Here is a 115,343-nt window from a genome sequence, read left to right on the forward strand (position 1 = left end):
GTTGGATTTTTTGGTGAGCAAAGCAGCTCGGCAGCCATCAACATAGAAAATGGTGTGCCAGCACTGCATGCAGAGCAGCCAAGTTTGAGCGCGCTTACATCGGTCGGTCAATCTATTAATGTTGTTGTTGCAGAAGATGGGTTGAGCTTACAAGGAACATCGACCGACGACCGATTAGTTTTCTCAGCAGAAGTCAATGATGATGGTACGGTTCAAATTACTTTTTATGAAGCGATTGATCATGATGTAGGTCAAGATGAGCTGGTGACTAACGTATTGGTTGAAAGCACTCAAAGTGATGCTGACGGCACACAAGAGACGGTTGTGGCACCGTTAACGATTACTATTTATGACTCTGATCCGGTGATTAGAGATGACACATACTCAGTCGTAGAAGATCAAACAATTACGGGCAATCTACTTGAAAATGATATTGATCTTGATGGAACACTTTATGTGAAATTTGTAGAGGCTGGCGGGGAGCAGAAGTCAATTCTAGAGGGGGGATCCGTAAGTTTTAGTTTAGAAAAAGGCGAATTAACCGTATTTTCTGATGGCTCTTGGCAGTTTGATGCAGGTCGAAACCTAGATCATTCGGTCGAGCAAAGTGTTTCTTTCAGCTATTTAGCTGCAGATGACTCCCAAGACTATGGCTTGGCTAACGCAACCATTGAGATTACTGATGGACAAGCAGGTTACGTAGGCAATGCGACTATAGACGTAACAGAAGTCCCTTTGGATGGCCCGATATTGAACTTTGAAGGAACTGTCAATATTGTCGCGGGATCTGACAACCCTGATCCGAGTAGTTTGTATTTCGGTGGGTCATCTATTACTAAGTTAGAAGCATTAGGGCTTACAAGCTCAGTCTCTGATAATGAGCTTAGCTACACGTTAAGTTCCAGTGGAAAGCAAATTACAGCATTTGCGAATGGTGTCACTGTATTTACGTTAACGTTGAGTAGCGTTGAGTCGGGTAACGATGTATTAGCTTCAATTTCGCTTACTCTTGAGCACCCTATCGATCAATTCAATAGCAGTGATACGGTCACTTTCCCGTTGACCATTGGTGGCGTAGATTTAGATGCCACACCGCTTGTAGAGAATGAAATTGACTATGTTCTAAAGGATGGCGCAGACCCAACTTTAAATAATTTGAATGGGGTAGAAGTAAAAGAATCTGATCTCGCAAATGGAAGTGTGTTGAGCTCAGGGAATTTTCAAGTTGAGGTTGGCAGTGATTACCTCGAATCTTTGTCGTTCATCGTCTCTGAACAACCCTTGTTGACGAGTGGTGAACAAGTTGTGCTTTATCAAGTCTCTGCGGATGGCAAAACACTTGATGGTTATATTCTTGACGAAGATGGGCAAACTCAGATTCCCATCTTTCAAGCTACCCTCAGTGCTTCATTACCTATTGATGCAAATAGCGACATTACCTACTCCTTTGAGCTTTTTCAGGCTCTCGACCAACAAGAAAATACTGATCCAAACGTACCTCTCGTTGTTACTGCAATGGACTCAGACCAAGATAACACGTCGGTCGTTTTAGACATTAATGTGATAGATAACGACAATGGACAAGCGCTAATCAATAGTGGCAATGTCGAGTTGACCGAAACACCTGTCGATACAAACATTGCTCCTGATGGGGTTTCAGCCATAGCGAATACGGATGTGATAGTTACGTCATCATTCGATCCGATTGTGTATCTGGGTGTTGACATAAATGATGGAGATACTGTCAAAACTACGCTTGGTGATGCTGTTACTTATAACGGAGAGGCTGTCACTTGGTACGATAACAATGATGGAAGCTTTGACGCAATTTCAGACACTGGAGACGTTGTATTTAGGGTCACGTTACCTAGTGACTTCTCTTTGCCATCAAATGATACGTCTACCGTTAATGTAACTGTAGAGCTTTATCACTCGCTTGACCATGTTTTAGGTGATGGGACGCAATTGTCGATCTCTATGCCCATCGTGGCGAGAGATTCTGATGGAAGCGAGATCTCTACGGAGTCCAACATACTGGTCTATGATGGCTTGTTTCCGGAACTAGTAATTACAGAGGGAATCACAGTCAATGAAAGCGGGTTGAATGATGATTCGCTTGATTCTGGCATCGAGGGCTCGTCACCATCCATTACGCTATTACAAGGTTCAGACTCTATCGCCAGTGTGAGCGTGAATATCGATATGTTCAATGTGCTCGGCTATAAAACAAGTAGTGGTAGCCTGGTTTCGCTTGATTCACCGGACTCGAATGGTTGGTTATATGCAAGAGATGAAAGCGAGCAAGACGTCTTTAGAATTAGATTTAATACCGATGGGACTGTCGAGTTTGATCTATACCGTGCACTTGAACACGATGAACCTGACGGTGTTCCAGCGGACGAGAACACATTAGAACTCAGTTTTTCAATTTATGCCGTTGATAAGGATGGCGACCAGTCTGAAGCTGAGACATATACCGTTAGTGTAGTAGATGATATCCCTGAAGACACAAGCTCACCAATAGAAATTGAACTTACCGAGGGGGATGAGTTTTCGGGAAACTGGTTTAGCAATAATGCCGACTTAATCAGTTCAGATGGCACGTTGATATCAAGTTTGACCTATGCAGGTGAAACATACGATACGGCGAGTTCGGTATTTAGCAATGATGCTTGGACCATCGATTTAATCAATAGTAGTGATGGTAACTTAAAATATGGAACGCTGACTATTGCTCAAGATGGGACATTTACGCTAACTACCGAGCTTATTGTTAATACGCCTGTAGGTGGTTTGCTTGATGATCTAACGATAACTGTGACGGATGCAGACGGTGACCAAGCAAGCAGTGAAGCTCAATTAATTCTTGATGATGCTAGGGGCTTTATTCGAACCGTTAATGTAGATACGTTAGAAGATAATGGCGCGAATAATAGTGGAGACCCCACGCCAGTCGCGTTACCGATTAGAGTTTCTCCTGGGGATACGGAGAATAATGAGCGTGTTGAAGCGATAAGGATCTCTGTTGAATCTCTACAAGGAGGGGCTCTGTTTTTAGACGGAGTGCGCCTTGAAGATGATGATAATGACGGATTTATTAGTCTTTCTGGTACAGAGCTAATGGGGGTGGGTATATTCACCGTTCCAAATGGTGATCTCATTTATCAACCAGCACTAAACCTGTCGGGCAACACTATCAAAGTTTCGTTAGCAGTGTCTGCATTAATCGTATCTGATGTCGAACCGGATGGTTTTGTATTACAAGGCAATAATACGTTAAATGTTAACGTTTTACCGGTTGCAGATTTGCCAGAGTGGTCTAATGATTCGGACTTTTCTTATCAAAGTGTTGAAGATTCCGCTGAATCACTTTCACTCAATATTGTCGCTGAAAAGTTTGACCAAGACGGTTCTGAAACGCTCCACTACCAAATTTCGAATATTCCAGATGGACTTATATTAACACTTAACGGAAGTGCTATTGAGGAAGGGAAAGCGTATAGCCAATCCGAGTTAGATCAAATTGAAATCACATCTAACGAAAACTTAGCCGGAAGATTTACTTTTGATGTAACGGCAGTAACGACTGAGTCGGGTAGTGTGTTTGCCGATGAGCAAGATAAAACAGCGGAGATTACTGAGCAAGTTGTTATCGATATATCTCCAGATGCCGATGTGCCTACGCTGACCGTTAAAAACATTCAGGGGCTTGAAGACCAAGCGATTGACTTAAAAGAGTACATCTTAGGGCGGCTCACTGACACAGATGGCTCGGAGTCTCTGTCTTATCGCATAGAAGTTCAAGATGGTTGGACATTGCCTGTCGGAGCTGGGATTACGCTTATCGGTATTAATACCTACCTAGTGACCTCCAATGCTCTAGCCAATTCGGAGGCGTTACTTCAACCAAAATCGGATATCAGCTCATTTACTGAATCTCTATCCCTTCAAGTAACCGCCATTTCAACAGAGTCGACTATTGATGGCTTAGCACCTCTTAATGAAACCGCCGAGAGCCAATCTGCAACCATTGACATTAAGCTAAAAGGCGTGGTCGATGAACCAATTGTCCTAGATGGTGGACAGGGGAATTGGCAATATGATCAAGCGACTAAAGTAATTAGTAATCTCTCTACGTTAGACGAAGATAACCTGATACAACTGGATTTTATCATCCAGACATCAGACGACGATCTATCAGAAGAAATTAATATCTTGCTTCAGAACATCCCTTTGGGAACACAACTGACAGATGTAAATGGTGACCCTATTGTTCTTCCAGTTGCTTACGTGGACCCAATAACGGGGCCAGTTTATCAGGTCTCAAACGCTGTTCTTGAAAACACTTACCTCAAAACAGAGCAAGATTTTAGTGGAACACTGAGCATGGATGTTATCGTCGTTTCAACAGAGCCGGATGGTGATTCTGCTGAAACCCCTCTTAAAGTGGAAATGGAAATCTCACCTATTGTTGATCAAACTGACGGTCAAGAATTACAAAGCAATGGTATTGAGGACAATTTCATCACACTAAATCTTGAGCCTGTCGTTAATCAAGATATAGATTCTAGTGAGTCCTTGACAGGATACACCATTGTATCCATTCCAGATGGCTTAACGCTTTACTTTGATGGTAATGCAGTAGAGGAAAGTAACTTACCGTTAGAACTCAATGAACTACTTGATGGTAGCTCGGCAACATTATCTGAGTTGTTAAACAGTGGACGAATCACTGTAAAAGCTAATGAAGACCTAAGTGGGACATTTAGCCTGGAAGTTCAGTACGAAGTGACAGACACGTCTCCGACGATGGAGACTGATGTAAAGGCAATCAATGGTTCTTTGAGCGTCGTGGTTTCTGGCAAAGTGGATATTGGTAATGAAGATATTGACAAAACACGTTTAGAAGGCGCGACTGAAGTATTCACAAGTACGGATGGGTCTGCTGTCGACGTGAGTGGAGGCATTACATTTACAGAAGCGGATATTGATGGTTCAGAGTATCTCGATTACATCGTTTTACAGATACCGCAGGGTCAAGAGCTCATTGTTACTCATCCGAATGGTGCTTCTCAAGATGCCGATGGGAACTGGCTGATTCCAATGGAAGGAATCACAAGTGATATCGTGTTGGAAACCGCTCAAGATTTGCTTGCTAGCGCATCGATTTATAGCCCATCTAACACAGAGATACTTGATGTGAATGTGTTAGCGTATGTTCGAGATGGAACGGATGCTCAATACATCACAGGTCAGTTCCAAATTCAAATTACTGGCCATGAAGGAGATGGAGACCAGTGTGCTGATCCTGGTGAACCAGGAAGCGTTCAAAGTGGGGATATTGTAGGTAAAGAAGGTGAAGATGTCTCAATTGGGGCGTTTTTAAACCCTGATGTGGCGAGTAGTGATGATAACTTAGTTTCCTTCTTTGTCGCCGCAGATTCTTTACCTGAAGGAGTCGAGCTTACTGGCGAAGGGGTGATACCTGCTTATGATAATGCGGGCAATCTGTTGGGTTATTCAATTTCTAGCGCTGGATTGTCTTCCTTGACGCTTACTGGCGTGGATGAGGACTTTGCTGGATGCATTACTTTCAATTTAGAAGTGACAGAAACGGCCCCATGCGATGGTGACTCGAAAACAACCTCTCAGACCATTACGGTACAAATCTCTCCTGCTGTCGATGATATCGCGATAGCACCAAGCCAAGTTACGGTTCAAGAAGATACTATAACCAACCTGAATCTTGCTCTTGTATTGGGCGATAGTGAAGGGCCAATGCAGTCCATTACTGGAGAAGGTGACGCAGCGACTGGTCTTGAAAGTGTCAATTGGGTTTCTTTATCGGTGTCTGACGAGAATGCGCGGTTTACTGCCGTGGACCCGAGCCTACTCATTGACAACGGTGATGGAACATGGGTAGTGACAGATGTTACGCGTCTAAACGAAATTCAGCTAATCCCACCTGAAAACTACAGTGGAGAGCTTGTTATTTCCGTTGACGCAAACATTACTGATGAAGTCACGGGAAGTTGTTTAAGTACTGACAGTGCGAAAGATACTCAAACTAAATCAACAGAAGTTACCGTTACCGTTGCCCCAGTGGTTGATAAAGCGGTTCTGGAAACAGAAGACGTAGTTGGTGATGAAGATAATTATATTTATTTAGGAAACTTATCTGCATCATTAATCGATCAAGATGGTTCTGAGTCGATGTCTTTGGTCATGACAGGAGTGCCAGACGGAGCCGTGTTGGTTTGGGACAATAATGGGACGTTCGAATTACTCCCTGATAACGGTTCAACGGATGGTGAGAGCAAGGAGTGGCAGCTAACTCAAGCACAACTTGATAAGGTTTACTTTCTACCGCCACTAGATTTTAGTGGGGATATTTCACTAACACTGCAAGCTATTACCCAAGAGTCTGGATCAAACGACTATAACTATACCACTTCTCAGTTCAACGTCGGCGTAAAACCGATTGGCGATGATGTATCGTTGAATACAACCTCTAACACGTTCACTGGAGATGAAGGTGATTCCATTTCGATTGACTTTTTAGCGAGCGGTTTTGAAACAAATAGCAACGAATATATAGAAGTGTCGATGTTGATCAAAGCAAGCTCTGAACCCTCTGCATTGGAAGGCTTAGGTAGGATTCGTATTGGAACTCAATTCTCATCCTTTACCTTCGATGACGCGGGCAATGCCGTGGCGACGGTATTAGTGCGAGCAAATGAAGTGTCAGGTTTGGAGTTCGTTCCGAAGGATGCATTTGGAACGATGGGTGTTGCTCTCAATGTTAGAACGTTTGATCAAGCGATAGTGTCAGGGACACTCGAAACCGATTTTGGAGATGTGCAAACCACCGATCTAACCATTGTTGTTACCCCTGAAGCTGATGAGCCAACACTAACGGCCGATTATCAGTCTATTGTGTCTGAAGCGTCTGGGAGTATTCCTTTAGGGTTGAGCATGAATTTAGTCAACCCTGCACCCGAAGAGTTTGGAAGTGTGGAGATTCGCGGATTACCAACAGATCTAGAGTTGAGTCATGGTGAAAGATTGAACGGCATTTATGCTGTTGATCAAGAGGATGTCGCTGATCTTTCCATCGTTGGCGGGTTTAGCGGTGCAAGTGATTTTACGTTGTCGATAAAACCGATTGCAACACTGGGCGCCACTGTCGCAGAAGGTTCTGCTCAGGTAGTCAATGTTGCCTTAGTGGAAGAGGGGGGCCAAACATTACTTGCGACAGATGCTAATGATTTGCTTATTGGAGGAAGTGGCAGCGATGTATTCCAGTTTGACAGTTCAGGGCTCGGTAACGAGTTAAAGCCCTCGTACGATGTGATCAACGATTTCCAAATATCCGTTATTGGTGATGATAATGACACAATTGACATCGCCTCGATAATCACCGCTACCTCGATAACAGAAGTCGATAATAAGCTCGATTTAACAGAGAATGATGATGGCGTAACGCTTCACATAAAACCAGAAGAGACGGGGACAAAACAACAGATTCTTATGCAGGGCGTCACTCTCGATCAGCTTTACAAAGGTGACTCGACTGGCGTAGCCGAAGAAAATGTCTTACAGAAGATGATTGATGACAACAACTTGCTAGTAGGTGGTATGTCATGAAGCATAACTCATCCTCATCAAGTGAGCTAACTAACGATCCTTGGGGGCAATCGTTAACTTGGTTGATGCGTTATTTTGAGGTTAGACACCATACAAAAAAGGTGCTTTCTGGATTACCTCTTGTTGAGGGTAGATTGGATAGTGACTTATTCATCAGAGCCGCTGAGCGAGCCGATCTTGAACTCACATTAATCGATTTAAAATCCACCGCAATGTTGAGCTTTCCATTGGTGGTAATCAATAGGAAGACGTTACAACCCGCTATTATATCTGAGCGACATAACAGCGATTATCAAGTCACGTTATTTAGTGAAGATCAAGGTGAAACGCAATACGTCACGAGCGAGGAACTGCATAATCAATTCCAGCCTCAAGCATGGCAAGTTTCTATGCGTCCAGAGCTGGACAAACGGATAAGTTCTATTCAAGCGGATTATAATGAACATTGGCTTTTCGCCGTAGTGAAAGAAATGTCTCCGTGGTATCGAGATCTTTTGATTGCCTCTTTCCTTATCAATACGCTAGCGCTAGTTATTCCGCTTTTCACTATGAACGTTTACGATCGTGTAGTGCCTAATCAAGCTTTCAGTACATTATGGGTTTTGGTCGCTGGTGTCTCCGTCATCATTATTTTTGATTGGCTATTGCGTAAAGCAAGGGGAGTTGTCACTGATACCGCGGGTAAGTACATCGATAACAAGCTTTCTTCGATACTTTTTTCTAAAGTTATGGGGATGAAACTTGAACACCGTCCTGCATCAGTCGGTGCATTCGCTCGACAACTACAAGATTTTGATAGTGTTCGCGATTTTTTTACTTCTGCATCTCTTGTGACCTTAGTTGATCTCCCATTTACGTTGTTATTTTTAGTCTTAATAGGTTGGCTAGGTGGGGCAATGATGTTCATACCTATTGCCGTCATGTTTACCCTGCTGAACCTTGGCTTTGCGGTAAAAGCAAAAATAGAACAATCACATACGGAAAGTGCTGCACTATCCATGAAGCGACAAGCTCACTTGTTTGATTCATTGTCCTCTTTAAAAGAGATTAAGCAAAATAACGCTACGGGAGAAGCACAAAAGCGTTGGGAGCAAACGGTATCCATGCTTTCTGATTGGCAAAATCAATCGCGAAACTATTCGAATATCGTTGCTTACTCCATTCAATCTAGCCAGCAGATAATTACCGTAATGTTACTTGTAACAGGCGTGTACAGAATTTCTGAGGGATTGCTCAGCATGGGGGGGCTCATTGCTATTGTCATGCTTAGCGGTCGTGCTGCAGGGGCGATTAACCAGTTAGCTATGCTGTTACTTCGCTATCAACAGACAAAAACAGCGGTTGAAGGCTTAAATTCTATCATGTCTTTACCTCAGGAGGCGCAACGCAGTCAGGTCATTACGTCTGCCGAATTTACAGGGAATATACGTTTAGAAAACGTGAGCTTCCAATACCCAGATGTTGATATGCCATGTTTGAGAGATATTAATCTTACTATCAAGCAAGGCGAACGCGTTGGCGTTATTGGTAGTGCAGGAGCAGGAAAGTCTACACTCCTTTCCATTATGACCAATCAACTCAGTGCCTTACAGGGTAGCGTTTATTTTGATGACATTGACAGTCAGCTTTGGCCCGCCGAATTGATAAGAGAGAAAACGGGTTGGGTTGGCCAAGATTCGCATCTTATATACGGCAGCATTATGGAAAACATAGTATTAGGACATCATGTTATTGATCAAGAACGTTTACGCCGTGCGATAGAATTATCGGGTTTGAACCAGTACATGAGTCGCCTTCCTCAAGGTCTAGAAACGCAAGTCGGAGAAGGAGGGCGTTATTTGTCGGGGGGGCAAAGGCAAGCTGTAGCGATTTCAAGAGCTTTTTATCGAAACCCAGCAGCATTAATTTTAGACGAGCCAACCAGTTCCTTAGACCAGCCTGCTGAGAATGCATTGTTTAATGCTCTCAAATCGTTGCCGCACTCGACGACGATGATTATTAGCTCTCATAAACATTCCTTATTATCGCTTTGTGATCGAATTGTTGTGCTTGATAAAGGCACAATTTTGAGGGAAGGAGCGCCCCAAGAAATTTTTGCTAAACAACAGTCTAACGCGAAGACGAACAGAGTACGCGCAGTATCAATTGTACGCGAAGGAGGTCAATGATGAGCACAGTTCGTTGGAGTAATGCTCATTTAGCAAACCGTTCGAGAACGTTGATTTGGTTGTCTGCCTCGTTAGTGCTGAGTGTGATTATTTGGGCCTCGTGGGCGAGGTTAGACGAAGTGGTTGTCGGCGAAGGAAAAGTTGTTCCTACTTTGTCTGTTCAGACGATTCAGAGCTTAGAGGGAGGCATTCTAAAGGAGTTACTTGTCATGCCTGGTGAAAGCGTCACTAAGGGGCAAACCATCGCCATTCTGGATGATACAAGGTTTAAGTCGACCTATTCGGAGACCTCTGAACAAGTTGAATCTTTGCTCGCCAGAAAGCAGAGGCTTCAAATTGAATTAGAAACGGTAAAAGTGAATAGCCTCCAACTGGATTGGAAACAACAAGTGAGTATCGAGCCTCAGCCATTTGATATTTCGATGACCGGCCACTCTGCCTATCTGAATGCCAAAGCAAACTATCTTGAGCGGTTGAGCCAACTGGAGTCTGAGCTGGAGGAGGCTAAATTGCGAATTGAGCAACAATCGCAAGCTTATCTAGATACCTTGAATACCATTCAAACACTAAAAAGCAGTCTGGTTATTGTCTCGAAAGAGCGAGATATGTTGAGAGAGGTGGTTTCTAGTGGCGCGGTGGCTGAAGTGGAATTATTAAAACTGAATAGAGACGTTATAAAGCTCAAAGGAGACATCGCGAGTTCACAAGCTGCTGCCCAAAAGCAAAGGGCTGTGTATTCTGAATCCATCGCAGATTATCGTGGTACTGCGCTTGCTTTTAGGGCAGAGGCACAAGGGCAGCTCAATGAAGTTGTGACGCAACTAGCGCAGCTCAATGAAAGTCGTCAGGCGATTGCGGATCAGTTGAATCGAACGCAGTTACTTTCTCCGGTCGATGGAACCATCAAAGATGTTTTTGTCAGAACCATCGGAGGTGTGGTTAAGCCGGGTGAGCCTATTTTAGAAATAGTCCCTCGTAATAGCACGTTAATCGTTGAAGCGAGAATTTCTCCTCAGAATATCGCCTTCATAAGGCCTGGCCTGCCGGCAACGGTAAAGTTGTCGGCCTATGACTTTGTCATTTACGGAGGCCTAGAAGGAGAAGTGACCTACGTAAGCGCCGATGCACTTCAAAATGAAGAGGGCAATGCCTACTACCGTGCCAACGTTACTTTCAAGGTTGATGATAAGTTTACGATCATCCCGGGAATGCAGGTTGTGGTAGACATTCTTACAGGAGAAAAAACAGTACTGAATTATTGGTTAAAACCTATATTACGTGCGAAAGAGAATTCGCTCAGAGAAAGATAGACATAAGGATATAAGATGCGGCTTAAATCAACGTTATTGGTCTTGCTTGCAGTATCATCGTCGCCAAACGCTTTGACTTTAGAAGAGTCAGTTACGTTATCTCTCGATAGCTCCCCCAGTTTGCTTGCTCGCTATTCTCGCTATGAGTCGATGGTACGAGACCGAAATGCCATAAATGGTTCATTTCTTCCTCAGGTTAATTTGTATGCAGCAGCAGGGTACGAAGGTACTCGATATAACAACGGAAACTACATCGACAGTGAAGATAGAACATTAGAAAGAACGGAGATGGGCGTAAGAATCTCCCAACTGTTATTTGATGGATTTAAAACAAGTGCTGATGTTGATCGCCTATCTTACGAGGCTGAAGCTGAACGCTTGGACTTATTGGCATCTGCGGAAAATGTTGCATTAGATACTGTCAGAGCGTATGTGGATGTTTTACATGCCCGAGAGTTGATGAAACTGACAGAAAGAAACCTAAATGAACACCAAGAGATCTACCGTTTCATTCTAGATAAAAAAGAAAAAGGTTTAACCAGCAACTCCGACTTAGCGCAGGTTTCTTCGCGTGTCGCGACAACACAGTCCTCATTGATTGCCGCCCAAAACAATCTTTCCGATGCTAGAACAAGATTTGTACGTTTGGTTGGTCGAGCGCCGCAAAACTTAGTTGAGCCTGTTTACCCGCAGGAATTGCTTCCGAATAAGCTTGACGAAGCACTCAAACAAGCGGTTAGGTTGCACCCATCCATACAGTCGGCGATGAAAGATTTAGAGGCGGCTCGACATGAAGTAAAAAGAGAAAAGGGGGATTACTACCCAGAGCTCAAGCTTGAGCTGTCAGCCAACAAAACAGACAACGTGGATAATATTGAAGGCATTAACGAAGATGCAAAGGTTATGCTGACGGTCAACTACGATCTTTTTAACGGCTTTTCTACAGACTCCCGAGTGGAGTCATCTGCCTGGCGAGTAGAGGAGGCGAGGGCTATTCGAGCAAATGCAGAACTAGATGCGAATGAAGGTGTAAGGCTGGCATGGGACGCACATACATTGCTTCAACAGCAAATGGAGTTTTTAAAAGTCAACGTTGATGCGGCGAAAGTAACTGAATTAGGGTACATCCAGCAGTTCAATGTAGGGCGACGCAGTTTGTTAGATGTATTAGATGCCAAAGTTGAAACGTTTGTTGCGAGACGGAACTACACCCGAACAAAGTACGATCATTTGGTTGCCACTTACCGTTTATTCAACTCGATGGGGATTCTGACTTATGCGTTGCGAGTTGAGTATCCAGAGAACTGGAAGGAGAACAATAATGGATAAATTCGCAGTGACGAGTCTTCTAGTTTTCATGTTAGCAGGCTGTGCTGAATCACCGAATACGACGTTGACCACTTACCAGTACAACGACCTTAAAGACAATGATAGTGATGGCGTGATAAACCAACGAGATAACTGCGCAGATACGCCAAAAGGTGTGGTTGTTGACAGTGAAGGCTGTGCGAATTGGGTCAACGACTCGCAGACACACCTGATCAGCTTTTTCTTTGCGATGGATGAGCATCAGGTAACGCCATCTCATGATATGCCGCTAAGCGAGTTGAAAGCACTGCTTCAGAGTAACCCAAATGCGCAAGTCATACTGATAGGAGACACAAGCCCTGAAGCGTCACTCGAATACAACAAAGCGTTGGCAAAGAAAAGGACGGCAGCTATACGAGAATTGCTAGTGAGAAACGGCATTCAAGATAATCGAATTGAAGAGCAAGAGTTTTATCAGAATACGGCATTGACGGTACAACTAAAAAAACGGGAAAGGCGCACAATTGCTGTTGTAAACACGAAAGCTGAAAGTACTGAACAAGCGTGGACTATATTTAGTTCGGACAGCGAGTTGACACCTAATTCGAAGTTGGAGCTGAATTATGAAAATTAAAGTCTTGCCTTTCCTTGCTCTAACTTCATGTTTGATTTCACCGCTGGCATTTTCTGACTCTGAGGCTCGAACATCGATTTTTGTCGAGCCAGAGATACTAGAAACGATAGAAACATTGATAGATGAGCCAAGTGTAAATGTAGCGCTTGCATCTCAGTCTGGTGGTTTTAACGACATGCTAAATGACGGAACCTCTATTGCGATCACATCTAAGAAATGGTCAGATGAAAACATCTCCCGATTTCAACGAGAAAGAGGCCACAGGCCTACACGTTTGTTTTTAATGGCAAACACTATTGTCGTAATCAATAGTCAAAAGAGTACGGTAGATAGTTTTTCCGTTAGTGAATTGAAACGCTGTGATGCAAATACGTATGCTTTCGGGGAGATGCGTTTAAGTAACCCAGATGTGAGCTCTAATGGTTGTCAATCATCGATTCAAATGCTTGATGAAGACCGATTGAAACGGGCTTTAAGCGACGACTTGTCAGCCAAAGCTTATATGCGATACTCCGATTTTAAATACTCAGAACAGTGGTCGAGCTACAAGGCTCTCTCTGTTCATCATAACGATGACTCATGCTCTTTGAGCACAGATTGCATCTATTCTCTTCGCTATCCATTTTCCGTGGTCTATTACGTTTATATAAATAAACAATTCGACACTAATCAGAAGATCAAAAAATCAAAGCTATTTGAACTCCTTACAACCGACAACAATACACCACAGGTACGAAATGCTGGGTTTATTCCACTACCAAAAGCGCTTATTAAAATAAATAGGGTGAAGTTAGGGCTAGATGAGCCAGTTGTTTTAAACGGGTATAAATAAACTTCATACGCCTAACTATGTGGGCTTGAGTGAACGTACCGCTCTAGGAAGTTTGCCTTGCTGCTCATTTATCTTTGGTTAACCTTTGGTCAATTGAGTTGGTTGTAAGTGGTTTTGTTGGTAATTTTTCTATCATTGTGGCAAGTTTACTTAAAACCACTTAAGTGAATTTAAGTTATGACACAAGAAGAAAGACTCGTAGCGCTCAGAGCGAAGCTGGAGCAGCAAAACAAAGTAACGTTGTCTGAAGTTTGTGAGTACTTTGGTATCTCGCGAGATTCAGCTCGCCGAGACTTAGTTAAGTTGAGTCAGCAACCTGGGTTACAAAGAATACGAGGTGGTGTCATGCTTGCGCCGATCTCTTCCCATACCGAGGCATACGCGAGTCGACCCGTGAGTGACGTTAAACATCGACTGGCTCAATCTGCCGCAGCGTTGTTGGATGAGCGCGACCATCTTGTTATTGATACCAGCACCATTTTGTCTCTGCTCCCACTCTATGCAGGAAAAGCGCGTTGTGGAGAAAACAAGCTCAACGTCGTTACTAACAGCATTGATGTGCTGACCGCTGCTGAGACAAACGACACAATGGACGTTCATTTCTTAGGCGGACACTTTGACCCTTATGCCAGAGCAGTTTTAGGGGCGCAAGCAGAGCAGCAAATGCAGCATTATCACGTGAACAAAGCGTTCATTGGCGTATGTGCATTGTCATCCCGAGGGCTGACAACAAATAGTTTGTTAGAAGCAACAATGAAACAAGCGATGATTGCTCAAGCTCAGCAGGTCATCGTCGTTTGTGAATCCCGAAAAATTGGTAGCGACAATTTCCACCACGTATGTGATTTGTCAAAGATCGACATCATTATTACCGATCATCCTCCTCAATCAGATTTTCAACAACTCCTCGATCACAATGATATTGAATGTATTGTTGTGTCACCGAAATAAGGAATCTTAGAATGGCTTACGATCCCGTAAAAACCGCTGTGATTGGTTACGGATATTCAGCAAAAACGTTTCATTTACCCTTCATTAGAGCGCTACCAAATTTAACGCTGAGCGCGATAAGCTCTCGTCAACAGGAGGCGGTTCAAAATGATTGGCCAGATGCTAAGTGGTTTTCTGATGCGAATACTTTACTCGATGATAGTGATGCAGAGCTTGTAATCATTACTGCGCCAAATGACGTACATTACGAACTTGCAAAGCGTGCGTTGAACAATGGGAAACACGTCATCGTCGAGAAACCGTTTGTTACTCGTATAGAAGACGGTAATGAACTTATCGCCTTGGCGGAAGAGAAAGGTCTAGTGCTGAGCGTTTTTCACAATAGACGTTGGGATGGAGATTTTCTCACGGTTAAATCTCTTATCGAACAAGGTAAGTTAGGTGATATAAAGCTGTTTGAGTCACACTTTGACCGTTACCGCCCTGAAGTTCGTCAACGATGGCGAGAGCTAGCTCAAGATGGTGGTGGTATTCTATTCGACCTTGCTCCTCATCTTCTCGATCAAGCATTGGTGTTGTTTGGCTTGCCAGATGCGATAGACGCACAATGTCGAATGATGCGTCCGGGCGCGACGACGATTGATTACTACAACTTGGTGCTTCATTACCCAGACCATATTGTGCATTTACATTCAAACTTGTATAGCCCAGAGCCGAACCTCCGTTACAAAGTATTGGGTACGGAAGCTAAATATGAAAAGTTCGGATTAGATCCTCAAGAGGGCTACTTAAAAGAAGGCCGTTTGCCGGAAAACGATGCTTGGTCGGAAGAAGATGAGGCGTTATACGGCGTCCGTTACGACGAAGACGGTGCGCAAACTATCAAAACGGAGAGAGGCGCGTACCAAGCTTACTTTGTTGGTGTGGCAGACGCCATTCGCTTGGGCACTGATAACCCGGTCCCTGCCGCTCAAGCAGTACAGAATATCGCTCTGATTGAGATGGCATTGGAAAGCAGTAAAACGGGTAAAACGATTCAGGTGAAACCATGAGTTTGACGCTTGAACTCGTGGCCCGGCAAGAGCATGAACTTCAGTTGGCGGAATTTAATCACCATATTGCGTGGTCTATCGGCCTCGCTCTAAAAGAAGAGGCTGAAGCTCGCGGCGCGGCTGTTGCTATTGAGGTTTACGGCTTTGGACAAACGCTATTTCAATACGCGATGGCAGGAACCTGTGCTGATCATTTAGATTGGGTCCGTAGGAAGCGAAACTCAGTATTAAGGTATGGCCACAGCTCTTACTATCTTTCTCTGTACAACAAGCAAAAGCAACGTGATTTCGAAAATCAGCCTCATCTCGATGCTCGTGAGTACTGCGCTCATGGTGGCGCGTTCCCAATTCGGCTTTCTGGGTCTGGTTTGGTTGGGGTTGTGACGGTATCGGGTTTACCGCAGTTAGATGATCATCAGCTAGTTGTGGATATATTAAAAACGATGACAGAGACCAAACCCTCTTAAACGCCAAATATGAAAGTAGCACGGTTTCTTTATCGTGCTACTGAATTCTCTTTTTAGCTCATAAAGTGTTTTTTAATGTGAGCAAATATTAACATTGATCCCAACTTACTACCTGAAAATCAAATCAATTTCATATAACCTATACGCTCATTCATATAGAAAGCCTTCAAAGTTGGCCATTGGCAATGTCTTTTAGAAGAAAAGAAAAACTCAATCTTAGAAATCTTATTGTCACCCTATGTGTGTTCAGTGTGCTTGTCACTTTGATCAACGCATTCTACTCGATTTATCGTGTTCAAAGGGATCTCATCATCAATAACACGTTAGAATCAAACCGTGTTTACGCCCAAAAAATGTCTGAAATGACAGACTCTTTCATAGAAAGCTCAATGTCGCAGCTAAAATACAGTGCGAACGTGCTAAAAGACAAGATGCATGACGCTCAGCTTCTTGATAAAGAGGCTGAGAGATTAAGAACGCAAACCAAATCATTTAACTCTGTGGTTGTCGTTAATGCAAAAGGGGTTATTATTTCTGTATCCCCTGAAACACTTCAGGTGAAAGGTGTAAGGTTAGTGGGTGAAAGAAAACGCCAATCTTTAAACGCTCAAGCACCGGTTGTTACTGAACCATTTATATCGCCCGCTGGAAATTACTTGTTAACCATCTCATACCCTATATTTTCTCAATCTAATGAATATTTAGGTTATATCGGCGGCACTATTTATCTAGAAAAAGAAAATATTCTCGCAGAGTTACTCAGCCAGCACGCATACAAAGATGGTTCTTTCCTTTACGTTGTCGATGAGAGTAACACTCTGATTTATCACCCAGATCAATCGAGAGTTGGTGAAGTAATCGACGATAATGAGGCAATCAAAGCGGTGACGATGGGGCAGAGCGGTAACAAAGAAATTGTTAACTCTCGCGGCGTCGAAATGCTTGCTGGTTATGCACCAGTAAAGTCATCAGGATGGGGAATTGTTGCTCAGCGCCCGAAATCGATGACGTTATCTGTGCTAGATGAACAGATGTGGAATGTTTTCCTTAAGTCGATTCCAATTGGTTTATTAACTTTGCTGCTAATTTGGTTCTTGTCCCTTCTTATTTCTAGACCACTTTGGCAGTTAGCTGGTGCTGTGCGAGGTGTCGAAGAACATTCATCATCTATCGATGATCTCAAACTGGTTAAGTCTTGGTATTTTGAGGTCTCACATTTGAAGCTTAGCTTTCTTAAAGCATTTGGTATCGTGTCAAAAACCATTGATAAGCTGCAACTGGATACATTAACAGATTCGATGACTGGATTATTGAATCGACGTGGATTAGATAAAGTTCTTGGTTTGTTTAAGCAGGAAAATACCGCGTTCTCTGTTTTGGCGCTAGATATTGACCACTTTAAGAGCGTAAACGATAACTATGGCCATGACGTGGGTGACAATTTACTTAGAGAGTTTGCGCAGTTAATGAAAGACCAAGCTCGCTCTAATGATCACCTGTGTCGTTCTGGCGGTGAAGAATTTATGATGTTTTTGGAAAAAACAGACGTAAACCACGCTATGGATGTTGCAGAGCGTATTAGACACAACGTGGAACAACATGACTTCCAGGTGGTTGGTAAAGTCACGGTTTCGTTGGGCGTTTCTCACTGGAAAGGCAATGACACACCAATTGAAGCGGTAATGAAAGACGCCGATAATGCACTTTATAAAGCGAAACATAATGGAAGAAATAGAACGGAGTTGGGTGACGACGCACAATAGATATTGCGCTTTATGCTGAACATAAAACGAGCCAGTGACTAACCTTTGCTGTTAATTGCTGGCGTAACCGCTACCAATTGCGCGAAACGGCAAGTTCAGCTCTAATTCTGGAATTTGTTTACCCACCCAAGCCGGAAATGTATTGCTATTTGGCCCTGGAAACAGAGTATATTCTTCAGCCCAAGGGTATTGGTTAATCACACTTTGTATTTTAGGGATAAGTTGGCGGGCCTTTTCACCTTGTATGGAGAGGATCTTTTCTGGTTTTGCACCATACCAATATCGATCTGGCGTCCCAGTTTGGTACTGATATAGAGCGGGTTGTCCGCGATTCACTCTCCAGCCGACTACTTCATACACTGTATATTCGTTCGCATTTTCAGGCTTTATTGCAAACCATGTATGAACAGCAAACCAGCCTCGCCAACCAAACGCGTCTGCGGCGTAAAACTCAATCACAGCATGCTTGACATTGGAAGGATCGGGTGCGATACCCGCAGGTTCTCTGCTTGCGGTACGCCAATCTCCTTGAGTGCATCCACCCAGCATAACCGCGATTGACATGAGCCAAATTTTTACAAGGTGAGTAAAGTTGAGAGGGTCTTTCATTTATTGCTCCTAGACCAACCGATGCTGTTAACGCTCTATTGATTTTAGCTATAAAAACGTGGCAAGTCTGATTGTTGAAATCCTCTCCTTATTAAAAGAGAGAGGGAAGGTTAGTGCCATAACCCCAGTTCATACGTAATAATAAGGTAAGCCGATTTGTAACATGTGGCATAGACGATGCCGTATTTCTCGAACGATTCGTCTAGTTGCGTATGAAAAAGTAAGAGGTTGTATGTATTCCTTACACGGTTACATGAATTAAAAGCATTACAAAACAGACATTTACAGTGACCCATTGCTGGTTGGGTGAGTTTGGGACCCTCACTTTGTCTCACGTTTGCTTGTTTTGGGCGGAATTTTCATCGTTCATCTTTTTGCGCATTTAGAGTCAGCGTTCAGCTATGGCACAATAGGCGCTCACAGAACAAGTGCTGTTTGGTCATGCAAATAGCAGAAAAATAACTAGAAATAGAATAATTAATGTTTAAATCAAAAAGTATACTCGCATTAAGCGTGTTCGCATTTGGCTGTTTTGCCAATCAAGATAGCGAACCAACATCCGTTGTGCTGGACTACGGTGACTCTTCCATCAGTACTGATATTCAAGCCAATCGAAAATTTCATGTTGTCCGAGACAATGAAAGTGAGCACGTAGAATTTTCCGGCGGAATCATAAAGGAGTATTCCGATTATATTGTGAATGTTCATATCATAAGAAAAAGCAAAATACGCAGATCAAGCCGAGAACTGAATACAACCGTATTGATGAACAGTGATCAGATTGGGAAGCCTTTAGTGATTGGCATTGAAAATGATGAGTTCACTAGTATCACTTTGCGTTAATACTTAGTATTTATTGAATAGGAATGAGGAAATTGATGCTCTCAATACGCTGCTATCGCACCGAGGATGCCCCAACACTGTGGGCACTCTTTTACCATACTGTGCGAATCATTAATCGTCGTGATTATACGGAATCACAAGTTTCCGCTTGGGCACCATCAGATTTTGACCTCGATGTGTGGCAACGAAAAATGGACGATATTCAACCCTACGTCGCGGAGATAGAAGGGCAGGTCGTTGGCTATTGTGATTTGCAAGGTGACGGCTTGATTGATCATTTCTTTTGCCATCATGAATACCAAGGACAAGGTGTTGGTCGTGATTTGATGTCTTTTCTTTTTTCACAGGCGAAAGTACAGGGGATAAAGCGACTGTATTCTGAAGTGAGTATTACCGCCCGACCTTTTTACGAGAAAATGGGTTTCACAGTTAAGTCTCGACAACGTGTTGAGGTTAGGGGAGAAACCTTAACTAACTTTATGATGGAAAAGTATATTTAACTTAAATAGTGAGCATTTAGTGAGCTTGAACACAGATATAAAATGTTTTCCAATGTGAAAACGAGTTCATTGATCTCGCACCAACGTTTTGTTTGAAAACAGTGTACATAATCTTCTCTGGAACGCCATTACCGCATTTCGTCTCTGAAGGCTTAAAAACAGTCTGAAAGTTTTGGTTTTGCGGCGGGTAATAGCGTTCCAAACGCCAAATGTGTCTGGCTAACCATCTCAGGAAGAGAAGTAGTACTATGCGCCCTTATCTCAAATACGTTGTTCCAACATTGATACCATTGCTTGTTTGGTTGATGCCTCTCTCTGCGTTCCCATTTGATGGCATTACTATCGTCCAGCAAAGAGTGATTGCAATCTTCTTGCTTGCCGCACTTTGCTGGGTATTCGAGCCAATTCCAATCTACGCCACTTCGGTTGTGATCATTGTCCTAGAGCTATTGCTTGTATCAAATAAAGGTATTGTGCTCTTTCGTTTGCAAGAAGGGCAGCCACATTTTGGTGAGCTATTACAATACAACGAGATAATGGCGACCTTCGCTAGTCCGATTATCATGCTCTTCCTCGGCGGTTTCTTTTTGGCTATGGCGGCGACAAAGTACAGGTTAGATGTCAACTTAGCCCGAGTGTTACTCAAACCATTTGGACAAAAACCAAAGTTCGTTATGCTGGGGTTGATGCTGATCACCGCTGTTTTTTCCATGTTTATGTCAAACACCGCAACAACAGCGATGATGTTGTCCATTTTAACCCCTGTGATAGCGGTTTTCGGGCCTAAAGACCCAGGTCGAATTGCATTCGCCTTGTGTATTCCTGTTGCAGCCAACATTGGTGGCATTGGTACTCCAATCGGCACGCCACCGAATGCCATCGCCCTAAAATATTTGGTTGGTGACAACTTAATTACGTTTGGTGAATGGATGGTATTTGGTGTGCCATTCGTTATTGTGATGATGGCGTTAGCCTGGTTTCTGATTGGCTTTTTATATAAAGCCGAACAAACCACCATCGATCTGAACATTAAAAGCAAGTTTTTGAAAACACCCAAAGCAATAATGGTTTACGTCACCTTTGCCGGCACGATTATTCTTTGGTTGATGGGGTCTGCACATGGAATGAATTCTTACACAGTAGCATTAATTCCGGTCGCAGTGTTCTCATTGACGGGCATCATCAACAAAGAAGACTTGAAGAAAATCTCTTGGGATGTGCTTTGGTTGGTGTCAGGCGGTATTGCTCTGGGCCTTGCTCTAGATAAAACCGGGCTTGCGAAGCTGGTGGTACACAGCATTCCGTTTGATCAGTTCTCGCCATATGTTGTCTTGTTTGGTGCGGCTTTCTTGTGCTTGTTAATGGCAAACTTTATGTCGCATACAGCCACCGCAAACTTGCTGATGCCGATTATGGCTGCGCTGGGTACTTCTATGGCTTCGCTAACGCCTCTCGGCGGTGAAGTTACTCTGATCTTGGTCGTGACATTTGCTGCTTCACTCGGTATGTCGTTACCAATCAGTACGCCACCAAACGCGTTAGCTCATGCAACAGGGCATGTCGAGAGCGGCCAAATGGCTCGTATCGGTGCCGTGCTAGGCGTGATTGGCGTATTACTCAGCTTTGTGATGGTGTGGATTTTACATACTGTTGGGCATATTGGATAACCCATGTACGAAACGAAGTTAGACGCGTTAGTACAACGCTACTTTAATCACCTTGAACGCCGATTAACGGTTTTATCCGGGTCGGTGCTTATTGAGCAAGCTGGCTACAACGATCGCTTGTACTATGTGCTGTCGGGAGAACTGGCGGGCTATTACGCGGAAGATGACAAGAAACCGATTCAGGTATTTTCTGCGTCTCAAGGTGCGTTTATTGGCGTACATAGTTTCTTTTCTGGTACGTGGACTGCCTCTTCGACAGTGATTGCTCAAACCGATGTTGAATTGGCTTGGATACAGCGTGATACGCCTGCCGTGGAAGAGGCGACATACGGACCATTGACGACACAATTTATGCCTGTGATGGTTAACGAATTATCTCGTCGTCAACGGCGCGCAATGCAAGAGGCATTGGCTAAAGAAAAAGCACTACAAAAGCTTCATACCGCAGAGCAAATGACAACGTTGGGGCAGCTTGCAGCGGGTATTGCTCATGAGTTGAACAATGCGATAGGCGTTGTAAGCAGTAAATCAGAACGGCTAGAGACAGTTATCATGGAACTGCTTGAAGAAGTTCATCCGGAAGCGAGTCAATTTTTTGATTTTGGTTTAATGCAAGGGCAGAAAGTCTCTTCTAGCGAAGCGAGAAAGCGGGGGCGTCACTTCGAAAAATACTACGGTTTAACCAAGGAGGTTGCTCGTGATCTTGCACGTGCCGTTCCAAATAACTTCCTTTCAGAACATTGGCTAAAAAGACCAGAAGAAGCGATACGTTTCTGGCAAATGGGGCGAGATCTCCATGACTTACGCATCGCTTCTAAACATACCGTTGGCATTGTGCGATCCGTAAAACAATTGGGGCGCACGGATATCGACTTGGATGAAGCGATTAACATCAATGATTCAATCAATCGCGCCTTGGCTCTATTGCAAAGTGACTTAAGACGAGTGAGTGTTCGTTTTAGCCCTGCGGATTTACCTGCTTTTATTGGTTCTCAAACCGAACTCGTCCAAGTTTGGGTAAATATCTTAAAGAATGCGTGCGATGCACTTGGTGAAACGGAGAAACCCGGTATCGAAATACATACTCGGGAGAGTAAGGGTAAAATTTTGGTCACGATTGCTAACAACGGACCAGAAATTGATGAAGCGACACGTAGAAAAATTTTCCGGCCAAACTTCACCACTAAAAAGGGGGGCTTGTCGTTTGGTTTAGGGTTAGGTCTGTCGATTGTAAAGCGCATTATCGCCGGATATAACGGCTCTATTGTGGTAAAGAGCGACAGTGAAAAAACGATTTTTAGAATCAAGTTACCAGTAGAGGGTGAACATGGAGAAGCTTAATGTAATTTGCGTTGATGACCAACGAGAGGTACTAAGCGCGGTTCTACAAGATTTAGAGCCGTTAAATCAATGGTTGAATGTCGAAGACTGCGAATCAGCAGGTGAGGCTCTAGAACTGATGGATGAATTTGATGCAGAAGGCGAGATGATCGCATTGATTATTTCCGATCATGTGATGCCAGGTAAAACGGGAGTAGAACTGCTGACCGATGTATCAAAAGACGGTCGTTTTGGCTTTACGAGGAAAGTGCTTCTTACCGGGCAAGCGACGCACACCGATACGATTAATGCGATCAACTCCGCAGGCATTGACCGCTACTTTGAAAAACCATGGCAAGCAAGCCAATTAATAGAGTGTGTTAGAAACTTGGTGACCCAATATATCTTTGATGTGGGCTTAGATTACACTCAGTATCACGAGCATTTAGATCAGAGTGTGGTGTTTGAACGTCTACGTTAATCGGGGGACATTAAGCTTGTTTTCGTCACGGCCAGTTAGTGTCTGAAATCTATAGTGAATAGTTCAGCATGTTTAACGTGGCCGTGCGGGAATATTGCTCTAGTATGCTTAACTCAACGAATAGCGGCTTGCACTGGCAACAGAAAGTGGCTTAGAGAACCAATAACCTTGCAGATAATCGACGCCCATTTCGGTAAAAAATTCACACATTTTGGCGTCTTCAATTCCCTCAATCACTACTTCAATATTATTTTCCTGGCACATAGTGATAAGAAACTTCAGATATTCTTGTGAAGAGCGGTTGGTTAGTGTTTTCCACGCCATCGACCTATCAATTTTGATTTGTGTCATCGGGAGGTCGAAGAAGCTATTTAATGAACTGTAACCAGATCCAAAGTCATCCAGAGAGAGTGCAAATCCTAGTTCCCTGAGGGTATTCAGAGGGGCAATGGCTGTCTGATTATTATCCAAAATAAACGTTTCTGTTAGTTCCAACACAATAGACTCAGGATCGACACCAACCTCATCCGCCATGGCTTTAATTCGCGCAGGGAATTCACTGTTCATTAACTGAAGTACAGAAACATTCACGTTGACACGAACTTGGTTTTGGTAACGCTCACGGTAGTTTTTGATAAATGCACACGCTTTGGCAAAGACTTGATATCCGAGTTCGACAATCAAACCTTTGTTCTCTGCCACGGGGATGAATTCGTCTGGATAAATTTCGCCAAACTCTTTGCTACGCCAGCGAACCAGAGATTCGAAGCTCACTACTTTTGAGCTTTTGGCGTCAATAATTGGCTGAAACTTAACGCTTAATGTCTGTTTTTCTAGTGCACTTTTTAGACCTTGTTCAATAAAGAAATAACGGTCTACGGCATGCTGAGTTTTCTCACTGTAAACCGCAACACGGTCTTTATTCTGCTCGCTTGCGTACTGACAAGTTCGTGCTGCTTTACGCAATATTTCCTCTGCTGAGTGACTTGGATCTATGCAAGGATACAAACCAATACTAATGTTACTTCCTAAGTATTGGCCCTCTTCAATCACTGCCTCGTGGTAGGTTTCCTTTAAACTTTCGGCATAACTTTGCAGCGTTTCTACCGAGCATTCATCGTGAATCAAAATCGCAAAGTCATCATCATGTACGCGATATACAGAACTATTTGGAGAAGGTAGGTGACTGAGAGTTTGTAGCAATTTTTCCACTAACCCATCGACCAACTCGCTGCCATATTGATTTAAGTAAGATTTAATCTCTTCTATCTGAATGTAACAGATAGATGCACAAGAATCGGTGGCTCGCACACTATCTTCAATATCCAGCAAGAGATGGGCGCGATTAGCCATACCTGACGCATTGTCATGAAATGCGACTTGATGAATGTAGCTTTCCATCAGCTTGCGTTCAGAAATATCACGGTGGCTACCAACCATATAATGACCATGTTCTGTTTCTTTGGTCATGGCTACGCCTTCAATCCAGACGTACTGTCCATTGGGTTTACGCACGCGGTAGGTCGTTGTGACCCTCGTGTTGTTGGTAATGATGTGAGCATCGACCCGAGTGGAGAGTCTTTCTCGATCGAGAGGGTGAACAAGGTCTAACCATTGCTCTAAGCTGATTCGACCAGCGTTGATACCAAGCTGCTCATAAAAGCCCTTGTTATAAAATACCATGGTGCCAAACTCATCCATGTAAAAGAGGCCTTCGTTAAATACATCGAAGATATGAATGAATCGTTCTTCGACGATTTTTAGGAACTCTCGGTCACTATCTGAGACTTGTTGGTCAAATATGGTGGTCAAGATATTTCCTCCTCGAGCCTTTTAGCATCAGAGATGAGTGTTGGGGTTGATAACATAGAGTTGATCTGCTGGCGTACATTACAATCACAAAAGTGTCAGTTCAAATTGTTTGGCTATCATTTTATGCGCTACTAGGTTAATAACATACTAAGATTAGGCGGCTAATCATCGACATTTATAAAAAATAGTCAACAGTAAAAATCATTTATAAAATACAGTTATTGATGCCGTCCGCAATCTATAAATATTTATGAATAATTATCCTAAAGTTATTTTCAGTTGTGTCGGTATCAATGTGCTGTTTTCTAACGTCATTTGTATATATGTTATCTTGGATAAAACCATAATAATAAAAAGGACTTAATGAGCGCGACCGATTATTAATTGACAGGATGCTCATTAATTCTAATCAATTCAAATTTATTATCACGCCAAGTAATCAAATCTCTTATAATGCGGACGTTAATATCGAGTAAGCCTTCTTTATATGCAGTACGATCCGAAAAATTCAATCAAAATTGCGCTCGCTGATATCGGCGTTGGTATGTTTGTTACCGCGATAGAGCACAACAAGCGCGTCAATTTAGCCAATGCAGGGCGGATATCTAGCCCTGAAGGCATTAAGAAGCTTGCTACAAGTGGCGTAAAGTATGTTTGGGTAGATCAAACATTATCTTCGCAGCAGTGTGTCTTCAAGCCTGTAGATGAATCAACTGATGCCACTAAAGAGACGCGAGAGCAGAAACACTCCGATTTTAAGAGGGGTCAACGAACTTATCGTTCGAGAGACATCCAACACAAGCGAGCCAAAAAGCTGATCGCCGAAGCAAAAGATTTGGCGCAGAAACTATTGAATCAAACTTTTGAAGGAAAAATCATAGAAGTTGATGAAGTAGAAGCTTGGGCTGACGATGTCATTGAAAGTGTTTTGATTGACTCAGATGCGTTGCAGTGTGTCTCTGCACTCCGAAAAAAAGACTCTTACTTATTGGAACACTCCGTCAATGTCGCTTGTCTTTTAGTGTCATTCGGTAAGTACTTGGGCTTGGATAAGCCAACGCTAAAACAGCTTGCTGTAGGTGGCATTATTCATGATGTAGGTAAAATTAAAGTCGATGATAAGATCTTGCACAAGCCAGCGAAGCTAACGCCTGAAGAATTTGAACATATGAAGCTACATCAAGTGTTCGCAGGTGAGATAATCCTTCACGTAAAAGGACTTAGTGACGTAAGCCGTGATGTTTGTTTGATGCACCACGAGAAGTTAGATGGCAATGGTTATCCTAGAGGCTTGAAGGGGGAGGAGATTCCAATTCACGGCCGTATGAGCTGTATTGTAGATATCTACGATGCGCTAACGGCTGATCGCTGTTACAAAAAAGGCATGAGTTCTGCGGAAGCGTTTAAAATCTTGTTGAGTCTAACGCCATTTCATTTAGACGCCGACTTAGTTTACAAATTCATTAATTGCATTGGGATGTACCCCGTCGGCTCCATTGTCGAGTTGAACGATGGGCGTGTTGGTATTGTTTGGTCTTCAAATGAATCTCAAGCATTAAAGCCAGAAGTGAAATGTTTCTACTCCCGCAAGTATAAACGATACATTGATGTCACGATGGTGGATTTAAAAACGAGTGCGTACAAAATTGAAAGAGCGATCGCGCCTTCATCGTTAGAGATCGATCCTAAGCCTTTTTATGATTAAGAGAAATAGATAAGCTTATACAACAGGCTTTACATCCTTGCATGTAGATCGTATTTTATTTGCATAACTATCTATTAATTTTTTCTAAGTTGTTTAGATGCAAGATGGTTATTAAGACCTCGGCTTCATGGATAGAAACCGGGCGATAAAATAGTTCTATACACAATGGGCTATAAACCTCATTTTGCTGGAAGGGATGCCAATGCAAATAGATACATGGATTTTTTACACTCTTGCTATTCTCGTGCTCACAGCTTCACCAGGACCAAGCTCACTGTTGTGTTTAAGTAAAGGAGTGAGTAGTGGGTTTCGTATTGCTTTCATGACTGCGCTTGGCAGTTTGTCTGCGATTACGATCATCCTTACGCTCTCATTTACCGGGCTGGGAGTTGTCATTGCTTCATCTGAGTTAGTTTTTAATATTATCAAATGGTGTGGCGCCGCTTATTTAATCTGGTTAGGTATTCAAGCGTTGCGCTCATCTCAGACAGATTTTAATAAAACGGCAACGACTCAAAGTTCCGCGACAGCGTTTAGCGCGTTCACTAGTGGTTTCATTGTTGGCGCTAGTAATCCCAAAGCGATAGTCTTTTTCACCGCTTTGTTTCCTCAATTCATAGAACCTTCCGCACCGCTACTGTCTCAATACGCGATTTTCGCGTCTACATTTGTGGTTTTTGAGCTTAGCTGGCTAACATTTTATGCATTGTTAGGGGTAAAAGCCTCCGATTGGTTGTTTGTCGCTGGAAGAGCGAAGTTGTTTAATCGTTTGACTGGGGGAGTATTTATTGGTGCAGGCGTGATGTTGTCGACGGCAAACCGATAAATAAGACAGACTTCGGTACGCAGTTAGGTTTTCCCATATAGTAAGTTGGAATGCGCTAATTTAGCTTTGTCTTATTTCCAGAATGGAAATAGACGTTTTGTTTATTTTCATTAGTGGCAACAGCCAAGCAGGAGTAAAATCACGTTACTCTTTAGGGGTAGAGCTCGTATTTTGTCTTGTGGGCTTGTGGTTACTTTGTAGGAATATCTTAGATGACAAGCCTTTCTAAACTACAACAACGTTTTCTAGATATCGCGACCGACGTCCGTCTTTCTCCAAAACAGAAGTCGAGTTTTTTAGCTTTAGAGGCTGAAGCGTGCATTCCTTACATGACCGTATCTCCATCACTGAGACAAGCAATGGATGAAGGCATCATCTGCGATATGTTTGAAGGTCATGCACCGTTTAAACCTCGCTATGTGTTGCCTGATTACGCTAAATTTCTATCGCAAGGCTCAGACTATTTAGAGTTGTCTCCGGCTGACGATTTCGATGATGCGTTGAACATGCTGACCATCATTTACCATCATGTTCCTTCGGTAACGAACATTCCGGTTTACTTAGGCCAGTTAGATGATGTCTTGTTGCCTTACATAGGCGACCTAACAGAGAGCCAGATTTACAAAAAGTTAAAACATTTTTGGATCATGCTGGATCGCACATTGCCAGATGCGTTTATGCATGTGAATGTCGGACCGACAGACAACATTATTTGTCGCACTGTTTTAAAAGTAGATGCGGAGCTCAAGCAGATCGCACCGAATCTCACCTTTATGTACGACGAGACAGTTACACCTGATGATTTACTTCGTCAAGCGACACAGAACATTTGTGAATGCAGTAAACCGCATATCGCCAATTACCCAATGCACACGAAAGCCTACAACGGCTCACGCTTTGGTATTGTAAGTTGCTACAACTCGCTTCCATTAGCAGGTGGCTCGAACACATTGGTGCGAATGAATTTAAAAGAAGTTGCAAAACGAGCATCAGACTGTAACGACTTCTTAAACAGTGCGTTGCCTTCTTACCATCGATTAATGGTCGAGCTCATAAACGCAAGAAGCACGCACTTGCATGAAAAATCGAACTTCTTTCAAGGCTTTTTGACGCAAGAAGGGTTGATAAAAGAGTCCTATTTCGCGCCAATGTATGGCGTTTACGGCATGGCCGAAGCGGTAAACCTTCTATTTGAAAAAGAAGGGCAAATAGGGCGATACGGAAAAAATGATCGAGCAAATACTTTTGCTCATGATGTTTCAGCAACACTGGCTAAACTGGTGGACTCAACCCCGGTGAAATATGGTTTAGATGGCAAAGCGCTCTTACATGCACAAGGCGGCATTAGCTTAGATCATGATGTTACGCCAGGTGTACGTCTGCCTTATGGTGCAGAGCCAGACCCTGTCACTTATGTACAAGCAACGGCGAAGCATCATCAGTATTATCGTGCGGGTATCAGCGATATTTTGACGATTGATGAAACGGTGAAATCTAACCCAGAAGCGATGTTCAATTTATGTAAAGGGGCACTAAATGCTGGTTATCGTGAGTTTACCGCGAATGTCACTTCAAATGACTTAATTCGCGTGACAGGCTACATGATCAAACTTTCAGATGTCGCGAAATATGATAAAGAAGGTTCGAGAACCAACACGACGTTTCTAGGTGCAGAAGCAGCAAAAAATACCAAAATTTTAGAACGCTCGCCACGTGTGGTGAGTCATGAAGTAACACCGACTTACACGCAGGCATAAGTTCGGTTTAGGAAAGAACAAGATGTCTAGACGAAGTGGAAGCCTTTTGGCAAAAGTCACTCGTATCCTTCCTTTCTCTTGTGTTGATGGGCCAGGAAATCGTCTAGTCATCTTTCTACAGGGTTGTAACTATCAGTGTTTGAACTGCCACAATCCTCACACGATAAACCATTGTAATCATTGTGGTGAGTGTGTGAGTGAATGTTCAGCAGGCGCATTGAAGTTCGACGAAAACAACAACGTTGTTTGGCTTAAAGAGGAGTGCACCCACTGCGATCATTGTATAGAGATATGTCAGAACCAATCTAATCCAAAAATTACTGACTACTCTGTAGTAACAATGCTCGATTTGATACGCAAACATCGCTTTTTCATCAGTGGTGTTACTGTATCCGGTGGGGAATCTACCTTACAACTTCCTTTCATTATTGAGCTGTTTAAAGGGATAAAACAAGATCCTGAATTACGGCACCTCTCTTGTTTCATCGACAGTAACGGTTCTTTAGCGGTTGCTGGTTGGCAGCGTATTCTACCTTTTCTGGATGGCGCAATGATCGATTTGAAAGCGTGGCAGACGGAGACGCATCAGTGGCTAACTGGGCGTGATAATCATCGTGTATTTAAAACCCTTCAGTACCTTGTTGAGCACGAAAAATTGTACGAGGTCCGCTTACTGCATATTCCCCAAAAAAGTGATTTAGATATAGAAATCGTAGCAATTGGACGTTACTTGAGTACTCTTCCTGAATCGGTGATTATACGTTTAAATGCCTTTCAGCATCACGGAGTAGTGGGGGAGGCGTTAACTTGGGATATGTGCTCTCATCATGATATCGAACGCTTAAAATCAGAGCTTCGATGCTACGTGAGTAACCCTATCACAGTGCCGACAGTACTCACGTAGTACCGTTGTTTATCTATGCTTACGCATCACAGGCATCTAACATGGCGCAGGCGTCGAGTAATTGTTGCTGCAACCATTTTAAAGCGGGATCGTTTAAGCTCGCTTTGTTCCAAACGAGGCTGTAGGCTACCTGTCCGTAATCGAATGGAAGAGCTTGTTCAACCAAACCTTTTGCTTGCATTGCCGCTCTTGCCCAAAGCTTGGAGCATGTGAACAAGTAATCCGAGTGCTGACACATCACCGCAGCTGAACCAAAGTCGGCTACACGCATGGCCAAGTTTCGCTTTGAATGCCTTTGGGTGAGATTTTGCTCAAAATAAGGTTGTGACAGATCTTTATCATGAATACCGATGTGTCTTGCACAAAGGTAACTTTCAACAGATAAGGGTTGCTCAGCGAGTGGGTTCGATGCTCTCATTAAGCAAACCATTTCGTCTTTCAAAATGGTTTTCCAGACCAAGTCTTTATTTTGTGTGGGTGGTTGGCTGAGATCGTGAGGAAGCAACAAAAAATCCACTTGACCTCTTGCTAATGCATCGAAGCTCATTTCCTCTTTCGCATGGACATTCAAGTGCGCGTGGTTGCTCAGTTGTTGGGACAAGTGCTGTAGAACTGGCGCAAAGAGCTCAAATGAACTTTCACGCATTGCTAATGAAAAACTACCTTGATAGTAAGCCGGATTGAAAGAGCCTTGATGTAATAATCCATTCATACTGGAGAGTATGCCATGGATTGATGGGCCTATATGCAGCGCAAATGCTGTCGGCACTAAGCGAGTGCCATCACGGTAAAAAAGGTCATCCTTTAGCGTTTCGCGCAACTGTCCGAGCGTTTTACTGACGCTCGATGGTGTTACACACAAGCGTTCTGCCGCAAGTGTGACGCTGTGAGTGGTTAACAACATATGTAAAACAGTTAGATGTTTAAGGCTTATACGCGAAAGAGCAATGTAGTCCATAAATAGCATGGTTTCTTATGATTTTTGGCAGTATATCAGCATGAAACAAATTTTTACTATTGTTTATCTCGGAAACACGCCTGTTTCTCTTTGAGCTCAATGCATTTAATGGGTTGCATAAGGATTGATGGTGCTTATAAGTCTAGAAATTTATCTTAGTTTTGTTGGACTTTAATGCTTTCATTTATTCAATTCTAAAGCTTCTATGTAATTTTAATCAATTTGGAGGAGTTGATTGATTTGTACACGAATTAAACTTGTTCCTTGTTAATTAAAATAGATATTGTTTTGTTGATTGTTTGGTGATTTACTCATGATCCCTCAGTAACAAAGGTATAAATAATTAATGGACGACCCCTTTAGTCGACAAAACCCTTCACCATATGTCTTCTTATTATTGGAGACATGCTCATGCTAGAACTTTTTATGCAACCAGAAGCTTGGGCTATTTTCGCCACTTTGTTTGCGCTTGAAGTTGTCTTAGGCGTTGATAACGTCGTTTTTATCTCTGTCTTATGTGAAAGACTGCCGCTGCACCAACGTAAGCTGGCAAGAAGCCTTGGTATTGGTCTTGCTGTTATTGCTCGTATTGGTTTAGTGTTTTCAATCTCTTGGATCATTCAACTGACTCAACCGCTATTTTCTTTGGCGAACCATGCGTTTACCGGAAGAGACGTCATCATGATTGCGGGTGGTGCATTCCTCTTGGCTAAAAGCCTGAAAGAGTTGTGGAGTTGGTTAAATCACAACGAGTCTGCTCACTCAACTCACGCCCGTACTGGTTTAGCGGTAGTTCTGTTGCAGATTGTTGCCGTGGATGCTGTATTCTCGATGGACTCGGTGATAACCGCCGTTGGTTTGACAAGTGATGTCCCACTTATGGTCGCAGCGATTGTTTCTTCTGCTATCGTGATGGTCATGACAGCAGAAAAAATCAATAACCTGGTGTCGTGTTACCCTGGTTTTAAGACACTTGCTTTGTTATTCCTCGTTTTGTTAGGTGGTTTATTGATGGCAGAAGGCTTCGAAATTCATATCAACAAAGGTTATGTGTATTTTGCGATGGCATTCGGCTTAATTCTGGAACTTTGTCATATCCAGTTAAAAAACAAACAACGCCCGACTATTAAACGTCTTAGTCCGTTGCGAGTTCATCCAACCAGATTAGAAGCTCGTCAATAATAAAAGATATTGCCGCTCATATGAGCGGCATTTTTATATTTGTCATCACCTATTTTTACTCTCTTTTTATTTTGTTGTCGTTTCGACAAAAAATCGCATTTGTTGTGGGGTTGAAGATTTTTTATATAGACCGCCCAACTAATATGAGTGAACGACAATAATGGATAAAATGATCGATGCGTTAGCAACCCATGGCTACTACATCTGGGATGATTTTCTTTCTGAACTAGAAGTGGATCAATTGCGAGACTGCATTCCAAGTAACTGGAAAAAAGCGCGTATTGGTCGTAATGACGATGTGACTCGTATTGAATCAATTCGAAGTGACAAAATTCAATGGTTGTCGCCCAATATGGGGCACGCGGTTACTTCTTACTTAGATAAGATGGAAGAAATACGCCAAGAAGTGAACCGTCACTTGTTTCTGGGACTTTTTGAGTATGAAGCTCACTTTGCCAAGTACGAGGAAGGGGATTTCTACCAAAAGCATCTAGATTGTTTTAAGGGCAATGAAAACCGTCGATTGACAACCGTTTTTTACATGAACGAATCTTGGACGGAAAAGGATGCAGGTGAATTGGTGGTTTACGATCTAAATGATAATAAGATAGCAACCATCCCTCCTCAATCAGGACGCTTACTTTTATTCTTATCTGAGCAATTCCCGCATGAGGTTTTACCGACCAACGCAGAGCGGTTCAGCATTGCAGGTTGGTTCAGAATCAATGGTGTGCGAGACAATGTACTTGATATTGCAAAATGATTGGTTTGCAACCAGCATAAAATCAGCAAAGGGCGTAGATACGCCCTTTATCGATTAAACATTAGTTGATAGCTCGTAACACTCGGTCATGTTTCGCTCTAGCACTGCATAGACGTCAGAACAAAGTTCTTGTTTAGCGACTTGCTCGCCCATAATCGCGGCGATTTGTGCTTGAGCCATTCGTCCTCGGTAGGGACGGTCCTGAGACAGAGCTTGAAAAACATCGGCAACCGCGACAATACGCGATGGTACATCGAGTTCGTCTCCTGTTTTATGATAAGGATAGCCAGAACCGTCCAAACGCTCGTGATGATTAGAGGCCCACTCCGCTATTTTAGCGTTGGGAAACACTTTGTGTAATGCGAGCTGAGTATCAATTGTATGGCGTTTAATACGCGTATACTCTTGTTTATTAAGAGAGCCTTCTTTATGAAGAATCTCATCTGGTGTTTTTAACTTTCCGATATCATGCACCAACCCAGCAATAAATAACATCTCTTGGTCGTGCTCACAGAGCCCAAGCTTGATGGCTAGATACCGAGATAACTCCGCCACTTTTTGCGAATGTTGATAAGTAAATGGGCTTTTTGCGTCAACAATTCGAGCGATAAACATGCCCAAACTATTCATATCTTGGATGGTGAGCTGTTTTTGAAGCCAATCAATGCTTTTAAAGTTTAATCCGATGGTTTCTATATTTTCAGACTCCATCGCGAACCAAAATGCGTCGGTCATAACGAGCTTAACCATTGCCTTAGCCATGTCTGGATTAAACAAAGTTCCAGCGTTTGCCATGATGCACTCTGCAATTAGTTCTTCATGAAGTGTGACAATGTCACAGTGGCAGTTCATGACGTATTTGGAACGCATAAAATCGAGACGGTCGGCTAAATAGAGTAGGGCAGCGACCTCTTTTTCAAAAGGCGGTAAATCAAGATATTTTAGTTCACTCCAATGTGTATGGTGGTAAAGAACAGGTGTAGCAAACTGACGCAACAAACGACACTGCTTGAGGCTTCGGTATCCTCTTAAGCAATGTGTTTTTACATCTTGTGGCACCAACTCCTCAAGTAACATTTTATGTTCTTGTGTTTCGGAGACCCCACAATCGTGGATCATCCCTGCGAAGTAGCAAAACTCCGCTTTTTCTGGTTCCCAGTTCATGACCCGAGCACATTGGTAAGCGATGTAAGCGACACGATGGCTATGGTGCGTATCATCAACACCGACATAGTCGAGTGCTCGAGCAACCCAGATAAGTGCTTGTTTCAGATCGACTTCAAAGCCCATGTCCGTATGGGAATGGCAAGAATGATTCATGGTTTATACCGACATTGCTAATTAGCCCACGCTAAACCCAAATCAGAAGGTGATAGGAAAGATTGGGTACGACAGCGAATAGACCCCAAAAAGGTGGGCGTTTAGACATAGTTTTGATTATGGGCGGGATAATAATCCTAGTTGCATAATAATATCACCTGAAGCTCATGGTTAAGAGTCAGATATTTGAACTAAGTATAAGTTTTGAAAGATTATTGTTGCTCTTGTTGACTTATTTGAAAACGACAATAAATCATGATGTAACGCATTCTTATTTTTATTTTTGTAAATCGTGTTCGGGCTCAACCAGAGACACACGGTATTGATGTGTGATTAACAGAATTTATATTGTTGTTCTTGAAGGCAAAAAATAAGAAGACTTCTTCGAGGCTTGCTCTGTAACTAACAGAGTATTAGGTAAAGCAGCTTGTTAACAACATGACAATAGAGCGTCGTTGAAAATATTTTCTCTGTAGCTCATGTTGTTGAGGAAAGATAATAAAATGGTACGGCTTCCCAGCGATGTTAGCCTTTTTGGTGAGATAAGTTTATTGAAAATGTGTGATTGCAAAGTAAGCATAGGTGGTAAAAGTAGCTAGAATGATAGCTCTAAATGAAAAGGATTTCGTATGTTGAAGCATCGTTTATATCGGACTTACACCGCAGGGTTAAAAATAGCAGCCCTTATCCTTCCTATGCCGAGACCAACCTTGTTTTCCGGCCCTGGTTCGATGAATGAGCTATTAGAATCGATGGCCGAGCTGGGATTTAAACGCGTTTTGTTAGTAACCGACGAAGGGTTAGTCCAAGTCGGTATTGTAGATAAGGTGCTTGAGGCAGCAGCACAACTCGATTTACAGTTAGATGTTTTCTCGCAAGTTAAGCCCGATCCTACCTATGATCAGGTTGAGAGCGGTCTAGAGGCTTATCATCGTTTTCATTGTGAGGGCATATTAGCTTTGGGTGGCGGCTCTGCAATGGATTGTGCAAAAGTCATCGCTGCGAAAGTTACCAATAAACGGCCAATAAAAAAATTAGCTGGACTATTGAAGGTATGGCGAATGCCAGCACCGCTTTTTGCTATTCCAACAACGGCTGGAACCGGAAGTGAAGTTACTATCGCTGCGGTCGTGTCAGATCCCTCCTCACACATTAAAACCCCTTTAATGGATCCAAAGTTGGTGCCACTAATGGCAGCTTTAGATGCGAATTTAATGATTGGTTTACCTCCTAAGATCACGGCTGATACTGGCGTTGATGCATTAACCCACGCTATTGAGGCCTATGTATCGAAAAACGCTACTCAAGAAACGATGGCTTATTCGGTTGCCGCTATTAAACTCATTTTTAAATATCTTCCTAGGGCTGTGATGCAAGGGGATGATGTCGAAGCTCGTCATAAAATGGCTATGGCATCCTATTACGCGGGTTTAGCATTTACCAAAGCGAGTTTGGGTTATGTTCATGCCTTTGCTCACACATTCGGTGCGAGATATGGAATACCTCATGGTATGGCAAACGGATTAGCCTTGTTGCCTGTGCTGCGCTTTTCATTATCAGAGATTGAGCCTCAACTAAGAAAGCTCGATGAGTTGACGGCCGAGGGGCAGTTAGGTAACGCAAGTGCTCAGCATTTTTTGGCGAATCTGGAGTCCTTGTTTTCAACTATTGATATTGAGCAAACCAGTGCGCTCATTCAACGTGAAGATGCTGATGCGCTTGTTGATTTAATTCTGAAAGAGGCGCACTGGAATTACCCTGTTCCCAAGTTCATGAACAGGGAAGAATGCACACAGTTATTGTTAAATATCAGTAAGGTGTAAATTATAGTTTACATGTGTGGTTTTTTATCCTTACACTTTGCTTGATCTTCTGCTAAAGATCCTACAATATCGACGGCAATACAAATATGGTGTTGGTTTCGGTCCGCCGTTGCCCGATCTAATACTGATAATTTCTAATAAAGTGTAAAGATTAATATACAATGAGTCGTTCTAAAGTATTCGGTAGTACGCTAATTATTGCGGGCACTACAATAGGCGCTGGTATGCTAGCGCTTCCACTTGCCTCTGCCGGCATTGGTTTTTCAACTTCTATTATCATCATGCTAGGCTTATGGGCTCTGATGGCTTTCACTGCCTTGCTTATGCTTGAGCTTCATCAACATGCGGAGAGTAGTGCTACACTTCATACTTTGGCGAAACAGATCCTAGGTCAAAAAGGCAAGTGGGTGGCAAGTTTTGCGATGTTGTTTCTTTTCTACTCATTATGTGCAGCGTATATCGCTGGCGGTGGTGCTCAGTTCGGAGACCGCCTTGCACAATGGTTTGACCTCGATATTTCAGGGCCTACATCAACGATAATCTTTACCTTGATTGTGACTTTAGTTGTGACAGTGGGTACCGGTACGGTCGATAAAGTAAACCGAGTTCTGTTCGCGATGAAGCTCATTGCGATGGTTGCGGTGCTTTCTTTTCTTGCTCCAAACGTTACGGAATCTTACTTGTTAAGTATGCCAATCGAACAAGGCCTTGTTGTAGCGGCGATTCCGGTGATCTTTACTTCGTTTGGTTTCCACGGAAGTATACCTGCAATTGTGAATTACTTAGACGGTGACACTTCTTCTTTACGCAAAGCCGTTATTATTGGTTCGACGATTCCACTCGTTATTTATATCTTTTGGCAAATCGTGACGTTGGGTGTGGTTAGCCAAAGTACGCTTGTTGAGAACGGAGGGTTGAGCGCACTGATTGGTCAACTATCTCAGACAGTACACCAATCAAATTTGGGTAGCATTGTTGGTGTGTTTGCTGACTTGGCATTGTTGACATCGTTCCTTGGCGTGAGTTTGGGTCTATTCGAATTTTTGGGTGATACCATCAAAGGAAGTAACGATAAGCCTAATCGTTTGATTGCGGCACTAGTGACGTTTACTCCACCGCTAGGCTTCGCACTTTTCTATCCTCAAGGCTTTATTATGGCTTTGGGCTATGCAGCGATTGCCTTAGCGATTTTAGCCATCTTTTTGCCTTTGGTTATGGTGATCAAGGTTCGTAAATCGGATGATTTTACTGGGGAGTACCGCGTCGCAGGTGGTCAAGGTGCGTTAGTGATAACGGGCATCGCTGGCACTGGCATCGTATTCGCTCAGGTGTTAATTACGCTGGGTGTGCTTCCTGCTCTAGGCTAGTTGTTTAGAACGTTCTTTGAATAACTTCTAGTTACTGAATCCATCGTAATCAATCAGTATTGTTAGGCCAACGAGTTTCGCTCGTTGGCTTTTTTAATCTGGATCAAATTACCGTAAGATATCCGGTGAAAAAATTGGTAGAAATGTGCTTTTATTTCGTACACTTAAGTTGTGGTATATCGATAATTTAAGTGGAGAAAACCGCTCAAAATACCATTGAATTTGCAACACAATGAGCTTTTCTTGTTTCTCTGCTTTGGTGTGGAGGTGAAGCATGGCGCACCGGCGTTTTTACCCGTTTGCAAAACCGCTTAACGAGCAACTGCAAACGCTAAAAGGCAGGATGCAGGCGCACTTGCCATGTATTGATAGGGTGTCATTTGCAAAATATCACCCAGACCAAGATGTGCTCAAATCATTTGCAGAAAGTGAGTTCGACACTTGGTGTTTAGCCCATCACGAATCAGCATTCCGTAAACTCCACCACCTCAATATTGCCTCTAAAAACGCGGTTCCTCGTATCGTCGAAGACCTTCATGATATTAAGCACTGTCCTCGGGTTCAAATTTTACTCAAACACGGATATCAGTCGTCGGCTGCTATTCCTTGTTATGACAATAAAGCTTTTACTGGTTTTGTATTTTTGAACTCCACTCAACGTGATGCGTTTAGTTTAGAAGCGCTGAATGGTCTTAAACCTTATTTCGAAATGATTCGATTTGCGGTTGAATCAGAAACTCAAGTAGTCAATGCGATAGAAACGCTAGCTAACCGAATGCAATGTATGATGCCAGGCTATTCACCTGAGTATTACGCGCATACCAAACGCATGAAGTACTACAGTCAAATTATCGCAACGCAGTTAGCGGATCGTTATCACCTGAATGACGAAATGGTCGAAGATATTGGTATTTTTGCTCAGTTCCATGCGCTCGGTGATAGTCAGCTGCCAGTTGAAATTGCTAGCCGCCGAACAAATTACTCTCAAGAACAAGAGGCGATATTGATTCAACATATTGAGCGTTGTATCGATTCAGCGGATGACATAGTTGCCCGTATCGGAAATCCGGTTCACCCGAGTGTGACTTTGTTTTTGCAGATGATTATTTATCAGTACGAAAATTTAAATGGCACTGGTTATCCGTATGGTTTAACCAGTGATGATATACCAATAGCCGCCCAAATTACGGCTGCCGCAAATGCCTTTGATTTTATGACAACGCACCATCCGTATAGACAAGCGTGGTCCATCCCATACGCATTGTTAGAACTTGAAAAATGGGTATATCAGGGATGGTTATCTCGAGAATGTGTTGATGCTCTGCGAGAGCATCAAGGTTATATAAAGCAAATCATCCACAAATATCCCGAGCACTATACAGGCTTGGGGTTAATGTGAAGAGCAGTAACAAAGTTGAAATGTTGACGAGGAGGAATATTTAAACAATACTGTTTTTATATACAGTAATGAGTTTGGAGGTGAAGTATGTTGTGGGAAACCCTTGAAAGAGTAAACCGCTTACGCCAACAAGCACTTGCAAATCCTGAGTTTGTTGAGTCAGCAAAAGAGCACGAACAAGCACTTCAGGAGCAAGAATACCATTATCAAACTAAGAAAAAGCGTTCAGCCAAAGACAAACAAGGTAAAAAGTCGCTGGCCGATATCTATAAAGAAGTAGAGTTTGGCGCTGACGCTCGTCATTAATGTATTCACTGCGGCATTTTTCATTTCTTCATACGCTGCAGTATTCGTTCAAATTTATGCGAGAGCAGTGGGAGACCACTGCTCTCGTTGACCTGCCTATAATTTACTAATGAAGTTCAGCAGAGCAAATTATCACTAACACTTAGCAATTCTCTCAATGATCTTGTTGATGTAATGATAATGACAACGGTTTGCATTTGTATCTTTGTTGTTATATAAAACCTCCCTTATTAATCGTTCTGTTGAATAAGAACGGCAAACGTGATCAACGAATGAGAGCTTTGAATAACTGTTATTCGTAAATGGCTATTAGGTGAAGTAGGGATGTTGGAAGCTAAAGCACTCCAGTTTGAGATTGAAGGCAAGTCATTGCTAAAAGCGTTTGATGTGACATTTGAACCCGGAAAAACATACGCTCTTGTTGGACACAATGGTTCAGGAAAATCCACATTGTTAAAGTTGCTGGCACAGCAACAGCCATACACCGCTGGTGACGTGGTTCTGCATGGAACGAGCATTAACGATCTCTCAGCGAAAAAGTTTGCCCAACACATTGCCTACTTGCCTCAGCATCTTCCAGTGACCGACAGTATTTTAGGTCGAGATTTAGTCGGTTTTGGTCGTTATCCATGGCATGGTTTACTTGGACGTTTGAGTAAGAAAGATCACGACATTGTTGAAGAAGCAATGGCGATGACAGGCACACTAAAATACGCAGATCGCTTAGTGGACACGTTATCTGGAGGAGAGCGTCAACGTGTGTGGCTAGCTATGCTGTTAGCCCAAAAAACCGAGTATTTGCTTCTTGATGAGCCTTTGTCTGCGCTAGATATCAGCCATCAAGTAGATATGTTGAAGCTTATCTCTAAACTCAGTCAAGAACTGGGTTTGGGCGTTATTATCGTATTACACGATATCAACTTGGCTGCACGATTTTGCGACTACATCGTTGCATTACATCAAGGTGATTTGATTGCACAAGGCAATGTTGAACAGGTGTTTACTGAACCTAAGTTGAGGGACATATATGGGATAGAGATGATGATCTCTGACCACCCTGCGGGTTATCCGGTGGCGATGCCAAGCTAAAGGTTGGAATAATGAGCAGTACAAACACTCGACTTAAACACTTCTCTTTCGCTCTCTCACTTAGTGCGCTTTTGGTCAGTTCTTTTCAAGCACTAGCTGACGCATCACCTCGGGTGATGTCGGTTGATTGGACACAAACTGAAACGATGTTGGCGTTAGGGGTTGTGCCCGTAGGCGTCGCTCAAGGGCAAGATTACGATGCTTGGGTAAAATCGCCACCGTTACCACCTCAAACTAAGGATGTAGGGTTAAGAACTCAACCCAATATAGAGCGCATTTACGAGCTCAGACCTGATCGTATTTTTATTGCCCCGTACTTCTCCTCAATGAAGCATCGCTTAGTTGATATCGCCCCGGTTACCACCATTGACTTATATGAAAGCGGGATTACGGATTGGTCGGTACTTACCAGTTTCACTCGGAGGTTTGGTGAAGAGCTGGGAAGAGAGGCGGAAGCAGAGGCGCTTATCCAACAATATGAAAAACGTTTCTCTTTATTAAAACAGCGCATAAACAAAGACCAGCCGCCACTTCTAATGATTCAGTTTATGGATACAAAGCACGTACGTGTTTTTGGTCAAAATAGTCTTTACTCTCAGGCTATCGAAAAGATTGGGCTGAGTAATGCATGGAATGAAAAGACGAATAGCTGGGGCTTTAGCCTAGTTGGCATCGACAAGTTAGCTGGCATAAAAGCTCAAATTGTTATCGTAGAGCCATTACCTTACGGTGGAGCGGAGCAGCTCTCTCAAGACCCATTTTGGCAATATGTTGTTCAACAATCTGGTGAAAAGGTCATGCAAGTCGCGCCCGTTTGGAGTTTTGGTTCTATGCCTTCAGCACTTCGTTTCGCAGAGTTAGTTACGGCGAGTAAGGTCGAGGAGTTAACACAATGAAAACGATGCCTTTAAGCTTTGTGGCGTTACTTTCGGCATTTACCTTTTCTATTGGTGCTTTCCAATTGTACCAAGTAAGCTCATTTTCGTTAGCTCTAAGCAGTTTATGGGAGCCTAACTTTCAATCTATCGATTCTGTTTTACTTCACTTTAGCTGGTGGCCTCGAGTCTTCACCACGATTATATCTGGTGCTGGATTAGCGGTTGCTGGGGTATTGATGCAGCAAGTGCTGCGTAACCCTCTCGCTTCACCCACGACACTTGGTGTGGCGAGCGGTTCAAGTTTTGCTTTGATGTTAGCTACGCTATTCGCACCTTGGATGTTGGATATCGCGCCTAATTTGGTTGCTCTCATCGGCGGTGTGATATCGATGGGGTTGGTGATGCTGTTGTCATGGCGACGAGCGTTATCTCCAACGGTTGTCGTCGTTTCTGGGTTAGTGATAAACCTGTACTTTGCATCATTAAGTACGGTTATTCTGATGATGAATACCGAAAAGCTGAATGGGTTAATGATATGGGGAGCCGGTTCGCTTGTTCAGAGTGGATGGGGAGATTTCTCGTATCTTGCCCCTCGAATCGCACTTGCTACGGTCGTTGCATTTGTGATTGCAAAGCCGTTAAGTCTGTTGGAACTCTCCGAGCAAGGTGCCAAGAGTTTAGGTGTCTCGCTAGCTAAGTTGCGTTTTGTCTGTCTTGGGCTTGCGGTGTTAATCACTTCTTGGGTGGTTTCTGCCGTAGGAATCATCGGTTTCATCGGGTTAGCGGCGCCAGCAATTACTCGATTGATAGGTATCAATAAAATCCAGCATAAGCTTTGGGTATCAATGCTGATTGGTGCCATGTTATTGACTTTAACCGATTTGGTTATTCAGCAACTGCCAGGGCTAATGGCGAGTTTTATACCAACGGGAGCAGCAACCGCTGCACTGGGCGCTCCGCTACTGTTATGGCTGTTACCTCGTTTATCACAAAAGACGCAGGGCCATACTCAAACAGTGTTAACTCGACACCGTCAACATGTTTACAAGCTAAACCCTAAAGCGATCTCATTGGCGTTGATCGGCACGTTAATTTCTGTTGTTCTTTTTGCCACGGTTGCTGTGCAAAATGAAGGGTGGACAAACTTATTTGCTAGCCAAAATTGGACTTTTTTGGAATGGCGCGCACCTAGGTTATTTGCAGCAGCAATTGCGGGGGCAATGTTGGCGATTGCTGGAACCATGATTCAACGCCTAAGTGGAAACCCAATGGCAAGTCCTGAAGTGATCGGTATCAGTTCAGGGACAGCGATGGGATTGATCATCGCGATGTTTACTGGGTTTGGTTCGTCAATTTTCACTCTTTCTCTAGGCGGGCTCGTAGGCGCATTAGCGACGGTATCAGTCATTGTGCTGCTAAACCGTAAGTCAGGCTTTCAGCCGGAGCGTATTTTGTTGACTGGTATTGCGATTACCGCACTGATGAATGCAATACAGAGCTTTATTCTAGCCACTGGTGACCCAAGAAGTTATCAAGCATTGGCTTGGTTGTCAGGGTCTACCTACTATGTCTCGGTTGAAACGTTACTCCCGTTGTCTTTATCTGCGCTTGTCTTTATAGGGTTGAGTTTTCTCTGCGTAAGATGGCTAGATATTCTTCCTGTCGGTGCCGCTTCCTCTAAAGCGCTTGGAATTCGAGTTGATCGTTCACGCGCAACACTGCTTCTTTTAGTTGCTTGTCTCACGGTCAGTGCGACATTGGTTGTTGGTCCGATTAGCTTTGTTGGGTTGTTGGCTCCGCATTTAGCTCGCTTATTTGGTTTTAACAAAGCGTCACAACACATGTTATGCGCCGCGATACTGGGGGCAGGGGTGATGTTGTTGGCTGATTGGTTGGGACGACAGGTCCTTTACCCGCAAGAAATACCAACAGGGCTTATGGCGTCTCTCATTGGCGGTTTGTATTTAATGTGGGGTTTACGCCGCTTATAGAGATGAGCTAAGCCTCAACCAAGAAAGTACTTATACAAATAAGCACTCGTAGTGGCATTCGTAACCTATGCGAGTGCTTTATGCAAAACCTCTGGTTTGTCTTTTACGGAAACAACTGGCGATGCCGTAACTCGCTTTTCTTTCAGCGGTCGCTGAAGTCATGAAGGGTTGGTTTGGCTGCCGACAAAAAGGAGAAGAATATGACTCGGCAGTTTATGCTGACACCAACGTCGATGGCGGTTGTATTAGCTTTATCAACGCCAAATGTCTTGGCTCAGGAAGATGAAAATATAGTTGTGATTGGACAGCAGCAAGACAGTGCAGTTGGTCCGGATTTTAGTTATCTCGGAGCGAAGAGTCGGGCAGCGACGAAAACTGATATTGCTATCAATGAGACTCCAAGAGCGGTGTCTGTTGTTACGCGAGAGCAAATGGATGATCGTGCCTCTATTAGCATTTCTGACGCGCTACAGTACACACCAAGCATTCAAACCAATTATTTTGGCGAAGATAACAAGCAAGATTGGTTTATTATTCGTGGTTTTAAACAGGCGAACAGTGGGTTGTATCAAGATGGTACCCGTTTATATTCTTCTGGCTTCTATAGTTGGCAAATAGATCCGTTTGCGTTAGAGAGGGTTGAAGTTTTACGTGGTGCAGCGTCTGTTCTTTATGGGCAAAACCCTCCAGGTGGGGTTATCAATCTTGTCAGTAAGAGACCTCAATTTGATGGGGGGTCAGGACTTGTATCTTTGGAGTACGGTTCTGAAGACCGTAAACAACTTTCTCTTGACGTAAACTCTGAGGTGAGTGAGCAGCTAGCTTTCCGCTTTCAAGGGTTAGCGAGAAAAAATGGGACGAGAATTAGTGGGGTAGAAGCAGAGCGCATTCTTCTCTCTCCATCGATGACGTACAAATTTAATGAGACGTCTGAAATTACCTTTCTAACGAGCTATCAAAAAGACGACTCAGATCCTTATCTGCAATTTTTGCCAGTTGAAGGAACGTTAACGCCAAACAAAAATGGAAAGATCAGTGATAGTTTAGCGATAGGCAATCCTAACTGGGAGACGTTTGAGCGTGAGCAGGTGTCTTTAGGCTATGAGTTTTCTCATGCATTTAATGATACCACTTCATTTGTTCAAGCAGCTCGTTACAGCGAAATGGATGTTAAGCTAAGACAAATGTATTCGTACGTTTACTCGGCTGACGTGCCTGCGTTGGGGCCGGCTTTGGACCCATCAAATGAACGCAAAACCATACTTCGGGGTGCTTCAACAGAAGATGGGTCATCTGATGCTTTTAATATCGATAATCGTTTGATGCACCAAGTAAATTGGGGAAGTGTTGAGCATAACTTGATGTTGGGGATAGATTTTCAAATGATCAGTATCGATGGTAAAGATTTTGCCAATGACCCTATAGTTGCTAATGGTAATGCATTATTAAACACACCAATGGGAGCTTTGCCCGATCCTAGGTTTAATGTATTTAATCCTACTTATTCGGATAACATAATGTTACTCGATCCGAATACGCTACAACCATTGAGCGAAACCGATAAGCAAAGAACGAAAATCGATAATCAGCAGCTCGGCGTCTACTTTCAAGATCATATGCTGATCAACGATAAATGGGCGATGTTATTGGGCGCACGTTACGACGATACAAGTAATGAAGTACATAATGTTACCACGGGTGCTCGCACGAAAGTTGATAATGGAGAGTGGACGTTTAGCGTGGGAACGGCTTATATTTCTGATTCTGGCTTCACGCCATACTTTAGTTACTCTCAGTACTTTGATCCAATTATTCAAGAAGACAGCAATGGTAAGCCAGCGAAGCCTGAAAGCGGTGATCAATTTGAAATCGGTATGAAATACCAACCGGATTCATTTGATGGTTATTTCAATATTGCAACGTATCGGGCAACAAAAGAAAACTTGGCTCGTATCTACTTGAGTGAATTAACGCAAATAGGAAAAATAGAAAATAACGGCGTTGAGTTTGAAGCTGTAGCTAATGTGACACCATCCTTAACATTGATCGGGAACATTGCGTACGTTGATGCAGAGATAAAACAAGACATCAATAAGGCATGGGTTGGCAAAACGCCTTCCCAAGTGGCGAATACCGTATCATCAGCTTGGGCACATTATCGTTTCTTTGATGGACCTCTTGATGGCTTTGCTGTTGGCTTAGGCGCGCGCTATACAGGTGAGTCATACGGAGACAATGAAGAGAGACTAAAAGTACCAAGTTATTTCTTAATGGATGCGACGGTCAGTTATCGAATCGGCGATTACAAGCTACAAGTCGCAGCTAAAAACATCGCGGATAAAAAGTACATAGCGACATGTGATGGTTTTTGTTGGTATGGCGACCGACAAAATGTTATTGCAAGTTTAACTTACGACTGGTGAGTTAACGTATAAATAAACACCCCTAACTTTAGGGGTGTTTATTTAGAAATCGGCTTTACGGACAAAGTGCGGGTTTTTGTACTTTTTCTGCGGACCAAACGATGATACGACAAGTTTGTTCCATAATGTTTTGTCAAACTCACCCTTTGGAATCGAAGGGTAGAGGGTTTCCTCTTCTTCTCTTGCAAAGTTCATATATTGTTTCTTTTTAATTTGATTGTACTTTTTGGCGATCTGGTTATGTTTTCTTACCCACTCCAGCTTGTAATTGTGGAGCACTTTTTCACCATCTTCGAGACTCATTCGAGATAGGAACAGTCGCTTGTATGAGACCTTTCTGTCCAGCATTGTGCGCATAACGGTTTGGATATATTTACCGTGATGCGTAATGGTAATGTCGTTTTCATCAACAGGAGTGACACACCAGCCTTTAGGTAAAAAGTCTGGCTTCTTAAATTGCTTATTACGTTCCATTAGCGCCTGATGTAAAACTAAATCAGAGGTGCCGCGGAACGTCTTTTGCCATTTACCGATACGAATTTGAATCGAACCAGGCAAGCGATAGATGTTAGTAAACTTATCTTTGTCCATGGACTTGTGTCATGAGATTAATGTGCATAATTAGAAAGCGGAATTCAGTCCAATGCCACAGGCAGTAGACTTAAGTACCGTACGATTTTACAACGACCTTGCGCGATATAGCGAGGGGTTATGTCAATAATAGGTAAGAAATAGAAAATTAGTTCACATTATGAAGAAATTGGAAGCTAACAGGTTAAATTTTGAAGTTACACCAATTATGCCCATGCCGACTAAATAAAAAGAAGGCACGGGCATAAAATCACACCGCTTCTTCGAGTTGCTTGGTGTCTTCTTCAATCTGTTGTAGATGTCGGTTTGCTTGCTGTAACTGATACATTTGGGCATAGCGACCATTTTGCGTTAAGAGTGCTTTGTGTGTGCCTTTCTCGACTAACTCCCCATGATGAAGAACAATGATTTGGTCTGCATCTAGGATAGTTGAAAGCCGATGAGCAATAACAACGAGCGTCATGTCTTGTCTGAGTACCGCCAAGCTCTTTTGGATTAAAGCCTCTGTTCCTGAGTCAATATTTGCGGTTGCTTCATCCAATATCAATATCTTAGGTTTTACCACAAGCACACGTGCTAACGCCAAAAGCTGTTTCTGACCCGCAGATAAATTAGTTTCGCCTTGACCTAACTGCGTGTCTAGCCCGTTAGGGTAACGATGAATTTGTTCTGCCAAACCAACCTTGTCTAACGCATCCCATATTTGATTGTCATCAACTGCCCGACTGAGAGAGATGTTTTCTCTGACTGAAGCAGGGAGAATATGTGGATCTTGTTGAACCATTGCCACATCTTTGCGAAGTACGTCTTTCCCTAATGTTTTAAGTGGACGACCACCTATGAGCAGTTCACCACATTGCGTTGGATAAAAGCCCATTAACAGTGACGCTAATGTGCTTTTACCGCTTCCTGTATGCCCGACAAGCGCGATAAAGTCTTGGTGGTTGGCCTTCAACGAAATGTCTTTTAGGACGTCCTGTTTACCATCGTAGCTAAATGTGAGGTCTTTAAGTTCGATAGCACCTGACCTTAATGGTTGATGATCGCCCCCGTAAGTTTGTTCTTTCGCATCAATCAATTCAAAAACACGTTCGCTTGATACTAACGCCTGCTGAAGTAGAGCAAGTTGCTGAGTCATCTCAATTAGTGGTTCAGTAACTCGCGCAAGATAACTGATAAATGCATACAGTACCCCCACACCAATCAACTCAATACCATTAAAACCAAAGATCGCAACCAAGCAAAGCAACGCAAGACCAGCGAGTAAGTCCATTAATGGTCTTAGCAGATAGCCGTTTAGCCGAATCACTCGTTTAGATGCCACCAGATGCTCTGCGGTTAGCTCGTTGAACTGTTTATTAAAACGCTCTTCTTGTTGCATTAATTGAATGACACTCATCCCTTGAATGGATTCACTCAGATTCGCATTTATATCGGTCAATAGGTCACGCATCTTTCGGTAGCTTTCTGTACTTAGCTGCTTAAACAAGTACATAAAGCCGATGACGATCGGCAGCAATACAAGCACAACGAGTGTGAGCTTCCAGCTCATGAAAAACATAACGCCAAGCATTACGACAATCATGACCACGTTTTTCACCACGGTCGCGATCAAAAGCTCATAAAATTGCTGTAAAGATTCCGTATCGTTGGTGATTCGCGACACCAATTTTCCAGCAGGAGTGTAATCAAACGCAGATAACGGCTGCTTAATCACGCCAGAAAATACTTGCTTACGAATCGCTTTGATCGTGTTAGCCGCGACAATGCTAAATTGCAATGACTGAAAATACTGGAATGTTGCCGATACGATCTGAAGAGCGATATAACCTACTGCTAGCGAAATCAGAACACTTTGTGAATAGTCACCTTTAGCGATGTGCTCATCAATGAAATATTGAATCAACCAAGGGCCGCCGGCGCTAGCTAACGCTGCAATAAACAGCAAGGCGAGTCCTTTAATCATTGGCTTTGGTTGAGATAATGGGTAAGACATTAACCGTTTAAACGTGCTGGTCTGGTTCATTCATTATTCCTCCATCGCCTGCTCTAGTTTCTGATACTCGAACATCTCGGCGTACCAGCCTTTATGCGCTAATAACGCGCTATGTTGCCCACGTTCAGTAATGTGTCCGTGATTCAATACAATGATCTCGTCTGCTGCTTCCAAAGCGGTGAGGCGGTGCGCAATAACGATTAGGGCTTGATTACGGTAGTATGTTTCTAAATTCTTAAGGATTTGATGTTCGGTCCGTCCATCAACAGCGGAAAGTGCATCGTCCAAAACCAACACTTGAGCATTCAGCAGCATAGCGCGTGCTATCGCAATACGTTGTTTTTGCCCGCCGGAGAGTGTAATGCCTTTTTCACCAACTTCGGTTTGGTAGCCTTCAGGAAACTTCTCAATGTCGTCATGTATACAGGCTAACTTTGCTGCTCTATAGACTTCTTCTTTCTCTGCATTAGGGTTGCCTAAGGCAATATTGTCGAAGATAGATTTGGAGAATAGAAACGGACTTTGGTTAACGACAGCAAAGCGGTTTCGCCACTGTGGAAGTAGGGCATCCTTGATCTCGACATCACCGAATTTAATTGAGCCGTTTTCTAAATCATGTTGACGAAAAAGTAGTGTTAACAGGGTCGATTTTCCGCTTCCTACAGGCCCTGCAACTCCCAACATTTTTCCGGGTTCAAGTTCGATGTTTACTTCCGTCAAAGCGGGCGGTAAATCACTAGACCAGTGGAAATCGTCGATATCAATTTTTAACGGAAGTGGTTTATTTTCTATTGGCTTATTACCACTGATAATTTCTGGCTTTTCATCAAAGATCTCTTGTAGTCGGTTCCATGCGGCAGAGCCTCTTTCTAAAATGTTAAATAGGAATGCGAATGCCAGCATTGGCCATATCATCAACCCTAGATACATCGTAAATGCGGTCAGATCACCAAGCGTGATCTCACCTTTATCAACAAGGTAAGCACCAGCAGCGACACTAAGAAGGAAAGAAAGACCGATGGTTAACTGAATTACCGGGTCAAATCTAGCATCGACTCTTGCGACAGCGATGTTCTTTTCGCCAGTATCATCCACAACCTCTTCAAAACGTTGCTGCTCTTGGTTTTCTAATCCGAAAGCACGCAGCATTCGCACGCCATTAAGTGACTCTTGTGTCATGTCTGACATGGTAGAAAAGGCTTCCTGAGCGACACGAAAGCGTTGATGTAGGATACGCACAATAAAGAAGATGATGATGGCAAGAAATGGCATTGGAAGAAGCGCCATTACGGTGAGCTTCCAGCTTACTTGCGTTACCATAATGATTAAAACCGCAATACCAGTGATCAAAGAGTCTGCGGCGGTTAAAACCCCTTCGCCGGCTGTCATAACGATATTACGCACATCATTAGTGCCACGAGCCATCAGATCCCCCGTCTTGTAACGTTCAAAAAAACGAGGTGGCTGTGTCGATAAATGCCTATATAGACGGTTACGTAGAATGGTCCCGAGCTCCCAGCTTGCGCCGAAAAGCCAAATTCGCCATAAGATGCGACACCCATAAATAGTAAAGATCAGTACAGTTAACCCTGAGAGCCATAGAATCAGCGTATTTGTATTTAAAGTGTTGTCTACGACGCCATCAACTATGATGCCAACTGCTTTGGGCGGAACAAGCTGTAGTGCTGATATCACAGCGAAAAGCAGAATGGATCCGACATAGTGCCTCCACTTTTGTTGGAAATACCAACGTAGCTGCCAGAATATTCTCATTACGCCTCCCGCTTTAAATTATTGAATTTGTTATAGAACTATTATTGAGCGAAATGATGAGTTTACAAGCACAAGTTATAGGCGGGTTTAAAAACGATAGATTGTTTCAATTATAGCCATGTGTCGGCGCAAATTACTGGTTTTATCTCTATGAGCTAACTGTGCTACGACATTATGTGAAATAGTTGTTAATGGTGGTTTTGGAGCCATTACCTTGCAATAACGATGAAGACACTAAAAGTAAAAGTGTTACTGCCACTCTATATGGGAATTAGCAATCGTCAGTTTGTATTTTGTATTTCACTTGGCCACCAGGAGTTTCTGGGTAGTAAACTTCGACATAACACATATGTTCTGGACCAACAGGCTTGTTTGCAAAACCAATAAGGAAGTAGGGCTCGTCTGGGCTATCTACCCCATACCAAGTGTTAATAGTGAGTTGCGGATCAAAGCCTGCTAGCTCTTTTGCTGGAATAACATTTTTGATAAATCCAAAGTAACCAATTAGGTCGTTATGGCCGTCATTATCTAGATCAATGTTATATTGTATGCCGCCATCTACTGTCTCTTGAGATTGAATCACTGCTTTGGTGTAGACAAAGTTGTTGGCGGTCATGAGTGCTTCTCTGGCTCCATATAGAACCGCCACTCTGGCATCTTTTTGTAAGCCAAGAAATTTAGGAAATGCAACGACGCTTACAATACCAAGAATGATGATGCACACAATGAGTTCAATAAGAGTAAATCCTTGAGAGCGACGCACAGCCTTTCTCCATGTTTTAGAAACGAATAGGCGGCTATTCTGATATAGAAACTTTCAGGTCAAGTATTAAAAAAGAATGATAATAAGAGATCGGGATTGCAAATCTCAAATATAAAACAAGTTGCTTATTTTCAGGATGAGGAGTGATTTTGATAAAAACCAAGGAATGAACTCGAGAGGATAAAATCCTCCCGAGTAAAGCGACTAAGATTCGTGTGTCAGAGCACTGCGGTTACGTTTAAAAATGAATCGCCAAATAAATAAGACAATTGCGATGTAACCTAATCCTACACCAAGCGCTTGCCAGTGCATGCCGTTATACATCGCGATTGGCATCAAAGAGATGATGAAGATGTCAGTGATTGAGCCAGGGACATAAGCGATGGCGTAATCATCAAGCACCTTGCTACGCATTTTTGGATCAACAATACGAAGCAAGGCAATACCCATGGCAACCGTACCGGTTAACCAACCCCAAGAGAAAATGCCTTTCTCGAACCAATCTTCGCCCATGATACGTGGGGCAACCCAGAAGATTAGCCATAGTGTGAAGGCGATACCACCAATTGCAAGCACTACCATCGGCATTAAATACTGGGCTAAGACGGTAATCTTGATGGCTGAGATACCAAAGATAATCAAATAATCGGTACTGATGCCCGCAGCGTGTTTGAATGCACCGTCACAAAGATAGCGTGAAGCTTTCGTTTGTTTCGCGATGATTCGCACAAGCATGCCGCCAAGGAAGCCGGTTACGAACGTAGGGATTTGTACCTTATCGTGGAAAGAAGATAAGTAGTTAGCCGCTACATACGAGAAAGCTGTTACCACTACAACCAACGCCGCGTGAATCGCAAAAGAATCAACCGACAGGGAAGACATGGTGTCTTTCATTACCGGTTCTTGATCAACAGGCTTAACAAGGCCTTTGCGTTCGTGTTCATCCATGCTGTCGAAGGTCGTAAAGCTACGAATCCAACCCATCTTCAATGCGAATTGCAGCATGAGCATGCCGACAGAAATTGAAATGAAAATACCCACGGTTGCGAACGTTAAGCCAAGTGTGAAGCCATCTTCCCAGCCAAGCCCCGTGAAGATTTCACCAACAACAGAGGCTGAACCGTGTCCGCCCATAAAACCCGCAGACATTGTCACACCAAAGCCAGGGTTAATCTCTGGCCAGAAGATGGTTGTGAGAACTAGACCAAACATTGCCGCAAACAACCACTGAGAAACAGAAGCGATTTGGTTAAACGCCCACAATGAGCCAGCACGCTGTGCGACGGTTTTAGGTGATGGAACATCCGTTGCCAGACCTAACGCAGAAAAAAGTGCAGCAGTTAATAGGCTTGCGTTAGCGGTAAACGTATCGGTCCAAGGCAGTACGTCTAACAGGGCTGGTCCAAAAATTAGACCGAATAATCCTGCGAGAACCGCCGATGGAATGTACATACGCTGTAGTAATGGCGCGTGAACGCGAATGACTTTTGCCAAAATCAATAGTAAGCCAGCGATGGCTAAGTCAGTCAGCATTAGACCTTTAGGCATCTTATCCTCCAGTAAATGCAGTCAAGGGGTAGCGTCCTTGTGACCTACCTTGAATAAAAATCTCTCTCAAGCCAAAAAGCCACATACGTGACTAAAAGCGTTGAGAAATCAATGTCGTTTTCATAAGCAAAGGAATGTGCTTATGCAATTTGAAATGAGTGTAAATGTTGTGATTGCACACGAACAGGAAGAGAAATTAGATTAAATTTCTCGATATTTTTTGATAGTTCACTCAGGAAAGGCGGCAATCCTAGTCACTTTGTCAGAGCAATGCAATTGGTGTGAATCAATAAATTATGCCTAGTTAATGGGTGTCTCTGACTAACAACATGAAAAATAAAGACAATTAACAAGCAATAATATTTGTCATATCGACAATAAAAGTTAATTAAATGGTTAAATTGTCGCCGATTTATGGGGTGACGTTATGGATTCACATGAGAAAGAATAAAATCGACCAAGGTACGGTTTTTAAGGGAAAGCTGTTTTGAACGGTAAAGCAGGTGGATCGATTTTGGCTTGGGAGCATGTTGCTGGAGAATTTCTACCAAGGCACCAGATTGGATTTCCTGCTCAACTAAGATCTTTGGTTGCAGAAGAACACCAGAGCCTTTTAACGCGGCGAACTTAAGTACATCGCCATTGTTAGACGTTAATCGGGTGTTGCTGTTTCCAAAGGTATTAGATGGCATGTTCACCACTTGTTGGCTTTCTCCTTGGTGATACTGAAACCCCAAACAATGATGATGTTCAAGGTCATCAAGCGATTGGATAGGGGCATGTTGCTCAAGGTAAGAGGGTGAGGCGCAGTAAGTCATGTGGTATTCACCCAATTTTCTCGCGACTAACGACGAATCGACCAACTCACCGATTCGAATAATCACGTCAGCTTCGCTTCGATATGGGTCAATCAAATTGTTGTCCAACATCAGCTCAACGTTCAAATCGGGAAATTCAGCTAAGAAGTCAGCCACGATAGGAGCAATGACCTTTTTGCCATACGTGACAGGGCAGTTAACTTTTACAGTTCCGGTTGGACGGTTGATCAGCGTCTGGATCAGGTTCTCTGCGTTGGTGATGTCTTCAATAATGCGGTGGCACTCTTGGTAGTAGAGTCTACCGGCTTCGGTCAGGGACTGTTTACGCGTGGTGCGATGAATCAGCTGTGTACCTAAGCTTTGCTCAAGAAAGCTCACGTGCTTGCCAACCATGGTCGGTGAAATATCAAAGTGGTGTGCAGCATTACGAAAGCTGCCGTGTTCGACCACGTAAGCGAAAACTTTCATGCTTGTTAATTTATCCATTGCACACCCAGAGTTGATAAAGAAATAACTAAAGCAGAGTTTATCAATCAAACGAGGTTAATTACAGTGGGCGTATGATTAAGAATGGAGAAAGAGATCCATCATGAGCGAGACGATTTTTGTTACCGCCGAACTGAAAATGAATGGCGATAAGCCAAGACAACAAGTAGTTGAAGCCATTGAACAATTTTGCCTTGATATGCAAAGCGAAGCGGGGTGCTTGCAAGCGAATGCGACCTACGATTCTAAAGATCCACAACGTGTGATTCTTTGGGAGCGATATGAAAACCGCGCCGCGATTGAAGCGCATTTTGCTATGCCGCATACACAAGCGTTTATTGTGGCTGAAATGGCAGAGTTAGTTCAAGCATTCGAAACCCAAGCTCAATAGGAGAGGCGAACATGAAATGGGGTATTTTAGGCACAAGCTTTATCTCAGGTGTCATGGCTGAGGCAATCCAAGGCGATGACAAGAGTGAACTGTACGCGGTTGCTGGGCGTTCGGAGCAGAACTTAAAGACATTCGCTGAGCAATATGGCATCGAGAATACGTTCAACGATTACGATGCGTTGATTGCCGATGAGCAAGTCGACATTATTTACATCGCATTGCCAAATCACCTTCATCATGACTTTATCGTTAAAGCGGCAGAGCAGGGAAAAGCGATCCTGTGTGAAAAGTCACTGTCGGTAGATATGGAAAAAACCGAGTTGGCACTAAAAGCAGTCGAAACGCACAAGGTATTCTTTGCTGAGGGTTTGATGTACTTACATCACCCATTGATCAGCGAGTTGGTTTCTGTGCTTAAATCGGGAGAGATTGGTGAACTTCGCTCCATCCACACGTCTTATATTGCGTCGATTGCGCAGTTTGTTAATCCGGACAGTAAAGGTGCTTTGTATAACTTAGGTTGCTACCCAATGTCATTGGTGCATTTGGTGGTGAAAACCATGTTGGGTGAACAAGCCTTTGGAAACCGCTCTATGACGGCGATTGGTCGACGAGGTAACGATGGGAATATCTGTGAATCGAGTTTGATGATGCAATTCGGTGAGCAACAAACGGCGAGCGTACACACCGCCGAAGATCATGGATTGAAACACCAATTCACTATTCTGGGTAGTAAAGGCAGTATTACGTTAGACTCGAATCCATGGCTACCAACGCAAGACAACCAGTTTAGTGTGGAAATTTACGAGACGTCGAAGCGCGAGGTGTCTGTATCGGCAGCTGGAGACGCTTTCTTCTATCAAGTGCGCAATATTCGCCAAGCGGTTGAAGCAGGGCGTACATCGTTAGAGAACCCTTGTGCAACATGGGAAGACTCTCACCGTATTATGCAGCTACTGACTGAGTGGGAATCACTGGCTTCAAAGTAAGTCTGTACTTGAACCAATGAACATAAAAACGGCGCACTAAATCCAATATTTGGTGCGCCGTTTTGTTTTGGGTTCAGTCTCTGTTAAATGCGATTATCGCCGGTGCTGAACGCAATGATTTGGCTGATCTCAGACAGGCTTCTGCCACTTTCTTGCTGCCATTGAACAAACGCTTTGTTGGTTGCATCGAGCGATTTTTTCGTATCTTTGCCACCTTCAATGATCTTGCAATTACGTAGGTAAGCTTCAACGTCGCTAGACAAGATGAAGGTATCAACGCCCATTTGACGCAGTGTGTAAGGGCCAGTATTTCCGCCTAGGCGATTGCCGCGTTTCTTCAAATACGCCCATAGGTCGGTGATTTTCTCTTGCGGCCAATCGGCAACCATTTTGCCAAACGAGCCGTATTCGATTTTTGCTTCGTGGATCATACGAGCATTAGCAGGAATCGACATGACTTTAGTGAGGTGGCGAATGATGCGTTTGTCGGTTGCTTTGGTTTCCCATTGCTCGTCTGACAGCATCAGCAACGGCTCAATTTTAAATCCGAAGAACACTTCTTCGAAGTTCGGCCATTTGTTGCGAACCACGCTCCATGAAATCCCACTTTGGAATACCTTCATCGAAAAAGCGGCCAGCCAACGGTCATCGGGAATCGCAGCCAGTTCCTCTTTGCTTAGTGGATGAGACAAAAGCGCTTCAAGTTGATCTTCACCACCTTTACGCTCGGCAGCGCGCTGATAAATCGCGTCAAATTTTTCGATACTCATAAAAGAAGTTAGTCCTAGTTTATGTCGATATTTGCGAAACATACTACGCTTAAGTGGCTGAATCGTAAATTGATGGAGTGTCACAAATGAAGAAGGTCACATTAACGTTTGTCGGGGAAGGTTCGGATCGTATTGCGGAAAAATTCTATGCGTGGATGACGGACGGTGGGTTAGAAGACAGCATGATTGAGAATTTATCTGACCGTGAAATCTCAGTTGTTGGCATCAGTGATATGGATAATGAAACGCGTGATGTGGTGATCAATACGGAAATGAACTAACGAGTCGTCTTTCGTCAGCTATTAGAATCAGATAAAACAAAGCCCTTCACGAGAAGGGCTTTGTTGCGTTTAGAAGCGTGAGAGCCTAGTTATTTACCAGTGTCAGACCGCTTGGTAGTGCATCACCGAAGATACGCTTCGATTCGCTCTCAGATAGCTCTTTGACTTCTTCAACCAGTGATACCCAAGATTCAGGTACCTTGCTTTGCTTCAACTTAGCCAGTACCTGCTCACGGTAGTCGTCTGAGATATCGAATAGGCGGTCGCCCGTCTTACGACAAATCATTACGGCTGCGAAAGCGATCATTGGCTCTTTCTGCCAGTTCTGCTCTAGCAGCTTAGGCAACCACTGTTCCGCTTGTTCACGAGGAACGACGTTATGCTGACTGCCATATAAAGGCGTACGTGATGCCAAGCGACCCATTGCCCACCAGTGTGCTTGTTCAAACTGGTTATGGTTGATGGCTTTGCTCAAGAACCACGTTGCCAATAGAACTTTGTCTTCGACTTCTAGATGCTCCAGAGAGGCTGACAAACGTACCATCGACTCGTAACCCATATCTTGTGCCGCTTTGGCGGATTGTGGGTTTTTCATCGCACCAGGATGTAGGTATTTCGCGATGTCCGCCAAGATGGTCTCTTGTTGCTCTTGGCTCAAGCCACCTGCAATACGACGCCAGAACACCCACCAGTCGGTCCAACCTTGATGGTTTTTGAACTGAATATTTTGTTGATACAGTCCCCAAACTTGCTCAATACGCCATGAGTCGGTTGGATCGCCAAAGCCAGGACGCAGTGCAAAACCTGCCAAACGAAGCCAGTTTTTCTCGTGTTGTTCAGAACGGCGACGACGCTTACGACCTTGTGCAAAGGTATCGAACAGTTGACGTAGGGTCGTGAAATCCCACTCGTCACGTTTGCCAAGTTTCTTCTCAAGATCTTTGGCTAAGGTTTTGATCTCTTTGCTTTCTGCACTTTTCTTGTTACCGCTGTAAAGGCGAGCGATCAGCTCCTTACATTCGTTCAGTTTAGGGTGAAGCTTAACTTGCTCGCTGTCATCGGTTTGCTTGTTACGAACTTCGAACTCGAGCTTCCAACGTTTGCTGTCATCTTCTGCGCTGACACATTCCATCTTAAGCGTGCCGACTTCAGTCAACTGACATGCCAGTTGTACTTCTACACGCTCTTTCTGGTTGGCTTGTAGCTCGGCGCCTTCACCTTCAAGAGTGGTGATATAAGGCGGCAGAGGAGCAAACAAGTCAGGATCAACGTCAACCATCACACCGTTTTGAATGGCGGTGTTATTGGTTAAGGTGTCGTGGGTAGAAGTCAGCAGGTTAAAGCGAACAGGCTCACCTAAGGTAAGCGAGAAACGACGACCACTTAAGCGGATCTCGTGTCCTTCTTCTGTACCTTTTGCAAGCAAACAGAGCGCTTTGCCTATCTTGTTCTTCTCTTGAAGGTGCAAGAAGTAAGAACGCGCTGCACCGCCACCAATTTTAAGCTGCGCACCACGACGTGCTTTACCAAATGCAACAGCACCCAGGGCAACAGACCAATCTGGATGTGGGTTATCTAATACCGTAACCGGAGCGCCGCGCCAATCGGAAAGGAGGGTAGTGACACGCTCAGTCACAAGCTCACTGTTGAACACACCACCGTTGAGTAGCAAACCGACTGGAATGGCATTTTGTTTGTCGTCTTCAATGCCAAGAGCGGCACGAGCAACTTGTTGGTGCTGAGTTAAGAACTCGGCTACGTGTTTGCTAACAGCTGGGTCAGCAACGTATGGAAGACCAAACTCGACAACGGCGCTGCGGCGTTTGTCTGGTACTTCACTGAAATCAGAAAGCGGGAAGAAGCCATCCAAAGCGATTTGGTGCACTTCTTGTTTGCTCAGCCCAATACTCTTTGTTCCGCCAAGAAGTTTCGAGCCGCTGCCCAGCATGGTGATCTTCACTTCTTCAGGTGCACTCGCTGAAAGCAGGTTTTCTTTCGCCTTGCGAGTTTGCTGAATCAGCTTAGTCAGGCTTGCTGCAGTGAGCTTCTTACTTTGGTTGAAGCGGCTCTCTGCAAGGTGCGCTAATGCTAAGTCGAGGTTATCACCACCAAGCATCAAGTGCTCGCCAACACCAATACGATCAAGGGCTAGTTCATCTTGAGAAGAGAAACTTGCTTCAATCAAGCTCAAGTCGGTAGTACCACCGCCCACATCACAAACCAGAATCAGCGGTAATTCTTTAAGTTCATCAGCTGCGGTTTGCTGGTGGCGTGCGTACCAGTCGTAACATACGGCTTGTGGCTCTTCGAGCAGGACGATTTTCTTTAAACCAGCCAGCTGTGCAGCTTCAAGCGTGAGTTTACGAGCGGTTTCATCGAACGACGCTGGAACTGTCACAACCACATCTTGGTCTTCTAGCTTATTGCTAGGATGACGGTAGTTCCATGCTTGGCGAATGTGGTTGAGGTAGCTTGCGCTGGCAATGACGGGAGATACTTTATCTACATCTTGTGCACCAGCCCAAGGAAGAATGTCTGAGCTACGATCCACTGCTTGGTGCGATAGCCAGCTTTTAGCACTGGATACCTGACGTCCTTCCACCTTAGCGCCTAATTCACGAGCCCATTCACCCACGATCACATTACTAATGTCGCCAGATACAGGTTCGTTTTCCCAAGGGAGTGTTAGGTCAGAAGGGGAGATTTGACCAACCGCAGGGTGATAGCGGAAAGAGGGCAGCAATGGTTTACGAACCACTTCACCCGGCCCAATCAATTGGTCGATGTCGAATAGGGATACTTCGGATTGTTCAAGGTTGTCGGTGATTTCACAATACGCCACCACAGTGTTTGTGGTGCCAAGGTCAATACCAACAAGAAAACGAGGAGATGCCATACAAACCTTCGTGTATTTAAAAACGGCACCCGATTGGATGCCGTTTGATTTCTATTTATTCTTCTTCGTTTGAGTTGCTTTTCGCGTCTTCGCGCACATCGAACTCAACATGCCATTTTTGACCGTTATCAGCGGCAATGGCTTCTAAGTAAAGCGTACCAAGCTCTGTGACGCGAGAGGCTAGGGTTACTGGAACCACTTCACCTTCACGACGACCTTCAGATACAGGCAGCGTTACTTGGATTTCTGGAAGCTCTTCAAGCTCTTCTGGCGCCCAGTAGTCTAGGTGAGTACCTGCTAGGTCATCACGACGAACCGTTGAACCGAAGAATTGGAAGTTAACCGGCTGACCGATGATCAAACCAAACTCTTGGCTTGGTACGTCAACGCTTGAACCTTCTTCCATACCAAATGGTGCAACACAAAGTGCTTCCATTGGAGGCGCCATGCCCGGAATCGCTGGCATCGCACTTTCGATACCTACGTAGTAAGCCGAAGCAATACCACCACGGATACGAACGCCTTGACCACGACGTACAGAGCCGTAGTAAGCCGCACCGCTTGCTACAGCAAGGTCTAGATCCACACCTGTTAGGCGTTTTGCCATTTCAGCATCTGCTTCAATTAGCCATTCGTTGATCGTGTCTTCTAGACGAGTTGCTAGAAGTTTCGATTTCAGGACACCACCGTTGAATAGGATTGCGGTTGGCTTGATGAAGTCAGCTGATTGCGCTGCATCCGCACCTGGCATACCAGGCATGTTAGCGAATGGGTTGAAATCTTGAGCTGCTGCTTCTGCGCCATTTCCTGAAGTAGAAAGAGCATTGGCTTGCTTAGACAAGAACGCAGCAATGTGACGAGTGATGCCTGCATCTTGTGCGTAAGGCAGACCCATTTGCGTTAGTGCACCACGGTTACGTTGAACAGGGTGATCGGTAATCGCAACTTGAGGGAAGAAGCCGTCAACCAGTGTTTGTTGTACTTCTTCTTGAGTCAGTTCTGTTTTCAGCGTTGCACCAAGCAGTTTAGAACCACGGCTTGGTACTACGATTGGCACTGACTGAAGTTCGCTGTCGTTCAGTAGCGCTTCTTTCGCGTCACGACATGCGTGCGTCATCGCCTGAACTTGCCATGGCTGTAGCTCTTTGCCTTCTTGCGCTAGCTTCATCTTCAAGCGGTACGCAAGTGCAAGGTCCATGTTGTCACCGCCAAGTAGGATGTGTTCACCTACCGCGATGCGGTTCAGAGTTAGGTTGCCGTCGTCTTCAGTTACTTCAACCAAAGAAAGGTCGGTTGTACCACCACCGATATCGACCACAAGTACGATGTCGCCAACTTCAACTTCGTCGCGCCATTTGTCGTTGCTGTTGTCGATCCAGTTGTAAAGCGCAGCTTGTGGCTCTTCTAGAAGCGTTAGGTGCACAAAACCAACGTTGCGTGCTGCTTCTGCTGTTAGATCGCGAGCAGCAGGATCAAAAGAAGCAGGAACCGTAATAGTCACGTCTTGATCGGCAAGGTTGTGATTTGGATTGGTGTGATTCCAAGCGTCTTTTAGGTGCTCTAGGTAAAGCTCTGTCGCACGAAGAGGGGATACTTTTTCCACTTCTTCTGGGCTACCTGCTGGTAAGAAGGCATCACGACGATTCACACCTGCGTGGCAAAGCCAAGATTTCGCACTTGCAACAAGGCGAATTGGTGTTTTTGAACCTAGGTTACGTGCAATTGCACCAACTAGAGCTTTTGGCTCGCTCGACCACGGAAGAACGCGTGATTGCGGGTTCATTTCGTGCTCGTGCGGCTGGTAAAGGAAAGAGCCTAATTGGCTGCGAGTCTCTACCGTGCCCGGCGCAGTAAGTTGCGGGATAGGCATTACTTCAACGCGAGCGTCTTCGTCGTGAGTATCAACAAAAGACATGACACAGTGTGTTGTACCTAAGTCGATACCAACACTGAATTTTGGCGTCTGTTGAGTTTCAACAGACGCTTCTTGAGAATGGTTTTCTTGGTTCATGTGTTCCATTACAGCTCAACCTCAGCTGGAGCGATCACAGATGCATCGTAGTTCTCAGCCAGTTTAGGCAACGTCATTGATGTTGCTTTCCAACCTTTGTGAACTAGCGTGCCGTTGAATGGCGCGCTGCCTGTTACGTTACCAGTTAGGCGGATTTCTTGTGGGTTGAAGCCTTCTTCAACCGTAATGCGAGTTTCTTCGTCTTCGTTACGAACGTGCGCTAGCGTCACGTAGTCGTTCAGTACTTTCTGACCGCCAGTGTGGATTACGCGAGCGGCTGCGCCTACTTCTTCATCAGAGAATGACGTTAGGTCTTCTTTTAGGAAGTCAATCAGGCGAGCTTCTTGTTGCATGATAGAAAGCAGCTGCATTGCAGAGTCTGTTGATGTGGTTGCAAGTTTTGATTCAACTTCTACAACACGCTCTACGACTTTCTCTACTTCCACTACTTTTTCTACTTCAACGATCTTCTCAACTGGTTTCTCAACCTCGACGATTTTCTCGACTGGTTTTTCTACCACTTTCTCGACCACTTTTGATTTGCGCGACACTGCAACTAGAAGAAGCAAAACGCTCGATGCGGTTAGGCCAGCGTGAAGCATATCGAACGTTTGAGGAATTAGGTTCAAATCAATGTTCATGACGTTTTTTCTCTTTCTATTGATTTATTGGTGCTCAGTATTGGCTCATATTTGTTCACTAAAACGATCGTCTTTGCGATCTTGCACCAAGTTTAGACATTAAAATGATGACGGATGGTAGCATATTCAAGGCTTAAGGCTGTAATAATTCGTGACTATACCGTACGAACAGCGTGAAAAATCGACGATCAGACTCCCCAATATAGGTTGTTGCTTGATGTTTGTGCATTGCTAACGCAGTATTTCAATAGATCCCGAAGTTTAACTTACGGAAGTATCAAAAATTACGATATGACACAAAGCACCGCTCATAAGAGCTTTATAAAACGACATTCAGACTCTATTTTAGCTTTTTTGGCGACTTTATGTGTCACTGCTGGTGTAGTTGGTGCTGCTTATACAATGCAGCAACGGTATACACAGACGACGTTTGATACTTTAGCCGACCGACAAGCAGAATCACTTAAAGCAAACGTCGAGAATGATCTAAAGTTCATTGGTGCGGGCGCAAACTTTTTCCATTCGATTGAGCGAAGCTATTGGCCATCGTTTCCGATGTATGCGGAACAAGTGATTAACAGCTCGCGAAGTCTCATTGGACTTCAATGGATGCAAAAGGTCGAATTTGAAGATCTTGATGAACATATTTTAAAGACCCGTCAAAAATTTCCAAACTTCCAACCGTTTACCGTTCCTAAAGATGGTCCCAAAACCTACGGGTACATTTTTGAACACAATGAGCCAATTTTCATCGCGTCGGATATCTACCCAAGAACACCGGAAAACCTTTCTCTATTGGGTTTCTATTTTTCGCGCAAACGCTTCGATTTAATCTTGGATGATATTTCCGAAAATGGGCGAGCGAATGTCTCGGATAAAGTTCGCTTGCTGCAAGATGGTTATGACAAGTCCATACCTAAGACTGGGTTGCTGGTGTTCCATCCAGTGTTCGACTTCGAGAACAAATATTTATTAGGAGTAGTGACCGGTGTTATCCGAAGTACGGTTTACTTTGAGGATTTGATTACGAAAACCGCGACGGAGCTCGATATGTCGGTGCGCGTAGAAGATTTGGGATTCGACGCAGCAGATGACCCTGTTCTCTTTCAAAGTGCGAGCTGGGACAACATTCGAGGAACGGTTATAAGCCGGACCATTCAACTGCCTAACCGTGAATGGCGTATTGACTTTAAGCTTTCTGACGCAGTCTCAGCTTGGGAACGTTCTATTTTAGCGGGCACGACACTAGCCGGATTGGTAATCGCCTTTTTGATCAGTTGGATTGTGAATTTACAGTCTCGAGAAAAAGAGCGCTTAGCGGTCATGTTGGAGCTCAAAACCGTTGAATTAAAAAGAATGGCAGAGCGAGACCCTCTAACTCAACTACTGAATCGCCGAGCATTCAACGATCACTTGCTTAATCAGATAAACAAAGGTGTTAACTTCGCCTTGGTTGGTTTTGATATCGACCACTTCAAAGTGATTAATGACAAACACGGCCATTTAGGTGGAGATGAAGCGTTGCAACATGTCACTAAGCTGGTCAGTGCTAATTTAAAACCGGGAGATAAGTTTTACCGCGCTGGTGGTGACGAGTTTTGTATTATTTCTAAAGTCATTGATAGAGCAGTGCTAGAAGCTTACCTAGAAAAGTTACGGAGTGTTGTGGCAAGTACGGCTTTTGATTATGGTGATGCGTCAATCATCTGTACGTTGAGTATCGGTGCGGTTATCCATAAAGAAGAAGATCCTGAGAGCTTGTATCACAAAATGGACAGTCAACTCTATTTGAGTAAAAAAAACGGCCGTAATAATGTGTCGATCGGCGATTAAATGGGCGCACAAATTCGAGTTTTACGCCGTGTTACGATAGAATCGCACGCTTTAAATTTTTATGTTAGGAACCAAGGCAAACTATGAACCATAACCGTATTGTATGCTTCGATTTAGAAATGTGTTGCTGGAACGAAAATGGCGTCGGCAGCACGGGTGAAATTATCGAAGTGGGGTTAGCTGAAATAGATTTGTCTAAAGGTGAGATAGTCAAGCGTGCTCAATACTACGTGAAACCAGAACACGATGAAGTGTCTCTGTTTTGCGCTGAGTTAACGGGCATCACACCACGTAAGATTGAAAAACAAGGACGCCCACTAGAAGAAGTGCTTAAATCCATGGTTAAGAACTTCGGTGGTCGCAACAAAATCTTTGCATCTTGGGGGCGAGATGACCTCATTCTTCTAGAAGAGTGTAAGCAAAAAGGTATTGAAGCACCGTTCACAGAGTTCATCAACTTAGCGACACTCTACCGTATTCAAAATCGTCTTAAAGATAGACGTATAGGCCATCGAGCCGCTCAAGAAGCAAAAGGAATAGACTGGGAAGGGCGTCAACACTCTGGCTATGTAGATGCATACAACTTAGCTAAGCTTGCTTTGACCATGTTTTAGTTATTCGAACCTAGCTAGCTTGTAATTAAATAATCATCCAACCATTGTTGTTTTGTCATGCAGTCTGTTTAGTGTGGAAAGAGCTAAACACATACCTTGACCAGTATTTTAATAACAATGTCGTTGGCTTATTGAAAAACGCGCAGAGTGCGCGTTTTTTTATGGCTATAGAAGCGATATCTGTTGTCATTCTAGGGGTAGCTTAGAGTTAGCCAGCGACTTATATACTCATCTCGTCACTTTACTGAGACTGTAACTTCGCTCGAATGAACTCGCTGTGATCAACATAGAGTAGCTCTGCTGTTTTACGGATCACCGCGTCTTCTAGCGGGTCAATTTCGCCGTCTGCGTAAGCGACTTCCCACATGCTTTTGATTAAGTTGTAACGAGTTTCTTGAGTCAGTTCTCTTAGTTGAGAGGTAAAGTCGTACAGCGAAGCGGAATCTTTTATTTTCTGTTGCGCTTGCTCTAACAAAGTATTTGATTCTTCTTCATTTAACGAAAGCAGTTTCATCAATAAAGAGCGCTTTGTTTCTTGTTCTCTATCATCGACACTATGGTCTGCGCCAGAAACTTCACAAAGCAAACACGCGATAGCCATGTTAGGGGAAAGTGTGTTGGTTTGGCTTAAATCAGAGCCATCAATGAGTTGTTTAAATAATGATGTGAGAGAATTAAACATAATGAACACCGAGCTATTGTTTATTTGGTTAACATGGTAATAAATACGGAAGATCTCAAGGTGCGATACCAAATTTAGCACGCCGTTGACATTTAAGAACGGCCACTTTCTCCCCAAAAAACCTAAACTCCTGAGTTAGTTCAAGGTGACTTGCCTCTTACAAAGGGCAAGTCATTTTGGGATTGATACTCAGCTTTCAGCACGTGTCGGTGGAAAATGAACTTCGTCACCATCACTCGTCAGAATACTAATTTGACTTGGTTTGCCTTCATCATCAAGGCGTAGCTCACCAATGGCACTATGGTTAACCAAGCGATAAAAGTTGTGCGTACTTGGTGCGCGTTTGTAAATCTTGAGTCGTTTACGTTTTGTGAACCAGTTTAAAGGTGAGCGAGGGCTGTATAGCAGTCTATCTAGGCCATCACAAATATTGAGCAGTTGTGTAGGGAACTGATTTTTAATTCCACTACAGGTGATTTGATAGATATTCGGACTGTTTTTTCGATAGCGGAGCTTAATATCGTATGCAAAAGAGTAGTGCACGTCGCCAGAGAGAATAACAAAGTTAGTTGGTGTCTTTGTGTGTGTGAAAATACTAATAAGAGTATTCGCACTTCCGGGGTGAGCCATCCAGTTTTCAGCATCAACCATCAATGGTTTACCAAGCATGGTCACCACACGTTGTAGTGCTTCGATAAATTTCACACCAAACATTGGCGCGGCAGAAACAATAACAACCTTGTCTTGATGCACGAGCTCCTGATGGAACTCAATCATCGCTTCCCAGTCCATTAAGCCAGAAGGTTTGTTCATTTTAGACTCAGAACGCCAGCGTCTGGTTCGTGTATCTAGCACGACAACTTTTGGTGTCGTAGGAATGGTGTAGTGCCAATTCTCAAAGCGATACAAATATTGAATAAATGCATCTTGGGTTTGCGAGGTTCGCTCATCGATAAAGCGTTGAGCGAGGCTCATAAATTCATCATTGAATTTTTCTGGCGCATTTCCCCAGCCTTGGCAAAGCCAGTAAGCAATCAAGCTATTACCGATAATGCGTTTTGCAAACGTGTTGCTGTATGCGGCTTGTTCCCAGCCTATGGTGAGATTCCAATCGTCGGTGACATCGTGATCATCAAAAATCATATAGGTTGGAATGTGAGCGAGTAAGCGTTGAACCTTGTCCAGACCTACGACGAATTTATCAATTTGTTTTTTTTCTTCGCGCCATTGCTGCTGCCATTTGGGTTCAAGAACTTCTCCGCCGACAGTAAATTCGTTTTCTAATAAACGATCCGTTCGAACAAGCTTCCACAAGGTCGGAGACCAAACCAATAAGTACATTGCAAAGCACTCAGCAAAGCTTATTAGGTGATTCTCACACTCTTTGGCGCTGAATATTGGTGTCCCTCGGTGTGGAAAAAACTTACTTAGTAAACTGTCATCACTCACATAATGAGGCAACAATTTATCTCGACCATAATAGCAAGCAGGGTGTTGGTAGAGGTCATTGGTATTTTTTATCGGAGCTTGATCGAATTCTTCGCCTGGCAAACCCAATAAAGCTATGACTTGCTCAATGGCATCGAGAGTGGGGCCTGCAACATGGTCTGCATAGATTTGATCACCACTCATGATGAGCATATCCGGTCTTTCTTCAATGGATTGAGACGCGATTTTATGATCCGCAGCGACCAACGTATCATCACTGAAGTGATGGGGATTACGGCAAGAGCCATGTAGGAGATAATCCGCTTTTTCACTAACGAGGAACTCAATACCCAAGTTTGGCGTATTATCTCGCTCATAAGTTAGGTGAGGGAGCAGTTCCGTCACTAAGCCATATTGCGTTTTTATTTGATAGCGTAACGCTTGATGGGTTGGAAACTCGCCTTCTAATTTAAGCAAGCAACACCACGCATTGAGGCCGATTTGAAGCTGTTCTTTTTGTTCACTTAAAGGGGCTTGATAAAGGATGGAGGCATTTTCATCCGTAATTTGCACCATACCCTCCAAGCGTTGGGTGGTGACTAGCCAAATATTGATTTCAGTTGCGGTCACTTTGCGTAGGATCGGACCTGCAACGACAAGAGGAAGTGAAGAAATTTCAGTCGTGTTCATCAATGCTGGCAAAACGGCTCCTTATGTGTCAGCTTCTTCTTCTAATATTTCGATAACTTGCGAGCTACTAAGTTCATGTCCCATAAGGAACAAACCAAGCATCGCATCGGCTTTTGACGCGTTATTACTGTCTTCATCCAAAATTTGCTGAAGCCGAGTTCTAATTAGGTCGATTTCGTGTTCGACGAAGCCACGCCCTTCTTCGTCACCTTGACCATCTTCTGGTGCATTATCAAAGTGCAAAAACAACATGTCACCATCGAGTTGAGTCCCTATCAACCTCTCTGGCAGCCATGCTTCTCCCATCACAATGTCTGGGTCTGTATCTGCGGGTAAATGATTCAAGGTAGAGATGAGTTCTGATGCTTTCACTTTTTACTTCATTATGTTTGATTTAGAACTAAGCTAGAGTTTAAGCGCTTGTTGTGATGGTAAAATATTCGCAAACAAGCTCACCTAGTCGTGCAATATTAATATGATCTTGGGACTCAAACTGTCACGAGGATGACAACATTTGCCATTGTAACGGCTATCATCAGCAGAACATAAGCTTTTAATGGCAAATCATTGATGTTTGCCTGCTTCTCAACCAACATTTTTCGAACTCATGAAGAGATTAATTCTAACAACACTCGCTTTACCTTTAGCTGCGGCAGTTTCTTCTGCGCATGGTTCAGAAGAACAAACGTGGGGGATTGCTGCGAAGTATCGCACAGCATCGATTCCGTTTTATACCGCCGATAATGACTCTACGGTGAGTACATTTGTACCAATGATGTTCTTTGAAAACCAACATGTGTATATCAATGGCATTGAAGGTGGCGCTTTTTTGTATAACGAGAGTGATTCCGACTGGCGCGCGAGCGCACTCATGCGATTGAGATTTGTCGATATTCCCATGTCGCTACAAAATGCTAATGAAGGGGACAGAGTCGATTTCGGTGGGCAAGTGCGTTATAGCATTAACGACAATTGGCGCGCAGAAGTAGAGTTGATGGCGGACGACGAACTCCAGTTTCACTCTAATTACCGCCTTGCTGCCAATTATGTATTTGGGGATTGGGAATTAGAGCCATCGATTACGATTCGATACAAAGACGCTGATTTCAATAGTGAATATTATTCCTTTAAGGATATTACTGGCGAGAGAATTGGAGCTGGGCTTGACACCAATCTTGGTATTAAAGCGCGTTACCATGTAACTTCAAATTTGTATTTATTGGGTGAGACGAGTGTTACTCGCTTAGATGATAACGCCTACAACAGTCAGCTTGTAGAAGATCGATATCAGGGAGAAGTGTTTGTCGGTTTTGGCTTTTTCAACGATAAAAGCAAAGCTCCGAAACCGACACTGAGCAATAAAGCATATCTACGTATTGCGCATGGTTGGGCGACGCCTTCGAACATCGGTGAAATATTTAGCTTTGAGAGAGAAAAAGACCCATACGACAATCAACTTACTTCATTGTTTTATGGGCATCCATTAACGGATGAGCTGTTTGGTTTTCCTCTTGATATTTATTTAACGCCAGGGTTGGTTCATCACTGGTCGTCCAGTGTTCAGTCTGCGAGCACAGAATACGTCATGGCGATTAAGGCTTATTATACGGTTAATTGGCCTACGACTTGGCGATTTGGTGTAGCGGAAGGTGTGTCATACATTGATAGCATTACCTATATTGAAGGCACAGAAATGGAAGACAAGGGTTATACACCAAGCAAGTTGCTCAACTACCTAGATTTCTCGTTTGATGTCAATGTAGGCGATCTCTTCAACCAAAAGAGCTGGAACAATATGTGGGTGGGCTATTCATTGCATCACCGCTCGGCGATTTTTGAAAGCGCTTCCCAGTTTGGGCGAATTAAAGGTGGGAGCAACTACAATACTATTTATTTCCAGTTCGAGTTTTAGCGCATCGCGAGATGCATATAGGTCGGATTTGCAACTGACTTATTTATCGCCCATTATGAGTAATGATGAATAATACTATGCTGCTTTCAACGAGAAATTTCGTATATCGTGCCAGAGTTAAGGCTGTTTGTGATGCATCTGATGAATCGGATGGCATAAGCACCATGAGTATCGACTCCTCATTCAATCTTCAAATTGAAGCGATAAATTGTACCAACGCTGAATTTGCCAAACGCTTTTTTGCCATTCACGGAGAAGGGCACTTGGAGGGCGATGAATGGTTGGTGTTGTACGTCAACTCTCTTGACGTTAAGGCGGGAGACAATATAGAAATCCGTAGCGATGTCGCGTTTAATGCGATGATCGAGAACATGATATGCGAAGCTGAGCGGTCTTTAGAAAAAGTCTACCTCGATGCAATACGTAACTTGGAGAAAGTGAATCGTTTTTGACGATGTAAGAGACCCTATAAATACGATCAAGGCATCAGGATCCAAAAAGGGATGGCGCGAACCAATCCCTTTTGTATTCTGGGTTATTCTAACTTACGCCATTGTTGCAAGTTGGCTTTGCGCTTCTGAAATGCCTTTTGCAGCTGCATCTTCACCCATGTTTAGAGCTTCTGCGTAAACAAATTCTACATCAGTGATTCCTACAAAACCCAGTACAGTGCGTAGGTATGGCGTAACGTTGTCAGTTGGTGAATCTTTATGAATACCACCACGAGTCGTTACTACAATCGCCTTTTTACCTTCAATCAAACCTTGAACGCCGTTTTCTGTGTATTTGAATGTCACGCCTGCACGAGCAATCAAATCAATCCAGTTTTTAAGCTGAGTCGGGATGGTGAAGTTGTACATTGGAGCGGCAATAACCAAAGTGTCTGCGGCCTTTACTTCTTCAATAAGGGTGTCAGACAAGTCGACCACCGCTTGCTGTTCTTGTGAAAGATCTTCCGTAGCGCGCAGTGCAGTCGCAACGGCGAAGTCCAAAACAGGTAGAGGGTTTGCAGCCAAATCACGAACAGTAAGCTTGTCTTGGTCTACATTTTTGATGAAGTTTTCAACCAATTTGTTTGATTGAGAGTAATCGCCAAGGATGCTTGATTTTAGAGCTAGTACACGAGACATAATGGTTATTCCTTAAATAAGTGCTTTCGACTATGGGAGCCATTATAAGCAACGTAAGTGAGTTCAAAAGCCTAGCGATTCGCTGAACATGTTCGAAAAAATTGAATGAGCTTTCGGTTATCTTGTTACAGATCTTGTGTGATACAATCCGCGCAGTTTTTGTAATGAAAAGAATAGGAAACGCTTTGACTTCGTCACAGCCCCCAAAAAAGAATCTAGCTGAAGAGCAAGTGACACCGTCAAATGGTGCGCAAAAAGCGACAGCGAAACAAGCTCAAACACCTCAGGCTCAAGTGAATAGTGCTGCATCTCTGCGTAAAGCGCTGAATCAGTGCATGATGCGCGACCGTTTCCGCTTGAGTAAACGTATTTCTGGTGCAAGCAAAATTAAGAAGGACGCAGCGCGTAATGCTGTGTTCGACGAAATCGCATTAGACATCGCAAAATCCATGATGGTTGCAGAGCAGCGCAGCAACTACAAACCAACGATTGAATACCCAGAAATCCTGCCTGTAAGCCAAAAACGCGACGATATTGCGAAAGCGATCGAAGAAAACCAAGTGGTTATCGTCGCGGGTGAAACCGGTTCTGGTAAAACCACTCAGCTACCAAAAATCTGTGCTGAGCTTGGTCGCGGTAAATTTGGTCTGATTGGTCATACTCAGCCTCGTCGTCTTGCAGCGCGTTCGGTTGCTAACCGTATTGCCGAAGAGATGGAAACCAAGCTTGGTGAGTTTGTTGGTTACAAGGTTCGATTCAACGATCAGATCTCTGAAAATACCCAAATCAAATTGATGACGGACGGTATCTTGTTGGCTGAAATTCAGCATGACCGTTTCTTGAATCAATACGACACCATCATTATCGATGAAGCGCACGAGCGCAGCCTTAACATCGATTTCATCTTGGGTTACTTGAAAGAGTTGCTGCCACGTCGTCCTGATTTGAAAGTGATCATCACGTCGGCAACCATCGACCCAGAACGCTTCTCAAAACACTTCAACAATGCACCAATCATTGAAGTATCGGGTCGTACTTACCCAGTAGAAACACGTTACCGCCCACTAAGCGGTGATGACGACAATGATCGTGACCAGCTTGAAGGCATCTTCGAAGCGGTAGATGAACTGTGCGATGAAGGTTTAGGTGACATCCTGATTTTCATGAACGGTGAACGTGAAATCCGTGATACCGCAGATGCATTGTCCAAACGTAATCTGAAGAGCACGGAAATTGTGCCGCTTTACGCGCGTTTGTCGGCAGGTGAGCAGAATAAGATTTTCCAACCTCATACTGGTCGCCGAATTGTACTGGCAACCAACGTGGCAGAAACCTCGCTAACTGTTCCGGGCATTAAGTATGTTATCGACCCGGGTACGGCGCGTATCAGTCGATACAGTTACCGTACTAAGGTTCAGCGTCTTCCAATTGAGCCAGTTTCTCAGGCGAGTGCGAACCAGCGAAAAGGTCGTTGTGGTCGTGTGGAAGAGGGTATTTGTATTCGTCTGTACTCAGAGGAAGATTTTGAGTCACGCCCAGAGTTTACTGATCCTGAAATCCTACGTACCAATCTAGCGTCGGTTATCTTGCAAATGACGGCACTTGGTTTGGGTGATATTCAAGCGTTTCCGTTTGTGGAAGCACCGGATAAACGTAACATCCAAGACGGCGTGCGTTTGCTGGAAGAGCTTGGTGCGATTAACTCTGAGGTAAAAGATCCGAAAAAACGCCTGACTTCCATTGGTCGCCAATTAGCGCGTTTGCCAATCGATCCGCGCTTGGCGCGTATGGTATTGGAAGCGCCAAAATATGGTGCGCTTAAAGAAGTGATGATCATCGCAGCTGCCTTGTCGATTCAAGATCCACGCGAGCGTCCTTCCGACAAACAACAATCTTCAGACGATAAACATCGTCGCTTCTTCCATGAAGAGTCGGACTTCCTGACATTTGTGAATTTGTGGGAATACATCCAAAAGCAGCAAAAAGCCTTGTCTAGCAATCAGTTCCGCAAACAGTGTAAGCAAGACTATTTGAACTACTTGCGCGTTCGCGAGTGGCAAGATGTGTACTTCCAAATTCATCAGTCGATGCGTGAGATGGAGTTCAAGCTTAACGACGAGCCCGCTTCTTACCATGGCGTACACAGTGCCATTTTGGTTGGTTTGCTGTCGCACATCGGCATGAAAGACCAAGAAAAGAATGAATATCAAGGCGCTCGTAATGCTCGCTTTCATATCTTCCCAGCGTCGGGGTTATTCAAGAAACAACCTAAATGGATTATGTCAGCCGAGCTGGTGGAAACCTCAAAGCTTTGGGGTCGTATCATCGCAAAGATTCAACCAGAATGGATTGAGCCGTTAGCTAAACACCTTATTAAACGCAGTTACAGCGAACCACACTGGTCGAAGAAACGTGCGGCGGTGATGGCGCACGAGAAAGTCATGCTTTACGGCGTACCAATTGTACCGAAACGCTTGGTCAACTACGGCAGTATCGATTCGACCGTAAGTCGCGAAATCTTCATTCGTAGTGCATTGGTTGAGGGTGAATGGGAAACCAAACACGCGTTCTTTAAGCAAAACCGTAAGCTTCTGCAAGAAGTGGAAGAGCTTGAGCATAAATCTCGTCGTCGAGACATCTTAGTGGATGATGATGAGCTGTTTGATTTCTATGACCAACGTGTTGGTACTGAAGTCGTTTCTGGCAAACACTTCGATACGTGGTGGAAAAAGGCATCTAAAGAAAATCCGGAACTGCTGAACTTTGAAAAAGAGATGCTGTTCAAGGGTGATGCTAGCCATGTGACCGATTTGGATTACCCGAACTTCTGGCATCAAAATGGTTTGAAGCTCAAATTGAGTTACCAATTTGAACCAGGCGATGATAGTGATGGTGTCACAGTGCATTTGCCGTTGCCGATTTTAAACCAAGTTGAACCAGCGGGCTTTGACTGGCAGATCCCAGGTTTACGCCATGAGCTTGTGGTTAGCTTGATTAAATCGTTGCCAAAGACAATTCGTAAGAACTTTGTGCCTGCGCCGAACTATGCCGATGCATTCTTAGCGCGCGTTACGCCAATGGAAGCGCCGCTGTTAGATTCATTGGAGAAAGAGTTGCGACGCATGACGGGCGTAGAAGTGCTGCGTGAAGACTGGAACTTGGAACAAGTACCTGAGCACTTGAAAGTGACGTTCCGCGCGGTTGATCATCGAAATCGCAAACTGAAAGAACATAAAGACCTTCACGAATTGAAAGAGAGCTTGAAAGACAAAGTTCAAGAAACGCTTTCTAAAGTGGCGGATGACGATATTGAACAGCAAGGTCTGCATACGTGGAGCTTCGGTGAATTGCCGAAAGTGTATCAACAAAAACGTGGCGGCTACGATGTAAAAGCGTATCCGGCGCTTGTTGATACCAAAGACAGCGTTGAAATCAAACTCTACGAAACGGAGTACGAGCAGATAACGGCAATGCGTGCTGGTCAGCGTCGCCTAATTTTATTGAACGTACCGTCGCCAATTAAATATTTGCACGCCAACTTACCGAACAAATCGAAGCTGGGTCTGTACTTTAATCCATACGGCAAAGTGCTTGATCTGATAGATGACTGCATTGCCTGTGGTGTCGATAAGCTTATTGAAGAGCAGGGTGGTTTAGTTTGGGAGCCAGAGAAGTTCGAAGCGTTGAAAGAACACGTTCGTGCTGAATTGGGTGACACCGTTGTAGAGATTGCTCAACAGGTTGAGACTATTCTGACCACGGCGTTTAGCATCAATAAGAAGCTAAAAGGCAAGATCGACTTCACAATGGCGTTTGCTCTGTCCGATATCAAAGCACAAATTGAAGGCTTGATCTTCAAAGGCTTTGCAACGGAATGTGGCTGGAAACGCTTGCCGGATATTCTTCGCTACATGCGCGCGATAGAGCGTCGTATGGAGAAGTTGCCAATCGATCCAAACAAAGATCGTTTACATATGCTGAAGATTGAATCTGTGACTCAAGACTATAAAGAGTTGCTGAACAAGATCCCGAAAGGTGTGGCCATTCCTGAAAATGTAAAAGAAGTGCGTTGGATGATTGAAGAGCTTCGCGTGAGTTATTTTGCTCAACAATTAGGCACTCCTTATCCTGTTTCTGATAAACGAGTCAAAAACGCGATTGATGCTTGCTAATCAACCAGTAAAATAGTGTCAGATTTGTAATTATCGCTTAAGAAGTTGCTGGTACACTAATTGCTAGTAACTCAATAAGCATTATTTTTTAGTTCTGGGAGGCAATAGTTCGCCTCCCTTTATTTGTAGTACCAACGACTGAGTTATGCAGACGTGGGAATAATAAAGAGTAAAGGTAGATGATGAAAAAAACTCTATTAGCAGTGGCGCTACTTGGCGCATCTTCTGCGGCAATGGCGGATTCTTGGATTTACGGTGGTGCAACAGTAGGTCAGTCTGACTACAAAGGTGAGACGGACACATCATACTCTGTTCACGTTGGTACAGGCATTCTACCTATCATTGGTGTTGAAGCTGGTGTAACACAACACGGTGAGTTCAACGTAAATGGTCAAGACACTAAGCTAACTTCTTACTACGCAGCACTTAAGCCAAGCATCGACTTCGGTCCGCTACACGTGTACGCAAAAGGTGGTTTCCATCAGTGGGACAAAAAAGTGAAAGGCGGCAAAGACGATGACGATTTGGACCTAATGTACGGTGTGGGTGCTGAGTACTTCATTTTTGGCCCAATGTCTGTTGGTGCTAGCTACATGAACTACACTGCTGGTAAAGACGATATCAGCACGTTCTCTGTTAACGCAACACTACATTTCCTATAAGCGTCAAGCTTTCTAACACCATATGAAACACACCGGCTTTATGTCGGTGTTTTTTTGTCTGGAAGTCACAAAACAAAAGTTGAACATAAATTATTCACTTTTAGAGTCTTAAAATGCCTATGCTTTCCAATATATAGTGGCGATTAAATGCGCATATTTGCGTAATGTTTAGCTTAGGAATCGATCAGGAAGGGATAGTATGAAAAAAACACTCTCGTTATTCGCTCTAACGTTGTGCTCAACGTCAGCAATGGCTGACTCTTGGATTTACGCTGGTGGCCAAATTGGTCAGTCCGATATCGACAGCGAAAATGATACAACTTATGGTATTCATGTCGGTACTGGTATTTTGCCGTTCATTGGCATTGAAGCAGGCTACTTTAACCACGGCAAAGTGGATTTATCTTTGAGTGGCAGCAGGGGTAGTGCTGATTTTGATTCATTCTATTTAGCGGCGAAACCTAGTATCGACTTCGGCCCGTTACACGTTTACGCAAAAGGCGGCATCAATGCATTCAATGTTGATTATGACGGCGGACTGAGAAACTTAGACAAAGATGATGGCGTCTCTTACATGTATGGTGTTGGTGCCGAATACTTCTTGCTTGACAATGTGTCTGTGGGCGCGAGTTATCAAGCGTTTGGCGTGGATATTGAAGGCGATAGCGATACCGTTAGTAGCGTAACAGGGAACATCACCTTCCATTTCTTATAACGCTCGCTGGATGAAAGGTTTGCTGATTTGGTTTCGTCGTTAATTGTGAAACCAAATCAGCGCAGGTCTTCTCTATTTGCGCAGTGACTGGCTATGAACTTAAGTATTTCTTGTGTCTTTTCTAGTCTACAACCTACGACAAAATCAATCATTAGACCTCATAATTTTTGTGTTGATATTATTTCCCCTTCATCTGTCTCGAATTGAGCTTAAAATGCAATAAATCACGACTTTTTGCAAAAATATGTGATTGCTGCTAAAATTCGTCCCGCTTTAAAACTTTAGAGTTCAAATTAATGGAGGGCGGTATTGGAGTTCTTCTCACCTGAGGGGCGTTTCAAATTCACGTTAAATTTGTATTTATGGATAATGCATTTAAAAAATATAGTATTGATACAACCGATTATCAGGTTGGACAGGATAACGTTCAAAAGTGGGGATTCGATATACATAACCCGGTTTTTGGCATTAGTGCGGGGCTCGTTGTTTTCTGTCTGATTTCACTTCTTCTTGTTGAGCCAACCACTGCTCGAGACGTATTAAACGGTCTAAAAAACGGAATTATCGAACAGTTTGATGCGTTTTTTATGTGGTCGACAAACTTCTTCTTATTGTTCGCCGTTGCTCTTCTTTTTTCTCCGCTAGGTAAAATCCGCTTAGGAGGCAAAGAAGCAACGCCGGATCACTCAACCGTTTCTTGGTTGTCGATGCTTTTCGCCGCGGGTATGGGTATTGGTCTTCTGTTCTGGAGTGTGGCGGAGCCGACCGCGTACTTCACTGATTGGTGGGGAATGCCACTGAACGCAGTGCCATACACAGAAGAAGCGAAATCTCTCGCGATGGGTGCCACCATGTTCCACTGGGGTGTACATGGTTGGAGTATTTACGCACTCGTTGCACTAGCATTAGCGTTTTTTGCCTTTAACAAAGGTTTACCACTTTCATTGCGCGCGGCGTTCTATCCAATTTTTGGTGACCGTGCATGGGGCTGGTTAGGTCACGTTATTGATATCCTTGCCGTTTTGTCGACGCTATTTGGTCTTGCAACGTCGCTAGGTCTGGGTGCTCAGCAGGCGACCAGTGGTATTAATCATGTCTTTGGTCTAGAAGGCGGCATTGGTACACAAATGATTGTGATCACCTTCGTTACCTTTATCGCGGTGCTATCAGTGATTCGTGGTATTGATGGTGGTGTTAAGCTACTGAGTAACGTCAATATGGTGGTTGCGTTTGCGCTGCTTATTTTCATTACCTTCATCACGTTTGATACGGCGTGGAGCTCGCTACGCGACACAACAATGGCTTACATTGAAAATATTATTCCATTGAGTAACCCTCACGGTCGTGAAGATGAAACTTGGATGCACGGCTGGACGGTATTCTACTGGGCTTGGTGGGTATCTTGGTCACCGTTTGTTGGTATGTTTATCGCGCGTGTGTCTAAAGGTCGTACGGTTCGAGAATTCTTATTCGCAGTCATCGTTATTCCTACAGTTGTTACTTTGATTTGGATGTCTGTGTTTGGTGGTATCGCGCTTGACCAAGTGGTGAATAAAGTTGGTGAGCTAGGTGCAAATGGCCTAACTGATATTTCATTGACTCTGTTCCATGTTTACGATGCGCTTCCGTATAGCTCAGTGATTTCAATGCTTTCTATCGTGCTGATTCTGGTATTCTTTATTACATCGTCAGACTCTGGCTCGCTGGTTATCGATAGTATTACCGCCGGTGGTAAGATTGATGCACCAGTACCGCAACGCATTTTCTGGGCGTGTATTGAAGGTGCAATTGCAGCCGTAATGCTTTGGGTTGGTGGTAAAGAAGCCCTGCAAGCATTGCAATCAGGTGTTGTTGCAACAGGATTACCGTTTACTTTTGTTCTGCTGTTGATGTGCGTAAGTTTGGTGAAAGGGTTAAGAACAGAACTGCCAGCTTACAAATAAATACAACACGATCCATGATTGAGTTTAAATGCCGAGCCTAATGTGCTCGGCATTTTTTATTTCTACTTTTCTTTTCCAATAATTTCGTTACAGTTTAGGCTTATTCCCACCTCATTAAACTGCATTATGTCACTGGCTAAACTCATTCTTATTCGTGGACTTCCGGGTTCAGGTAAAACAACCTTAGCAAAACAACTGGCAATAGAGCTTGGTGCTAAGCATTTTGAAGCTGACATGTATTTTGAAAATGATGAAGGTGATTATCACTTTGAACCGGTTCAATTACCTCAAGCGCATGAGTGGTGTTTTCAGCAAACTAGAAAGTGGTTGAACAAAGGGAGAGTCGTGATTGTGAGCAATACGTTTGTTCGACATTGGGAGATGAAGCGTTACATGGACTACTGCATGAAGAAGCGCATCGAGGTGGAAATTAAAGTGTGTCACGGAGCGTATCAAAGCATTCATGACGTGCCACCAGCGACGATAGAAAAGATGCGCCGCCAGTGGCAAGAGTGACCGTTACCAGAACCGGAAGTTATTGACCTCGTCCGTCAATCATCACAACGAATGTTTTGCTCATGATTGAAAGGTCCATTGAAATCCAAGAGTAAAACGAACCTAAGCTTAGTGCGTAACTGTGGTCAAACCCAACTTTGCGTCTTACATCTTCAATGCATGCATCATAGCCTTGGTTAACCTGAGCTAAGCCTGTGATACCCGGTAACACGCCATATGTGCGCTCTACAAAGTAGGGGATTTCATCTTCCAATTTCTGGTAGAAAGCTGGGCGTTCTGGGCGCGGCCCAATCATCGACATTTCACCTTTCAACACATTAAACAGTTGAGGTAGTTCATCTAAACGCGTTTTGCGTAAAAAGCGTCCTACTGGCGTGATGCGGGGATCATTTTCAGTTGCCCATACTGCGCCAGAGCGTTGCTCTGCATCAATATACATGGTGCGAAACTTCATGATTTGAAAAAGATCCATTTTTTCTGGTGTGCAGCGCCCAACACGCAGTTGACGATAGATCACTGGGCCTTTCGATGTGATTTTTATAGCTAGCGCGATAAATGGGAATAGCGGTGCAGTGACGACCAAAATAAGCATTGCAACCAGTACATCAAACGTTCTTTTCGCGTGGCATACATTTGAATCGTAGCGTGAGTTTTTCATGATGCTTTCCTTATTGGTTGACGCGTTTCCAACGTCCATTTTCCATTCCGAGTAAATACTTCATACCGCCGATAAAGTTGGCGAGATGACCAATGACGATGTAGCTAATCAGCTTAAAAGGTTTAATTGTGTTAAGTGCTGGCATCAAGTAAGTGATAAGCGCGATGCTATAAATGCCAACTTGAGCGAACAGCATTACTTGAAACAGCGGATTGTGTGCCAGTAGTAGTGAGCAAATAAAGCAAACAATCATCAAATAGGGTGTTGCTAAGCGCAGAACCTTTCCCGATAGAAATGCAAAGGCAGTGCCACGATAACGAGGTAGCAGTAATTGCTTTAATTGCATGAGCTGCTGCATGTTACCCGCTGAAATTCTTAGGCGCCGCTTGAAATCTGCGTTGTCTGAGCTCTGTTCTAGTTCAAGAGCCAGCATGTTTGGCTCGTAAATAGCGCTATAGCCTCGCAAAACGATTCTCATAGGGAGAATAAAGTCGTCATTAATGGTGCTGACTTCCAGTGGTTCAAATAAGTGAGTTCTGAAAGTGTAAAATGCACCGTGGGAACCAATCGTTGAACCTAACAAGGATTCTTGATGCTTTACTCGAGACTGGTATCGCCAATACGCCGCTTCACCTTGGTTATCAGTACTCATTATTTGATATGTTGCGTTAACCACTCCAACGTTCTCATTTTGATAATGCTGACTAGCTAGCAACAGAGAATCGCAAGAAATCAATGCCGACGTGTCACTCAGTGCGGTAATGTCCGAGCTAACATGACGCATTTCTTCGTTGAGTAGGGCAACTTTACCGCGATTGATTTGGTGATCATTAATAATGAACAGAGTATCAGAGCAGATTGCTTCTTGAATTGTCGCTTGAGCAATCTCGGCTGTGTTATCTGTGCAGCCATCACATGCGATCACTACTCTTAACTTATCCCTTGGGTAATCTAGGCTCGCAAGGTTACGGATCTTCTCTGCTATCCATTGTTCTTCATTGTAGGCGGGCACGATGACAGTAATAGAGGGTAGCTGGCTGTCTGTTTTGGAGGCTTTGTAAGCTCGCTCTACAAATGGTGCTTTGGTTTCGTCTTGCTGTTTTAAAGGAAGCCACTTAAGGAGCAGTGGATACCCAACGTGATGATAGACAATCAAAAACGCGGATAAACCAAACCCTATAATCCAAAGTAAATCATTCATAGCTAGCCTCCTTGGCCAAACGTGAGTAGCGACTCACCATGTCTCTGATATCAAAGTGTTTGAGAATAAAAGTTCGAGGAGAATGGTGTGATGATTCCAGTTGCTGTGATAACGCTTCGGCCAACGAAAACACGCGATTTGCTTCAACCAGTGTGCTGTTGTTCGGACAGAGCGTCTCTTTCACGCCGCCAACATCCGTCGCGACGCAAGGAATGTCACATGCTTGAGCCTCGAGGGTTGAGAGAGGAAATCCCTCTTGAAGTGATGGTAAGCAAAACAAGTCTAGGCTTTGGTAAAAGCTGGGCATATCGTCGACCAAGCCTAAAAAGGTTACTCGATCTTCAAGTTTTAACGTTCTAACTTGTGCTTCCAATTGAGCTCGCTGAGAACCATCTCCAGCAATGGCTAGGTGTGTGTTTGGCGTAAGATGAGAGAATGCTTCGATAAGCACTTTATGGCCTTTAACTGCTTCTAGACGCCCGGCAACGCCAATCACGATTTTGTCGGTTGGAAGTTCAAACAAGTGTCTTGTTGCCGTTTGGTCACCGCTTTTAAACTTCTGACAGTCAATCCCGTTATGGATAGTACAAACTTTGCGATACTTTAACTTAGTCTGTATTTGATGGGCGACAAAGTTAGCATCGGCAACTACTTGCGGGCGAATAATCGTTAGCAAAAGGGACTGTAGTCGAGCTGATTTTTTGTTATTAAGGTGCCATGCGTCGTGCTCGGTATGAATCACTACAGGTACGTGCGCTAAACGTGCAGCAATACCACCATACAGAAGTGGGCCGATATGATGGGTGTGGACCACGTCTGGTCGCATTCTTTTTATCATTGAAGTCAGTGTAGCGATGGTCTTCCCGCTGAATCCAGGTCTTTTATTAAGAAAGTGCAGTTGGCCTTGGTAGGGCAATAGTTTTTGCCAGCATTGCAGTGCTTGCGCTTTGCTTCCCTCTAAACTTACGACAAAAACGGAATGGTTTGGCTGCGCAAAACGAAGCATCTCTAGTACGAGCGTTTCTAAGCCGCCAGGAGCTAAGTGCTGCACGACGTGTAATATCACTTTTTTGCTGTGCTTAGTGTTATTGTGCTTTTGTCTGACTTCCATTTTCAAACCCTCGTTGAGTTCTTTGTTTATTTAGGAATTGCAGACAACGTGCCAAGAAGTTAAACATTTAAAAACAATAAGTTAGCTTCAGTTCGTGTGAGGTTCTATGTTTATTCTCAATTTGAGATTCATATTAGTGGACATGCTATGAGGCTGTATAAGGCAGTAGTAAAAGAAAAGCACTCGCCGACCGAGTGCTTGTAAATGAGTTCTTATGGCGGTTAGTTTCCGTACACTACGTTAGGTAAAGTGGTGATGACAGGAACACCAAGGTGTTTTTCTAATGCTCTTTTTGAGCGGATAGAGTTATCGGCTAACTCAAGTATCGTCGCTAATCCAATGCCTAAACCAGCGCCACCAATAAATCCTAAAATGACAAATACAAAACTAGGTAAGTTAGTTGGAATCGTTGGCGTGAACGGTTCATCAATGATTTTTACGCGCTTATTCTCTTCAAACTCTCCCAAAGAACCCGTTAGTTGGGCCATCTCATAGCGTTCGACGAGTTCATCATACATTTCTCTCTTCACTGCGACGTCACGAGCTAAGCGGTTGATTTCTGTTGCTGTGCTCCCAAATTGGTGCGCATTTCGCTCTAATTCTTGGATCATGTCTCGCAAGCTGTTGGTTTCTTCCGTAAGTGCTTCAAAACGTCCACGCATCATTTGTAATTGATGTAGTTGGGAGACAAGTAGAGGCTGTGCTTCGCCAAGACTGTTTACTGTGGTATTGCTCGCGATATCCCATAGTTGAGCACTGTTTAGTTCTGGTTGTTTAGAGTTCAAGAGTACCGAGCGTTCCTGCTCCAACCGGTTTAATTCTCGCAACTTACCTTGAACTAAACTATGCGCCTCTGTGTATTTAGCGCGAAGCAGGGTAAGTTCACTACGAATGTCGATGATTTGCTCTTCCAGTTTACCGATAACCGGGTTCGTTTTGGATAGTTGTTGATCCAAACTGCCTAGACTTCGTGAAACACCAGCAAGCTCCGCCTCCTTTTCGGCTAGCGTTTGTTTGAGGCTAGCAAGGCGAGTAAGGCTTTGAGCTTGCATTTCGGGTGTCGCGTCTGAGTAAGTATTTTTATACTCTGCAAAAGCTTGTTCAGCCTTGTCTAGTTCTTCCCTGCGTTTGTTGATATGGATAGTCAAAAAATGACTCGAATCTTTAATCGAAGAACGCTCAGGAGCCAAAAGCTGTTCGACAAAATGCTCTCTGACAGAGAGCAGCATCGACTCCATTCCTTCTGATTTACCACTTTGCAATTGAATTTGAATGAAGTCTTTACCGAGTGGCTGAACAGACAGGCGCGACGCAAGATCTTTTATGATGAACTCTTGCTCTTTTGCACTCATCTCGTCATTGAACAGCGATTGTTCTTTTGCGACAGAATACAAAACGTGTCGGCTTTTTAGCAGAGTACTGAGTGCGCTCAATCGGTCTTTAAGCATTGTTGAGACGGCAAGGTCTTGAAGGAACGGGTTCATTTTCGCTGTCTCTTGAATAAGCATGCTGGTATGAGCAACATAAGTCGTCGGAACCAGCTTACTTACGATGAAGCCCAGCACCGGCAAGACAAGCATAGGGATAACGATCATGTAACGACGTCGCCAAGCGCCATGTAGTAATACACTAAGGTTCTCTCTCAAATCGTTCATAGCGCCCTCACTAATTTATCAACTTGGTTGGCTCTTGCTTCCCAGCTTTGCTGTTGAACAAATGACTTTGAATCTGTCGGTGGCGGTAGGAGGTGATCGAGACTGGCACGCACGTCTTCGACATCTTGAACCACATGAAGCATATGTTTGTAGGGCATTAATGCAGGAAACGGTGTGCTGATAACAGGGGTTCCTGTTGCCAAGTACTCAAGAAGTTTAAGCGGATTACATGCCTTGATTTGAGCGTTATCAACAAAGGGCAACCAACTGGCATCCCAGTGTTGGGAGTAACGTGGCAGAGTGTGATGCGCTCTCGGGCCCAGGTAGTATACGTTGCATCTTTGTGGAAGTGGATTATCACTGAACTCGTTAGGGCCGATGAACACGAGATCCCAGTCAGGCGCTTGGTCTGCGACTTGGGCAATTAAGTCGTAGTCTAACCATTCCGACAAACTGCCATAAAAGCCCAGCACTTTGCGACCATTATTAGGAAAATCTTCAGCCTTAGGTGCTGGCTCAGAAAACAGACTAAAGTCGACACCGTGAGGCAAAGTGACGGTTTTACCAGATGGAAATTTGGTGGAGAGTGTTTCGCTTGCCGTAAAGATAACGCTAGCCGCATTAACAAGAGTACGTTCGTGCTTGGCTACCGTGTCGTGGTCAACACCAGCTAAAGCGCTAAAGTCATCGCCACAATAGTAAATCAGTCCACGTGGGTTCATTTCTGCACAAAGATCGGCAGCAGTCGGGAGCGACGTCCAAAATACAGGCTTATCAAAACCAAGAGCTTGTAATTGTTTGTTGAGTTGGTGTTTCATCATCTTAGCGGCCACTTTTCTTGCTAATGCAGAACTAGGGGCAGGAATGGTGAGCAAGTTGATGATGTGAATGTTTGGGTTTGTTTCAGAGTCCAATGTTGGCTTGTGTGAGCCTACGTTATGAAATACACGAGTGAGTTTGTTTAACGCACGTTGTATGTCTTTAGAATCCAGCTTAGGTTGACGAAGGCCAATGGAGTTCACCCAAAGGATTCGATGGTTCGCTGCTAGTCGCTTGACAATATGCTGAGTGGAAGAGGGTAACCCTCCAAAATCTTCTCCAAATACTACGATGTCCGTCATGTGGCTCTCCTTGAGTCTTGGTTATTTGATTACTAATTAAGTGAGTAATCACAATGCGTGCCAAGGAATTAGCCATTTTAAAACAGTGAGTTATGGGTTTTGTTTATGTTTGAAACTAGGATTTCTCATTTTGACAGTCACTTTGAACAATACGGCTAACGACAACTGTTAATGCCGCTAGAATGTAAATTGGCCAAGTGAAACCTTGAGTCAGAAACGTACCTGATACGATGGTACCGATAAGCCCACTTAACACGGCGTTTGCTCCTACAGAGAGGGTGTAATCTGATTTTGGTGTCAGCAATGAGATGGAATGCAAAGAGGTGCGGATCAATGACACAATTAAAGTAATGAACACCGCGAGTCCGACAAAACCCGTTTCTGCCAACACGCCAAACCAAGTACTATGGACCGCGTGGTTGATACCATCCCAGTGTGGGCTGTAGAAATAGTAATTAAAGTAAAAGTTATCTAGACCTACGCCAGTCAACGGGTGATGCAGCGCCATTTTAAATGCCGCTTCCCACGCATAAAGTCGCCCCATCGCAGAGGCATCTATACCATCCTCAGCGGCTCCCCCCGATTCTCGTCCTGAAATACCAGCGAATGCGTAGAGTACGATGGCTGCTACGGCGCCTAGTACCAAGACTAATGTTTTGCTTTTGATGTGTTTAAAAGCAAAGTAGGCAAATACAGACAGTGAACCGAGTAACCCACCGCGGCTCTGAGTCTCAATGATCGCAAAGAACAAAACCAAACAGGTGATAAGGGCAAAGAGCCTGAGATGCTTGGGGGAATGCTTCTCCATCAATTGACTAACGGTAAAGGCAAGGGGAAACATCAGCACTAGTGCCAAATCGTTAGGATCGCCAAGTACTGAACCTATGGATCGTCCTATTGACACGCGCGTTCCTTCGACTAAATCAATGCCATTCGCAGCGTTTTGTAATGCCACTAAGCCAATCAATAATCCGGCGAAAATAATTGCTTTTGACATCTGAGCGAGCTGTGAAGGTTTAGTAATAAGCCAGGTGATGGCCAACGTCATAATGATGATTTTCCAATAGGTATTTTTGAACACCGTTATTGCGATATCACGACTGGAAGCGAATATTATTCCGATGATCACCAGACCCCAAAATATACACAGCCACTTTAATGAAGGGTGCCAAAAAGCTGTAATCTGGCGGCTTATAAGAAGGTGAAAAGCGAGTGCGGCGAGTGCCCCCAGTGATAACAGTAATGGGATCTTGAAGTTATAGATAACAGGAAAGGCTTCGTGAATACGAAAGAATGAAAAAATAACGAACAGTGTGACAAGCCAAAACGTTTGATTGAGAACAAACAGTAACGCGAGTGGTGCGAAACACAACGCAACAATCAAAATGGGATGAGGCATAACAACCCAAAGCAGGCCGATACCGACAGTGATCGTCAGTGCTGCGATGGACTGTTTTGTTCTCACCTTGGTTTCATTCATAACGAGTATCTCTTCACCTGTCCACGCCTTTTCACTATGTATCGAGTGAGAGCATTGAGCGTCTCTTTACTCATGTAGCGAGTGGCTATCCCTGCCAGCAAACTGCATGTCAAAATGCAAATTGCGATGGCGATTCCTATTGATTGTGAAGAGTGAAGCAGGAACAGTGCCACACCGGATATAATCTGTAATAAAACCATCAGACTTAGGTGAAAAGGCAACGTCATACATTGTTGGCCTACTACATAAGTCAGGCCCAGCTTACACAGTTGTGCGTAATAAAGCGCAATGAACACACCATAAATACCCAGAGAAGATAAGCCAAACAGCAAAGCAATCGCAACGCACGCAGAGACGACATTTATACCCAGTAGCCAGCGAGTACGACGCTTGTACAAAATGGAGATGTTAATCAACTCACTCCATTCTTTTAACATGGCGATAGGTAGCAAGAATAAGCTGAATAGTACCGCCTCATGATAGGTTTCTGGCAGTAAGTAGGTGATCATCACCATTGCTAATGTGCCGACCACTACACTCAAACCTGTAATGTAAATCATACCTAAGTGTGTGATGCGCACTGCTTCAGTGTTCTTGCGCCCTTCTAAGTAGTTAAATCGACGTGGCATCCACCACATGCCAAATGGCTGCACTAAAATACACATGCCCACTGCAAATTTTACCGCTATCGCGTAAATCCCTAACGTCGCAAGAGAAGTGTTGGCACCAATGAACCAGCGTTCAGCGCCATTGAGACAAAATGCTACTAAACCGGCCATCATCATTGGTAGGCAGTAGTTTAGGTATTGTTTTGCCAATGTCAGTTTAGGAAGGGTGACATTGTAACTGTTAACGATGTGCAGCCAAACAAATTGAGTAATAGCAGCCAACAAGCCCCCCCACAAAACAGAAATAACATGGGGATGAACAGACAGCGCCGCGACGATAAAAATGACCTGAAAAATGGTGGTAGTGACCATGACGTTAAGCAGTGTTCTTGCTTTGTCGTCTTGTGTTCTTAACCAGGCAGTGCCGATTGCAATACTGCCTTCTAGAACGATAGCAAACATAACAATAGCGAATTCGGCTCGCGTAAAAGGCGCGGGAATGGGGGCGATTAAAATGATAGTGAGCAAGCTAAGAGCGACGACGCCAGCGATGAGTAAAGCAAGTGAGTACAGCTGGTTTAGTAGGCTTGTGCGCGTATTTTGATCCTTTTCAACGCCGACGAATCGATACAGCGCTTCATGCAAAGAGAAACTGACAAACAAGGTCGTAACAACACCAAAGGTTGTTAGAAGCTCAAGCTTGCCCATTTGCTCTGGTGAGAGAAAGTGGGGCAATACAGGCAGCATGATTAGGCTGATGCTTTTATTGATCACTAAGGCGATAGCAAATAGCGTCATGTTGGTCATTGCTTTAGACATGATCATATCCTTTGATGTCTCGCGGTGTCTTGAGTGTGCAATCATTGTTGGTAGCAATTTCGGCAGCAAGGTGCTGGGCGATTGGCAAATAACAACGTTCGGCTGTGTATAGTTGAGAAACATTGAGTGCTTCGATACCCATCGTTACTTTCATCCACGGCGATTCATTCAAAAGGCGAATTGCGTTGTGTAACGAAGCCACATTGTTAGGCGTGTATTTAATACAATTTCGGCCGTGAGTTAACACGCGGTCCCAATAACTATCATCATGTGGAATGACGACACACATACCTGCAGCGAGCGCCTCCAAAATAGATAACCCAAAAGGTTCGTTGAGACTGGTGGAAACAAACACACCACACTGTGAACGCAATTCATCTAAGTTGTTTGGGCACTCATGCCATTCAACACCTTGTGTGTTGAAGTCCGGTGTTGAATATTCCACACCTGCCACGTTAGGTTTGATGTAACACACGGTGGATTTGATCTTTTTCGACTCATCAAGTGTTAAAGCATCAAGCAAAAGATCGATGTTCTTCCATTTTAGTAAGCTAGCTGCCCAGAAAACGCGGCTTGAAATCGGATTCGCTTGTTTTGGCCAGCGATCTTTCGATAATCCATTAACAAACGTAGATGTATTCAAACCACACCAATAGCGTTCGGTGGCTGGCTTCTCTGTTTTGAGGTAGGCCTGTAATGCTTCTACCATTGATTCGCGGGTGTTTGCCAAGTAGTAAATTGCCGATGCTTTTACTAAGCAGTAGCCAGCAGATCTCGATCGTCCAATAGGGCCATGAACCATCTGTACCACAGGCTTTTTGCTAATTAATCGTAGTAAGTACAAAGGCATATCATTACTTGGGCAAGATAGGCCCAAAAAGCTATCTATTTTTGGCAGCTTCATGCACGCGTAGAGAAGTTGGAGAAAGTAGTAAGCGTTCATCAACCAGTAGGTCAGTCCATGAGTCGAGTTAAATGGTGATGGTTTTATTTTTATAACTTGCACACGCGGTGTATCACTAAGCAGTGACGCCCAATGCTCTGGATTTGTAGTGAGTAGATAACCAATCACGTTCAGCTTATCGCACTGCTTAAGGAGCTCTGCATTCGCGATTTTGGATCCACCTTGCATTGGGATGGCGTCGAACATCAATACACGTTTCATGACCGGGCTCCTCAATTGATGCTCAACCAGCGTGAAAGAGGCTTCATGCAGTGAGTCATTGGCATTGGTGTAATGGCGTTGTTATTAAGTTCACCTTCGTAAATACGTTCAATAGCGTTGATAGATGCAGTCGTCGTTAAGTGCTGGCTAGCATGTAGGTAAGCGTTTTCCGCCAGCTTGTTTCTTAATGCCGCGTCTTGCATGACTTGTTGAATCGCGTTTAACAGGCTCGCCATTCCACTGTTCTGGTACAGCAATGCAGAGTGATTATGCTCGAACAACTCAGGAATGCCTCCCGTTTTAGGAGCCACGATAGGCAGTTGAGCTAAAGCCGCTTCCCCGAGCACGAGACCAAAGGCCTCTTCATAGGCGCCGCTAATAAAAGCGTCTGCATTACCACACATCCACGCTCCGGCATTGTGTTGCTCCCCGACAAAGTGCACTCGTTCTTGGATACCAAGATCCGCGGCAAGCTGTTGCAATGCTTCTCTTTCTTCGCCGTCACCAACAATAACAAGGTGAGGGTTGTGGTGGTGGTAGTTGTGCATGCGCATTGCGCGAATAAGGCGGTCGAACCCTTTGCGCTTAATCAGCGAACCCACCGACAGAAAGGTAAAGGCCTGTGATGGGATTCCGAGGCGATCTTTAATGTCGATGGGTGTATCCACGCCTTGAAGTGACACGCCGTTGTGTACGACATGAAGTTGGTTTTGTGGGTAGCCGTCCTGAATAATTTCGCGTCCAACATCTTTGCTAACGCAAATCAATTTTGGAGAGAGGTGAAGTCCGAGAGAGAAGCGATCGCGCAATGTATAATGGCAATGAAGTTGCGTGACAAGTGGTATATGATTCATGCGAGCAGCCAAACACATCCATTGACAAGGGCCGCCGCTATTGACGTGTACCAAGTCGATGTTGTGCTTTTCGATTAATGCTGAGCCTTGTTTGATAAGGCTATTCCACCCGCTAATATCCCAGCGCGGAGCGCTCCAACCACCCACCAAATTGAAGGCTGAATGTTCCGCTTCAATTCCGAGCGATTGGCACTTATCGATTAATGGTTGGCAGTTGGACCATACGAATGGCTCAAACTTATCGCGGTCGATTCCTGAAATGAGAGCCAGAAGCACCACTTCACTGCCGCGAATCCAATTATCACCATAATGAACATATAGAATGCGTTTTGGCGTAGTCATAAGTCACCTCTGTCTCATCATTAATCTGCGTTAACTGCTGAGCTGCAATAGAGATGCCAAAATATGCCATTAGTTTATGTGATTGAATCTTATATGATATTTATGTTTGGAACTCATCATTCTCATATTGAGAACCAATATGGATTAGTGATCCGTTTCAATTTGATATTTTTGTAGCAATACGGGAATCACACTTTGTGTTGAGAAATCATCAATGATGGTTTGTCGAGCATTCTCGCGAATGAGTGATTGTTGCGCTTCACCAATCGACATCCAGTCATGAAGACATTTAGCAAGAGAGGGAATGTCTTCGACGATAAAACCATTTTTACCCGTTTGGATAATATCTGGAAGACGACCTACACGTAAGCTCATCACGGCAATGCCTCTCGACATGGCTTCAAGCGCCGCCATTGGAAGACCCTCATAACGAGAAGAAATGATAAGTACACTGATATTTTCCCAAACACCTTCCATATCGGTTTGATGGCCGAAGAAAGTCACATTTGGAGGGGCAGTTTGATTAAGCGATTCTTTTTCTGGGCCATCACCGTACACACTAAACTGTAATGTTGGACAGAGCCTCGCTACCTCAATAAATTGATCGGCGCCTTTTTCCTGACTCAATCGGCCGACAAAAGCGATTTCCTGATAGTTGAGTTGACTGTTGGGAATCGAAACAAAGTTATTCAGCAGTCCTGAAGAACAAAAAACTTTGCGCTGAATACTCGGACTGACAGCAAAGCAATGGTCAGATAGGCTGCCTGAGCTTCTATCAAGCCAATCGTATAGCCATAGTTTCCCTGAGGACGATTCACCAGCATGATAAGTTGAAATCAAACGAGGAAACGTACGGGTGAGCAGTTTGGCGCAGCGCGACAAAATCGACGCTTTATAACCATGGGAGTGAACCACTGAGGGTTGGTGATTGGCGACAGCGCTTGTTAGGTGTTTAATTTTTAAAGCTTTATTGGGCTCGCCAGACAAATAGTTTAAGTAACTCACAGGGATCGCGGCTTCTTTTGCCTTCTGTACAATCTGAGCGGCTGGCGAATACTCGGTGGTTAGCACAACTCGAGCTTTGTTTCCAAAGGCGATTAATCCCCGAGCTAGCTCGATAACGTGACTTTCAATGCCGCCGAATAGACGGCTATCAAGCAAGATCCAAATTTCACCAATGGCAGGTTTATCAAGATTGTTCGAGATTAATTTCATCCGCTTCCCACGCTTGTTTTTTTCGGTAAACCGTAGATGGGCTTAACTCCAGCATGACAGCGGCGTTGAGGACGTTGCCATCACAGTACGCAATTGCGTTCTGAATTGCTTCACGCTCTACTTGCCACATAGGGCGAATGGTTCCATCAGAGTTAAAGTACGGTGAGGTAGCAGCAGAGGACGGTGTACCAGGCAGCTCCGCTGCGGTAATCGACGGTTCGACCGCAGAAGGTGAAGGTTCCTCAGTATAAACAGGTGGTGGTGTGATTGGTGCAATGTTTGCTGACTCTTGAGCAACATGCGCAGGCGTCGTTGTTTTCGTAACTTTTGACTTTTTAGTGAGTTGAGCGGGTAGGTGGCTCACCGTGACTTTTTCGTCGTTATTAAGCACCACAATGTTACGTATGATGTTTTGTAGTTGCCTTACATTACCCGGCCATTCGTAATGCTTGATGATATGTTGAGCTTCACTGTCGATTGTTGAGAATTTCTTTTTGTCCTGTTTGGCGTAAGTGGTCAAGAAGTGCTTGGCAAGCGTGACGATGTCACTTCCTCGTTCACGTAATGGGGGCATATCGATAGGTATAACGTGCACACGGTAGTATAAGTCTTCACGAAAACGACCTTCTTCTACTTCTGTTAATGGATCTCGGTTAGTGGCACAAATGATTCTCACATCCACTTTCATTTCTCGAGTGCCACCAAGAGGGGTGTAAGTGCCCGTTTGTAGAAAGCGGAGCAACTTCTTTTGCATCTCAAGTTCCATTTCACACAGCTCATCAAGAAAAAGCGTGCCACCATGTGCCAGCGTCGCCGCACCTTTTCGATCTGTTGTTGCTCCAGTAAAGGCCCCTTTAACGTGACCAAAAATCTCACTTTCCATCAAATCTCGTGGAATAGCCCCACAGTTAATTGCAATAAAAGGCTTGTCTTTACGGTCGCTCTGGCGGTGGACGGCTTCAGCACAAACTTCTTTACCTGTGCCGCTTTCTCCCACAATAAACACACTGGCAGAAGTTGGCGCAACAGCATCAATGGTCTTGTATACCGCCTGCATCGGGAGACTTGAACCGATGAATCCGTGATAGTTGTGGCGATCAAACTTGGACTGAATATTTTCCACCAAATCTTCCAATTTGGCGCGTTTAAGGTGCAATGCAACTGACGTTTTTAGGCGATCAGCGTTTATGGGCTTTTCTAAGAAATCTTCCGCACCTTTTTGAATTAGATTAACGGCTAAGTCGACGCTGCCGTGTGCCGTAGCAATAATAACGGACGTAGGAATGTCATTCTGGTTGATCCAATCCAGCACGTCTTCGCCAGACATGTCGGGCAGTTTCAAATCGAGAATGATGAGCTGAGGTTTGCTTCTTTCAATAAATTGAATCGCTTCGCGACCTGTCTCGACATGAAAAATGTCATAAGGTTCGTCTTTCACATACTGCTTATAAAGTATGGCTAGTGAAGTAGAGTCCTCTACCAGTAACACCCTTGGTCTCATAGTCCCATCCCAACGTAGTTTGTTTCATTTTTTATGATTTTTGTCAGCACTACTATTTGGCATTATGAGTGGTTTATAGCTCTCTAGTGCTGAAAATTCTCAATTTGAGAAAAGCGTTATTTAAGTATTAGCACAAGGTAGGAAATTTGCGAAAAATCCATACTTTTTAATTGATTAAGTTATACCCAAATAATTTCAAGGTATGTGGCTTGGAGAGGGTGACTGAATTTGGAGCCTAAATTTATGAGATGATGTCGGCATCGCGCTTTATCAAACGCGATGCTTCGCTAGGGAGTAAGACACTAATACTACTCAAACCCTTGAGCTTTTCGCTTTTCTAACGCATCAAACGATTCATTGGCGAGTTGCGGAAGTGTTTCACAAAGCTCCAATGCTTTTGGTATTTTTCCTTCGACACAGTACTTCTCAATCATTCTTGCTTGTCTTGAAAGCGTTCGATTGCCTAAAGCGAGAGCAGAACTGCCCAGTGTGTGAACCTCGAACTCTAATGTTTGAAGGTCTTTTGTGCTTAATGCTTGCTCTATTTTCTCCATGCGATCGCGTGACTCTTCGACATAGTGATCAATCAAGGTAGGGATGATTTCGGCGCACGTATCTTTGATCATTTGCTGAAGAATATGCTCATCCACTAATTCTTGCTCGATAGTCAATGTATTATTTATCGTCATAATAGCGCTCCCTATAACATAAACAGTTCGCTTTTTTTAATTTGCTGAGACAGTTTTTCTTTCCACTTTTTTGGTAAGAAACGCAGCTTGGAAACTTGGCGGATTAACTCATCTTTCAGGCTTGGAGTGTGCTTCATGTTCAGTACAGAACCAATCAAGTTCGCATCGCTAGCATCGAGTAGCTTTTTGGCTTGCTCGAGCTGGGTTGCAGTCGTAGAGCCATAATGCGCTACTAACAAAGTAGCATCACATACGCCAGCAATCACTTGAGGCGCAATATTGCTTCGGTTGACACTAAGAAGTGGTGATGTATCTATCACGACGCGCTCGTACTGCGTTAACCATTGTGCAATGTTTTGTTTCAGCGTTGTTGGGTCTCGGTACGCTAACTGAGTACTGGCGAGAGACGGAGCAGGGAGGCCGACTAAAGTTTGGTGTGTATTCTCTCGTGTGATCAAATGGCCAACCTTCTCGTCATCATCAAATTCGTGAACAGTGTGATAAGCGGGTTTGAATAAGTTAAGGTCTACATACAAAGTATTGTGGCCTGCTAAAACCAAGCGCTCTGCAAGAGATGAAGCCACGGAAGTGACACCATCTTCAGATTTACAACCCACAACACAAATCGTTTTGTGGCCTTTCTGTTCACTCTGAAGATAAATTTGCTCAATCTCAGCGTGAGTTGCAGGAATAGTCATTACAACGCTCCTATTAACACGATGGTTGTGGTGATTTGTAAAATATCTCTTAATCCGGCCCTCGCTTTTTCAACAAAGCTTTCGTCTTTATGGGGAATGTAAATCGTGTCGCCTGCGCGAATGACTGGCAGCTCATAAATGTTGGCTGTTTTACTAAAGTTCACCAAATCAAATGTTCGGGCTTGGCCCTGGCAGCAAGACATATTGACCACACTGATCTTTTCAAGGTAGGCATTGTCAGTTGGTCCTCCTGCTTCCGCTAACAGATCAAGCACAGTCATGTTGTCATTGAATACGTATCGCCCTGGGTCTCTTACTTCACCTAATACGCGTACCGTGGACTCTTTTGAACGATCTAACCAGTTTTTGTTTTTTTCTGGAATGTAAATGGTATCACCAGGACGAACGTGGGGCAGAATTGATTCATCACCTGTTTCAAAGTACATCGATAAATTCAATTTACTCACTTTGGCATAACCTAGGCCTCGGTGTGTGACACGGATGTTGTGAATATCTGCATCCATTGTCGGTCCATCGGCGGCAGACAAAATATCCAGAAAATGCATATCTTCAGTGAAACGATAGCGCCCAGGTGCATTGATTTGCCCGAAAACGTATATCGATGCGTCAGAGCTTTGGCTTACCCATTGCGATTTATTATCGGATGGGTCGTCAGGCAATGCATGTACCCTTACGACTGTACCAGCGGAAACTTGAGGTAGGCTTGATGTTGGTGAGCCATCCAGAATGTATTGGTCTAAGTCAAATTGTGTCATTTGACCGTTATTGGCGACTTCAATTTTGGTGGTATCAGCTCGTCGAGTTGGGCCTCCAACGTGTGCAAGCAGATCAATCAAATCCATTTCGTCTGACCACTCGATGCGTCCAGGGCGAACAACTTCTCCCATCACTGCGACCGCTCGACTAGGTGCTACTTTTAACCAAGACTTCTCATTGAAATCGGTTTTCTCCGGTACGAAAATCGCGTCTCCTGGTCCAACATTTGGTGGTCTGGCTGAAGATAGTCCTTCTGTATGCGCGGTAAGATCGAATTTGATGACTTTGCCATCGGATTTTATAACGCGAATTTGGCGAGATTCTGCGTAGCGAGTGGGCCCGCCAGCGTTGGCGAGGATATCCATGAAGCTAGCGCCTTGCTTGCCTTCGTATGCCCCAGGATGGGCGACTTCACCCATCACGTAAACCACATTTGCACCTGCTTTGATTTCTTCTTCCTGTTTTGGGACAAAGATGGTGGCACCTGGCAGGATCTCTGGCAGTAGGCTTTGGTCTCCAGTATCAAGGTACTTTTTCAGGTTAAACATGGTTGGGTTATTGTTTGTTATCACGCGAATTTGCTCAACACTGGCATATCGTGTCACGCCGCCAGCTCGCATTACGACATCAACTAGCGTGGTGTTTGGCTTGTATGAGAACGAGCCAGGTGCGTTGACTTCACCAAAGACTTTGATTGCACGAGCGGAATCTGCGCTGTCACCTGAATTCGCGAGTTTTGCTGCATCAAACTCTTGCTCAATATTCCCTACGAGTGGGGAAGCGGGGACAAATAAGACATCCAGTGATTCTAGTTTTGGCAGCTGGCTATTGTCCCCCGTATCAAGGAAGCGTTTGTAGTCAAATTCAATGTTTTTATTTCCACGTTTCACTATCATTTTATCGAGCTGAGCCCCTGCGCGCAGGCCGCCAGCTTCGTACACAAACATTTGAATGTTGGACCCAGAAGGTAAGGTATATTCACCGGGTTTGACCACGTAGCCTTGAACGGACACTAACAACTGTTGCTGTTTAATAAAAACTCGAGCGTTGTTAACGTCACGATACACGGTCTTTAGCCTGTCGATAATCACGTCTTGTAGTTGTTGTTCATTGTAGCCGGCCACTAATACAGGGCCGACTTCTGGTAAATTAATTCGTCCACGACGATCAACCTGAAACCCTTGGTTTAACGACGCCTCTCCGGGTAAGTTAATCTGTATTAAATCACCGACCTTAACAATATTGCTCTCATCCGCTATGGAAGATGGTACCCACGCAACCAGACACAACAACATTAAGAGGATAAATGGTTTCATCGTGTTCATAGCGCGCCTCCTGCCGTTGGGTTGCGGTTTATTGAGGTATCGCTATCTGAATTAGGGCTAATAACCTCGATGCTTACTCGACGATTAGTTAAACGCACGGCGGATGTTTCACCTTCATAGAGTGGCAGGTTATCTCCGACAGATTTGGTAGTGACTCTCTCTGAAGTGATACCAAATACGGTTAGGTAACGCTTTACTTGTTCCGCACGCGCTTGAGCAAGTTTCTGGTTGTAATCGGGTGTTCCAGTTGCATCCGCATGCCCCGTTACTACAAGAGATAGGTTGGGGTGGTCACGTAAAATGTAGGCTGCTTCTGCCAAATGTCCCATGTACTTCGGGTTGATTTCTGCTGAATCGACAGCAAACTGGTTGTCGATATTAAGTAGTGCATAGATATCCGAGACTATGTTTAGGTCGCTACGTAGTGCTTCAATATCATCGGGCGGTGTGCAAGTGGTTTGGCTCAGTACGTAGTCGAGTTGTTGTTCGAGCTGGTTTAAGCGTCGACGCTGAATCACAAGGTCGTTGGCAGCGTCGAGTAAAAGCCCACCTTCTAACTCGCGCGCAATTCTATTTTGTTTTTCAAGGGCCTGAACAACTGCCGCAGGAAAACACCAGCGCGCTCCCTCTTGGATTAGTGCGTCTAGATGTAACTTGGTCAGTTGCCAATCAAACCTTAACCCATGTTCTGGACCTAAAGGCTCGTCAGGCATCACAGGGGAAAACTGATAATTCTCGATCGAGATATCTTGATAGCTTTCCGCCAAGCCACCTTTTCCGTGTTCTGGGTAGTCAAACGACGAACAACCAAACATGCCGACAACAAGACCGCTTACTGCATATCGTCGTATAAGATTTACCATGCCAACCTCCGTTTAAACCGGTATTTTTAGTGTCCTTTTGAGTTAACGGGAATGGCATGGTTGATACGAAGCAAGCTCATGATTTCTAAAGGTTGGCCTGATACGTTTTCAATACTCATGCTTCTTTCACGTTCAACTAGACGCTTATATAAGTAAACAATGGCACCAATCCCTGAAGAATCAAGAAATTGGACGTGCTGTAGGTTAATTTCGACTTCTTTGTGATGATTGTTGTGAATTACTTCATCAATGTGATGTTGTGCTTGTCGACAGCCACTTGCGTCTAAGTCACCAAAAAACTCAATGGCTAACTTGTCTTGATTGATTTCTAGTTTGCGTAATTCCATGACTCTGTCTCCGTTTGTTTTTCTAATTGGATATAGAGCAGGTAACGTGCCAATTTGAAATTAATGAAAAATCAAACAGTTAAATATTGTTAATGATATTGTTCAATTTGAGAAAGGACTGATTCTCAAATTGAGAATCAAAAATGCACAGAGAAATGGTTTGCTTATAAGAGGTGTTGAACCTAAAGAAGTCATTAGAGCGGGGGATCTCGTCATGATTAGATTCCAACTCGATTGACGAACCATCCGCCTTAAGTGAACAACGTGTAACGACTAAATGCAAAACCTGTCTAAAGTTTATGATTATCTTTGCAAATTATTACTAATGTTGATTGTTATGAGTCGAAGAACAACTAGTAATAAATAGGTCATCGAGAGGACTTACGTTTCAATAAAGACGATTTTTTGTACAAGGTCTTCTTATGCCATTAAAAATGACATTAATTGCGCTGGCTGTTATGGCAGCGTCTTCACAGCTTCAAGCGGATACTTCTCTCGCACCACCAGTTTCTCTTGCACAAAGCTATCAGGATGGTATTGATGTGTCTGAATATTGGTATAGCGAAAAACTTGATGGTGTTCGCGCTTATTGGACTGGGCAACATCTCGTGACGAGAAATGGTAATCGAATCTACGCCCCAGATTGGTTTACAGGACCTTTACCTGATTATCCGTTGGACGGTGAACTTTGGGCTGGGAGAGGTAATTTCCATCTTGTTCAGCAAACGGTGTTAGATAAAACTCCTGTAGAGTCTGCTTGGCGACATATCGACTTTATGATCTTTGATATGCCATATTCCGCTGGTGATTATCGGAAGCGTTATTACAACATCAAAGACTTAGTGCTTGAAGTCGACCAGCTTCATATCAAATATGTCGAGCACCGAGCGATTCAAAATGAAGCTCATCTGTTTACACAGTTGGATAAAATTTCAATATCCGACGGTGAAGGGGTGATGTTGCGGAAGGTATCAAGCCGCTATCAGGCTGGACGCGGTAGTGATTTGCTTAAACTAAAACGATACTCAGATGATGAAGCGTTAGTTGTGGGTTATAAGCCAGGAACAGGGCGCTTGTTAGGTATGATGGGAGCAATGTTAGTTCGCTTACCAAATGGCATTGAGTTTTACATCGGTAGCGGATTTACCGATGAAGTACGTCGCCAGCCTCCGAAAATTGGTTCAACCATTACATTTAGATATAACGGTTTTACACATACTGGTAAACCACGTTTTGCTCGATTCTTGCGTGAAAGATTGAAGGAATAGAACGCTCTGCACTTACTAGTTGCCAACGGTTACGCCACATCGTTTGAAGAGACCCTGCCAAAACTGAACGTGGTTTAGGGTTTCTTGCCTAAATGTCCTATGTGCCTCAATGATGCCATACTGGTGACCATGGAGTTGCATACGGTTCTCCACCAAAGTGGCACCATCATTAAGTTGTTGATAGGTACTGTCTAAATAAGCCAAATAAGGTTGCACTTCTTCAACGTAAATGGATTGAAAGACATTTCTTAAGTAGCGGAACTGGGTGGTGTCTCTGTTCGGCCCGCACAATACGTTGCTCTGGTTCTGCTCAAGTAGCTGAGTTGTTGCTTTTAACCAAAGGGATGTGTTTACCATTGAATAGTAAAGTCGTCCGAGTAAACGAGATTTCTCTAACTCTTCTTGATATTGAGTAACTTCCACATCGGGTAGACGTGAGACCGCGCGGTGGGGTAAATCATACATTTCGCTGAAAATACGATAGACATCGTTAATGCGTGCAATATCATTCGTCGTATTTTGAGATAGCCAATCAGAGGCAGTTAGTTGCTTTTGCATGGCATCACTTACGAGTAGTAAGTTGTCGAGATGAATGTCTAAATGCTGCCACTTGGTTGAGTAAAGCTCTGTCAATGTCGCGCGTTCTTCATCGCTAAGTGGAAATTCGGATAAACATCGATTCATGACTCTTAAAAGGGCAGTTTGATAATCAAAATCATGAAAGGCATCCTGCACCTTTCCAAGTTGTGAGTTTTTCTCGGCAAGTAAATTAAAGAGTCCGCATTGTCGTAATTGATAGCTCTCTAGCAGGCCAATAGATAGCCTTGGCAATGGCTCGAACAAAACGCGTTTCGCAGGAATCGTTACCGTAGACTGTAATTCTATTGGAATAGCAGGAACGTCCAATACATTGGCTACACGTTGATGATACTTATCAAACATGGCGTTCTCTGGATTGAACCAGTTATCACAACCATTAAGAATCAAGATTAAGAACAATAAAATAGACCGCACAAATATCCTTTTTTATAACTTCGTATCCGTTGTCTAGAGAGCAAAATCAACCGCTTCGTAATCTTGTTATAAGTATACTCAACCGTGTGATTATTCGATCATAAAAGCCAGCGGATGCTGGCTTTTTTACTTTTTATTGAACTGAAAAGTTCAATTGCACTTCTGGCTCTTGGCGATGCATCCAACGCATTCTGACGCCTAACATAAAGGCCGCAGAAGATAGGCCGATGATAAAACCAAGCCAGAAGCCTTGTGCTCCCATTGGCTCGACAATCCAGTCTGTACGGCCAAGGACGTAACCAATTGGCAGCCCAAGAATCCAATAAGCAATAAAAGTACGGTTGAAGATAGCTCGCATGTCTTTATAGCCGCGTAATGCACCAGCTGCGATCACTTGAACCGCATCCGTACATTGATAAACAGCGGCAAATACGAGCAGGTGCATCGCTAGAGTGATTACCTCTGGGTTGCTAGTGTAAAGCTCGGCGATCCACTCACGAGACAAGACGGTTAAAATCGCTGTGAGAACGGACAATGCTAGACCAACCATAATGCCGACTCGTGACGCTACGCGCGCGCCATCTACGTTTTCTTCACCAAGTCGATGGCCGACACGAATGCTTACTGCTGCACCAATACTCATTGGTAGCATAAATACCAACGAGGAGAAGTTAATCGCGACTTGATGCGCTGCCACAATGATAGGACCCAGTGGTGAAACGAGCAGTGCAACGACAGCAAACAGTGTTACTTCAAAAAACAGCGCTGCTGCAACAGGAAAGCCGAGCTTGAATAGACGAACTTGCGCTTTCCATTGTGGGCGATGCCATTCTCCAAATAGGTTGATGCTTTTCAATCGCTCTGATGTCATCACATACAGCAATAGCATGGCAAACATGACCCAGTAAACAATCGTGGTTGCTACACCACAGCCAACACCGCCTAATTCAGGTGCACCAAACTTGCCGTACACGAAAATCCAGTTTAGAGGAATGTTGAGCAGCAAACCGATAAAGCCAATAACCATTGCCGGTTTCGTCAATGACATACCATCCGTAAAGCTTCTAAGCGTTTGGAAAAGTAAAAAAGCGGGTACTGCTAATATAACGGCATGAATGTATCCCACCGTTTTTTCAGCCATCAGTGCTTCAACATCCATCAGCCCGAGAATAAACTGGGTTTGAAGCAGGACTGCAATTATCGGCACACTGATCAGCAATGCCAAAACGACGCCTTGCTGAATTTCAAACGGGATTTTCACTCGACGACCAGAGCCATTTAACTGTGCGACAACAGGGACCAATGCCATTAATAAACCCACCCCAAACAAAATGGATGGTAGCCAAATACTTGAAGCGACAGAAACCGCAGCCATGTCGGTGGCGCTAACGCCGCCAGCCATTACGGTATCAACAAACCCCATACCAGTTTGAGCGACAGATGCGATCAATACCGGGGTCGCCAATTTGATAAGACTTGATGCTTCTTCTTTATAGCGATGCACGAAAAATACTCCAGAGCGGAACAATAAGTTGAAAGAATGAGAGTACTCGAGGGCAAAAGATGTGGTGAACGGATCTGATGGTTGATTTTAGTCACGATAAGGTGAAAAAATGCCTCGGAGAAACTCCGCGCAAATGATAAACAATTGTATGTTCATATTCCATAGCTAGGTAGCGAATAGTCGATAACACTGACTGGACGCTCTCCACGCTAAGGATACGCTTTTACTGAGAACAGCAGCGAATCATGGTAATGTTGAAGCATGCATGAGAACAAACCAGTGTTCATTAAGCCATGGCTTTATCGTCTGCGGTCTTTATTTCCGACCTGTAGCGCAGTGTTTAGGGCTTAGTCTTCGACTACAGTTGGTATTAAATCAATAGGTAAAAAGAAATGTTTACAGGAATAGTTCAGGGTACGGCGAAGGTCGTTAAAATTGATAAAAAAGAACGCTTTCAAACGCACGTTGTCGAGTTAAGCGATGAACTTTGTAAAGGGTTAGAAATTGGTGCATCCGTTGCACACAACGGATGTTGTCTAACTGTGACTAAGATCGAAGGCAACCTTATCAGTTTTGATTTAATGCAAGCGACATTGGCTCTTACTAATTTAGGTCGGCTGGTGGAAGGGGATAGCGTAAACATTGAGCGCGCGGCTAAGTTTGGTGACGAAATAGGCGGGCATAGCATGTCTGGTCATATTAGTTTAACGGCAGATATTGTCGATATCATCGATACGCCCAATAACCGCACGATTTGGTTCCAACTGCCGCAAGAATCAATGAAATATGTATTAGCGAAAGGTTACATTGGTTTAGATGGCTGCTCGCTAACTATTGGTGAAGTTGAAGCGTGTCGTTTTTCGGTACACCTAATTCCAGAAACCTTGCAGCGAACGCTTTTCGGAGTGAGACAAGTAGGGGAGCGTGTTAATATTGAGTTTGATCCTCAGACTCAAGCAATTGTTGATACTGTTGAGCGCGTTCTTGCAGCAAAACAGCTTTAGAATGAGAAAAAGGAGCCGAGTGCTCCTTTTTCATTTAAGCGTTTTTATATTTCTGATGTTCACATGCTCGAGCTGCTATTCGTAATTGTCATCGATAAATAGTTCGACCTTGTCTTGTAGCTCATCCACTCGCATATTTAGGTGGATAGCGTGGCAACAAGCTGGGCAATCATCATAAAATTCTTGGTCACCATTGCTTGCATCCAATGTAATGCTGATAGAATGTACGCAATGCGGGCACTTTACATACCTTTCGGTATAATTTTTCATACAACAACTCCTAATCTCGCAGGGCTTTTAAACACACTATTCATCAAGGAAGTACAGCCCTTTACTTACTTTGCCTACAAGGAAAATAGGCACAATCCAAAGTTAAGTCTCCTTTGATATTAGGTCGAGTTGTTGCTAATTGAGTCGAAATAAGTACAAAACTTGACCCCAAACTCAACCTTGAGCTTAGGGTGATTTTCTGTAGTGATGTGCCTCGAGATTTTACATCTTGAAATATGCAGTGGCTTCCAAATTAATAAGAAATGATTTTATTAATAACCAGTTGAGCCTGTTCCAAGTAATGGCCGCCAAACAAATTACAATGGTTGAGAACATGGTAAAGGTTATAGATATCTTTACGCTCTTCATAGCTTGAAGAAAGTGGTATAACCGATTCGTAGCCTTGATAAAATTCTGGTTGAAATCCACCAAAAAGCTCTGTCATCGCAATATCACACTCCCTGTCCCCCCAATAGCATGCAGGATCGTAACAGATAGGACCGAATGCAGTGAGTGCCGCATTTCCATTCCATAAATCGCCATGCAACAAAGAAGGTTCCGGAGCATGGTTTGCTAGCCGCTGTTTTACGACGTCGATAAAGTCATCGATATCAACCAAGGTGACGCCTTTTTCTTTAAGGAGCTGTAATTGCCATCCTATGCGTTGCTCAGCAAAGAATACACACCATTTCTTGTGCCATTTGTTGGGCTGTAGAGTCGAACCGAGATAGTTGTCGGTATCAAAACCAAACTCTTTTTGCTCGCCCCACTGGTGTAGGTGAGCTAATTGCTGCCCAAATTTAAAGCTGTTGGGACCATCTTCTAATGGTTTCGTTGGAAGGTAGTTAAGAATTAGGAATGAGGCATTTTTGGTTTTACCAACCAATACCACCTCAGGTACAAATAGGGTTGATGTTTCACGCAAAAGATGCAGGCTTTCAGCTTCTACCTCAAATTTAGACAAAAACTCGCGATCGTTAATTTTCACAAAATAACGTTGCTCGCCATCATTGATCATGTAGCTTTCACTGATATCCCCACCAGACAGCCTTACTTTTTCCGTGATCTGGTAATCGAACAATAAAGTATCAGAAAGCTGTTGCGATATTGCTTGCCACATACAAAACCTCGCGAATCTATTTGACCACCAATAGTTTAGGATAAATAGCAGGGAGTTGGCGCTATGTTGAGCATACTTAGTAAAGAAACCTTCCTCTTAGTGTAGTCAATTTGTATAAATGTGAATCAAATCGCTTATAAGCCTCTGATTTGTTGGCTTAGCATATGGAGATGAACGTTTACAACAGGTATTATGATTTTTTTGACGTTAGTTCCATTGGTGGCATGAAAATACTGATATGTGATGACTCAGCTGTTGCAAGAAAGCTTATTGCGCGTTCTATCGTACAAGATACATCATTGCATCTTATTGAAGCGCAAGATGGTTATGAGGCGCTTAATATTCTTGCTGAGCAAAATATCGATATTTTGTTTCTCGATTTAACGATGCCCATAATGGATGGTTTTGAGGTCCTCGAATCATTACCTGTTAGTCAGTACCCGACCAACATCGTCATTATTTCTGGAGATGTTCAACAAGAGGCAAAACAGCGCTGTCTCGATCTTGGTGCTCAAGCTTTTATCGCTAAGCCTCTGACAGAAGAGCAGGTGCTCCCACTATACGAACAATTAGGACTGCATTATGCGTTCAAACCTAGTCATTCGGTTGATTCTAAAAACCAGGGTTGCGAAGAGCTTTCCTTACTAGCCAAATTCCGTGAAATTGCGAACATTGCCCTTGGTAAAGGGGCTGCGATTATGGCCGACCATTTACATGAGTTCATACAACTTCCTGTTCCTCATGTTGGACCGTTGTCCTACGGCGAGCTTCATATGACACTGGTTGATGTGGTTGGGCGTGACAGTTCCGTTGCGGTAGCGCAGAGGTTTGTCGGTGGTGGTATTCACGGAGAGGCACTGGTGTGCTTACGTGGTAGGGATATCAATCAGATTGGGGAAAAATTAGGTTACCTCCTTGAGTTTACGCCTCATAATGAAATCATCTTGAATATCTCTAACCTACTGGTTTCGTCATTTCTCACATCATTGGGCGATCAACTCGACAAGCAGTTCTCACTTCGTCAGCCAGGCATTGTGGATACCTTAACACCTTATTGTGAAGAGCAAGGCGAGTTGGGTGAGCTCTTTACTATCGAATACACCTACATGGCAGAAGCGCTCGATTTCGAGTGCGAGGTACTGTTTTTAATTGATAAGCCATCCGTAGAAATAATCTATGAAATCATGGAGCTAATCTAATGTCCGATATCACGCTGGACATAGCAGACTTTCATTGGGTCACACAAATTCTCGATACGATGGATTCAGGGCTTATTGTTTTGGATCAAGAGTATAAAGTGTGTGTGTGGAACAGTTTTATGCAGTCATACAGTGGCATTCTATCACAAGAAATTCTTGGTGAATGTTTATTTGAGCATTTTGAAGAGCTGCCAAGAACTTGGCTAGAAACCAAGATAAAAGCTGCCGCCGATCTGGAAACTCGTTCTTTTTCTAGCTGGGAAAACCGACCGTATCTTTTTAAGTTCAACAATTTTTCTCCGGTTTCAAACAGCAGTGATTTTATGTATCAAGATATCGTGATCACGCCGTTAATTGGGCTCTCAGGAGAGGTCAGCCACATAGCGATTCAAGTCAATGATGTTTCTGAAACTGCGAGAAATCGCATTCATTTGAAAGAAACAAATCAACATTTGTCGGAAATCAGTCGCAAAGATGGTTTAACAGGTTTATTTAATCGCGCTTATTGGGAGCAATCATTGAAAGATGAGTTTGCTCACTTAAAAGTTATCGACGGACCATGCTCATTAGTAATATTCGATATCGACCACTTTAAGAAGGTGAATGATACTTATGGTCACCCGACAGGGGACGAAGTCATTCGTCGAACCTCTGCCTTGTTGAGAAAAACAGCAAGAAGCAGTGACATCTGCGGTCGTTTTGGTGGTGAAGAGTTTACCGTACTACTTCCTCACACAAACCAGGAGCAAGCTTGCTATTTCGCAGAGCGTTTGCGCAAAAGAATTGAGCAAGAGATCGTGAAAGTGGAAGATTTTTTGATTAATTACACGATAAGTATTGGTGTTTGCGAGTATAAGCCTTATTTTGAAACTCACACTCAATGGTTAAAGAGTGCCGATGCTGCGCTGTATCGTGCAAAAGAAAATGGTCGTAACCAAACCTGTTTGCATGAAAATGGCTGAAATATAAAAAGGTTTGAAGAAACCCTGTATCCGAATTCAGTGAAGCAAAGCTCAATTGTTTGAAAATCATCCAGTTGGTTCGTGAATGTTTGTTAATATGAAATAAGTTAATGAAATTTTCTCGGCATGTCTTACTATTGAAACTATTCTGCTTTCAGCTTCGAAGGCTTGCAATAAACGGAGAAAAACAGTGGTTTTAGAAACCGATGGATATCTCGCTCTTATCGAGCACTTGTCTCTAAATCTAGATATTTTTACGACCGAAATTGGCGACACTGGATCCGAAAGCATCGAAGATGTTGTCACCGATATGGTGGCTTCAAACATCATGGCGATTTTTGAGCAAAATCCAGAACTTCACTCGAGCGTACGTTTCAAATTGTTGAAAGAGGCTGATGCAGTTGTTGAAGATCTTGGTGAGATATTGGCTGGGGTATGGCATAAAAAAGCGACCAATGAACAGATCACGTTCCTTGATGAATACATCGCTCTGGTCAAAAATCTGTTCGATAATGCTGTTGCGACTTACGACTGATATTGTTTTAACTTACAGCAATGTCCGGTTAAGAGTAAGAAGAGTTACATTGTAACTCTTCTTATTTGCCAAAACTTAGATGCCCAGTATGGGTTGTCGATTCTTGAAATAATCACACCTCTAGACGTCGATGCATGCATGAACTGCTTGTTACCCAAGTAAATTCCGACATGATAAGTTGTACGTCTTGTTTTAAAAAACACTAGATCCCCTTGCTTGGCATCCGTCCAACTTAACTCCACACCTTGCTTTGATTGCTGCTTCGTTGTCCTTGGTAACGAGAGCTGATAAGCCTCAATAAACGCTTTTTGTACAAATGCTGAGCAATCAATTCCAGATTTCTGTGTCCCGCCTAAGCGATAAGGCGTGCCGTGCCACTCTGTGTAAAAGTCGAACAAGTCAGGGTTGTCCGACAATAGCTGATTTGTAGGTGTTGTCACCTGTGATTGCTCACTAGGCTCAGGCCCAGAAGAGCAGGCGCTTAGTAGCACACTGATTATCAAAGGAAAATATACTCGACGCAAATCACCACCTGTCATCTCTATGACTCACAACTGAAATATTAGTGTCATAACCAATCCATAGTATGGGCTGCAAATCACGGTTTTGTCTCACAAATGTGACGGAATCACTGCAGAACCGATTCAACCTTAAGAAAGAATAAAAATTGATTATGGCAAAGCGAAAACGCTCACGCACATCACTTTCACTGATTCAGGCTGTCAGTGCAACATTTTTAACTATCATTGCTCTTGTTATAGCCCTTTCTGTCTCAAGTTTCAAAGGAATGGAACAGGTAGGGGAACAATTTGAAGACTTGTCGCAAAAAGCATTACCAATCGCGATGGCAAACGCAAAGTTAACCAGGAATGTATTGGAGATGGTTAAGCTACTCAACCATGGTATGCAGATTACTGAGCCGAAAGAGTTGCCTCTCATAAAAGAGCAAATCGACTCTCTTGCAACTCAAAGCACAACTTTGGTTGTGAAAGCGTCTGGTGTAGCTCAGCAACTCTCGGAGGAGTTAGACACCAAACTAGCGCGTTTACATAACATCACGCAGTCCATTTTGTTGAAGCAATCTTCGGTGATACAAATTCAAATGGATATTGATGCCGCTGTTGGTGGGTTTCGCTATGGGCTTAGCTCTATCGGTCCGGAAATGAATCGAATCAGTTCGTTTCTTAGTGCTGATAATCCTGAGTCGAGCGATGCCGCTAACCGTTTCATTGCTTCTGCAAGCTCAATGGAAAGTACGTTCTTAGTCATGATGATGCACTCAGAATTAAACAAAGCCGAAAAAGAATACCGAGAAATGCGAAATCGCATAGCAGGTATTAAACTCGCCTATGAAGACTTCCAATCTTTCCATCCTGAAGTAAGTGAATATGCAAGCTTAACCGCACCATATGAGATGGTGAAACAAGGCTTTAGTGAAAAGGGCGTGCTGCGTTTGATCCTCGCCAAACTAGAACAAGGGGAATTGCAACGTTCAGAGTTTAAACAGGCTTCGATGCTTGCGGATGAAACCATGCGGTTACTTGATCAAATCTCCCAAACCGCTGGTCAGTTGATCGATGAAAAAGAGCGGGTGGTCAACGAGACCATTGAATCGGTCAGCGTTGTGCTCGTGTTTGCGGCGTGTGTGATTTCTTTTATTATTCTGGTTACTTGGTTTAGTCTCAAGTCATGGACAAACCGAGGGTTAAGGAATGTACTAACGCGTCTTTCAGCACTTACCGAACATGATTTTCGTGACAAGGCAGAAGAAGTCGGCCCTTATGAGCTGAAAGAAGTAGCACGAAAGTTGAATCAAGTAATCGATTCCACACATGACTCCATTCAAACGGTGACGCGCAATTGTGAAACGCTTTATCAGACGGCAGAAGTAAGTCACAGTGCAGCCGAACAAACAAGTGATGGGTTGGCAACACAAAATGAAGCGTTGTCGAGTATGATCACGACCATAACGCAGCTTGAAGCCTCTATTCGTGAAATAGCAATGGTGACAAATGCATCTTCACAGGACTCGCTCCTTGCAACCCAACACACTGAAAAAGGGGTTCAAGTCGTGGAACAAAACCGCGAACGTTTGGAGTCATTAGAAAGCTCTTTGGATGTAAATGAACAGTCAATGTTAGAGCTAGACCAGCGTGTTAAACAGATTCGTGAAATGGTGGATATGATCAGTGGGATCGCGGACAACACCAACTTACTTGCTCTCAATGCGGCAATAGAGGCTGCCCGTGCTGGTGAGCAAGGGCGTGGATTTGCGGTTGTCGCTGATGAAGTTCGCAAACTTGCAAGTGATACCTCTCAACAAACTACGAACATCCGAGAAATGATGAGCGAGCTTATTACTGCCGCAGAGCGCTCGCGCCAAGCAGTTAATGATTCAAGAGAAGAAATGACCCACGCGCTACAGTCCAGCAATGAAGTGAAATCGACATTCTCTGATATCAACCTCGCGGTTAAGCACATTCAAGAACGTGTTGAGCAAATCTCAGTTGCTACAGAAGAACAAGAACGAGCGACGGCAGATGTATCTCAATCCATCACACATATTTCTGATCTTGGCGAACGCACAAAGCTGCAGCTTGAGTCTATGGTTGAGAGTTCTGAGCAAGTGGCGGAAATTGCTGGGCACCAGCAAGCAATGCTGCACAAGTATGAGCTTCATCAGACCAAGTAAATGAGATGTTTCCACCGACTAAAAGCAGAACCTCGGTTCTGCTTTTTTGTTACGGCTACTCATTTAATGGCTCCTATTTGCATCGCAAAAGTGAGTTACATCTCATCTCGTTCATTTCTAAAGGGTTTAGTTATCACAACGTGATGTTAATGCTTTGTTCGAGGGACTCGTTGACTAGAATGTCGCCAGAATTCAAAGGAATGAATCATGCAGCTTCATGCGATTTTTTTATATCCAGAGAAAGCTAAAGCCATAAGAAGGAGTGGTTTTGTGATCGATAAAGTTTGCCCCGTCGTTCTACGTAATCAAAATCAAGAGATCCTACTTTTTAAACATCCGTTGGCGGGTGTTCAGCTCGTCAAGGGCACTGTTGAAGTGTTTGATGAAAGTTACATCATAGCGGCCAAGCGGGAGCTCGCTGAGGAGTCTGGTATCACACATGTTCGTTCCGCACGATATTTATGCTCATGGGACAGTGGCTTTCAAAATCAAGCATGGCATTTTGTTTTGTGTGAGTGTGCTGATCTCGCTAATTCATGGCTGTTTCATACGCAAGACGATGGTGGACATGATTTCGCGTTCTTCTGGCACGATGTCGAGAGCGGCCTTCCCGCGAATGCACATACTGTGTTTCAGCGCGGGCTGGAAAAGGTACGAGAGTTGCTAAACCAAGGCGTGATTTAAAGGAGGATTCTGTCGTTGCATTGGCGGATTTGGGACAATGACAAAGCAAACACTATGCTTCTACTAGAAGCAAATAAAGAAGGTAGAGTAGCCGTTACTGTTCTCATCGTGTTGATAATGGCACTGTCGATCTCAAAAATGGCGATGAGATTACAAATGTTTAAGTGACTTCTATATGCTTTGCTCATTCATTCAGATAAGGAAACGGTAATGGATAAATTCGTCTTGTTTCTCTTATGCCTTTTTATGACAGTTGGCGGAGTGGTTCATCTTTATGACAACATTGTTGGTGGCTTTTTACCTTACGATTTTGCGCCACGCTGGTTGAATATGTATTGGAGCGCTTTGGGACTATTGGACTTATTAGCAGCGTATCTATTGGTCAAGCATCGCCGCTCTGGCATAGTCGTTATGTTATTGATTCTTATAACCAATGTTATCTTTAGTTCCCACGCTCACTATACATTAGAAATATTAGATAACAACGTCGCCCTACAAATGAAGACACTGTTTTTAGGGTTCTCATTTGGGGTATCTATCTGGTTATGGAATGCGCGAAAACATAGTCAATCGCGCCAAATATTTCGTTAATTATTATTTTCACAACACTCGATTAAGGATTGTAAACAGGGACTCGTTATGAACGATTTTAAAGACTTGGCCAGTTTTGCTGGTTTCAGCGTACTGACAGGTTTGAGCTTTGCCACCACTTTCTTCAGCCTTGCTTTTCTATACAGCTCAATAGAGGCACAGCAAGTAATGAACACCAATGCTTTGGCATGTGCAGTGCTTGGTGTTGTTGGTTTATTTGTTGGTATTACTCAGTTAAACAAAAAGCGTCAGCTAGCAGAAAACTAATCTGTTCTTACACATCATGAGGATGAAGTAGTGTTTAACAGGGGTTTAGGCTTGGTCTATTCGTTTTGTTGACATACTTCATCCAACAATATTTTTTCAACCATTACTTCTTCTCTTTATTGTAGCGAAAGGGCTGCGTTAACAGCTTATCTAATCTTTGCTCTTCTTCGTCTCTAATTTCCGGCACACCAATAACAACATCTTCATGACCCAACTTAGGCTGAGCTCGGTATGTCCCAAAAAAGCGGTCCCAAACTGAAAGGAAAAAACCAAAGTTTGAGTGGGTCTCTTTTACTATCACTGAATGGTGCACGCGATGCATGTCTGGTGTAACGATGACGTTTCGCAGTTTTTGGTCCATAGATAAAGCTAGTTTTGCATTACTGTGATTAAACATCGCGCTCGCATTAAGCACAATTTCAAATACCACAATTCCGATAGGTGAAACACCTAAGATAAACACGGCTGCAATTTTTACTCCCATTGAAATGATTATTTCGAAGGGATGAAAGCGTGCGCCTGTGGTGACGTCTATGTCGAGATCGGCGTGATGCATTCGGTGAATCTTCCACAGCGGTTTTACATGATGAAAGACAACATGCTGAGCGTAAATGACGAAATCAAGCAAAATGACGGTTAGAAAAATATTTAACCAAGCGGGGAGGGACAGAATATTCAGCAGCCCCCATTGTTGCTCCTGAGCTATGACCGCAGCTTGAAAGGCGGCGATAGGCATGATTAAAGCAATAACTAGGCTGTTAAAAGCAACCAATGACAAGTTATTGACCCAACGAAACCTGCGCGAAGCGGTCAGTGTTTTTCTAGGCAATTTGTTCTCCCAAATGGCACAAAGCAATAATACGCCAAGGAAAAAGCCTAATCTGAGCCATGAGGGTTCTTGAAATGTCGTTTCTGTCACTGTCATTCCCTTATTTATTTCTTTATCTATGACCGAGATAAGAGTGAAATTATTTCAACACACTGCTGATGGGCTTATCTTGAGGCGAAACCATAATATCAGTAGAATCGCGCTCTACTTTTTACTTGGCATTACTTACCATGAGAATTCACGCTTTCCACCGTTTATATCAGTACCGACAATCTATCTCAACCAAGCCTTTCAACGCGCGTGGATGTAAAGTGGTTCGTTGCCAATATTGCCAGGTTTCTGAGCAACACTGTTTGTGCGACCTTCAGCCAAACATCAAGGCCAATATTGCATGTATGTTGATTGTTTCTGAAAACGAAGTGTTTAAGCCAAGTAATACCGGTCGTCTAATCGCTGATACGATTCAAGAGACTTACGTGTATCAATGGAACCGAACAGAACCGTCTGAAGAGATGCTAGCGCTACTACAGGATGACAGTTACCAACCGGTGATTGTATTTCCTGCAGACTATGTGGATGATCCCTCTCGTTTAATTGAAGATCTAGAGCCAGGGCGATTGGTAAAAGAAGATGTCGAGAACAAAAAATGGTTGCTGATCTTTATTGATGGTAGCTGGCGTGAGGCGCGAAAGATATTCCGTCGTTCTGATTTTCTTAAATCTTTGCCTGTGCTTTCCATTGAGCCGGAATCTCTGTCTGAATACATCATGCGCCGCTCCGAGAATGATCAGCATCTTTCAACCGCCGAAGTCGCGACATTAGTTTTAAAACAAGCTGGTGAGCCTAAAGCTGCGGAATGCCTTCAATTGTGGTTTGAAGCCTTCAGAGAAACTTACATGCTGAGCAAGACTCGAGTCAAAAACGACCCTAACCAGCCACACTTGAAACGTTTCAAAGAGTGGATGAAAACCGAGAGCTGACTCTAAGGAATGAGCTTTTGTTGATGGTATGTTGTTCAACTGGCTTCGGTGAGGGGATAAATCTGCATTCGGTCACGGTTTGCAGGCGTACAGATATGGATAATGCCATCAGTTTATACTTTTGACTCTAGCCATTTTTGAGAGTCGTTTGAAGCATTTTTTAGGAGAGAAATACATGTATTACGGCTTTGATGTCGGTGGCACTAAAATTGAATTTGGTGCATTTAACGAGAAGCTTGAGCGTGTAGCGACGGAACGTGTACCTACACCAACAGACAACTACGAGCTGCTGGTTGATACCATTGCGGAATTGGTGAATAAATACGATACAGAGTTTGGCTGCGAAGGTACGATTGGTCTTGGCTTGCCAGGTATGGAAGACGCCGATGATGCAACGGTACTAACAGTTAACGTTCCTGCGGCAAAAGGCAAACCACTTCGTGCTGATCTGGAAGCTAAAATCGGTCGCAGCGTAAAAATTGAAAACGATGCAAACTGTTTCGCGCTTTCTGAAGCGTGGGACGAAGATCTTCAAGATGAACCATCTGTACTAGGTTTGATCCTTGGTACTGGTTTTGGCGGTGGCTTTATCTACGAAGGTAAAGTATTCTCTGGCCGCAACCACGTAGCGGGTGAGGTGGGTCACACACGTCTTCCTATCGACGCATGGTTCCACCTGGGTGAAAACGCACCATTACTTGGCTGTGGCTGTGGCAACAAAGGCTGTTTAGATAGTTACCTATCTGGTCGTGGTTTCGAGCTTCTTTACGCGCATTACTACGGCGAAGAGAAGAAAGCGATCGACATTATTAAAGCGCACGCAGAGGGTGAAGAGAAAGCAGTAGAGCACGTCGAGCGCTTTATGGAGCTGCTAGCAATCTGCTTTGCAAACCTGTTTACTGCAACAGACCCACACACCGTTGTACTTGGTGGAGGCTTATCTAACTTCGAATTGATTTACGAAGAGATGCCAAAACGCATCCCTAAACACTTATTGTCTGTGGCTAAGTGTCCTAAGATCATCAAAGCAAAACACGGTGATTCAGGTGGTGTACGCGGCGCTGCGTTCTTAAACATCAAGTAATGACTTAAACCTTACTCGATATAAAGTAAGAAGAAATTTAAAGCCCCGTTTAGACTTTCAAGGTTAAACGGGGCTTTTACTTATATACCTAAGTAATTTCGGTATGCTCGGGTATAGATCATGAACAAAAGTAGCATGCATAAAAAACTCACGACGAATCGTGAGTTTTCTGTTTGCAGCTAAGCTTATTTGTTCTTTTTGCCTACGCCTAGGTTTTCTGTTTGCAGCTAAGCTTATTTGTTCTTTTTGCCTACGCCTAGGTTTTCTTTTTGAGCTAGGGTGATTTTACTAAAGCCTAATTTTCTGAAGTAGTTGTCGCGGTAGTTGCGCACTGCTTTAGTGTCAGACACTGCTTCGATTTGTTGCTCCATCTTTAGGAACTCAGTGATATCGATACCTTCTGCCTCGGCAACTGCTTCTTGAATGTTGCGGTGTTGCTGGTATGAGAATGTCAGTTCTTTGTCTTGGTCTTTGTAAGTGTAAAGAATGGTGCGAGCCATAGCTGTCTCTCTGAAAAGGTTTCTGTATTAAACAAAAAGGCCAGACTCGCTGACCTTTGAATTTCTAGTTTGAGCTAGATTCTGCCTTGAAGTGGGATAATTGTCACGCTTTCTCCCGCTTTTACTGTATCAATAGCTGGGGAGATTTCGATCAAACAGTTTGCCTCACTCATTGAGCGCAAAATACCAGAGCCTTGCTTGCCTGTTGTACGAACGGTTAAACGGCCAGTTGCATCCAGTTCATAGACGCCACGGCTAAACTCGGTACGACCTTGTCGAGAGCGAAGGTTTTCAGTCGCGATGGCATTCACTTTCAGAGGCTTCCAGCCTTGTTCGCCTTGCATCTTACGCAGTGCAGGCTCGACAAAGTTAATGAAAGAGACCATCACGGCAACAGGGTTGCCCGGCAGACCAAAGAACGGCTTGTTGTTGATTTGACCAAACGCGAGTGGACGTCCCGGACGCATGTTGATTCGCCAAAAATCGATTTGACCAAGTTTATCCAAGGCAAGTTTGATGTAATCCGCATCACCAACAGATACGCCACCAGAAGTCATAACCACGTCCGCTTGCGCCGATGCGTTTTCCAACGCTTCAATCATTAACTGTTCGTTGTCTTCCAGAATACCGAAATCCAAGATCTCGCAGCCGAGCTTTTCAAGCATGCCCATGATGGTAAAACGGTTGGAATCGTAGATAGAATTCGCTTTTTGCTCTGTTCCCGGTGCTTGTACTTCGTCACCGGTGGAGAACACGGCAACTTTCAATTTGCGGAATACATTCGCTTCACCAAAGCCAAGCGAAGCGATCATGCCCATCTCTGGAGAGGCGAGGCGAGTACCTGCGGTAAAGACGTCACTGCCGATAGCGAGATCTTCACCTGCTTGACGAACGTTTTGGCCTGCTTTGATATTCGCACCGTTAAAAGTGACCTTGTCACCTTCTTGAATGGCTTGCTCACGCATGACCACTGTATCGCCGTTACGTGGTGTTGGTGCGCCAGTCATGATCTTAACTGCTTGACCAACTTCCAGAGGCTGCTCGTAAGCATGGCCCGCCATCACTTCAGCAACCACTTGGTAGCTATCACGGTCAACATCATCACTGCGGATGGCATAACCGTCCATCGCGGAGTTGGTGTATTGCGGCACATTTACTGGTGAAACGATATGTTCCGCAAGAACGCGGCCATAGGCGTTTTCAATCTTGCATGCTTCTATTTCCGAAACCGTGTTCACCAAAGAAAGGATTTTCTCTTGGCCTTGAACCACAGAAAGGAAAGCAGGAGAAAGGGTATCGCAACATGCGGCTTCTTTCTCTTTGTTTTTTGGTGCGTTCGCTTCTTGAACATACTGAATAACGAACTGAGCAATCGCTTCAAGATCATTGATGTTCATTTGTGGCAGTTCAGAGTCCAACTCGCCGCCGTCTGAAGCGATAGCGATGATGTTTTCATCGTTTGGATAAAGCCAAGGCTTGCCGACTTCTTCACGGTGCAATTCGATTTTAGGAAACGCGATGTTTTTGCAGCCTTCGACCAAAACCACATCAAGCATGTCTTCATCAAAACGTGTTAATAGGTATTCAAACTCCGCTTCGGCTTCTGGCGTTTCTGTCATTAACGCAAAACGGTTGCGAGAAGCAATCAGCATTTGAGATGCGCCAGCTTTGCGTAAACGGTAGCTGTCTTTACCCGGCTTATCGACATCGAAGTTGTGATGAGCATGTTTTAGCATGCCAATGCGCAGGCCCGCTTCAGTTAGCTTTGGCAATAGGGCTTCAAGCAGTGTGGTTTTGCCTGTGCCTGAATAAGCCGCAAAACCAAGAATAGGAATGTTTAGCGTGTGTTTCATGATTCTAATTGTCCAAATTGCGCCAGTTCTTCCGGAGTGTTCAAGTTGACGAAACAGTTTGGTGAGTCGCTAAAGTCAACGTAACTGGTGTTGCACTCTTTGTAGAGCAGAATGATTTTGCGGTCGCCACGTTCTAAAAACGCGGTGAGTTTTGGCAGTACGCGCTTGTGGTAGAGCGTAAAAACAGGTTGCTGATGGTCACCATCATGCGCGACCAAAATATCGCTGTCTTCTTTGACAAACTGGCAGAAA

General features: G+C 43.9%; 95 protein-coding genes (1 of these 95 running past the window's edge). 52 read left to right on the forward strand and 43 right to left on the reverse strand.

The window, feature by feature from the left end; genetic code table 11:
- The 10 genes from R8O70_RS14670 to R8O70_RS14715 form a co-directional block, all read left to right on the forward strand.
- On the forward strand, window positions 1-7,647 hold a 7,647-nt coding region (locus R8O70_RS14670), incomplete at its 5' end, for an Ig-like domain-containing protein (RefSeq protein ID WP_412034572.1).
- Window positions 7,644-9,815 carry a type I secretion system permease/ATPase gene (locus R8O70_RS14675; protein ID WP_258624270.1) on the forward strand — a complete coding sequence of 724 codons (2,172 nt, stop codon included), beginning with the start codon at window positions 7,644-7,646 and terminating at the stop codon, window positions 9,813-9,815. The genes R8O70_RS14670 and R8O70_RS14675, both read left to right, overlap by 4 nt.
- Window positions 9,812-11,125, forward strand: coding sequence for an HlyD family type I secretion periplasmic adaptor subunit (locus R8O70_RS14680; RefSeq protein WP_318184229.1), 1,314 nt, complete (start codon window positions 9,812-9,814; stop codon window positions 11,123-11,125). The genes R8O70_RS14675 and R8O70_RS14680 overlap by 4 nt, the downstream gene beginning before the upstream one ends.
- A gap of 15 nt (window positions 11,126-11,140) precedes the next feature.
- Entirely contained in the window at window positions 11,141-12,454 is a 1,314-nt protein-coding gene (locus R8O70_RS14685; RefSeq protein ID WP_258624271.1) for a TolC family outer membrane protein, read from the forward strand.
- Complete coding sequence (locus tag R8O70_RS14690; protein ID WP_053303115.1) at window positions 12,447-13,067, forward strand: OmpA family protein; 621 nt, start codon at window positions 12,447-12,449, stop codon at window positions 13,065-13,067. Before R8O70_RS14685 ends, R8O70_RS14690 begins: the two co-directional genes overlap by 8 nt.
- Window positions 13,057-13,899: a phosphate ABC transporter substrate-binding protein gene (locus R8O70_RS14695; RefSeq protein WP_258624272.1), complete on the forward strand. Its 843-nt coding sequence runs from the start codon at window positions 13,057-13,059 to the stop codon at window positions 13,897-13,899. Before R8O70_RS14690 ends, R8O70_RS14695 begins: the two co-directional genes overlap by 11 nt.
- 177 nt (window positions 13,900-14,076) lie before the next feature.
- Window positions 14,077-14,850, forward strand: coding sequence for a DeoR/GlpR family DNA-binding transcription regulator (locus R8O70_RS14700; protein ID WP_213962578.1), 774 nt, complete (start codon window positions 14,077-14,079; stop codon window positions 14,848-14,850).
- A gap of 11 nt (window positions 14,851-14,861) precedes the next feature.
- Window positions 14,862-15,902 (forward strand): oxidoreductase, encoded by a 1,041-nt coding sequence (locus tag R8O70_RS14705; protein ID WP_258624274.1) that lies wholly within the window; start codon window positions 14,862-14,864, stop codon window positions 15,900-15,902.
- Window positions 15,899-16,369 (forward strand): heme-degrading domain-containing protein, encoded by a 471-nt coding sequence (locus R8O70_RS14710; protein ID WP_005389124.1) that lies wholly within the window; start codon window positions 15,899-15,901, stop codon window positions 16,367-16,369. The genes R8O70_RS14705 and R8O70_RS14710 overlap by 4 nt, the downstream gene beginning before the upstream one ends.
- Window positions 16,370-16,554: 185 nt before the next feature.
- On the forward strand, window positions 16,555-18,132 hold the full coding sequence (locus R8O70_RS14715; RefSeq protein WP_005389121.1) for a sensor domain-containing diguanylate cyclase: 1,578 nt from the start codon (window positions 16,555-16,557) through the stop codon (window positions 18,130-18,132).
- Window positions 18,133-18,183: 51 nt separating this feature from the next.
- Here R8O70_RS14715 and R8O70_RS14720 read toward each other — a convergent pair whose 3' ends face one another.
- Complete coding sequence (locus R8O70_RS14720; RefSeq protein ID WP_258624276.1) at window positions 18,184-18,741, reverse strand: DUF3750 domain-containing protein; 558 nt, start codon at window positions 18,739-18,741, stop codon at window positions 18,184-18,186.
- 480 nt (window positions 18,742-19,221) lie between these two features.
- Between R8O70_RS14720 and R8O70_RS14725 the strand changes: the two genes are divergently transcribed.
- The 5 genes from R8O70_RS14725 (at window position 19,222) to R8O70_RS14745 (ending at window position 23,552) form a co-directional block, all read left to right on the forward strand.
- Window positions 19,222-19,584 (forward strand): hypothetical protein, encoded by a 363-nt coding sequence (locus tag R8O70_RS14725; protein WP_054730822.1) that lies wholly within the window; start codon window positions 19,222-19,224, stop codon window positions 19,582-19,584.
- 35 nt (window positions 19,585-19,619) lie between these two features.
- A complete protein-coding gene (locus R8O70_RS14730) occupies window positions 19,620-20,084 on the forward strand; it encodes a GNAT family N-acetyltransferase (RefSeq protein WP_017820619.1) in 465 nt (154 codons plus the stop codon).
- A gap of 248 nt (window positions 20,085-20,332) precedes the next feature.
- Window positions 20,333-21,751 carry an SLC13 family permease gene (locus R8O70_RS14735; RefSeq protein WP_017634015.1) on the forward strand — a complete coding sequence of 473 codons (1,419 nt, stop codon included), beginning with the start codon at window positions 20,333-20,335 and terminating at the stop codon, window positions 21,749-21,751.
- A gap of 3 nt (window positions 21,752-21,754) precedes the next feature.
- Complete coding sequence (locus tag R8O70_RS14740; RefSeq protein WP_005389108.1) at window positions 21,755-23,092, forward strand: ATP-binding protein; 1,338 nt, start codon at window positions 21,755-21,757, stop codon at window positions 23,090-23,092.
- Window positions 23,079-23,552 (forward strand): response regulator, encoded by a 474-nt coding sequence (locus R8O70_RS14745; RefSeq protein ID WP_005377744.1) that lies wholly within the window; start codon window positions 23,079-23,081, stop codon window positions 23,550-23,552. Before R8O70_RS14740 ends, R8O70_RS14745 begins: the two co-directional genes overlap by 14 nt.
- A 108-nt stretch (window positions 23,553-23,660) precedes the next feature.
- On the opposite strand, the gene R8O70_RS14750 is transcribed toward R8O70_RS14745, so the two are convergent.
- Complete coding sequence (locus R8O70_RS14750; protein WP_258624278.1) at window positions 23,661-25,364, reverse strand: putative bifunctional diguanylate cyclase/phosphodiesterase; 1,704 nt, start codon at window positions 25,362-25,364, stop codon at window positions 23,661-23,663.
- Window positions 25,365-25,851: 487 nt separating this feature from the next.
- On the opposite strand from R8O70_RS14750, the gene R8O70_RS14755 reads away from it, so the two are divergent.
- The 4 genes from R8O70_RS14755 (at window position 25,852) to R8O70_RS14770 (ending at window position 30,556) form a co-directional block, all read left to right on the forward strand.
- The gene (locus R8O70_RS14755) at window positions 25,852-27,069 is read left to right on the forward strand and encodes an HD-GYP domain-containing protein (RefSeq protein ID WP_025766705.1); all 1,218 of its coding nucleotides are present in this window, start codon (window positions 25,852-25,854) and stop codon (window positions 27,067-27,069) included.
- A gap of 202 nt (window positions 27,070-27,271) precedes the next feature.
- Window positions 27,272-27,895, forward strand: a complete 624-nt coding sequence (locus tag R8O70_RS14760) for a LysE family translocator (RefSeq protein ID WP_025766704.1) — start codon at window positions 27,272-27,274, stop codon at window positions 27,893-27,895.
- A gap of 212 nt (window positions 27,896-28,107) precedes the next feature.
- On the forward strand, window positions 28,108-29,652 hold the full coding sequence (locus tag R8O70_RS14765) for a YjjI family glycine radical enzyme (RefSeq protein WP_053350580.1): 1,545 nt from the start codon (window positions 28,108-28,110) through the stop codon (window positions 29,650-29,652).
- Window positions 29,653-29,674: 22 nt separating this feature from the next.
- Complete coding sequence (locus R8O70_RS14770; protein ID WP_031778972.1) at window positions 29,675-30,556, forward strand: YjjW family glycine radical enzyme activase; 882 nt, start codon at window positions 29,675-29,677, stop codon at window positions 30,554-30,556.
- A 19-nt stretch (window positions 30,557-30,575) separates the two neighbouring features.
- On the opposite strand, the gene R8O70_RS14775 is transcribed toward R8O70_RS14770, so the two are convergent.
- Window positions 30,576-31,514, reverse strand: coding sequence for a LysR family transcriptional regulator (locus R8O70_RS14775; RefSeq protein ID WP_005377737.1), 939 nt, complete (start codon window positions 31,512-31,514; stop codon window positions 30,576-30,578).
- Window positions 31,515-31,925: 411 nt separating this feature from the next.
- Between R8O70_RS14775 and R8O70_RS14780 the strand changes: the two genes are divergently transcribed.
- Window positions 31,926-32,696, forward strand: coding sequence for a TerC family protein (locus tag R8O70_RS14780; protein WP_258624280.1), 771 nt, complete (start codon window positions 31,926-31,928; stop codon window positions 32,694-32,696).
- A gap of 160 nt (window positions 32,697-32,856) precedes the next feature.
- Window positions 32,857-33,459: a 2OG-Fe(II) oxygenase gene (locus R8O70_RS14785; RefSeq protein ID WP_213866549.1), complete on the forward strand. Its 603-nt coding sequence runs from the start codon at window positions 32,857-32,859 to the stop codon at window positions 33,457-33,459.
- Window positions 33,460-33,513: 54 nt separating this feature from the next.
- Here R8O70_RS14785 and R8O70_RS14790 read toward each other — a convergent pair whose 3' ends face one another.
- Window positions 33,514-34,779 carry an HD domain-containing phosphohydrolase gene (locus R8O70_RS14790; RefSeq protein ID WP_213893821.1) on the reverse strand — a complete coding sequence of 422 codons (1,266 nt, stop codon included), beginning with the start codon at window positions 34,777-34,779 and terminating at the stop codon, window positions 33,514-33,516.
- Window positions 34,780-35,408: 629 nt separating this feature from the next.
- Here R8O70_RS14790 and R8O70_RS14795 point away from each other — a divergent pair.
- The 8 genes from R8O70_RS14795 (at window position 35,409) to R8O70_RS14830 (ending at window position 46,055) form a co-directional block, all read left to right on the forward strand.
- Window positions 35,409-36,602, forward strand: a complete 1,194-nt coding sequence (locus R8O70_RS14795) for an iron-containing alcohol dehydrogenase (protein WP_054574120.1) — start codon at window positions 35,409-35,411, stop codon at window positions 36,600-36,602.
- 161 nt (window positions 36,603-36,763) lie between these two features.
- Entirely contained in the window at window positions 36,764-37,969 is a 1,206-nt protein-coding gene (locus R8O70_RS14800; protein ID WP_033905238.1) for an aromatic amino acid transport family protein, read from the forward strand.
- A 274-nt stretch (window positions 37,970-38,243) separates the two neighbouring features.
- Window positions 38,244-39,368, forward strand: coding sequence for an HD-GYP domain-containing protein (locus R8O70_RS14805; protein ID WP_258624283.1), 1,125 nt, complete (start codon window positions 38,244-38,246; stop codon window positions 39,366-39,368).
- An 87-nt stretch (window positions 39,369-39,455) separates the two neighbouring features.
- Entirely contained in the window at window positions 39,456-39,674 is a 219-nt protein-coding gene (locus R8O70_RS14810) for a hypothetical protein (protein WP_005377723.1), read from the forward strand.
- A gap of 324 nt (window positions 39,675-39,998) precedes the next feature.
- Complete coding sequence (locus R8O70_RS14815) at window positions 39,999-40,763, forward strand: ABC transporter ATP-binding protein (RefSeq protein ID WP_005377721.1); 765 nt, start codon at window positions 39,999-40,001, stop codon at window positions 40,761-40,763.
- Window positions 40,764-40,774: 11 nt separating this feature from the next.
- Complete coding sequence (locus R8O70_RS14820) at window positions 40,775-41,659, forward strand: iron-siderophore ABC transporter substrate-binding protein (RefSeq protein WP_053303102.1); 885 nt, start codon at window positions 40,775-40,777, stop codon at window positions 41,657-41,659.
- Window positions 41,656-43,632: a Fe(3+)-hydroxamate ABC transporter permease FhuB gene (fhuB, locus tag R8O70_RS14825; protein ID WP_318184230.1), complete on the forward strand. Its 1,977-nt coding sequence runs from the start codon at window positions 41,656-41,658 to the stop codon at window positions 43,630-43,632. The genes R8O70_RS14820 and fhuB overlap by 4 nt, the downstream gene beginning before the upstream one ends.
- A 200-nt stretch (window positions 43,633-43,832) precedes the next feature.
- Complete coding sequence (locus R8O70_RS14830; RefSeq protein ID WP_258624286.1) at window positions 43,833-46,055, forward strand: TonB-dependent siderophore receptor; 2,223 nt, start codon at window positions 43,833-43,835, stop codon at window positions 46,053-46,055.
- Between the two features lie 42 nt (window positions 46,056-46,097).
- On the opposite strand, the gene R8O70_RS14835 is transcribed toward R8O70_RS14830, so the two are convergent.
- The 6 genes from R8O70_RS14835 to R8O70_RS14860 all read right to left on the reverse strand — a co-directional run bounded on the left by R8O70_RS14835 (window position 46,098) and on the right by R8O70_RS14860 (window position 54,030).
- Window positions 46,098-46,646, reverse strand: a complete 549-nt coding sequence (locus R8O70_RS14835; RefSeq protein ID WP_017820633.1) for a hypothetical protein — start codon at window positions 46,644-46,646, stop codon at window positions 46,098-46,100.
- A 250-nt stretch (window positions 46,647-46,896) separates the two neighbouring features.
- Window positions 46,897-48,672: an ABC transporter transmembrane domain-containing protein gene (locus tag R8O70_RS14840; protein WP_136977071.1), complete on the reverse strand. Its 1,776-nt coding sequence runs from the start codon at window positions 48,670-48,672 to the stop codon at window positions 46,897-46,899.
- Window positions 48,673-48,675: 3 nt separating this feature from the next.
- Window positions 48,676-50,415 carry an ABC transporter transmembrane domain-containing protein gene (locus tag R8O70_RS14845; RefSeq protein ID WP_258624289.1) on the reverse strand — a complete coding sequence of 580 codons (1,740 nt, stop codon included), beginning with the start codon at window positions 50,413-50,415 and terminating at the stop codon, window positions 48,676-48,678.
- A gap of 271 nt (window positions 50,416-50,686) precedes the next feature.
- Window positions 50,687-51,178, reverse strand: a complete 492-nt coding sequence (locus R8O70_RS14850; RefSeq protein WP_005377704.1) for a type II secretion system protein — start codon at window positions 51,176-51,178, stop codon at window positions 50,687-50,689.
- Between the two features lie 204 nt (window positions 51,179-51,382).
- Window positions 51,383-52,726, reverse strand: a complete 1,344-nt coding sequence (locus R8O70_RS14855) for a sodium/glutamate symporter (RefSeq protein ID WP_151514754.1) — start codon at window positions 52,724-52,726, stop codon at window positions 51,383-51,385.
- Window positions 52,727-53,151: 425 nt separating this feature from the next.
- A complete protein-coding gene (locus tag R8O70_RS14860; RefSeq protein ID WP_158173872.1) occupies window positions 53,152-54,030 on the reverse strand; it encodes a LysR family transcriptional regulator in 879 nt (292 codons plus the stop codon).
- Window positions 54,031-54,133: 103 nt separating this feature from the next.
- Between R8O70_RS14860 and R8O70_RS14865 the strand changes: the two genes are divergently transcribed.
- Entirely contained in the window at window positions 54,134-54,421 is a 288-nt protein-coding gene (locus tag R8O70_RS14865; protein ID WP_213966933.1) for a putative quinol monooxygenase, read from the forward strand.
- Window positions 54,422-54,432: 11 nt separating this feature from the next.
- Window positions 54,433-55,410, forward strand: a complete 978-nt coding sequence (locus R8O70_RS14870) for a Gfo/Idh/MocA family protein (RefSeq protein ID WP_017820639.1) — start codon at window positions 54,433-54,435, stop codon at window positions 55,408-55,410.
- Window positions 55,411-55,493: 83 nt separating this feature from the next.
- On the opposite strand, the gene R8O70_RS14875 is transcribed toward R8O70_RS14870, so the two are convergent.
- Window positions 55,494-56,180, reverse strand: a complete 687-nt coding sequence (locus R8O70_RS14875) for a DNA-3-methyladenine glycosylase I (protein WP_005377694.1) — start codon at window positions 56,178-56,180, stop codon at window positions 55,494-55,496.
- An 86-nt stretch (window positions 56,181-56,266) separates the two neighbouring features.
- On the opposite strand from R8O70_RS14875, the gene R8O70_RS14880 reads away from it, so the two are divergent.
- Window positions 56,267-56,461, forward strand: coding sequence for a hypothetical protein (locus tag R8O70_RS14880; RefSeq protein WP_005377692.1), 195 nt, complete (start codon window positions 56,267-56,269; stop codon window positions 56,459-56,461).
- A gap of 85 nt (window positions 56,462-56,546) precedes the next feature.
- On the opposite strand, the gene R8O70_RS14885 is transcribed toward R8O70_RS14880, so the two are convergent.
- The 3 genes from R8O70_RS14885 to R8O70_RS14895 are packed head-to-tail and all read right to left on the reverse strand — an operon-like array spanning window position 56,547 to window position 62,009.
- The gene (locus R8O70_RS14885; RefSeq protein WP_318184231.1) at window positions 56,547-59,357 is read right to left on the reverse strand and encodes an Hsp70 family protein; all 2,811 of its coding nucleotides are present in this window, start codon (window positions 59,355-59,357) and stop codon (window positions 56,547-56,549) included.
- 55 nt (window positions 59,358-59,412) lie between these two features.
- Window positions 59,413-61,377: an Hsp70 family protein gene (locus tag R8O70_RS14890; protein WP_188015189.1), complete on the reverse strand. Its 1,965-nt coding sequence runs from the start codon at window positions 61,375-61,377 to the stop codon at window positions 59,413-59,415.
- On the reverse strand, window positions 61,377-62,009 hold the full coding sequence (locus R8O70_RS14895) for a DUF2760 domain-containing protein (protein WP_213892626.1): 633 nt from the start codon (window positions 62,007-62,009) through the stop codon (window positions 61,377-61,379). The genes R8O70_RS14890 and R8O70_RS14895 overlap by 1 nt, the downstream gene beginning before the upstream one ends.
- A 291-nt stretch (window positions 62,010-62,300) precedes the next feature.
- Between R8O70_RS14895 and R8O70_RS14900 the strand changes: the two genes are divergently transcribed.
- Together R8O70_RS14900 and R8O70_RS14905 are read left to right on the forward strand one after the other, a co-directional pair.
- Complete coding sequence (locus R8O70_RS14900) at window positions 62,301-63,842, forward strand: sensor domain-containing diguanylate cyclase (RefSeq protein WP_005377686.1); 1,542 nt, start codon at window positions 62,301-62,303, stop codon at window positions 63,840-63,842.
- Between the two features lie 83 nt (window positions 63,843-63,925).
- Window positions 63,926-64,456: a 3'-5' exonuclease gene (locus R8O70_RS14905; RefSeq protein WP_033905248.1), complete on the forward strand. Its 531-nt coding sequence runs from the start codon at window positions 63,926-63,928 to the stop codon at window positions 64,454-64,456.
- Window positions 64,457-64,697: 241 nt separating this feature from the next.
- Here the strand turns inward: R8O70_RS14905 and R8O70_RS14910 are convergent, their stop codons facing one another.
- From R8O70_RS14910 to R8O70_RS14920, 3 genes are all read right to left on the reverse strand, one after another.
- On the reverse strand, window positions 64,698-65,138 hold the full coding sequence (locus R8O70_RS14910; protein ID WP_017820644.1) for a TerB family tellurite resistance protein: 441 nt from the start codon (window positions 65,136-65,138) through the stop codon (window positions 64,698-64,700).
- Between the two features lie 189 nt (window positions 65,139-65,327).
- A complete protein-coding gene (locus R8O70_RS14915) occupies window positions 65,328-67,268 on the reverse strand; it encodes an alkaline phosphatase D family protein (protein WP_213962565.1) in 1,941 nt (646 codons plus the stop codon).
- A 9-nt stretch (window positions 67,269-67,277) separates the two neighbouring features.
- Entirely contained in the window at window positions 67,278-67,628 is a 351-nt protein-coding gene (locus tag R8O70_RS14920) for a hypothetical protein (protein WP_017634942.1), read from the reverse strand.
- Window positions 67,629-67,863: 235 nt separating this feature from the next.
- Here R8O70_RS14920 and R8O70_RS14925 point away from each other — a divergent pair, with 235 nt between their 5' ends.
- Together R8O70_RS14925 and R8O70_RS14930 are read left to right on the forward strand one after the other, a co-directional pair.
- On the forward strand, window positions 67,864-69,168 hold the full coding sequence (locus tag R8O70_RS14925) for a MipA/OmpV family protein (protein ID WP_318184232.1): 1,305 nt from the start codon (window positions 67,864-67,866) through the stop codon (window positions 69,166-69,168).
- Window positions 69,169-69,332: 164 nt separating this feature from the next.
- Window positions 69,333-69,620 carry a hypothetical protein gene (locus R8O70_RS14930; protein ID WP_258624306.1) on the forward strand — a complete coding sequence of 96 codons (288 nt, stop codon included), beginning with the start codon at window positions 69,333-69,335 and terminating at the stop codon, window positions 69,618-69,620.
- A gap of 93 nt (window positions 69,621-69,713) precedes the next feature.
- On the opposite strand, the gene R8O70_RS14935 is transcribed toward R8O70_RS14930, so the two are convergent.
- Window positions 69,714-70,298, reverse strand: coding sequence for an FMN-dependent NADH-azoreductase (locus tag R8O70_RS14935; RefSeq protein WP_017820648.1), 585 nt, complete (start codon window positions 70,296-70,298; stop codon window positions 69,714-69,716).
- A 185-nt stretch (window positions 70,299-70,483) separates the two neighbouring features.
- Between R8O70_RS14935 and hrpA the strand changes: the two genes are divergently transcribed.
- From hrpA to R8O70_RS14960, 5 genes are all read left to right on the forward strand, one after another.
- Entirely contained in the window at window positions 70,484-74,470 is a 3,987-nt protein-coding gene (gene hrpA, locus R8O70_RS14940; protein ID WP_258645989.1) for an ATP-dependent RNA helicase HrpA, read from the forward strand.
- A 182-nt stretch (window positions 74,471-74,652) separates the two neighbouring features.
- Window positions 74,653-75,132 carry an outer membrane beta-barrel protein gene (locus R8O70_RS14945; protein ID WP_021033871.1) on the forward strand — a complete coding sequence of 160 codons (480 nt, stop codon included), beginning with the start codon at window positions 74,653-74,655 and terminating at the stop codon, window positions 75,130-75,132.
- Window positions 75,133-75,331: 199 nt separating this feature from the next.
- A complete protein-coding gene (locus R8O70_RS14950; protein WP_005377661.1) occupies window positions 75,332-75,847 on the forward strand; it encodes an outer membrane beta-barrel protein in 516 nt (171 codons plus the stop codon).
- Window positions 75,848-76,209: 362 nt separating this feature from the next.
- Window positions 76,210-77,790, forward strand: coding sequence for a BCCT family transporter (locus R8O70_RS14955; protein WP_005377659.1), 1,581 nt, complete (start codon window positions 76,210-76,212; stop codon window positions 77,788-77,790).
- 126 nt (window positions 77,791-77,916) lie between these two features.
- A complete protein-coding gene (locus tag R8O70_RS14960; protein ID WP_005377656.1) occupies window positions 77,917-78,306 on the forward strand; it encodes an ATP-binding protein in 390 nt (129 codons plus the stop codon).
- 19 nt (window positions 78,307-78,325) lie between these two features.
- On the opposite strand, the gene R8O70_RS14965 is transcribed toward R8O70_RS14960, so the two are convergent.
- The 16 genes from R8O70_RS14965 to R8O70_RS15040 all read right to left on the reverse strand — a co-directional run bounded on the left by R8O70_RS14965 (window position 78,326) and on the right by R8O70_RS15040 (window position 96,735).
- Window positions 78,326-78,964 carry a sugar transferase gene (locus R8O70_RS14965; RefSeq protein WP_226083616.1) on the reverse strand — a complete coding sequence of 213 codons (639 nt, stop codon included), beginning with the start codon at window positions 78,962-78,964 and terminating at the stop codon, window positions 78,326-78,328.
- A 10-nt stretch (window positions 78,965-78,974) separates the two neighbouring features.
- Window positions 78,975-80,165 carry a glycosyltransferase family 2 protein gene (locus R8O70_RS14970; protein ID WP_258645805.1) on the reverse strand — a complete coding sequence of 397 codons (1,191 nt, stop codon included), beginning with the start codon at window positions 80,163-80,165 and terminating at the stop codon, window positions 78,975-78,977.
- Window positions 80,158-81,276 (reverse strand): glycosyltransferase, encoded by a 1,119-nt coding sequence (locus tag R8O70_RS14975; protein WP_318125707.1) that lies wholly within the window; start codon window positions 81,274-81,276, stop codon window positions 80,158-80,160. Before R8O70_RS14975 ends, R8O70_RS14970 begins: the two co-directional genes overlap by 8 nt.
- Before the next feature lie 221 nt (window positions 81,277-81,497).
- Entirely contained in the window at window positions 81,498-82,931 is a 1,434-nt protein-coding gene (locus tag R8O70_RS14980; RefSeq protein ID WP_318125708.1) for a GumC family protein, read from the reverse strand.
- Window positions 82,928-84,052 (reverse strand): glycosyltransferase, encoded by a 1,125-nt coding sequence (locus R8O70_RS14985; protein ID WP_318184233.1) that lies wholly within the window; start codon window positions 84,050-84,052, stop codon window positions 82,928-82,930. The genes R8O70_RS14980 and R8O70_RS14985 overlap by 4 nt, the downstream gene beginning before the upstream one ends.
- A gap of 115 nt (window positions 84,053-84,167) precedes the next feature.
- A complete protein-coding gene (locus tag R8O70_RS14990) occupies window positions 84,168-85,532 on the reverse strand; it encodes an O-antigen ligase family protein (protein WP_169644502.1) in 1,365 nt (454 codons plus the stop codon).
- Window positions 85,529-86,959, reverse strand: a complete 1,431-nt coding sequence (locus R8O70_RS14995; protein WP_054579479.1) for a lipopolysaccharide biosynthesis protein — start codon at window positions 86,957-86,959, stop codon at window positions 85,529-85,531. The genes R8O70_RS14990 and R8O70_RS14995 overlap by 4 nt, the downstream gene beginning before the upstream one ends.
- Window positions 86,952-88,124 carry a glycosyltransferase gene (locus R8O70_RS15000; protein WP_005377641.1) on the reverse strand — a complete coding sequence of 391 codons (1,173 nt, stop codon included), beginning with the start codon at window positions 88,122-88,124 and terminating at the stop codon, window positions 86,952-86,954. The genes R8O70_RS14995 and R8O70_RS15000 overlap by 8 nt, the downstream gene beginning before the upstream one ends.
- A gap of 11 nt (window positions 88,125-88,135) precedes the next feature.
- Window positions 88,136-89,320, reverse strand: coding sequence for a glycosyltransferase (locus tag R8O70_RS15005; RefSeq protein WP_085569874.1), 1,185 nt, complete (start codon window positions 89,318-89,320; stop codon window positions 88,136-88,138).
- A gap of 144 nt (window positions 89,321-89,464) precedes the next feature.
- The gene (locus R8O70_RS15010) at window positions 89,465-90,535 is read right to left on the reverse strand and encodes a glycosyltransferase family 4 protein (RefSeq protein WP_138939125.1); all 1,071 of its coding nucleotides are present in this window, start codon (window positions 90,533-90,535) and stop codon (window positions 89,465-89,467) included.
- A complete protein-coding gene (locus R8O70_RS15015; protein WP_085569876.1) occupies window positions 90,510-92,036 on the reverse strand; it encodes a sigma-54-dependent transcriptional regulator in 1,527 nt (508 codons plus the stop codon). The genes R8O70_RS15010 and R8O70_RS15015 overlap by 26 nt, the downstream gene beginning before the upstream one ends.
- A gap of 308 nt (window positions 92,037-92,344) precedes the next feature.
- Entirely contained in the window at window positions 92,345-92,725 is a 381-nt protein-coding gene (locus R8O70_RS15020) for an Hpt domain-containing protein (RefSeq protein ID WP_005377636.1), read from the reverse strand.
- Between the two features lie 11 nt (window positions 92,726-92,736).
- Window positions 92,737-93,423, reverse strand: a complete 687-nt coding sequence (locus tag R8O70_RS15025) for an AAA family ATPase (RefSeq protein WP_005377635.1) — start codon at window positions 93,421-93,423, stop codon at window positions 92,737-92,739.
- Window positions 93,423-95,525: an SLBB domain-containing protein gene (locus R8O70_RS15030; RefSeq protein WP_005377634.1), complete on the reverse strand. Its 2,103-nt coding sequence runs from the start codon at window positions 95,523-95,525 to the stop codon at window positions 93,423-93,425. The genes R8O70_RS15025 and R8O70_RS15030 overlap by 1 nt, the downstream gene beginning before the upstream one ends.
- Window positions 95,522-96,388, reverse strand: a complete 867-nt coding sequence (locus R8O70_RS15035) for an OmpA family protein (protein ID WP_005377631.1) — start codon at window positions 96,386-96,388, stop codon at window positions 95,522-95,524. Before R8O70_RS15035 ends, R8O70_RS15030 begins: the two co-directional genes overlap by 4 nt.
- Before the next feature lie 26 nt (window positions 96,389-96,414).
- The gene (locus tag R8O70_RS15040; RefSeq protein WP_017634929.1) at window positions 96,415-96,735 is read right to left on the reverse strand and encodes an STAS domain-containing protein; all 321 of its coding nucleotides are present in this window, start codon (window positions 96,733-96,735) and stop codon (window positions 96,415-96,417) included.
- 422 nt (window positions 96,736-97,157) lie between these two features.
- On the opposite strand from R8O70_RS15040, the gene R8O70_RS15045 reads away from it, so the two are divergent.
- Entirely contained in the window at window positions 97,158-98,003 is an 846-nt protein-coding gene (locus R8O70_RS15045) for a DNA ligase (protein ID WP_318184235.1), read from the forward strand.
- 15 nt (window positions 98,004-98,018) lie between these two features.
- Here R8O70_RS15045 and R8O70_RS15050 read toward each other — a convergent pair whose 3' ends face one another.
- Both R8O70_RS15050 and R8O70_RS15055 read right to left on the reverse strand, forming a co-directional pair.
- Window positions 98,019-99,017 carry a DUF3080 domain-containing protein gene (locus R8O70_RS15050; RefSeq protein ID WP_213969924.1) on the reverse strand — a complete coding sequence of 333 codons (999 nt, stop codon included), beginning with the start codon at window positions 99,015-99,017 and terminating at the stop codon, window positions 98,019-98,021.
- A 133-nt stretch (window positions 99,018-99,150) separates the two neighbouring features.
- Complete coding sequence (locus R8O70_RS15055) at window positions 99,151-100,521, reverse strand: MATE family efflux transporter (protein ID WP_005377626.1); 1,371 nt, start codon at window positions 100,519-100,521, stop codon at window positions 99,151-99,153.
- 392 nt (window positions 100,522-100,913) lie between these two features.
- On the opposite strand from R8O70_RS15055, the gene R8O70_RS15060 reads away from it, so the two are divergent.
- Window positions 100,914-101,525, forward strand: coding sequence for a riboflavin synthase (locus R8O70_RS15060; RefSeq protein ID WP_005377625.1), 612 nt, complete (start codon window positions 100,914-100,916; stop codon window positions 101,523-101,525).
- Window positions 101,526-101,600: 75 nt separating this feature from the next.
- On the opposite strand, the gene R8O70_RS15065 is transcribed toward R8O70_RS15060, so the two are convergent.
- Together R8O70_RS15065 and R8O70_RS15070 are read right to left on the reverse strand one after the other, a co-directional pair.
- Window positions 101,601-101,795, reverse strand: coding sequence for a CPXCG motif-containing cysteine-rich protein (locus tag R8O70_RS15065; RefSeq protein WP_318184236.1), 195 nt, complete (start codon window positions 101,793-101,795; stop codon window positions 101,601-101,603).
- Window positions 101,796-102,048: 253 nt separating this feature from the next.
- Window positions 102,049-102,915, reverse strand: a complete 867-nt coding sequence (locus R8O70_RS15070; protein ID WP_047102259.1) for a fructosamine kinase family protein — start codon at window positions 102,913-102,915, stop codon at window positions 102,049-102,051.
- Window positions 102,916-103,139: 224 nt separating this feature from the next.
- Between R8O70_RS15070 and R8O70_RS15075 the strand changes: the two genes are divergently transcribed.
- The 3 genes from R8O70_RS15075 (at window position 103,140) to R8O70_RS15085 (ending at window position 105,611) form a co-directional block, all read left to right on the forward strand.
- On the forward strand, window positions 103,140-104,114 hold the full coding sequence (locus R8O70_RS15075; RefSeq protein ID WP_042523017.1) for a response regulator: 975 nt from the start codon (window positions 103,140-103,142) through the stop codon (window positions 104,112-104,114).
- Window positions 104,114-105,076: a GGDEF domain-containing protein gene (locus R8O70_RS15080; protein WP_005377621.1), complete on the forward strand. Its 963-nt coding sequence runs from the start codon at window positions 104,114-104,116 to the stop codon at window positions 105,074-105,076. The genes R8O70_RS15075 and R8O70_RS15080 overlap by 1 nt, the downstream gene beginning before the upstream one ends.
- A gap of 190 nt (window positions 105,077-105,266) precedes the next feature.
- Complete coding sequence (locus R8O70_RS15085; protein ID WP_005377620.1) at window positions 105,267-105,611, forward strand: DUF3802 family protein; 345 nt, start codon at window positions 105,267-105,269, stop codon at window positions 105,609-105,611.
- Between the two features lie 44 nt (window positions 105,612-105,655).
- Here the strand turns inward: R8O70_RS15085 and R8O70_RS15090 are convergent, their stop codons facing one another.
- Window positions 105,656-106,150 carry an NlpC/P60 family protein gene (locus R8O70_RS15090; RefSeq protein ID WP_199266720.1) on the reverse strand — a complete coding sequence of 165 codons (495 nt, stop codon included), beginning with the start codon at window positions 106,148-106,150 and terminating at the stop codon, window positions 105,656-105,658.
- Between the two features lie 134 nt (window positions 106,151-106,284).
- Here R8O70_RS15090 and R8O70_RS15095 point away from each other — a divergent pair, with 134 nt between their 5' ends.
- The 4 genes from R8O70_RS15095 (at window position 106,285) to R8O70_RS15110 (ending at window position 109,845) form a co-directional block, all read left to right on the forward strand.
- Window positions 106,285-108,303, forward strand: coding sequence for a methyl-accepting chemotaxis protein (locus R8O70_RS15095; protein ID WP_005377618.1), 2,019 nt, complete (start codon window positions 106,285-106,287; stop codon window positions 108,301-108,303).
- A gap of 270 nt (window positions 108,304-108,573) precedes the next feature.
- Window positions 108,574-108,987 (forward strand): NUDIX hydrolase, encoded by a 414-nt coding sequence (locus tag R8O70_RS15100; protein WP_025766662.1) that lies wholly within the window; start codon window positions 108,574-108,576, stop codon window positions 108,985-108,987.
- Between the two features lie 210 nt (window positions 108,988-109,197).
- Window positions 109,198-109,578 (forward strand): hypothetical protein, encoded by a 381-nt coding sequence (locus R8O70_RS15105; RefSeq protein ID WP_025766661.1) that lies wholly within the window; start codon window positions 109,198-109,200, stop codon window positions 109,576-109,578.
- Between the two features lie 48 nt (window positions 109,579-109,626).
- Window positions 109,627-109,845: a hypothetical protein gene (locus R8O70_RS15110; protein WP_005389537.1), complete on the forward strand. Its 219-nt coding sequence runs from the start codon at window positions 109,627-109,629 to the stop codon at window positions 109,843-109,845.
- A gap of 103 nt (window positions 109,846-109,948) precedes the next feature.
- Here R8O70_RS15110 and R8O70_RS15115 read toward each other — a convergent pair whose 3' ends face one another.
- Complete coding sequence (locus R8O70_RS15115) at window positions 109,949-110,764, reverse strand: sterol desaturase family protein (RefSeq protein WP_031777247.1); 816 nt, start codon at window positions 110,762-110,764, stop codon at window positions 109,949-109,951.
- A 140-nt stretch (window positions 110,765-110,904) separates the two neighbouring features.
- Between R8O70_RS15115 and R8O70_RS15120 the strand changes: the two genes are divergently transcribed.
- Window positions 110,905-111,654 (forward strand): tRNA-uridine aminocarboxypropyltransferase, encoded by a 750-nt coding sequence (locus R8O70_RS15120; protein ID WP_053350551.1) that lies wholly within the window; start codon window positions 110,905-110,907, stop codon window positions 111,652-111,654.
- Between the two features lie 175 nt (window positions 111,655-111,829).
- Window positions 111,830-112,738, forward strand: coding sequence for an N-acetylglucosamine kinase (gene nagK / locus R8O70_RS15125; protein ID WP_005377586.1), 909 nt, complete (start codon window positions 111,830-111,832; stop codon window positions 112,736-112,738).
- Between the two features lie 233 nt (window positions 112,739-112,971).
- On the opposite strand, the gene R8O70_RS15130 is transcribed toward nagK, so the two are convergent.
- The 3 genes from R8O70_RS15130 to mobA all read right to left on the reverse strand — a co-directional run.
- Window positions 112,972-113,238: a DUF2960 domain-containing protein gene (locus R8O70_RS15130; protein ID WP_005377584.1), complete on the reverse strand. Its 267-nt coding sequence runs from the start codon at window positions 113,236-113,238 to the stop codon at window positions 112,972-112,974.
- Between the two features lie 74 nt (window positions 113,239-113,312).
- A complete protein-coding gene (locus R8O70_RS15135) occupies window positions 113,313-115,091 on the reverse strand; it encodes a bifunctional molybdopterin-guanine dinucleotide biosynthesis adaptor protein MobB/molybdopterin molybdotransferase MoeA (RefSeq protein WP_130544940.1) in 1,779 nt (592 codons plus the stop codon).
- Window positions 115,088-115,343, reverse strand: partial view of a molybdenum cofactor guanylyltransferase MobA gene (mobA, locus tag R8O70_RS15140; RefSeq protein ID WP_005377572.1) — the final stretch only. 332 nt of this gene lie beyond the right edge of the window; the window shows 256 of its 588 coding nt (coding positions 333-588); its start codon lies off the right edge, out of view; the stop codon is at window positions 115,088-115,090. Before mobA ends, R8O70_RS15135 begins: the two co-directional genes overlap by 4 nt.

This window comes from Vibrio sp. 779(2023), assembly GCF_033344285.1.
Taxonomy (GTDB): domain Bacteria; phylum Pseudomonadota; class Gammaproteobacteria; order Enterobacterales; family Vibrionaceae; genus Vibrio; species Vibrio alginolyticus.

Excerpts from the sequence above, each read along its gene's own strand:
- R8O70_RS14675 (WP_258624270.1), top strand. The coding sequence starts at position 7,644 with ATGAAGCATAACTCATCCTCATCAAGTGAGCTAACTAACGATCCTTGG.
- R8O70_RS14680 (WP_318184229.1), top strand. The coding sequence starts at position 9,812 with ATGATGAGCACAGTTCGTTGGAGTAATGCTCATTTAGCAAACCGTTCG.
- R8O70_RS14685 (WP_258624271.1), top strand. The coding sequence starts at position 11,141 with ATGCGGCTTAAATCAACGTTATTGGTCTTGCTTGCAGTATCATCGTCG.
- R8O70_RS14690 (WP_053303115.1), top strand. The coding sequence starts at position 12,447 with ATGGATAAATTCGCAGTGACGAGTCTTCTAGTTTTCATGTTAGCAGGC.
- R8O70_RS14695 (WP_258624272.1), top strand. The coding sequence starts at position 13,057 with ATGAAAATTAAAGTCTTGCCTTTCCTTGCTCTAACTTCATGTTTGATT.
- R8O70_RS14700 (WP_213962578.1), top strand. The coding sequence starts at position 14,077 with ATGACACAAGAAGAAAGACTCGTAGCGCTCAGAGCGAAGCTGGAGCAG.
- R8O70_RS14705 (WP_258624274.1), top strand. The coding sequence starts at position 14,862 with ATGGCTTACGATCCCGTAAAAACCGCTGTGATTGGTTACGGATATTCA.
- R8O70_RS14710 (WP_005389124.1), top strand. The coding sequence starts at position 15,899 with ATGAGTTTGACGCTTGAACTCGTGGCCCGGCAAGAGCATGAACTTCAG.
- R8O70_RS14715 (WP_005389121.1), top strand. The coding sequence starts at position 16,555 with ATGTCTTTTAGAAGAAAAGAAAAACTCAATCTTAGAAATCTTATTGTC.
- R8O70_RS14720 (WP_258624276.1), bottom strand. The coding sequence starts at position 18,741 with ATGAAAGACCCTCTCAACTTTACTCACCTTGTAAAAATTTGGCTCATG.
- R8O70_RS14725 (WP_054730822.1), top strand. The coding sequence starts at position 19,222 with ATGTTTAAATCAAAAAGTATACTCGCATTAAGCGTGTTCGCATTTGGC.
- R8O70_RS14730 (WP_017820619.1), top strand. The coding sequence starts at position 19,620 with ATGCTCTCAATACGCTGCTATCGCACCGAGGATGCCCCAACACTGTGG.
- R8O70_RS14735 (WP_017634015.1), top strand. The coding sequence starts at position 20,333 with ATGCGCCCTTATCTCAAATACGTTGTTCCAACATTGATACCATTGCTT.
- R8O70_RS14740 (WP_005389108.1), top strand. The coding sequence starts at position 21,755 with ATGTACGAAACGAAGTTAGACGCGTTAGTACAACGCTACTTTAATCAC.
- R8O70_RS14745 (WP_005377744.1), top strand. The coding sequence starts at position 23,079 with ATGGAGAAGCTTAATGTAATTTGCGTTGATGACCAACGAGAGGTACTA.
- R8O70_RS14755 (WP_025766705.1), top strand. The coding sequence starts at position 25,852 with ATGCAGTACGATCCGAAAAATTCAATCAAAATTGCGCTCGCTGATATC.
- R8O70_RS14760 (WP_025766704.1), top strand. The coding sequence starts at position 27,272 with ATGCAAATAGATACATGGATTTTTTACACTCTTGCTATTCTCGTGCTC.
- R8O70_RS14765 (WP_053350580.1), top strand. The coding sequence starts at position 28,108 with ATGACAAGCCTTTCTAAACTACAACAACGTTTTCTAGATATCGCGACC.
- R8O70_RS14770 (WP_031778972.1), top strand. The coding sequence starts at position 29,675 with ATGTCTAGACGAAGTGGAAGCCTTTTGGCAAAAGTCACTCGTATCCTT.
- R8O70_RS14775 (WP_005377737.1), bottom strand. The coding sequence starts at position 31,514 with ATGGACTACATTGCTCTTTCGCGTATAAGCCTTAAACATCTAACTGTT.
- R8O70_RS14780 (WP_258624280.1), top strand. The coding sequence starts at position 31,926 with ATGCTAGAACTTTTTATGCAACCAGAAGCTTGGGCTATTTTCGCCACT.
- R8O70_RS14785 (WP_213866549.1), top strand. The coding sequence starts at position 32,857 with ATGGATAAAATGATCGATGCGTTAGCAACCCATGGCTACTACATCTGG.
- R8O70_RS14790 (WP_213893821.1), bottom strand. The coding sequence starts at position 34,779 with ATGAATCATTCTTGCCATTCCCATACGGACATGGGCTTTGAAGTCGAT.
- R8O70_RS14795 (WP_054574120.1), top strand. The coding sequence starts at position 35,409 with ATGTTGAAGCATCGTTTATATCGGACTTACACCGCAGGGTTAAAAATA.
- R8O70_RS14800 (WP_033905238.1), top strand. The coding sequence starts at position 36,764 with ATGAGTCGTTCTAAAGTATTCGGTAGTACGCTAATTATTGCGGGCACT.
- R8O70_RS14805 (WP_258624283.1), top strand. The coding sequence starts at position 38,244 with ATGGCGCACCGGCGTTTTTACCCGTTTGCAAAACCGCTTAACGAGCAA.
- R8O70_RS14810 (WP_005377723.1), top strand. The coding sequence starts at position 39,456 with ATGTTGTGGGAAACCCTTGAAAGAGTAAACCGCTTACGCCAACAAGCA.
- R8O70_RS14815 (WP_005377721.1), top strand. The coding sequence starts at position 39,999 with ATGTTGGAAGCTAAAGCACTCCAGTTTGAGATTGAAGGCAAGTCATTG.
- R8O70_RS14820 (WP_053303102.1), top strand. The coding sequence starts at position 40,775 with ATGAGCAGTACAAACACTCGACTTAAACACTTCTCTTTCGCTCTCTCA.
- fhuB (WP_318184230.1), top strand. The coding sequence starts at position 41,656 with ATGAAAACGATGCCTTTAAGCTTTGTGGCGTTACTTTCGGCATTTACC.
- R8O70_RS14830 (WP_258624286.1), top strand. The coding sequence starts at position 43,833 with ATGACTCGGCAGTTTATGCTGACACCAACGTCGATGGCGGTTGTATTA.
- R8O70_RS14835 (WP_017820633.1), bottom strand. The coding sequence starts at position 46,646 with ATGGACAAAGATAAGTTTACTAACATCTATCGCTTGCCTGGTTCGATT.
- R8O70_RS14840 (WP_136977071.1), bottom strand. The coding sequence starts at position 48,672 with ATGAACCAGACCAGCACGTTTAAACGGTTAATGTCTTACCCATTATCT.
- R8O70_RS14845 (WP_258624289.1), bottom strand. The coding sequence starts at position 50,415 with ATGAGAATATTCTGGCAGCTACGTTGGTATTTCCAACAAAAGTGGAGG.
- R8O70_RS14855 (WP_151514754.1), bottom strand. The coding sequence starts at position 52,726 with ATGCCTAAAGGTCTAATGCTGACTGACTTAGCCATCGCTGGCTTACTA.
- R8O70_RS14860 (WP_158173872.1), bottom strand. The coding sequence starts at position 54,030 with ATGGATAAATTAACAAGCATGAAAGTTTTCGCTTACGTGGTCGAACAC.
- R8O70_RS14865 (WP_213966933.1), top strand. The coding sequence starts at position 54,134 with ATGAGCGAGACGATTTTTGTTACCGCCGAACTGAAAATGAATGGCGAT.
- R8O70_RS14870 (WP_017820639.1), top strand. The coding sequence starts at position 54,433 with ATGAAATGGGGTATTTTAGGCACAAGCTTTATCTCAGGTGTCATGGCT.
- R8O70_RS14875 (WP_005377694.1), bottom strand. The coding sequence starts at position 56,180 with ATGAGTATCGAAAAATTTGACGCGATTTATCAGCGCGCTGCCGAGCGT.
- R8O70_RS14880 (WP_005377692.1), top strand. The coding sequence starts at position 56,267 with ATGAAGAAGGTCACATTAACGTTTGTCGGGGAAGGTTCGGATCGTATT.
- R8O70_RS14885 (WP_318184231.1), bottom strand. The coding sequence starts at position 59,357 with ATGGCATCTCCTCGTTTTCTTGTTGGTATTGACCTTGGCACCACAAAC.
- R8O70_RS14890 (WP_188015189.1), bottom strand. The coding sequence starts at position 61,377 with ATGGAACACATGAACCAAGAAAACCATTCTCAAGAAGCGTCTGTTGAA.
- R8O70_RS14895 (WP_213892626.1), bottom strand. The coding sequence starts at position 62,009 with ATGAACATTGATTTGAACCTAATTCCTCAAACGTTCGATATGCTTCAC.
- R8O70_RS14900 (WP_005377686.1), top strand. The coding sequence starts at position 62,301 with ATGACACAAAGCACCGCTCATAAGAGCTTTATAAAACGACATTCAGAC.
- R8O70_RS14905 (WP_033905248.1), top strand. The coding sequence starts at position 63,926 with ATGAACCATAACCGTATTGTATGCTTCGATTTAGAAATGTGTTGCTGG.
- R8O70_RS14910 (WP_017820644.1), bottom strand. The coding sequence starts at position 65,138 with ATGTTTAATTCTCTCACATCATTATTTAAACAACTCATTGATGGCTCT.
- R8O70_RS14925 (WP_318184232.1), top strand. The coding sequence starts at position 67,864 with ATGAAGAGATTAATTCTAACAACACTCGCTTTACCTTTAGCTGCGGCA.
- R8O70_RS14930 (WP_258624306.1), top strand. The coding sequence starts at position 69,333 with ATGAGTATCGACTCCTCATTCAATCTTCAAATTGAAGCGATAAATTGT.
- R8O70_RS14935 (WP_017820648.1), bottom strand. The coding sequence starts at position 70,298 with ATGTCTCGTGTACTAGCTCTAAAATCAAGCATCCTTGGCGATTACTCT.
- R8O70_RS14945 (WP_021033871.1), top strand. The coding sequence starts at position 74,653 with ATGAAAAAAACTCTATTAGCAGTGGCGCTACTTGGCGCATCTTCTGCG.
- R8O70_RS14950 (WP_005377661.1), top strand. The coding sequence starts at position 75,332 with ATGAAAAAAACACTCTCGTTATTCGCTCTAACGTTGTGCTCAACGTCA.
- R8O70_RS14955 (WP_005377659.1), top strand. The coding sequence starts at position 76,210 with ATGGATAATGCATTTAAAAAATATAGTATTGATACAACCGATTATCAG.
- R8O70_RS14960 (WP_005377656.1), top strand. The coding sequence starts at position 77,917 with ATGTCACTGGCTAAACTCATTCTTATTCGTGGACTTCCGGGTTCAGGT.
- R8O70_RS14965 (WP_226083616.1), bottom strand. The coding sequence starts at position 78,964 with ATGAAAAACTCACGCTACGATTCAAATGTATGCCACGCGAAAAGAACG.
- R8O70_RS14970 (WP_258645805.1), bottom strand. The coding sequence starts at position 80,165 with ATGAATGATTTACTTTGGATTATAGGGTTTGGTTTATCCGCGTTTTTG.
- R8O70_RS14975 (WP_318125707.1), bottom strand. The coding sequence starts at position 81,276 with ATGGAAGTCAGACAAAAGCACAATAACACTAAGCACAGCAAAAAAGTG.
- R8O70_RS14980 (WP_318125708.1), bottom strand. The coding sequence starts at position 82,931 with ATGAACGATTTGAGAGAGAACCTTAGTGTATTACTACATGGCGCTTGG.
- R8O70_RS14985 (WP_318184233.1), bottom strand. The coding sequence starts at position 84,052 with ATGACGGACATCGTAGTATTTGGAGAAGATTTTGGAGGGTTACCCTCT.
- R8O70_RS14990 (WP_169644502.1), bottom strand. The coding sequence starts at position 85,532 with ATGAATGAAACCAAGGTGAGAACAAAACAGTCCATCGCAGCACTGACG.
- R8O70_RS14995 (WP_054579479.1), bottom strand. The coding sequence starts at position 86,959 with ATGTCTAAAGCAATGACCAACATGACGCTATTTGCTATCGCCTTAGTG.
- R8O70_RS15000 (WP_005377641.1), bottom strand. The coding sequence starts at position 88,124 with ATGAAACGTGTATTGATGTTCGACGCCATCCCAATGCAAGGTGGATCC.
- R8O70_RS15005 (WP_085569874.1), bottom strand. The coding sequence starts at position 89,320 with ATGACTACGCCAAAACGCATTCTATATGTTCATTATGGTGATAATTGG.
- R8O70_RS15010 (WP_138939125.1), bottom strand. The coding sequence starts at position 90,535 with ATGAAATTAATCTCGAACAATCTTGATAAACCTGCCATTGGTGAAATT.
- R8O70_RS15015 (WP_085569876.1), bottom strand. The coding sequence starts at position 92,036 with ATGAGACCAAGGGTGTTACTGGTAGAGGACTCTACTTCACTAGCCATA.
- R8O70_RS15020 (WP_005377636.1), bottom strand. The coding sequence starts at position 92,725 with ATGACGATAAATAATACATTGACTATCGAGCAAGAATTAGTGGATGAG.
- R8O70_RS15025 (WP_005377635.1), bottom strand. The coding sequence starts at position 93,423 with ATGACTATTCCTGCAACTCACGCTGAGATTGAGCAAATTTATCTTCAG.
- R8O70_RS15030 (WP_005377634.1), bottom strand. The coding sequence starts at position 95,525 with ATGAACACGATGAAACCATTTATCCTCTTAATGTTGTTGTGTCTGGTT.
- R8O70_RS15035 (WP_005377631.1), bottom strand. The coding sequence starts at position 96,388 with ATGGTAAATCTTATACGACGATATGCAGTAAGCGGTCTTGTTGTCGGC.
- R8O70_RS15040 (WP_017634929.1), bottom strand. The coding sequence starts at position 96,735 with ATGGAATTACGCAAACTAGAAATCAATCAAGACAAGTTAGCCATTGAG.
- R8O70_RS15045 (WP_318184235.1), top strand. The coding sequence starts at position 97,158 with ATGCCATTAAAAATGACATTAATTGCGCTGGCTGTTATGGCAGCGTCT.
- R8O70_RS15060 (WP_005377625.1), top strand. The coding sequence starts at position 100,914 with ATGTTTACAGGAATAGTTCAGGGTACGGCGAAGGTCGTTAAAATTGAT.
- R8O70_RS15065 (WP_318184236.1), bottom strand. The coding sequence starts at position 101,795 with ATGAAAAATTATACCGAAAGGTATGTAAAGTGCCCGCATTGCGTACAT.
- R8O70_RS15070 (WP_047102259.1), bottom strand. The coding sequence starts at position 102,915 with ATGTGGCAAGCAATATCGCAACAGCTTTCTGATACTTTATTGTTCGAT.
- R8O70_RS15075 (WP_042523017.1), top strand. The coding sequence starts at position 103,140 with ATGAAAATACTGATATGTGATGACTCAGCTGTTGCAAGAAAGCTTATT.
- R8O70_RS15080 (WP_005377621.1), top strand. The coding sequence starts at position 104,114 with ATGTCCGATATCACGCTGGACATAGCAGACTTTCATTGGGTCACACAA.
- R8O70_RS15090 (WP_199266720.1), bottom strand. The coding sequence starts at position 106,150 with ATGACAGGTGGTGATTTGCGTCGAGTATATTTTCCTTTGATAATCAGT.
- R8O70_RS15095 (WP_005377618.1), top strand. The coding sequence starts at position 106,285 with ATGGCAAAGCGAAAACGCTCACGCACATCACTTTCACTGATTCAGGCT.
- R8O70_RS15105 (WP_025766661.1), top strand. The coding sequence starts at position 109,198 with ATGGATAAATTCGTCTTGTTTCTCTTATGCCTTTTTATGACAGTTGGC.
- R8O70_RS15110 (WP_005389537.1), top strand. The coding sequence starts at position 109,627 with ATGAACGATTTTAAAGACTTGGCCAGTTTTGCTGGTTTCAGCGTACTG.
- R8O70_RS15120 (WP_053350551.1), top strand. The coding sequence starts at position 110,905 with ATGAGAATTCACGCTTTCCACCGTTTATATCAGTACCGACAATCTATC.
- nagK (WP_005377586.1), top strand. The coding sequence starts at position 111,830 with ATGTATTACGGCTTTGATGTCGGTGGCACTAAAATTGAATTTGGTGCA.
- R8O70_RS15130 (WP_005377584.1), bottom strand. The coding sequence starts at position 113,238 with ATGGCTCGCACCATTCTTTACACTTACAAAGACCAAGACAAAGAACTG.
- R8O70_RS15135 (WP_130544940.1), bottom strand. The coding sequence starts at position 115,091 with ATGAAACACACGCTAAACATTCCTATTCTTGGTTTTGCGGCTTATTCA.